Raw genomic sequence first — 115,343 nt, 5'->3', positions numbered from 1 at the left:
CTTCGGGCTGGTCGCCGCGGGGGAGTGGCCGCAGGACATCCGCTCGGCGGCGAGCCCGGCTGGCCTGCTCGACTCCAACCGCAGGACCGTGCTCGTGCAGACCGCGATCTTCGCGCCGCTGTTCGCGGTGTTCTTCGCCGCCACGACGTGGCTCATCGCCGTGGCGCTGAGGTCGCTGCCGGGCGGCGGCCCGTTCGGGGTGGTGATCGCCTGGCCCGGGTTGGCCGGGGTGGTGCTGGGGCTCGTGGGCGGGTTCGGCGGCGGGTTCGGCTACGTCATCAGCATGACCGCGTGGGGCCAGTGGGTGGTGTTCGCCCGCTTCTGGCTGCCGCTCACGGGCCGGTTGCCGTGGGCCGTGCACGCGTTCCTCGACGACGCCTACCGCCGGGGCGTGCTGCGCCGCGCGGGCGCGGTCCACCAGTTCCGCCACGCCCGCCTGCAAGATCACCTGGCCGAGGGCCACCGCGACCCGACCTGACCGCGGCACGCGGTGTCCGCGCAGTTCAACGGCACCGGCCACAGGTGGCCGCTCCAGGACCTGTCCGTGGCCTCCTCGATCCCGTGACGATGGGCCGCGTCGGCTCCGTGGAAGGGCAAGCCGGTAGGGCGTGCCCGTGGCCGCGGTTACGGAGGGATTCGCATGACGAGCAAGACCCGCCGCTCACTCACCGGCGTCGCCGGAGGTGTCGTCCTCGCCGTCACGGCCGCGGTCGCCACACCGGTCGCCGCCGTCGCCGCCCAGGACGGCCACGCCGCGACCCGGGCGGTGCTCGACCGCTACCAGGCGCAGGCCGGACCGGGCGCGGCCGTGCACGCCGGGGACGCCACCGGGTCGTGGACGCTGAGCAGCGGCACGGCCAGGATCGGCCAGAACCGCCCGATCACCGCGACCGAGCACTTCCGGATCGGCAGCCAGACCAAGACGTTCACCGCGGTCGTGGTGCTCCAGCTCGTCGAGGAGGGCCGCGTCGCGCTGGACAGCCCGATCGGGCAGTACCTGCCCGGCGTGGTCACCGGCAACTACGACGGCGCGGTCATCACCGTGCGCCAACTGCTCCAGCACACCAGCGGCATGGTCCGGGACATCCGCGACGCCGCCCCGAACCCGGACGGCAGCTACTCGTTGGCCGAGCTGGTCCGGTCCGCGATGGACGAGCCCGCCCAGTTCGCGCCCGGCACGGGCCTGGGCTACTCCAACGTCGCCTACCTGGTGCTCGGCCTGCTGGTCGAACGGCTCACCGGCCGCCCGGTCCGCGACGCGATCACGGAACGGGTCATCACGCCGCTCGGCTTGACGGGCACGTCGTTCCCCGCGCCGGGCACGCGGGCGCTGGCCGACCCGTACCTGCCCGGCTACGTCGGCGGCAGGCTCGGCCCGTTCTCCTTCTGGACCGACGGCACCACGAACACCGAGCTGACGTTCTGGAGCACCGCCGGCGCGATGGCGTCCACCATGGTCGACCTGGCGACGTTCTACCGGGCGCTGCTGGACGGCCGGGTCCTCTCGGCCGCGGCGCTCGCCGAGATGCGGCGGACCATCGCCCCGGACCACTCCTACGGCCTCGGGCTGTCGCGGGTGAACCTCTCGTGCGGCGGCGAGGCGTGGGGCCACAACGGCGCCCTGCCCACCGGGCACTACTCGATCACCCTCACCACCGACGACGGCCGGTACGCGGCGCTGGTGACCAACGGCAACGTGGTCACCTCCCGGCCGGTCTCGATCGAGGTGCTGGACACGGCGCTGTGCGAGGGTGCGGCGTGATCCGGCGACTGACCGCCGTGGCGGGCGTGCTCGGTGTCGTCCTGTCGGGTGTCGGCGCGACCACGTCGGCCTCGAGCGCGCCGCCGGTGTTCGCCGACGGGCACGGGCTGACCGTGGTGAGCCAGCCCGCGTGGGTGGACGGGAACGAGCGCACGTTCGTGTTCACCGTCCGCACCGCCCACGTGCCGGCGTACTCGGTGATGGAGGGCCAGGTCTCCGGCGAGCACGCGATCATGGTGACGCTGCCGGAGGGCTACGACCAGGCCGCCACCACCCGGTACCCGGTGCAGTACCACCTGCACGGCCACCCGGACCGCCCGAACACGGTCGCGAACCAGCGGCTGTTCGAGCAGACCACGGTCGGCGTCCCGCTGATCACCGTCGCGCCCAACGGCTCCGGCCGCGGCTGGTACACGAACTGGGTCAACCCGCCCTCCGCCCTCGGCCCGCAGAACTGGGAGTCGTTCCACCTGGACCAGGTGATCCCGTTCGTGGACGCGAACCTGCGCACGATCGCGCGACGGGACGGGCGGGCGATCTCGGGGCACTCGATGGGCGGGTTCGGCGCGATGCACTACGCCGAGCACCGGCCCGACCTGTTCGGCTACGTCGGCAGCTTCTCCGGCGGGCTCGACCTGCTCAGCCAGGAGCAGCGGGTGGCGGTCGTCGCGTCCACCCGACTGCCCGGCAGCGGCACGCCGACGGTCCCCGTGGACTCGATCTTCGGCCCGCCGATCTGGCCGCTGGACGGCGGGTGGAACCGGGAGAGCCCCGCGCAGCACGTCGGGTCGCTGCGCGGCATGGGCGTGGCGCTGTACACGGGCAACGGGGGAGACCTCACGGTGGACCCGGTGCAGGCCGTGGTCGAGAACCGGGCGTGGGCGACCAACCTCGTCACCCGCGACCACCTGGTGGCGGCCGGCATCCCGCACGCGTTCGTCGACTACGGCGACGGCAGCGGGTGGGCCGAGGGCTGCACGGGCAAGCACGCACAGTTGCCGTGCCTGCTGGCGGACATGGAGCACTTCGTGGGTCTGCTGATGGCCGGCCTGACCCACCCCTGACCTCCGGGCTGGTCCACGGTCGGGCGAAAGCCCCCGGGACGTTCAACGGCGGCCCCGACGGGGTACCCGCAGACCATGGGTATCGACGACAAGTTCGACGCCAAGGCGGACGAGCTCAAGGGCAAGGCGAAGGAAACGGCCGGTCGCGCGACCGACGACCCCGACCTCGAGGCCGAGGGCCGGGGCGAGCAGGTCAAGGGCAACCTCAAGCAGGCGGCCGAGAAGGTCAAGGACGCGTTCAAGAACTGACGCACGAGCACAGCGCGGCGGGTGCCACGACCGGCGAGTCCGGCCCTGGCACCCGCCGCGCTCGTGCGCCGGTCCCACCCGGCGCCGGGTGGGACCGCCGATCTTCATGCCGTGCGGGTTGCCCCGCCCGGTCCCCAAGCCGGCCGGGCGGGGCGGTCGAGCGTCATGCCGTGCAGGCGGCTCCGCCCAGCGTCACGCCGGCAGGCGCGCCGGCCGGGCCGTTGGCGGTGAAGCCGAGCGAGACCGAGGCGCCCGCGCCCAGCGACGGCGCGTACGACGGCGCGGTCACGGTGACCGTCGTGCCGCTCTGGCTGAACGTCCCGTTCCACCCGCTGCCGATGGTCACGCCCGTGGGCAGCGTGAACACGACCTTCCACGGGTTCACGGCGCTCGTGGCGCTGTTGGTCACGGTCAGCGAGCCCTGGAAACCGCCCTGCCACGCGTTGTCCTGACGCCACGCCGCCTTGCACGCGCCCGTGCCGTTGCCGCCGGACGTCGTGGTCGTCGTCGTGGTGGTAGTGGTCGTCCCACCACCGGTCGGCGGGATCAGGTACGGCTGCAGGATCGACTGCTTGGCCTGGTTCACCGTGGTCCAGTCGTCGCCGACGATGCCGCCCGTGTCACCCGAGTTCGGGTTCCACGACCAGTAGGTGAACGAGATCCCGTCCACGCCCTTGCCGGTGTAGGCCATCAGGTTCTCCAGCCACACCTTGTCCTTCGGGTTGGCCAGCGTGGACCCGAACTCGCCCATCATCAGCGGCGCGGTGTTGCTCTTGTACAGGTAGCCCCAGTACTTGTCCCAGATCGCCGGCATGTTCGCGGGGAAGTCGGGCGCGGTGAACCACTTCTGCTCGAACACCGACGTCGCGTACTCGTGCGGCGAGTAGACCAGCCGGTTCGGCACGTTCAGCCGCACCGGGTACTGGCCCGCCTTGGACAGGTTGCCGCCCCACCAGCCGCAGTCCTCGTCGTTGGACGGGTCGTTGTCCCAGGTGTCGGACAGCCCGCCGCTCGGGCAGCTCACGCCCTCCACGAAGATCAGCCAGTTCGGCTGCACGGACAGGATCGCGTTGCCCGCCCGCTCGGCGGCCAGCCGCCAGTCGCGCTCCACCACGCCGCAGCCCCAGCACGCGCCGGTGGCGTTGGGGTTGGTGCCCTCGGCGTGCGGCTCGTTGTGCAGGTCCGCGCCGATGACCGTGGTGTTGCCCGCGTACCGCTGCGCGAGCATCTTCCAGTCGTTGATCCAGGTGCTCTCCGGCACGGTCGCCGTGTACCAGAGCGCGGACTGCCCGGCGCTGGTCGGGCGGTGCCGGTCGAGGATGATGCGCATCCCCTTCTGGCCCGCGTAGTCGATGACCTTGTCCAGGATCTGCAACGGCGACAGCCCGACCAGGTCGGGGTTGACGTAGTCGTTGACGCCCGACGCCGTCGCGCCCGGCTTGAGCGCGTCATTGGAGAACGGCACGCGCAGGGTGTTGTAGCCCAGCGAGGCCATCTGGTCGAGCTGCTGCTTCCACGTGCGGCTGGACCACAGCCCGTGGAAGGTCTTGTTGTCGGTCTCCATGCCGAACCAGTTGATGCCGGTCAGCCGGACCGTCGCGCCGGTGCTGTCGACGATCTTGTTGCCCGCGGTGTGCAGGTAACCACCGGCCGGGGCCGCCGTGACCTGTCCCGCCGTCGCCATCACGACCACTCCGCTCACGGCCACCGCAGCCGCGAGCAGAGCGCCGAAGATGGATCTCCGTTGCCGCATACCGCTCTCCTTTGAGGATGTTCGCAACGTTCTGGGAGCGCTCCCAGAGGGAGAGTAGTGACGGCGGTCATGCTCCACAAGGACGAGATTTCCGGTGGTCAGCGCACTCCGCGGGGGCGGAACTGGATGCTGATGCGCGGTCCGACCGCTTTGCCCGCTTTCGGCACGGCGTGCTCCCACGTCCGCTGGCACGAGCCGCCCATCACGATCAGGTCGCCGTGGCCCAGCGCGTACCGGACGGTCGCGCCGCCGCCCCCGCGCGGGCGCAACGCCAACGCACGCGGCGTGCCGACGGACACGATCGCCACCATCGTGTCCTCGGTCGAACCCCGCCCGATCGTGTCACCGTGCCAGGCGACGGAGTCGCGGCCGTCGCGGTAGTAGCAGAGCCCGGCGGTGCGGAACGGCTCGCCCAGCTCCTCGCCGTACCAGGCGCTCAACTCGTCGCGCGCCCGCGTCAGCACCGGGTCGGGCAGCGGCGTGCGCTCGTCGTAGAAGCAGAGCAGGCGCGGCACGTCCACCACGCGCTCGTACATCTGCCTGCGCTCGGCCCGCCAGGGCACTTCGTCGGCCAGGCGGCGGAACAGCGCGTCGGCTCCGGTCAGCCAGCCGGGGAGCACGTCGACCCAGGCGCCGTGGCCCAGCTCGGTCCGCCGCACACCGGTGAGCGGGCCCAGCGCGGGCGCGTCGGCGCCGTCGTCGAACAGCGACACCTGCATGGGCCCAGCATAACCCGGGGTCGAACACGCGTTCGACCCCAGTGTGCTCTATAGCTTCAGTGTCGACTGAAAAAGGTCAGGCGTCCGGCTCGGGCTTGCGCCGCCTGCCGCCTGTCCTGACCTGCTTGGACGGCTCCTCGGCAGGCTCGGCCTGCGGTGCCCCGGCCGCCGCCGCGTCAGCGGTGCCTGGGTGGTCGGCGAGCAGGATGGCGGCCAGCTCGTCGTAGATAGGTGTGCTGCTCATGGAAGATCCTCTACCCCGTTTGGACGGAAAGTACACGCGTCGTCTCGGAGGGGCGCGACCAGGGTTGCGAAAACGATCGACGCCGGGGGTTTGGCTTCGCATTTGCCTGATTTGTCCGGTCGCGTGCGCGTGACCCGTCGCACAACTCGCTCCTACATCCGATAGACGGATGTCCTAGTAATCTGGACGCAGTTCCGCGCTGCCGAAGGAGCCAGTCGTGACCGCTGCCCCGCTGCACACCCCGTCGCACCCGGTCCGCTTCGTGACCGCGGCCAGCCTGTTCGACGGGCACGACGCCGCGATCAACATCATGCGGCGCATCCTGCAGTCCCAGGGCGCCGAGGTGGTGCACCTCGGCCACAACCGCTCGGTGCGCGAGGTCGTCGCCGCGGCCGTGCAGGAGGACGTGCAGGGCATCGCGATCAGCGCCTACCAGGGCGGTCACGTCGAGTACTTCACCTACCTGGTCGAACTGCTGGCCGAGCGCGGCGCGGGGCACATCAAGGTGTTCGGCGGCGGCGGCGGCGTGATCGTGCCGGAGGAGATCGAGTTGCTGCACTCGCGCGGCGTGGCGCGGATCTTCTCGCCGGCCGACGGCCAGCGCCTCGGCCTCGCCCGGATGATCAACACGATGGTGGAGGCGTGCGACTACCCGCTGGCCGACCGGACGCCGCCGTCGTGGGACGGGTTGTTCACCGGCGCCGAGGACGTGCTGGCCCGCGCGATCACGCTGATCGAGGCCGGCGCGCTGCCGGCGGAGGTGCACGACCGGGTGAACCGCGCCGCGGCGGAACGCCCGGTGCCCGTCCTCGGGATCACCGGGACGGGTGGTTCGGGCAAGTCGTCGTTGACCGACGAGCTGGTGCGCCGGTTCCGGCTGGACCAGCAGGACAAGCTGCGGGTCGCGGTGCTGGCGGTGGACCCCACGCGGCGCAAGGGCGGCGGCGCGCTGCTCGGCGACCGGATCCGGATGAACTGCCTGGACGGCGACCGGGTGTTCTTCCGCTCGCTGGCCACCCGGCGGGCGGGCTCCGAGGTGCCCGACGGCCTGTCCGACGCCATCGCGGCCTGCAAGGCGGCCGGGTTCGACCTGGTCGTGGTCGAGACGCCGGGCATCGGCCAGGGCGACGCGGCGATCGTGCCGTTCGTCGACCTCTCGCTGTACGTGATGACGCCGGAGTTCGGCGCGGCGTCGCAGCTGGAGAAGATCGACATGCTGGACTTCGCCGACGCGGTGGCGATCAACAAGTTCGAACGACGGGGCGCGGAGGACGCGCGCCGCGACGTGGCGCGGCAGTTGGTGCGCAACCGGGAGGCGTTCGGCGCCTCGTGGGAGGACATGCCGGTCTTCGGCACGTCGGCGGCGACGTTCAACGACGACGGCGTGACCGCGCTGTACCAGCACCTGCGGGGCGAGCTGGCGCAGCGCGGGCTGGACGTGACCGAGGGCGCGCTGCCGGCCGTGACGGGCAAGGTGTCGACGTCGGCGGCGACCGTGGTGCCGCCGACGCGGGTGCGGTACCTGGCCGAGATCGCGGAGACGGTGCGGGGCTACCACCGGGCCACCGAGACGCACGTGGACGCGGTGCGGCGGGTGGCGCACCTGGGCGCGGCGCGGGAGGAGCTGGAGTCGGCCGGGCACGACACGGCGGCGATCACGTCGCTGCTGGAGTCGGCGCGCAAGCAGGTCGACGCGGAGTCCGCGGAGCTGCTGGCGGCGTGGCCCGGGGTGGTGGAGTCCTACAGCGGCGACGAGATGGTCGTGCGGGTGCGGGACCGGGAGATCCACACCAAGCTGACCCGGGAGACGTTGTCGGGCAACAAGGTGCGGCGGGTGTCGTTGCCGCGCTACGAGGACGACGGCACCTTGTTGCGGTTCCTGCGCAAGGAGAACCTGCCGGGGCACTTCCCGTACACGGCGGGGGTGTTCCCGTTCAAGCGCGACGGCGAGGACCCGGCGCGGATGTTCGCGGGCGAGGGTGACGCGTTCCGCACGAACCGCCGGTTCAAGTACCTGTCGCAGGGCTCGGAGGCGACCCGGCTGTCGACCGCGTTCGACTCGGTGACGCTGTACGGGCGCGACCCGGACACCCCGCCGGACGTCTACGGCAAGATCGGCACGTCGGGTGTGTCGATCGCGACGCTGGACGACATGAAGGCGCTCTACGCCGGGTTCGACCTGACCGCGCCGAGCACGTCGGTGTCGATGACGATCAACGGTCCCGCGCCGACGATCCTGGCGTTCTTCCTCAACACGGTGGTCGACCAGCAGGTCGACAAGTTCCGCGCCGAGCACGGCCGCGAACCGTCCGAGGCGGAGGCGCGGGAGCTGAGGTCGCGGGCGCTGTCGACCGTGCGCGGCACCGTGCAGGCCGACATCCTCAAGGAGGACCAGGGGCAGAACACCTGCATCTTCTCCACCGAGTTCTCGTTGCGGATGATGGCCGACATCCAGGAGTGGTTCATCGAGCAGAAGGTGCGCAACTTCTACTCGGTGTCGATCTCGGGCTACCACATCGCCGAGGCGGGGGCGAACCCCATCAGCCAGTTGGCGTTCACGCTGGCCAATGGGTTCACCTACGTCGAGTCGTACCTGGCGCGGGGCATGGACGTCGACGACTTCGCGCCGAACCTGTCGTTCTTCTTCTCCAACGGCATGGACGCCGAGTACAGCGTGATCGGCCGGGTGGCGCGGCGGATCTGGGCGATCGCGATGCGCGAGCGGTACGGCGCGAACGAGCGGTCGCAGAAGTTCAAGTACCACGTGCAGACGTCGGGCCGGTCGCTGCACGCGCAGGAGATGGACTTCAACGACATCCGCACCACGTTGCAGGCGTTGTGCGCGTTGTACGACAACACGAACTCGTTGCACACCAACGCCTACGACGAGGCGATCACCACGCCGACGGAGTCGTCGGTGCGGCGGGCGATGGCGATCCAGCTCATCATCAACAAGGAGTGGGGCCTGTCGGCGAACGAGAACCCGTTGCAGGGCTCGTTCGTGATCGAGGAGCTGACCGACCTGGTCGAGGAGGCGGTGCTGGCGGAGTTCGACCGGCTCTCCGAGCGCGGCGGCGTGCTGGGCGCGATGGAGACCGGCTACCAGCGCGGCCGGATCCAGGACGAGTCGATGCGGTACGAGCAGCGCAAGCACGACGGCTCGCTGCCGTTGATCGGGGTGAACACGTTCCTGCCGGAGGACGGCGGGCGCGAGCAGGTGACGATCGAGCTGGCGCGGGCGACGGAGGAGGAGAAGCGGTCGCAGGTGGAGCGGACGCGGGCGTTCGCCGCCGCGCACGCCGCCGAGGCCGAGCCCGCGTTGCGGCGGTTGAAGGAGGCCGCGGCGTCGGGGGAGAACGTGTTCGCGGTGCTGATGGACGCGGCGCGGGTGTGCACGCTGGGGCAGATCACCGAGGCGTTCTTCGAGGTGGGCGGCCAGTACCGGCGCAACGTCTGACCGGGGCCGCTCGCGAGGCGGATCGGGGACGGGTGGGTTGAGCCGGCGGGGTGCGGGCACCCCGCCGCCATGAACTCGCTGTTCTTCGTCGGCAACGCGACCGCGGTGCTGCGGTTGGGCCCCTTCACGCTGCTGACGGATCCGAACTTCCTGCACCGGGGCCAGTGGACGCACATCGGCCAGGGCGTGGTGGCGCGGCGGCGGACCGACCCGGCCATCGGGATCGGCGAGCTGCCGCCGTTGGACGCGGTCGTGCTGTCGCACTTCCACGGCGACCACTTCGACCGGGTCGCCGCGCGGGAGCTGGACCGCGACCTGCCCGTGCTGACCACGCCGCACGCGGCGCGCAGGCTGGCGCGGCGGGGGTTCCGGGAGCCGGTCGCGCTGTCCACGTGGGCGGACCTGCGGCTGGAGAAGGGCGGCGCGAGCGTGACCGTGACGTCGTTGCCGGGTCGGCACGCGCGGGGCCGGTTGGCGCGGTTGCTGCCGCCGGTCATGGGCAGCATGGTCGAGTACCGGGCCACGCCCGCGGCCGAGCCGCTGCGCCTGTACCTCAGCGGCGACACCCTCGTGCACGACGACCTGCGCGAGATCCGGGAGCGCTACCCCTCGATCGACGTCGCGGTGCTGCACCTGGGGGGCACCAAGGTGCTGGGCGTGCTGCTGACGATGGACGGCGAGCAGGGCGTGGACCTGCTGGAGCTGCTGGCGCCCCGGCAGGCCGTGCCGGTGCACTTCGACGACTACAGCGTGATGAAGTCGCCGCTGTCGGACTTCGTCGCCGCGGTCGAGCGCCGCAAGCCGCCGGTGGCGGTCACCTGCGTCGACCGCGGTGAGACGTTCACCCTGCCGGGGTGAGGGGCGCGGCCCGGGGCGGTGCGGACCGTTCAGCGCCGCCCATCCCGAGTGAGTCGCGGCTTGGTGGGTACTCGCCGGGTTCGGTGACGAAAGGCGGAGCGATGAAGGCAGCCATGAAAGCCGTCGCGGCCACGGGCGTGGGGGCGGCGGTGGTGGTCGGCCGGCGGATGACGGCACGCCGGCGCGCACTGCGCCGCGGCCGGTCCGACCACTGGTTGGCGGTGACCGTGGACCGGCCGCTGGACGCGGTGACCGGGCCCCCGCGGCTGCCCGGCCCGATGGGTGAGCTGCGCGGCCGCGTGGACGTGCGCTTCCGCCCCGCCCCCGGCGGCCGGGGCACCGAGGTGCTGGCGGTGCCCAAGGACGACGACGTGTCGAGGGAGGACCTGCGCGTGGCCTTGCGCCAGATGAAGTCGCTGCTGGAGACGGGCACGGTCATCCGACCCGACACGCCGTCCACGACCCACCCCGGACCGGCCGGGCGGGTGCTGCGCGCGGTGATCGGCAAGTCGGCGGGGGAGGGGCGGCTGTGAGGGCCTTGTGCTGGGAAGGCGTCAACGACGTGCGGGTGCAGGACGTGCCCGACCCGAAGATCCTCAACGACGGCGACCTGATCCTGAAGGTCGGGCTGAGCACCGCGTGCGGCTCGGATCTGCACCTGCTCACCGGGCACATCCCGTTCATGCAGGCCGGTGACGTGATCGGGCACGAGTTCATGGGCGAGGTGGTCGAGGTAGGACCGGACGTGACCCGGCACAAGCCCGGTGACCGGGTGGTGGTGGCCTCGTTCATCGGCTGCGGGCAGTGCTACTACTGCCGCAACGACCTGTGGTCGCTGTGCGACAACACCAACACCAACCCCGGCATCACGCAGGCGTTGTGGGGCGCGGACCCCGGCGGGATCTTCGGCTACTCGCACGCCATGGGCGGCTTCAAGGGCAGCCACGCCGAGTACGTGCGGGTGCCGTTCGCCGACCACAACGCCATCGCGATCCCGGAGGCCGTGGACGACCTGAGCGCGGTGTTCGCCTCGGACTCCGCGCCGACCGGGTGGATGGGCGCGGACCTGGGCGGTGTGCGGCCCGGGGACGTGGTCGCGGTGTGGGGCAGCGGCGCGGTCGGGCAGATGGCGGCGCGCTCGGCCCAGCTGCACGGCGCGGAACGCGTCGTGGTGATCGACCGCTTCGACTACCGGCTGCGGCAGGCGGAGAACGCGTTCGGCCTGGAGACGGTCAACTACGAGCACGTCGACGTGGGGGCCGCGTTGCGGGAGATGACCGGTGGCCGCGGACCGGACGTGTGCATCGAGGCGGTGGGCTGCGAAGCGCACAGCTACGGCCCGCAGTACGCCTACGACCAGGTCAAGAGCAAGCTGAAGCTGGAGACCGACCGGCCGATCGCGGTGCGCGAGGCGATCCACAACTGCCGCAAGGGCGGCACGGTGTTCGTGCTCGGCGTGTTCAGCGGCGTGGTCGACAAGTTCCCGCTCGGCGCAGTGATGAACAAGGGCCTGACCCTGCGCGGCGCGCAGCAGCACGGGCAGCGCTACATCCCGATGCTGCTCGACCGGATGGCCTCGGGCGAGCTGACCACCACCCACCTGGCCACGCACGTGCTGCCGCTGGAAGAGGGCGCGCGCGGCTACCAGTTGTTCAAGGACAAGGAGGACGACTGCGTCCGCGCCGTCTTCCGCCCTTGATGTCACGCCGCGTGTATCCAGACGCTTGCTCCGAACCTCCTAATGGGTGAACCCAAAAGGAGCAACAGGGGCAGGTGAGGCCCGATGAGGTGGCTGACCGGAGGAACGTTCACGATCCTGGCTTGCACGGTGGCGGTCGGTTGCGCGGCCGTGCCGGGGCAGCCGACCGGGCAACGGGCGGGCGAGGTCCGGTCCGCGGAACCGACGACGTCGGAGCACACCGGGCACGAGACGCCGGGGCGGCCCGGGGACGGATCGGGGACGCGGCCCGAGCCCTCGCAGCCGCAGATCCCCAGCCCTCGCGTCCCGCCGGGCAGCGCCAACCCGCCCGGCGTGCCCGGCAGCCCGATCAAGTACGACACCACCCAGCTGCTCGGCACCGGCGCGGAGGAGACGAAGTCGACGATCGAGGAGAGGATCCGCGGCAACCGGGGGTGCGACCGGGACCTGTGCGGCGTGACCGTCACGATCGCCCCCCGGGCCGGCGGGAACTGCGTCGACGAGATCTCGCCGGGCGCGCCTCCCGACGGCGGGCCCGCGAGCGTGCAACCCGGCGGGACGGTGCGGATCTTCCGGGGCAGGCCGTGCTTCGGCGAGACCACCGGGGAGACGACCACGTCGTCGGAGGGGACCACGCCCGTGCACCCGACGTCCGCAACCACGCCCGAGCCGACCACCGGGACGACGGGCGGCGGGCGGTGACCACCGTGACCGCCCGCCGGAGCGCGAGCCCGGCGCAGCCCGTGCCCGACCCGGTCGTGCCGCCGACCGGGCCCGCGCGAGCGTTGCGGATCATGGCCTCGGTGGTCGCCAACACGACCCTGCTGACCGCCCTGCTGTACTTCTTCGGCCTGGTGGCCACGCAGGTGTTCTTCGCCCACTTCCGGGTGCACTACACGCTGCTCAGCCAGACCCCGGACGAGATCCTGGCCCGCGGCGCGGACGGGTTGTTCCTGCCGCTGGCCGGCATCGCGATCGGCGTCCTGGCCGTCACGTTCCTCGCCCGCTACCTGCGCACTCGGCTGTCCGCGCGGCAGTGGTCGGCGTTCCTGCGGGCCTGCACACCCGTCGCCGCCGTGCTCGGCCTGGCCCTGCTGGCGGTGACGCTGCCGATCACGGTCGACCCCGAGCCGTTCCGGGCCTACCCGGGCCTGCCGGGGCTGGGGTTCGCGGTCGGCATCGTGCTGCTGGCGTTCGCGTGGCGGCGGTGGAGCCTGACCGCGGGACGCGGCCGCAAGGGCGCGGCGTTCGGCGTCGCCGAGTCGGTGGCGGCGTTCCTGCTGGTCAGCATCGGTCTGTTCTGGGCGGTCGGCGACTACTCGAGCGCGGTCGGCACGCGCCGCGGCTTCGAGGTCGAGGCGCGGGTGCCGGGCATGCCGGGCGTGGTGCTCTACAGCGAGCAGAGCCTCACCCTGTCCGGCGAGGGCGTGCGCCAGGTGGCGTGCGCCGGGCCCGACACGGCCTACAAGTACCGCTACGACGGCCTGAAGCTGCTGCTCCAGTCCGGCGGCCAGTACGTGTTCCTGCCCGCGACGTGGCACTCGTCGGCCGGCACGGCGTTCGTCGTGCCCCGCACGGACTCCCTGCGCCTGGAGTTCGGCCCGCCGGGCAGCACCCCGCCGCCGGCCTGCTGAGGAGCCTCACCGGCTCGACGAGCGCACCACCAGCCTGGTCGGCAGGAACGCGGGCGGCGGCTTCTCCCCGCCGTGCACCATGGTCAGCACCGCCCGTGCCGCCGCCACCCCGATACCGGCCTTGTCCTGCGCCAACGTGGTCAACGGCGGCTCGACCAGCGCGGCCAGCTCGATGTCGTCGAACCCCACCACCGCCAGGTCGTCCGGCACCCGCAGCCCCGCGTGGCGCGCGGCCAGCAGCGCGCCCACCGCCATCTCGTCGCCGGCGCAGAACACCGCCGTCGGTGGCTCGGGCAGCGCGATCAGCGACCGCGTCGCCGACTGCCCGCTGGGCCGGTAGAAGTCGCCTTCCACCACGTACTCCGGCGGCACGGCCAGGCCCGCCTCGGCCATCGCGGCGCGGAACCCGTCGAGCCGGTCGGCCGCCGGGCGGTTGGCGCGCGGCCCGGTGATGGTGGCGATCCGCCGGTGTCCGGCCTCGACCAGGTGCCGCACCGCCATCGCGGCGCCGCCGACGTTGTCCGACGTCACGTACGTCGCCCGCGGCCCGTCGACGTCCACGTCCACCGCCACGCACGGCAGCCCGGACTGGGCGAACGCGGCGAACGCCGGGGCGTCCGACCCGCTGTCGATGAGCACCAGCCCGCCCAGGTGGTGCCGCCGGGTCATGTTCACGTACGCCACCGGGTCCGCCAGCGACGCGCCGACCGCCCGCAGCGCCGCCGACCCGCTCGTGGCGAGCATCAGCAGGTGGTAGCCGTGCGCGCTCAACGCCGACTTCAACCCGATCAGCAGCTCCTGCAGGTACGGGTGCCGCCAGCCCGGCCTGCGGTGGTCGGTGTCCCACACCAGGCCGATCAGCCCGGACCGCTTGGTGGCCAACGCGCGCGCCGACTCGTTGGGCCGGTAGTCGAGCTCCCGGGCCACCCGCTCCACGACTTCGCGCTTTTCCTTGCTGACCGTCAGCGGCTGGTTGAAAACGCGCGAAACGGTCGCCACCGACACCCCGCACAGCTGGGCGATCTCACGGATGGTGGTCATCTTCGGCCCTTTCTTTGTAACCGGTTTCACGCGTTCAGCCGGTGTGTCCTGACCAGGGTGGACACGGTATCACCTGCGGAAACGTCATAGGCGGGGAACGGCTGGGTTATCGGTTCGTTACTTGACGGTGTCGCGGCCGCGGGGCTGTCATGTACACCACACCGGCCGGGTGCGGACCACGGCCGGAATTCGCCGGAAACCCCCGGAACGACCTTGCGCGTGTTCGGCGTGCCCGAAAACGGCCCGCTCAGCGATGGAGAGGGAGAACCGCGTTATGAGACGAACTCCGACCCTGGTCGGCGCGACCCTGCTGGCGGCCGCCCTGGTCGCCGCCGGCTGCGGCGGCGGCGCGAGCGACGGCAAGACCAGGATCACGATCGGGCTGTTCGGCAACTTCGGCTACCAGCAGCTGTTCGAGGAGTACGAGAAGGCGCACCCGGACATCGACATCACCGACCGCACCGCCTCCTACTCCGACCACCACAAGAACCTCGCCGCCCACCTCGCCACCAACAACGGCGCGGCGGACATCGAGGCCGTCGACGTCGGCTACATCAACCAGTTCAAGGCCAACCCCGGCCAGTTCGTCGAGCTCGGCTCCGAGGTCAAGGACCGCTGGCTGGACTGGAAGTGGGAGGGCTCGCTGTCCAAGGACGGCAAGCAGATCGGCTACGGCACCGACATCGGCGGCCTGGCCATCTGCTACCGCCGCGACCTGTTCGAGGCCGCCGGCCTGCCGTCCGACCGCGACCAGGTCTCCGCCCTGTGGCCGACCTGGGAGCAGTTCATGGCCACCGGCAAGCAGTTCGCGGCCAAGGCCCCGGCCGGCGCGAAGTTCTTCGACGGCGGCCCCACCGTGCTCAACGCGATCGTCGGCCAGGCGCCCACCGGCTACTACGACAAGAACGACAAGATCGTCGTGGGCGACAACGCCGACATCCGCAAGGGCTGGAACCTCGTCGCCCAGGGCGTGGCCGACGGCCTGTCCGCCGGGCTGCTGCACAGCACCCCGCAGTGGAACACCGGCTTCAAGCAGGGCCAGTTCGCCACGCTGGCGTGCCCGGCGTGGATGATGGCCAAGATCAAGGACCAGGCGCCCGACACCGCGGGCAAGTGGGACCTCGCGGCCGTGCCCGGCGGCGGCGGCAACTGGGGCGGCTCGTACCTGACCGTGCCCAAGCAGGGCAAGAACACCGACAAGGCCGTCGCGCTCGCCGCCTGGCTCACCGCGCCCGAGCAGCAGGCCAAGGTCTTCGCCACCGCGGGCCTGCTGCCGTCCACGCCGAAGCTGTACAGCGAGGAGTCGGTGGCCAAGAAGCAGGACCCGTTCTTCAACAACGCGCCCGTCGGCAAGGTCTTCACCGACGCCGCCCGCGCGTTGAAGCCGCAGTACCAGGGCCCCAAGGCCGGCGACGTGCAGACCGAGCTCGGCAACGCCATGCAGCGCGTCGAGCAGGGCAAGCAGAGCCCGGACGAGTCCTGGAACCAGTTCGTGGGCGACGTCAAGAGGCTCGAGGACTGATGAAGACGGACTGGCGCGAACGCCGCCACCGGTGGGACACCCGGTACGCGCCGTACGCCTACATCGCGCCGTACTTCCTGCTGTTCGCGGTGTTCGGCCTGTTCCCCCTGCTCTACACCGCCTGGGTGTCGTTGCAGGACCGCAACCTGCTCGACGGCGACGCGGCCACGTTCATCGGCGTGGACAACTACGTCCAACTGCTCACCGCGGACCCGTACTTCTGGAACGCGATGGGCAACACGCTGAGCCTGTGGCTGCTCACCACCGTCCCGCAGATCCTGTTCGCGCTCGGCATCGCGCAGCTGCTCAACCGGCGGCTGCGCGGCCGGACGTTCTTCCGGATGGGCGTGCTGCTGCCCAACATCACCTCCGTGGCCGCGGTGACGATCATCTTCGCGCAGCTGTTCGGGCGCGACTTCGGTCTGATCAACTGGGTGCTGGAGCTGTTCGGCGCGGGCCGGATCGACTGGCAGGCCGGCACCGGCAGCTCCCACACCGCCATCGCCGCGATGGTGGTGTGGCGCTGGACCGGCTACCACGCGCTGATCTTCCTGGCCTCCATGCAGGCCATCCCGACCAGCGTGTACGAGGCGGCCCGGCTGGACGGGGCGACCTCGTGGCAGCAGTTCTGGCGCATCACCGTGCCGATGCTGCGCCCGCAGATCATCTTCTCCACCGTGATCGCCACCGCGGGCAACATGCGGCTGCTGGCCGAGCCGCTGCTGTTCAACCCCGGTGCGGGCGCCGCCACCGGCGGCTCGGACCGCCAGTTCCAGACCGCCGCGCTCTACCTCTACGAGCAGGGCTTCGCGAAGTTCGACTTCGGCTACGCGTCGGCCATCGCCTGGCTGCTGCTCATCGCGACGGTCGCCATCACCGGGTTGAGCTACCTGGCCGCGCGCCGCATCCGGACGGACTGAGAGGACACCATGACCACCGTGCTCGAACCGCTGGCGCCCCAGGCGCCCGCGCCGTCCGGGCGGCGCAGGGCGTTGCGGATGCCCGGACCGTGGACCTACGCGGCGCTGATCGCGGTGCTCGCCGGGTCGGCGTTCCCGGTGTACTGGTCGCTGGTCGTGTCGTCGCAGACACCGGACTCGGTCAGCAGCGTGCCGCCGGTGCTGGTGCCCGGCGGCAACCTGTTCGCCAACATCTCGCGGGTGTTCGACCAGTCGGACTTCGCGCTGGCGATGATGAACTCGCTGATCGTGTCGGGGACCATCACGCTGTCGGTGGTGTTCTTCTCCACCCTCGCCGGCTTCGCCTTCGCCAAGCTGAGGTTCCGCGGCCGGTCCGCGCTCATGCTGCTGGTCGTCGCCACCCAGGCGGTGCCCACCGAGCTCGGCGTCATCCCGCTGTACATGATGATGAGCGACTTCGGCTGGGCCGGGGAGCTGCACGCGGTCATCGTGCCCGGCCTGGTCACCGCGTTCGGCGTGTTCTTCATGCGCCAGTACTTCGAACGCGCCGTGCCCGACGAGCTGCTGGAAGCGGGCCGGATGGACGGGTGCAGCTCGCTGCGCCTGTACTGGCACGTGGTGCTGCCCGCCGCCCGCCCGGCCGCCGCCGTGCTCGGCCTGTTCACGTTCATGCAGGCGTGGAACGACTTCTTCTGGCCGCTGGTCGTGCTGACCCCGGAGAACCCCACCGTGCAGACCGCGCTGAACACCCTGGCCAGCGGCTACACCACCGACTACACCCTCGTGCTCACCGCGGCGACGATCGGCACCGTGCCGGTGCTCGCGGTGTTCCTCCTGTTCGGCCGGCAGATCGTCGGCGGGATCATGCAAGGAGCTCTCAAAGGATGACCGACTTCCCCCAAGGATTCCGCTGGGGCGTCGCCACTTCGGCCTACCAGATCGAAGGGGCCGTGGACGCCGACGGGAGAGGACCGTCGATCTGGGACGCGTTCGGCGCGGTGCCGGGCGCGGTCGCCGGCGGCGACACCGGAGCGGTCGCCTGCGACCACTACCACCGGATGCCCGAGGACCTGGCGCTGCTCGGCGAGCTCGGCGTGGACGCCTACCGGTTCTCGGTGGCCTGGCCGCGGATCGTGCCCGAGGGCGCGGGCCGGGTCGAACCGCGCGGGCTGGACTTCTACAGCCGGCTCGTCGACGGGCTGCTGGAGCGGGGCATCGAGCCGTTCCTCACCCTGTACCACTGGGACCTGCCGCAGGCGCTGGAGGAGCTGGGCGGCTGGCGGTCGCGCGACACCGCCGAGCGGTTCGCCGAGTACGCGGTGGTCGTGCACGACGCGTTGGGTGACCGGGTCTCCAAGTGGACCACGTTCAACGAGCCGTACGTGTCCTCGATCGTCGGCTACGGCGAGGGCAGGCACGCGCCCGGCGCGCGGGAGGGCCACGGGTCGCTCGCCGCCGCGCACCACCTGCTGGTCGCGCACGGCCTCGCGGTGCGGGCGATGCGCGGCACGCCCGGCCACGAGTTCGGCATCGTGCTCAACCAGTCGCCGTCGACCCCGGTCACCTCCTCGGACGCGGACGTCGCCGCGGCACGCAGGCACGACCTGCTGCTGCGCCGCCAGTTCACCGAGCCGCTGTTCGCGGGCCGCTACCCCGAGGACTACGAGGAGACGTTCGCCGGCGTCACGGACCTGTCGTTCCGCCGCGACGGCGACCTGGAGCTGATCTCCACGCCGCTGGACTACGTGGGCATCAACTACTACTACCGCCAGCACGTGGCCGACGCGCCGCACCGCGACCCCGACCCGGCCACCCGGACGTCGATCGACATCGGCATCGACACCACCCGCCTGCCCGACGTGCCGCGCACCGCGATGAACTGGCCGGTCGAGCCCGAAGGGCTCACCCAGACGCTGGTCGGGCTCAAGGAGCGCTACCCCGACCTGCCGCCGGTGTACGTTACCGAGAACGGGTGCGTGTACCCGGACCACCCCGGGTTCCTCGACCAGGAGCGCATCGACTACCTGCGCACCCACCTCGCGGCGGCGCGTGACGCGATCACCGCCGGGGTCGACCTGCGCGGCTACTTCGTGTGGTCGTTCCTGGACAACTTCGAGTGGGCGCACGGTTACAAGCACCGGTTCGGCCTCGTGCACGTCGACTACGACACGTTGGTCCGCACACCCCGGGCGAGCTTCCACTGGTACCGCGACCTGGTCGCCGAGCAGCGGGCCGGGACGGCCGCGGCGCAGTGACCCGCGTGGCTGCCGTCGCGCGGAGGCGCGTCCGCGCGACGGCAGCCGTGGCATCGGCTCACCCGCGCCGTCCGGGGTGGACGGCGCGGGGCCGACGCGACCAGGGCCCGCCCGCCCGCGGCGTCACGGCCACGGGTTGGGCAGGCACGCCTTCCCGTCCGGGGTGACCGCGACGCCCTGGTCGCTCCCGGTCGTGATCGACGCCAGGCCGTCGTTGTCCACGCTCAACGTCTGCTGCATCATCACCGGCGCCGGCGCGCCGTCGGCCGGGCACACCTCGTGGCCGAGGCCGAGGAAGTGCCCCACCTCGTGGTTGACCGCGTAGATCCGGTAACCGCGCAGGTCACCGCCGTAGGTGTGCGCGCCCCGGAACCATCGCGCCGTGCTGAGGTGCACGACCGACCCGACCCGGCACGACGTGTCGTAGGGCAGCTCGAACCCGCACAGCGACCGCGCCGTCCGCTGGGACGTCAACCGGATCCGCAGCTGCGGATCCACGCCCTCGCCGACCCGCCGGAACGCGTGCCGGGCCGCCCACCCGCGCGGGTGCCGCAACGCGTGGTCCACCACCGCGGCGAACGAGTCGTCGCCGTGCGGCAGCACCACCCCGTCCTCCACCTCCACGGCGTAGGCGATGCCGGACGTCCCGCCGACCCCCGGCGGCGGCACGACGTGCCACGTGCCCGAGCCGTGCTCCGGGAACGGCGGTCCCGGCGGCAGGTCCGCGCCGGAGCGCAACGCCTCCACCGGTGGCGCGCTCCCGACCCGGTCGACGGCCGCGGGCGTGCTCGGCACGACACCGGAAGCGGGCCACGCCACGGTGGCCGGCCGCGCCTGGATGCCGACGTCCAGCACCAGCACCGCGGTCGCCGCGAGGCACACCCCGGTCAGGTAGGGCAGCAGGGGCACCGTCCTCATGCGGGCTCCAACCCGGCCGAGCCGTACGTGCAGGCGGCGTTCCACAGCAGGAACGACGGCGCGCCCGCGTCCGCCGTGGCGCGCACCTGCGCCTGCACCTCGGCCGGCCCGTAAGCGTGACCCAGCGAGAACGCCTGGAGCCACGGGATCACCGTCGAACCGGTGCCCTGGGTCATCCGCACGAAGTCCGCGACCGACGCCCGCACGATCTCGTACGGCTGCGCGTTCGGGTTGCCCACGCCGTACTCGCCCGGACCCCAGTGCGACGGGTACACCATCGGCGAGACGTAGTCCACGTGCGCCGCGATGGCCGGGATGTCCTGCGCCACGTCCGTCGGGCTGTGCGCGGCGATGCCGAACACCGACGCGCCCAGGTACGCGCCGTGCTTGCGCACGGCCGCCCGATTCTCCTTCAGGAAGTCCACGATGGACTGCTCGGGGCTGGTGGCCAGGCCCGGGAACACCATCTGCCCCAGCGGGCCGTCCGGCCGCCGCACGTAGTCGTACAGCACGTCGTCGAAGCCCAGCGACGCGGCCTCCTCGGCGATCGCGGTGTTGTACGCGCGCACCTCGGGGTTGGCGAAGTTGGTGAACGCGTACTGGCCGTAGTGCGCCGACCAGGGCGCGCCGGACGAGTTCTGCGCCACGCGGTCGCGCGCGCCCGACTCCCACGACGCCTTGCCCAGCACCGGGTCGCGGAACGCCACCAACCTGCCGACCACCCGCAGGTTGAGCTTGTGCAGCTCGTCGACCACGGCACGGGCGTCGTAGTACGTGCGGTTCGCGCCGATCTGCCGGGCCAGCGGCACCTGCGAGTCGTAGCCGATCTCGCCGCTCTCGTCCTTGATGTCGAGCTGCACGGTGTCGATGCGGCCCTCGCGCGCCATCGCCAGCACCGGGTCGCGCAACGACGCCGTGGCCCACGCGGCGGCGCTCATGTGCACACCCCGCATCCCCGGGTGGGTGACCTTGACCGGGACGTCCTGGCGCTGCGCGTTGCCCGCCGCGTCGCCGGCCTCGACCCGGACGCTGGCCGGCACCTCCTTCAGCGACGCCTCGAACCTGCCGTCGCGCACCTGCACCGGCTGGTCGCCGACCTTCACCGAGTCCGCGCCCTCCACGCTGCCCTTCACCGTCACCGGCCCGCGCGGCGACCCGGCCTCGGCCGACTCCACCTTCAGCACGGGCGGTGTGGCGTCCACGGTGAACTCGCGCTGGACCTGCGCGTCGGGCATCCACGGCAGCGGGTTGGCCGCCCGCACCGACAGCACGTGCCTGCCCTCGGCGAGCTTGACCCCGGTCAACGTCATGCGGCCGTCGGCGCGTCGCGCCTGCACCGGCTGTCCGTCCACGTGCACGGTGACACGGTCGAGCCCGCCGGCCTCCGCGGTGGTGATGGACACGCGCTCGACACCCGAAGGAGTGACAGCGCTGCCGTCGCCCAGGTCCGCCACGGCGAGCCCGACGCCGCGGCCGTGCACGATCGTGGTGACGACTCCCGCGATCAGCAGCAGCACCACGACGCCGACCACGGGGATCAGCACGCGCTTGAGCTTCCGGGGCGAATCCGACATCGGGTGACTCCGATCTGGGTGGGGCATCGGCGATCCGGTCAGGTCATCGGCTACCAGCGACTTGACCAGGAGGCACGGCGGCAAACCCAAGGTCATCCGAAGGGGTGTAACCCGGTGTCGGAGCGGTGGCGAGGCGGAACCATCCGACTGTGAACACCACGTCAGGCACGCCCGTCCGGACCGTCGTGGCGCTGCTCGCGGCCCTGTGCTGCGGGTGCGCCGCCAACCCCGCGCCCGACGAGGCCGCGGCGCAACTGCCGCCGCCCGGGTCGTCCGCGCCGCCGTCCGACGCGGCGCCGTCGTCGTCCGCGCCGCCCGACCCGGCCGCCGTGGGCGCGAACGAGCTCGGCCAGGTGCCGATCCTGATGTACCACCGGCTGGTCGAGCGGCCGTCCTCGGTCTACGACCGGACGCCGGCGGCGTTCCGCGCCGAGCTGGAACGGCTGGCCGCCGAGGGGTACGTGCCGGTGACGACCGCCGAGTACGCGACCGGGAAGATCGACCTCCCGGCCGGCGCGCACCCGGTCGTGCTCACCTTCGACGACGGTGACGCGACGCAGTTCGCGCTGGGCCCCGACGGTGCGCCCGTGCCCGGCACGGCCATCGCGATCCTGCTGGACGTGGCCGCGCGGCACCCCGGTTTCCGGCCGGTGGCCAGCCTGTACGTCAACGCCGGGCCGTTCGGGTCACCGGACGGCGCGGCCCTGCGCTGGCTGCGCGACCACGGGTTCGAGATCGGCAACCACACGCGCGACCACACCAACCTGGCCTCGGCCGACGAGCGGGGCGTGCAGGAGGCGATCGCGGCCGGGCAGCGGGAGATCCAGCGGGCCGTGCCGGACTACCGGGTGTCGACCCTGGCGCTGCCGTTCGGCGCGATCCCCTCGAACGGCGCGCTCGCCCTGCGCGGTGGCTCCGACGGCACGTCGTACGAGTACGCGTGCGTGCTGATGGTGGGCGCGGGACCGGCCCCGTCACCGTTCGCGGCCGACTTCGACCCGACGACCACACCGCGCATCCGCTCGCAGGACCCGACCGGCGAGGACGCCCGCTACGGCTCCGCGGTGTGGCTGGACCAACTGGCCGCCGCGCCCGCGCAGCGCTACACCTCCGACGGCGTGCCCGACCGCATCTCCTACCCGGCCTCCGCGGGCCTCACCCCGGCACCGCACTTCACCGACCGCGCCGTGGCCTACTGACCGGAACCCCTGCCCACCCGGAGTCCGCGTGACCGCGCCCCTGCGTCAGGCGGTGGCGCGGGCGTGGTTGCGCAGCGCCACGGCGGCGCGTTCCAGGCTGCCCAGCACGCCCGGCGGCAGCTCGTGGTGGCGGCCCACCACCTCCTGCGCCATGACCTGCATCGGCGCGGACTCCTCCGCCTCCACCACGGCCAGCACCTTGAACGCCGTGCCCGGCGGGAACAGCACCCGCTCCTGCACCACGCCGCCGAACGAGTCCACCACCGACACCCGTCGACCCGTCGCCGACCACAGCAGGAACTCCACCCGCCCGTCGAACGGCACCGACGGACCCGCCACCGTGTTGAGCAGCCCGTGCTCCACCAGCACGTCACCCGTGCGGAACCGGCGGGCCTCACCCCAGCACACCGTCACGCCCTGGTGCGCCGGCAGCCGCCGCAGCCCCGACACCACCGATGCCGCGTACGGCCACAGCCTGCCCAGCTTCCCGCTGCGCAGCGCCTCGACCAGCACCTCCTCGTCGTGCCGCAGGAACGCCGACACCGCCGCGAGGTCGGTCACCACCGCCTCGAACGCCTCCGGGTCGTCCGGGCGCTCCACGATGTGCCGGCACGCCACCGCCGCGTGCTCGCCGTACCGCTCGCCCAGCATCCGGCGCACCGCGTCGCGCTCCTGCTCGGTGCTGCGGTGGTCGACCGGCACGACCTCGTCGCCCACCCGCTCGCCCCACTCCGGCGCGGGGGAGTCCGCCAGCGGGCCGTCCACGCTCAGCGGCACGGTCTCGTCGGCCGACACCGGCGGCGGCTCCTCCTCGGCCACCGGCGGGCGCGGCATGGGCGTCGGGTCGCAGAACACGACCTTGAGCAGCCGCCGCACCTCCGGCTCCAGCCGTTCCACCAGCGACGCGCCCGCCACCGCGACCGCGCCCGCCGTCGTGCGACCCGGCGTGCCGACGGTCAGCCGCGCCCACTCCGGGTCCACCGGCAGCGACCGCACCTCGGGCCCGTTGTCCTCCGCCTCACGCACCCACAGCCCGGACGGCACGACCTCCAGCACCACGCCGCCACCGAGGTCGTAGACGCCCGGACCCCGTTCCACCAGCCCCGGCACCGGCACCCGGTAGCCCGACACGACCGGCGTGCCGCCCGGCGCGTACCGCACCTCGGTCACGTACGGCCGCCAGGTCTGCTGCCCGCGCGGGTTCACCGCGACCACGGCCGCGCCGCTGCGCAACGCACCCACCGGCAGACCGGTGTAGAGCGAGATCGGCTCGCCGAGCTGGTCGGCCACCGCCTGCGCCTGGTGCTCGCCGCCGTACCAGACCAGCCGCACGCGCGAGCGCGCCACCGACGGCAGCCCGCCCAGCAGGCGGCACACCTCGTCGATCGGGATGGGCGGCTGCCCCGGACCGCCGACCACGACGGTCAGCACGTTGTCCCGGCACGGCAGCCCGATCACCGCCCGCACGTCCGGTGCCTGCGGGTCGAACGGCACGCGTTGCGCCCGCAGCCACAGCCCCGCCGGGATCGGCTCGGAGATGCCCACCTCGCCCGTGGGCCACGGCGTGTTCGGGTCGACCGCCTCCCAGTTCGGCACCGGGAACCGCCTGCCCATCGGCACCGGCGACGCGCCCGGCAGGAACCGCAGCCAGCAGCCGTAACCGCCGTTGCTCGCGACGAACGCCACGCCCGGCACGGTGGTGACCGCGCCGTCGGGGGCCACGACCTCGACCTGCAACTGCTCGGCCAGCCACTGCGCGGGCGCGGTCGGCCGCATCGAGCCGGAGTGCGGCGTCATCAACCGCACCGGTCCTCTGCCCTGGAGCGCGGCGGCCACGGCCGGCCAGAACGACGCCTCGTCGCCGTTGGGCGGGTCGACCACCACCACGGTGCGGCCCCGGTCGACCGGCAGGCCCCGGGCCAGCGCGACCGCGGCCGGACCGGGACCGCCGGGCGGCCCGACGACCAGCGTCGCGCCCGCGAACGAGGCCGAGAACTGTGCCGGCGGGGGTGCGGGCGGCGCGGTCTGGACCACGGGCTCTCGCTCGACCACGGGCTCCACTTGCGGGGCACGCTCCTTCGGTGCGGCACGTCGGAACTTCAAGGCGCCCGATCACCTCCAGGCACGACAGCGCGGGAACGTCAGCACTCTACGCGGGTGACACCCGATCGGGCGTAGGGCACTCCACGTGGTCGTCCACAGTGGACCGCAACACCGCTCCGACCAGCGCGCCGAACGCCACGTGGTCCGCCCACTGCGCCGCCCGGGGCAACGCGCGGACCGCCGGGAACCACCGCCCGACCACCTCCAGGTCCAGCGCGGCGATCACCGCCCCGGCCACCGCGCCCCGACGCGCGTCCAACGGCCACCGCCGGTCCACCGCCGCCAGCACCGCGGTCCAACCCGCCGACACGCCGAGGTGCGCGACCGCGCCGCGGATCACGCCCGTGCCGCCGAGCAGGGAGGCCGCCGCGCGCGTCGACCGCAGAACGTCACCACCGGTCACCAGGGCGTGCACGGTCGACGGCACGCCGCTGAGCGCCGAAGCGACCAACCACGCCCTCGTCAGGGGTGGTGCGGACGTGTGCCGGGTATCCCGCCCCGAAAGACCCCCTGGGGCGCGCTTGCTCCGTCGTGGTTCCATGTTCGAACCTGTGTTCGAGAGTATGACAAGATCACGGGTGCACCACCGACACCGTATCCGGACGCCGGGCACCGCGCCGACGACGTGCCCGCCTCGGCTACCGTGAACGCCGCTCGACACACGCCACGACCTGGGGAGAACGACCCGGTGACCGCTGAGATCCTGTACGGGGCCGACGACCTGACCCACCTGGAGGGTCTGGAGGCGGTGCGCAAGCGCCCCGGCATGTACATCGGGTCCACCGACAGCAGGGGCGTCAACCACCTGTTCACCGAGGTGGTCGACAACTCCACCGACGAGGGCGTGGCCGGGCACGCCACCAAGGTCGTCGTCACCCTGCACGCCGACGGCAGCGTCCAGGTCGACGACGACGGCCGCGGCATCCCCACCGGCGTCCACGCCAAGTCCGGCCTGTCCGGTGTCGAGCTCGTGCTCACCCGGCTGCACGCGGGCGGCAAGTTCGGCGGCTCCGGCTACAAGACCTCCGGCGGCCTGCACGGCGTCGGCGCGTCCGCCGTCAACGCCCTGTCGCACCGCTTCGACGTCGTCGTGCGCCGCGAGGGCAAGACGCACGAGATGTCGTTCGCGCACGGCGTCCCCGGCGTGTTCGACGGCCCCGGCCCCGACGCCGCCTTCACCCGCCAGTCGGGCCTGCGCGTCACCGGCCGCACCAAGCGCACCGGCACGTCCATCCGCTACTGGCACGACGCCCGCTACTTCGAGAACGGCGCGGCGCTCGACGTCGAGGCCGTCCGCACGAAGCTGCGCAACACCGCCTTCCTCGTCCCCGGCGTCACCTACGTGCTGCGGGTGGCCACCGACGACGGGATCGACGAGGAGACGTTCCACTTCCCGGGCGGCCTGGTCGACATGGTCGACCACCTCGCCCCGTCGAGCGACAAGCCGGTCACCGGCACGCTGCTCATCACGGGCACCGGCGTCTACCACGAGAACGCGGCCGACGAGAACGGCGTGATGCGGTCCAAGGTCGAACGCCAGGCCGAGGTCGAGATCGCGCTGCGCTGGGGCACCGGCTACGAGCGGATCGTCGAGTGCTTCACCAACACCATCCGCAACGTGCACGGCGGCACCCACCGCCGCGGCTTCGACCGCGCCGTGCTCAAGGCCGTCCAGGACGCCATCGGCAAGACCAGGGGCCTGCTCAAGCCCAAGGAGGACCCGCCGACGCTGGACGACGTGCTCGAAGGCATGACCGCCGTCGTCCACGTCCGCATCCCCGAACCGCAGTTCACCTCCCAGACCAAGGACGAGCTGTCCACCGCGGGCATCACCAAGGTGACGCTCGGCGTGGTGGAGAAGCACATCAAGGCGTGGACCGAGGACCGCCGCACCAAGGCCGAGGCCAAGGTCGTCCTGCAGAAGGTCGTCGACGCCTCCCGCGTCCGCCTGACCCAGAAGCAGCAGAAGGACGCCGCGCGCCGCAAGACGGCCCTGGAAGGCGCGGCGATGCCCGCGAAGCTGGTCGACTGCCGCACCACCGGCGTCTCCCGCAGCGAGCTGTTCCTCGTGGAGGGCGACAGCGCCCTCGGGTGCTTCACCGGTGACACGCTGGTGGCATTGGCCTCGGGACGTGCGATGAGCTTCGCCGAACTCGCCGCCGACTGGGAACGCGGCGTCACGCACTTCGGCTACACGACCAACCGCGCCGGTCGCGTCGTCGTCGCACCGCTCGTGGAGCCCCGGCTGACCAAACGTGACGCACCTCTGGTGCGCGTCACCCTGGACAGCGGCGAATCGGTCCGCTGCACCCCGGACCACCTGTTCCGGCTGCGCGACGGCTCGTACCGGCGGGCGGACCAGCTCCAGCCGGGCGACTCCTTGATGCCGCTGTACCGGTCGGTCTCGGCCAAGAGCTCGGGTGACAAGCTCGAGGGCTACGAGCGGGTCTGGATGAACGACCGCCAGGAGTGGGTCTACACGCACTACCTCGCCGATGCCCACAACCTCCGGCACGGCCTCGACAGCGCCGACAACGGCACCGTCCGTCACCAGGTGGACGTCGACAAGCGCAACAACGACCCGCGCAACCTCCGGCGGATGACGTGGGACGACCACGCCGCCCTGCACGCCCCGATGATGGGCGAGCACGTTCACGCGGGTTACCGGGCTTGGCTGGCCGAGGGCGGCCTGGAGTTCAAGTCGGCGATGCTGTCGGCGCAGTGGAAGGACCCGGACTTCCGCCAGGCGTGCCTGGCGCGGTTGGCGGCGCTGAACGCCGACCCGGAGTTCCGGCGGCGAATCGAGCAGGGGTTCCAGGACTGGTACGCGCAGCTCGACCCGGACGAGCGGGCCGAGTACGCCGAGCGGATGCGCGAGCGGCAGGCGGCGTACTGGGCGCACCCCGAACACCGGGAAGCCGCGGCCGAGCGGGTGCGGTCGTTCTTCGCCCAGCCGGGTCGCCGGGCGGAGTGGAGCGAGAGGTCGAAGCGGCAATGGGCCGATGAGGACCTGCTGGCGTGGCGCTCTCGGAAGACGGTCGAACAGTTCTCCGACCCCGCCGAGCGGGAACGCCAACGGGCCGCGGTGATCGCATGGCACGAGGAGCACCCGGAGTTCGGGGAACGGCACTCGCTGCGGATGAAGCTGCGGATGCTCGACCCCGACAACGACCACCTGGCCAAGGCCCGGGCGGGGCGGCGTCGCTACGTGGAGTCGGTGCCCCGGCCGGAGCGTGTCGCCAAGCAGCGCGAAGGCAAGCGACTGGCCGCGCTCAAGCGACTGCGGCCGTTCCTGTCGTTGACCGACGCGGAGATCGCCGCGGCGTACGAGACGGATCGCCTGGCCAACGCCCGCACCGGCTCGAAGTTCGAACGCCTGCTGGAGGCGTTCGACAGCGACCTCGGTCGCCTCCGGGAGGCCGCTGCCCACGCCAACCACGCGGTGGCCTCGGTCGAACCGCTCACCGAGACCGCGGACGTCTACGACCTGACGGTCGACGGCTACCACAACTTCGCGCTCGAAGCGGGTGTCTTCGTGCACAACAGCGCCCGCATGGCCCGGGTGTCGGAGTACCAGGCGCTGCTGCCGTTGCGCGGCAAGATCCTCAACGTGCAGAAGGCCAGCCTCGCCGACACCCTGCGCAACGCCGAGATCGCCAGCATCGTCCAGGTCCTGGGCGCGGGCACCGGGCGGACGTTCGACCTGGGCGCGATGCGCTACGGCCGGGTCATCCTGATGGCCGACGCCGACGTCGACGGCTCGCACATCCGGACGTTGCTGATCACCCTGTTCGCCAAGTACATGCGGCCGGTGATCGAGGACGGGCGGCTCTACGCCGCGATGCCCCCGCTGCACAAGGTGATGACCAAGGGGCGCAACCCCGAGACCCACTTCACGTTCAGCCAGCGCGAGATGGAGCAGAAGGTCGCCCGGCTGGAGAAGGCCGGCAAGACGGTGGTCAAGCCCGTGCCCCGGTTCAAGGGCCTCGGCGAGATGGACGCCGACGAGCTGTGGGAGACCACGATGAACCCGGCCACCCGCTCCGTGCGCCGCATCACCATGCACGACGCCGAAGCCGCCGAGGCCGCGTTGGAGCTGCTGATGGGGGAGAAGGTCGAGCCGCGCCGGGCGTGGCTCGTCGAGTCGGCCGCCCGGGTCGACCAGTCCGCGATCGACGTCTGACACGCCCGAACACACGAGGGAACGACCGACCATGGCACGCCGCAAGACCCCCACGACCAGGGTCGACCCGTCCGCCTTCGACAACGCGGGCGCCCAGGTCTTCGACAACTCCCTGACCACCGAGATCGAGGACTCCTACCTGGAGTACGCCTACTCGGTGATCCACTCGCGGGCCCTGCCCGACGCGCGGGACGGCCTCAAGCCGGTGCACCGCCGGATCCTGTTCTCGATGAACGAGCAGGGCTACCGCCCGACCAGCGCGTACGTGAAGTCGTCCCGCGTGGTCGGCGACTGCTTCGTGCGCGGCGCGCTGGTGTCCACCCCCGAGGGCCTGCGGCCGATCGAAGAGATCGAGGTCGGCGACCTGGTGCTGGACGGGCGGGGCGAGCCGGTCGAGGTCGACGCGGTCTACGAGAACCCGGTGTCCGAGCTGGTCCGCGTGACCTGGTCGGACGGGCACTCGATGCTCGTCACGCCGGGTCAGCGGTTCCACACCGGGGACGGCTGGACCGACGCCGACTGGACCGCCGCCCGCGACCTGACCGGCGTGCGTACGGGCGCGTTCGGCCCGGACCGGCACGCGAACCTGCTCGCCGACGGCGACGCGACCGGGTTCGTGCTCGGCCTGGTGGCCGCGACCGGCGACGTGCGGGCCGACGGTCGGGTGCGGCTGGAGTCGACGAACGTCGACGCGATCGACATCGCGCACGGCTGGGCCATCGCGCACGACGTGACCACGTCCCGGCACAAGGACGGCGACCGGCTCACGCTGACGTTCGCCCGGCACGCCGGGCTCGAAGCGGCCGCGACCGGCCGGCTGGACGCCGTGCTGCGCGACCGCTCGGCGTGGACGCCCTACCTCGCCGGCCTGTTCGTCGCCGCCGGCGAGGTCCGCGACGGCATCGTGCTGCCCGGCGGGGACGCCGAGCACGCCCTGCTCGCCGACTCCGGCATCCGCGCCCGCCGTGACGCGACCACCCTGACGGTCACCGGGCGTGACGCGGCGGCGCTGGCCGTGGCGCTGCTGCGCTGGACCGGCGTCGGCCCGCGCCAGGACGGCCTGGTGCGGGTGATCCGCGCCGCCAGGCGGGCCGGCGACACGCCGTCGCCGCACGTCGTGTCGGTCGAGCCGGCCGCGCAGGCCACCACCTACGACATCCGGGTCTCCAGCCCCGAGCACGCCTTCGTGGTCGGCGGTTCCGTGGTGCACAACTGCATGGGCAAGTACCACCCCCACGGCGACACCGCGATCTACGACGCGATGGTCCGCCTGGCCCAGGACTTCTCGCTGAACACGCCGTTGATCGACGGGCACGGCAACTTCGGCAGTCCGGACGACGGCCCGGCCGCGTCGCGGTACACCGAAGCACGGATGTCGCCGGCGGCGATGTTGCTGGTCGGCGAGCTGGACGAGGAGACGGTCGACTTCCGGCCGAACTACGACGGCTCGTTGCAGGAGCCGTCCGTGCTGCCCGCGGCGTTCCCGAACCTGCTGGTCAACGGCACGTCCGGGATCGCGGTCGGGATGGCGACGAACATGATCCCGCACAACCTGGGCGAGGTCGTGGCGGCGGCGCGGCACCTGGTGACGCACCCGGACGCGACGCTGGACAAGCTGATGGAGTTCATCCCGGGCCCCGACCTGCCGACCGGCGGGGTGCTGCTCGGGCTGGACGAGGTGCGCAAGGCCTACGAGACCGGGCGCGGCGTGGTGCGGATGCGCGCCAAGGTCGAGATCGGGTTGCTGGAGGGCAGCCGGGGCAGGCAGGCGATCACGGTCACCGAGCTGCCCTACGGCGTCGGCCCGGAGAAGATCATCGAGAAGATCACCGACGAGGTGACCAAGTCCAAGCGGCTGACCGGGATCTCCGACGTCAAGGACCTCACCGACCGCGAGAACGGCACCCGCGTGGTGATCGAGTGCAAGGTCGGCGTGAACCCGCAGGCGCTGCTGGCCGACCTGTACCGGCTCACGCCGCTGGAGCAGTCGTTCGGCATCAACAACCTGGTGCTGGTGGAGGGCCAGCCCCGCACGCTGGGCCTCAAGGCGCTGCTGGAGGTGTTCCTCAAGCACCGCTACGAGGTCGTCACCCGGCGCACGAGGTTCCGCAGGCGCAAGCGCGAGGACCGGTTGCACCTGGTCGAGGGCCTGCTCAAGGCCCTGCTGGACATCGACAAGGTGATCAAGCTCATCCGGGGCAGCGAGAACGCCGCCGCCGCGAAGGAGGGCTTGATGGCGAAGTTCAAGCTCTCCGAGATCCAGGCGACCTACATCCTCGACACGCCGTTGCGCCGGCTGACCCGCTACGACTCGCTGGAGCTGGAGGCGGAGCAGGAGAAGCTGCGCAACGAGATCGCCGAGCTGAGCAAGATCCTCGATGACCCGGCCGTGCTGCGCAAGGTCGTGTCGACGGAGCTGGCGAAGGTGGCCAAGGACCTCCAGCAGGAGCGCCGGACCACGTTGCTGGACGGCGACCTGAAGGAGGTGCTGGCGGCGTCGAAGCCGGCCGGGCCGCTGGAGGTCGCCGACGACCCGTGCCAGGTGATCCTGTCCGCGACCGGGTTGGTGGCGCGGACGGCGGCGGAGTCGGAGGAGTCCTCGGAGGCGCGCCGGCGCAACGGGCGGACCAAGCACGACGCGGTGGCGGCGACCGTGCACACGACGGCACGCGGCCAGGTGCTGCTGGTGACCAACCGGGGTCGGGCGTTCAAGACCGACGTGCTGCCGTTGCCGGTGCTGCCCGAGCAGAGCGGCACGGTGTCGTTGAGCGGGGGCATGGCCGCCGGGGAGCTGGTGGACCTGGAAGCCGGTGAGCGGGTCGTGGGCATCGCGCCGCTGACCGACACCGAGTCGCCGGGGCTCGCGCTGGGCACGCGGCAGGGCACGGTGAAGGTGTGCGCGCCGGAGTGGCCGGTGCGGTCGGACGAGTTCGAGGTGATCACCCTCAAGGTGGGTGACGAGGTGGTCGGCGCGACGTGGCTGTCCGGCGCGGACGAGACGCTGGTGTTCGTCACGTCGGAGGCGTCGCTGTTGCGGTACTCCGCGTCGCTGGTGCGGCCGCAGGGCCTGCGCGGTGGTGGCATGGCCGGCATCAACGTGGGTTCGGACGCGCGGGTGGTGTTCTTCGGGGCGGTGCGCACGGACGACGACGAGCACGGTGAGCCGATGGTCGTCACGTCGACCGGGCAGAGCGTGAAGGTGACGCCGTTCTCGGCGTACCCGGCGAAGGGCCGGGCCACGGGTGGTGTGCGGGCGCACCGGTTCCTCAAGGGGGAGACGGCGTTGGCGCTGGCCTGGGTCGGGCCGCGGCCGGCGGGCGCGGCGCGCAACGGGTCGCCGGTGGAGCTGCCCGTGCCGGACGAGCGCCGGGACGGCTCGGGGCACGCGCACCCCGGCCCGGACGTGGTGGGTCACCTGGTCGAACGCGACTGACGGTCGTCCTCGACGCCGACGTGCGGCGGGACTCGTTCCCGCCGTACCCGACCCGGGGTTCGCCGCTGACGGGCGACGGTCGTCCGTGGCAGAGTCGGGGCGTGATCACCGAGAGCGAAGTGCTGGTGCCGGCCCGGTTCAACGGGCCGCCGCAGTCGGGGCAGGGCGGGTACGTGTGCGGGATGCTGGCCGGTCTCGCGCCGCCCGCCGAGGGCACCGCCGTGGTCTCGCTGCTCCTCCCGCCGCCGCTGGAACGGCCGATGCGACTGGAGGCCGGGCCCGACCAGGCCGTGCTGGTGCTGGGTGAGCTGGTCGTCGCCGCGGTCACCCGCACCACCGAGCCCGTGCCGGCCGTGCCACCGGTGTCCCAGGCCGAGGCGGACCTGGCCATGGAGGGTTTCCTGGGCTGGGAGGACCACCCGTTCCCCACCTGCTTCGTGTGCGGGCACGAGCGGGCCGACGGCCTGTTCCTCGCGCCCGGCCCCGTCCCGGGGCGGGCCGACACGGTCGCGTGCACGTGGGTGCCGGAGGAGGTGTCGCCGGAGGTGCTGTGGGGCGTGCTGGACTGCCCCGGCGGCTGGACCACCGACCCCCGCGACGACCCGATGGTGCTGACCCGGATGACCGCGGACCTCGTCGGCACGCCGAAGCCGGGCGAGCCGCACGTCGTGGTCGCGCGGCAGGTGCGACGGGTCGGCCGGGTCGCCACCAACCTGACCTCGGTCTACGGCCCGGACGGCGCGTTGGTCGGCACGTCGTCGGCCGAGTGGACCGCTCTGGGACCGTGACCGGGGCACGGCCTCAGGACTCGCGCGGGCGGCCCAGGAACACGGAGCTGTAGCGCTCCAGGTTGGCGTTGGGGTGCAGGATCGCGTGCAGGTTCACCGCGTGCACGTCGCGCTGGATGCGGTGCAGGGTCGGGTCGTCCCCGCCGAGCACGTCGACCGCGTCCCTGGCCCGCAGGCACGCCTCGCCGAGGTCGCGGCGCACGCCCGCGTGCTCCTCGGGCGTCCACTCCTCGCCGCCCGCGGCCTTGAGGTCGACCACGGCGGCGGTGCGGCGGGCGTGGAACTCCGCCTCGTCGGCCAGCACCGTCGCCTCCCGCAGCCCGGCGGCCGACGCGGTCGCGCGAGCCCCGTCCACCGCCGCACGGGCCAGACCGACCGCGGGCGCGCCGACCGCCGCGCAGGCCGCGGGCATGAACGGCGCGCGGAACATCGGCTCGGCCGCGTCGGGGTGGGCGCCCAGCACGGGCGCGAGCCGCAGCACCCGTTCCGCGGGCACGAACACGTCCTTGGCCACCGTGGTCACGCTGCCGGTCGCGCGCAGCCCGGTGGTGTGCCAGTCGTCCACGACCTCCAGGTCGACCAGCGGGATGGCCAGCGCCACCGGCGCGCGGTCCGGCAGCAGCAGCGCGGCGTTGGTGATCCAGTGGCTCTGCGACGCGCCGGTGGTGAACGCCCACCGCCCGTTGACCAGCACGCCGCCGCCGACCGGCTCGGCCGTGGCGGTGGGGCTGAGGATGCCGGTGACGCGCACGTCCGGTTTGGCGAACACCTCGCGCCGCACGTCGGCCGGGAACTGGCCGACCACCCAGGTGGAGGTGGCCCACACCGCCGCCGTCCACGCCGCCGACCCGTCGCCGCGGGCGAGCTCAGCGATCACCTCGACGACGGTGGCCAGGTCGGCCTCCAGGCCGCCGTGCTCGGCGGGCACCCGCAGCCGCAGCACGCCCGCGTCCGCCATCGCCTCCAACGCGGCCTCGTGCAGCCTGCGGTGCTCGTCACCCCAGGCGGCGTGGGCGCGCAGAACCGGGACGATCTCCGCAGTGCGCCGCACCAGCTCGTGGTGCTCCGACCCGTGCATCACCGTGCCGTGCCTCCCCCATCGGTGACCCGTGACACACACCTTGGCGTGCTCCGCGCCACCAGACAACACCGGAATAGCCGGCGACCCGGTACCGTTGTGCCGGTTAGTTGAAAGCGCAACTACTTGAGGAGTGGCCATGCAGTTCGGTGTCTTCACCGTCGGCGACGTGACGCCCGACCCGACCACGGGGCGGACGCCGACCGAGGCCGAGCGCATCAAGGCCATGGTCGCCATCGCGCTCAAGGCCGAAGAGGTCGGCCTGGACGTCTTCGCGACCGGCGAGCACCACAACCCGCCCTTCGTGCCGTCCTCGCCGACGACCATGCTCGGCTACATCGCGGCGCGCACCGAGCGGCTGATCCTGTCCACCGCGACCACGCTGATCACCACCAACGACCCGGTGAAGATCGCCGAGGACTACGCGATGCTCCAGCACCTGGCCGACGGCCGGGTCGACCTGATCATGGGTCGGGGCAACACCGGACCGGTCTACCCCTGGTTCGGCAAGGACATCCGCGACGGCATCGACCTCGCCATCGAGAACTACGCCCTGCTGCACAAGCTCTGGCGCGAGGACGTGGTCGACTGGGAGGGCAAGCACCGCACGCCGTTGCAGTCGTTCACCTCGACGCCCCGCCCGCTCGACGACGTGCCGCCGTTCGTCTGGCACGGCTCGATCCGCAGCCCGCAGATCGCCGAGCAGGCCGCCTACTACGGCGACGGCTTCTTCGCCAACCACATCTTCTGGCCCAAGGAGCACTTCCAGCGGCTGATCGGGTTCTACCGCGAGCGCTACGAGCACTACGGCCACGGCGCCGCGCACCAGGCGATCGTCGGCCTCGGCGGCCAGGTGTTCATGCGCCGCAACTCGCAGGACGCCGTGCGCGAGTTCCGGCCGTACTTCGACAACGCCCCGGTGTACGGGCACGGCCCGTCGCTGGAGGAGTTCACCGAGCAGACGCCGCTGACCGTCGGCAGCCCGCAGGAGGTCATCGACAAGACGCTGACCTTCCGCGAGCACTTCGGCGACTACCAGCGCCAGCTGTTCCTGATGGACCACGCGGGCCTGCCGCTGAAGACCGTGCTGGAGCAGCTGGACTTCCTCGGCGAGATCGTGCCGACGCTGCGCCGCGAGTTCGCGGTCGGCCGACCGGCCGACGTGCCCGACGCCCCCACCCACGCTTCGCTGCTCAAGGCAGGTGTCCGATGACCACGCTCGCCGTCGTGCAGGCCGGGCTCGGGTCGCCCTCGTCCACCCAGCTGCTGGCGACCCGGCTGGCCGAGGCCACCGAACGGTTCGTGCCCGGCCTGCAGGTGCGCACGACGCACCTGCGGGACGTCGCCCGGGACATCGCGGACAACCTCGTCACCGGCTTCCCGAGCGCGCGGTTGCGCGAGGTGGTGGAGTCGGTGGTGAGCGCCGACGCCCTGATCGCCGTGACGCCCACGTTCAACGCGTCCTACAACGGGCTGTTCAAGTCCTTCGTGGACGTGCTGGAGCCGGAGTCGCTGGCGGGCAAGCCGGTGCTGATCGGCGCGACCGGCGGCACCGAGCGCCACTCGCTGGTGCTCGACCACGCCCTGCGGCCGCTGTTCGCCTACCTGCGGGCGATCGTCGTGCCGACCGGCGTGTACGCCGCGTCGTCGGACTGGGGCGCGGAAGGGCTGCCCGGCCGCGTCGACCGGGCCGCGGGGGAGCTGGCCGACCTGCTCGTCGGCCGCGCGCCCACCCAGCCCGCCACCGCCGGGTTCGTGCCGTTCGACCAGCTGCTCGCCGGGCGCTGAGCGACCACCCGCGGCGAGGCGGAAATGGACTGACCACCGGCCACCGTGCCGCATAGGGTTCGGCCCATGTCCGCCTCGCTGCAGCTCGCGGTGCGCAACGCCGCCGTCCTGACCACCGGGCTGGCCCGCACCCGCGGGCACGACCTGATCACCCGGCCCTCGTTCCTCGCGATGAACGGGCCCACGCTGCTGCGCGTGCTCGCGGTGCGCCCGGACCCCGACCCGGACGACTTCGCCGAACTCCAGTTGCTGGCCAAGCGCGCCGAGGCGCGGGTGGTGGTCGAGGACTCGTTCGGCACGATCGACGGCGCGGCCCTCGGCCTCACCGCCCGGCACCTGCCGGTCATGATCCGGCCGCACGCGCCCGTCCCGCCGCCCGCGCTGGACGTGCGGTCGGTGCGCACGCCCGAGGAGTGGGCCGTCGCCGAGCGGGTCGTGGTCGAAGGCTTCCCGCTGCCCGGTTTCCCGACCGGCAACGCGCTGCCCCTGGCGTTGAAGGACCGCGAGGGCTTCCGGGCGCACACGGTGTGGCGTGACGGCGTCGTGGCCGGGGCGTGCCTGACCGTCGAGGCGGACGACGCGGTCGGCGTCTACTGGGTGACGACCCTGCCCGAGCACCGCTCGCGCGGTGTCGCCCGGACGCTCATGCACGCGATGATCACCGAGTTCCCGGTCCCGATGACCCTCACCGCAGCCAAACCTGGCCTGCCGCTGTACCGGTCGCTGGGCTTCTCCGTCATCACCCAGGCCACCTGGTGGTCCAACGCGAATTGACGCGTGAATCGCGGCCCGCGGCCGTTACCTCGGGATGATGACCGCAGAGGTGGGGCAGCGGTCCCGGCTGGCCGCGGTGGACAACCTGAAGGTGCTGCTCGTCGCCTGGGTGATCGGCGGGCACGCGCTCCTCGGGTACTCGGCGGTGGGCGGGTGGCCGTACGACGAGGTCAACGAAGTCACCTTCGAGCCTCACGTCGAGGCCGTGCCGGCGGCCGTGCTCGGCCCGTCCGGGCTGTTCCTCATGGGCACCTTCTACCTGCTGTCCGGCCTGTTCACGCCGCAGTCCCCGGCGCGCAAGGGGACCGCCCGGTTCCTCCGCGACCGGCTCGTCCGCCTCGGCGTCCCGTTCGTGCTGTCCGCCCTGCTGGTGTGGCCGCTGACGCCGTGGGTGGGCTACCGCGCCGCCGGGCACGACGTCACGCCGTGGTGGGTGTTCGCCCACCGCGACCCGCTGCTGGACTCCGGCTCGCTGTGGTTCGTGGATTTCCTGCTGCTGTTCTCCGTCGCCTACGCGGCGGTCGGCAGGCCCCGCCCGGAGCCGGTCGTGCTGACCGGCGGGCACCTCGTCGCGGTCACCGCCGGGGTCGTGGTGAGCACGTTCGCGGTGCGGCTGTGGTTCCCGGCGCGCAGCGGGCAGGTCGGTGACCTGCACGTCTGGTGGTGGCCGCAGCTCATCGCCATGTTCGGCCTGGGCATCGTGGGTGCTCGCGCGGGCCTCGCCCAGCGGGTGCCGGAGCGGATGTGGCGCGGCAGCCGGGTGGTCGCGGCGCTGACGATCCTGTCCGTGCCGGTGGTCGCGGTCGCCCTGGGCGTGTCGGACCTGGCCGGTCAGGCGGGGCCGTTCCTGGGCGGCCGGCGGTGGGAGTCGCTGCTGTTCGCCGTCGTGGAAGCGGTGCTCGTGGTCGGTGGGTCGGTGTGGCTGCTCGGCTGGGCGCAACGGCGGCTGACCCGTGACGGGCCGTTCGCGGCGGCGCTCGCGCGTGGGGCGTTCGCCGCGTTCTTCATCCAGGGGCCGGTGCTGATCGTGCTCGCGGTGACGGCCCGGCCGTTGCCGTTCCCGGCCGAGGTGAAAGCATTCCTGGTGGCGGCGACCGCGGTCGCGGTGTCTTTCGGCGCGGGCTGGCCATTGACCACCCGGACGAAGGTCGGGCGCTTTCTCTAATGTGTTTGACAATCGACCTCGAATGCGTTGATTGCCTCCGCCGGGCCCTCGGTGTTCACGTGGTGGGAAGCACGGACGGGTGACGCCGGGGCGACACCCCGTGGTTTCCACACCGTGGGACACCTGGGCATACCCGAGACGGGGGTGGCCCCGTCGGTGTGGGAGACTTCGCGGCATGGCTCCTCTTCGCTTCGCCCTGCCCAACAAGGGCTCGTTGAGTGCTCCCGCGGCGCAAATGCTGGCCGAAGCGGGTTACCGGGTGAACAGGTCCGGCCGTGAGCTGATCGTGGCGGACCCGGCAAATGATGTGCAGTTCTTTTTCCTGCGTCCCCGCGACATCGCGGTGTACGTGGGCGAGGGGTCTTTGGACGTCGGCATCACCGGGCGTGATCTGCTGCTCGATTCCACCGTGTCGGCGAAGGAAATCCTGCCGCTGGGCTTCGGCCGGGCGTCGTTCTACTTCGCGTCCAAGCCCGGCGGCATCCACGACGCCGCGGGCCTGGAGGGCAAGCGGATCGCGACCAGCTACCCGAACCTGGTCGAGCACCACCTGTCCGACCTCGGCATCAAGGCGCACCTCGTGCGGCTCGACGGCGCGGTGGAGACCGCGGTCGAGCTGGGCGTGGCCGACGCGATCGCCGACGTGGTCGAGACCGGCATCACGCTGAAGACCTCGGGCCTGGAGACGTTCGGCTCGCCGATCCTCAAGTCCGAGGCCGTGCTGATCCAGGGTGACACCGTCGCCGACGCACCCGACGCGGTGCGCGCGGTCGAGATCCTGCACCGCAGGTTGCAGGGCGTGCTGATCGCCCGCCGGTACGTGATCCTCGACTTCGACTGCCCCGTGGAGGCGCAGGAGGAGGCGTTCAAGCTGGTGCCCGGCATCGAGTCGCCGACCGTCTCGCCGCTGGCCCGCGAGGGCTGGGTCGCCGTGCGCTCGCTCGTGCCGCGCGACGACGCGCCGTTCATCATGGACGAGCTGTGGCGCGTGGGCGCCCGCGCGATCCTGGTCAGCTCGCTCGACACCTGCCGCATCTAGCCCCACCCACCCGAACTCCACGTTTCCGCACGTCACCGTGTGCGGAGGCGTGGAGTTCCGCGTTCTGAGCGTTGAACTCGGGTGTTCCGAACGTAGGACTCTCGCGTTCTGAGCGTTGGACTCGCGGGTGCTAGATCCGGTCTGGCGGGGTTTCTCGCGCCTCCTGGGTGAGAGGAGGTGCCGCATGCAGCCGCTGCACATCGCCGTGATCATCGGCAGCACCCGCGAAGGACGCGTCGGCGACGGCGTCGGCCGGTGGGTCGCCGAGGTCGCGGCCGAGCGCGAGGACGTCGAGCCGGTGGTCCTCGACCTGGCCGACTACGACTTCCCGCCGTGCTACCCGGCCCAGCCCACCGCGGAGGTCCGGCGGTTCACCGGCCAGGTGGCGGCGGCGGACGGGTTCGTCGTCGTCACGCCCGAGTACAACCGCAGCTTCCCGGCCTCGCTCAAGCAGGCCATCGACCACGCCTACGACGAGTGGCACGCCAAGCCCGTCGGGTTCGCGTCCTACGGCTACCGGTCCGAGGGCCTGCACGCGGTGGAGCACCTCCGCTCAGTTTTCACCGAGCTGCACGTCATGACAGTGCGGACGACCGTCGGCGTGAACCTGCTCGTCGACGAACCGCTCGACACCGAGCACCGCCGCCGTGCCGCGGAAGCGATGTTCGACCAGCTCACCTGGTGGGCGTCGGCCCTGAAAGATGCCCGCACCCGACGCCCGTACGTCTCCTAGGGGAAGGAAATCCATGAACGCCATCGAAACGTCGGGCCTGGTCAAGGTCTTCGGCGACACCCGAGCGGTGGACGGCGTCGACCTGACCGTGCCCGCCGGGACGGTGTACGGCCTGCTCGGCCCGAACGGCGCGGGCAAGACGACGACGGTCCGCATGCTCGCCACCCTGCTGCGACCCGACGACGGCGAAGCGCGCGTGTTCGGCCACGACGTGCGCGCCGATCCCGACGCGGTCCGCCGGCTGGTCAGCCTCACCGGCCAGTACGCCTCCGTGGACGAGGACCTGACCGGCACCGAGAACCTGGTCCTGCTGGCCAGGCTCCTCGGCCACGGCCGGGCCCACGCCCGCGCGCGGGCCGCGCAGCTGCTGGAGGCGTTCGGGCTCACCGACTCCGCCGCCAAGCAGGTCAAGCACTACTCGGGCGGCATGCGCCGCCGGCTCGACATCGCGGCCAGCATCCTGAACACGCCGAAGCTGCTGTTCCTGGACGAGCCGACCACCGGCCTGGACCCGCGCAGCCGCAACCAGGTGTGGGACATCGTCCGCGCCGTGGTCGGGCACGGCACCACCGTGCTGCTGACCACGCAGTACCTGGACGAGGCCGACCAGCTCGCGTCCCGCATCGCGGTGATCGACCACGGCAAGGTCATCGCCGAGGGCACCAAGGGCGAACTGAAGGCGTCCGTGGGCGTCGGCGCGGTGCACCTGCGGCTGCGTGACGCCGACCAGCGCGCCCGGGCGCAGGAGGTCCTGGCCCGCGCGCTGGAGGCCGACGTCCAGCTCGACGCCGACCCGGTCGCGCTGACCGCGCGGCTGTCCGGCCGCGCCACCGAGCAGGCCGCCGAGGCGTTGGCCCAGCTCGCCCGCGAGGGCATCACCGTCGACACGTTCTCCCTCGGCCAGCCCAGCCTGGACGAGGTGTTCCTGGCCCTCACCGACAAGAAGGAGGCGGCGGCGTGACCGTCACCAAGGAAGTCGAGCTCCTGCCCGCGCCCAAGGCGGAGGACTTGGCGGCGGTGCTGCTGGAGACCGAGCAGCCGCGCCGGCCGAGCGCGCTGTCGGCGTCGCTGACGTTCGGCTGGCGGGCCGTGCTCAAGATCAAGCACGTGCCCGAGCAGCTGTTCGACGTCACCGCGTTCCCGATCATGATGATCCTGATGTTCACCTACCTGTTCGGCGGCGCGCTGGCCGGGTCGCCGGGGGAGTACATCCAGTACCTGCTGCCCGGCATCACGGTCACCAGCGTCGTCATGATCACCATGTACACGGGTGTCGCGGTGAACACCGACATCGAGAAGGGCGTGTTCGACCGGTTCCGCACGCTGCCGATCTGGCGGCCCGCGCCGATGGTCGGCTACATCCTGGGCGACCTGCTGCGGTACGTGCTGGCCTCCACCGTGATCATGGTCGTCGGCCTGGTCCTCGGGTTCCGGCCCGGCGGCGGGTTCGTCGGCGTGGTGGCGGGCGTGGCGGTGCTGGTGGCGTTCTCGTTCGCGTTCTCGTGGGTGTGGACGATGTTCGGCCTGCTGATGCGCAGCGAGAAGTCCGTGATGGGCGTGAGCATGCTGGTCCTGTTCCCGCTGACGTTCCTGTCCAACGTCTACGTCGACCCGCGGACCATGCCGGGCTGGTTGCAGGCGTTCGTCGACGTCAACCCGATCAGCAAGCTGGTCGCCTCGGTCCGCGCCCTCATGGCGGGCGGCTTCGACGGCGACGCCATGATCTGGACCCTGGGCTACGGCGTGTTCTTCACCGCCGTGTTCGGCGCGTGGACCATGCGACTGTACAACCGGAAGTGACGCTAGAGCCGGAACCTCTCCGGTCCTGAGTAGACGCACGTCGCCCCGGTCGAGACGGTCCCCCGCAGGTGGGCCGCGAGACCGGGGTGGCGGTCGTCCAGCTTGCGCAGCGTGTCCCGGATCCGGGCGGTGACCGCCTTGCGCGCCCGCTCGGCCTCGTCACCCAGCCTGCGCGTGCGGCCCGCCAGACCCGCGGCCGCGCGCAGCTCCTCCAGCAACGCGGCGCGTTCGCGGTCCAGCTCGGCGGCCCGGTCGTCGTCGAACGCCCGGTCGATCTCCTCGTCCAACCGCGCCAGCCGCCGCCGGTACCTCGCCTTCGCCTCGTCGTCGAGCACCGGGTCACCGCCCAGCCTCGCCGACGCGACCGCCTCCGGCGCCAGCAACGTCACCGCCTCCACCGGCTCGCCGGGCCTGCCCAGCAGCACGTGCAGGTCCCGCAGCCCTTTCGAGTCGGGCATCCGCACCGTGACCCCGGCGTAGGACAACGCCCACACGTCGCCGTCACGGCGGAACTCCGCGGCCGGCGGCTCCTCCAGCCCTCGCGCCCGCGCCAGGTAAGCCCTCGCCCGCGCCGCCCACGGCGCGGCCCGCATCCGCTCGGCCGACCGCTGCGCCGCCGCCAGCTCCTCGACCGCCTCGTCGCACCGGCCCAGCGCCAGGTCCACCACCCCGAGCCACAGGTCCACCGGCCCGCTGATGTCGCACCCGTACAGCGACACCAGCCACTTGCCCCGGTGCGGCGCCAGCCGCTCCCGCACCCGTGCGGCCAGCTCCCGGTCACCGGCCGCGTGGGCGAACTGCGCGTGGAACCGCAACCACAACGGCTCGAACACCGGCTGGAACCGGTCGTCCCGCGCCGTCTGGTCGACGTGGACCCGGGCACCCGCCACGTCACCGCGCTCCAGGGCGGCGATCCCGGCCAGCAGACCGGGGAACGGGTGGCTGCTCGCCATGACCTCCGGCATCAGCTCGTCCAGCGCCGCGAACTCGCCCTGCGGCAGCAGCCACGCCCACCGCAGGTGCAGGTACATCAGCCGGAACCCGGCGTGGTTGCCGGCGCCCAGCTCGGTCGCCCTGGCCAGCAACGCCTCCGCCTCGGCGAACCGGCCGTGCAGCACCGCGATGATCGACTGGTCGATCGCGGCCGAGAAGTTGAACCGGGTCATCCCCAGCCGCTCCGACAGCGCCACGAACGCGTGCAACTGCTCCAGGTAACGCGGGTCGCCCAGTTCCACCAACGCCACCCACCGGAACGACGTCGCGAAGTGCTCGACCGTGTGGTCCCCGCTGCGCCGCGCCACGGCGATCAGCTCGTCGGTCAACGCCAGCCGCTGCTCGGCGTTGCCGATGCCGACGGTCGTGTCGTGCACCGCCCACAAGCCGGAGGTCAGCGCCGCGTCGTCACCGCCACCCCGCGCGGCCTCGATGGCGTGCAGGCTCATCTCCCGCGCCAACACCTCCGTCGGCACGTCCGGCGGCGGCCCGATCAACCGGCGGTACGCGTCCCGCACCACGCCGTCGGCCTGGCCCTCCACCTCGGCGAACCGGTACACCGCCAACGCCACCCGTGCGAACGGCTCCGGGTCGTCCAACCGCCGCGCCAGCTCCGTCGCCTCGTCGAACACCCGCAGCGCCTCCACCGGCTCGGCGCAGTGGTACAGCTCGTTGCCCAGCTCCAGCGCCACCGCGATCCGCCGCCGGGCGCCCTCGGCCCGCTCCAACGCGCGCCGGTAGTGGCCGGCCGCCTCCTCGACCGCCATCCGCCTGCCGGCGTCCCGCGCGGCCGCCACGATCAGCTCCACCGCCCGCTCGGCGGGCAGCCGTGCACCGGCCAGGTGCGCGTGCCGCGCCAGGTCCGCGGGGAACACCTGGTCGGCCAGCTCACCGTCCAACGCGTCCACGACCGCCGCGTGCCGTGCGTCCACATCCGACAACGACCCGTACAGCGTCTCCCGCACCAGGTCGTGCGCGAACGAGAACCGGCCACCGCCCAACCCCAGCACCAACCGGGCCTGCGCCGCCTGGTCGAGCAACCGGTCCACCGCCGGCACGGGCAACGACGCCGTGGCCGCCAGCACCTTGCGGTGGAACTCGTGCCCCAACACCGACGCCGTGGTCAACAGCTCGCCGACCTGCGCCGGCAACAACGACAACCGCCGCCGCAACGCGTCCCGCACGCCGGGCGCGATCGCCGTCACCGGCGCGCCACCGTGCCACAGCCGAGCCGTCTGCTCCACGAAGAACGGGTTCCCGCCGGTCCTGACGTGCACTTCGGTCACCAGCTCCGGATCGGGCTCCCGGCCCGCCGTGCGCGCCATCAGCTCGCCGACCTCGGCCGGCGACAACCCCGTCAACGCCACCGTGGTCGCACGCCCGAGCAACGGCGTCATCAACGGCCGCAGCGGGTGGCCGTCCGCGTCGACCTCGGTGTCGCGATAGGTTCCGATCACCAGCACCCGCTCGAACCACGTGTGCTGCGCCGCGAACTCCACCAGCTTCAACGACGCCGGGTCCGCCCAGTGCAAGTCCTCCAGCACCACCACCACGGGCCGGTGGTGCGACACGGCCACCAGTGCCGTCGTCACCGCGTCGAACAGCGAGAAGCTCTCCGACGTCTGCTCCGACCGCGCCTCGCCCAACAGCACCGCCAACGGCCCCGGGTCGACCGACTCCCACTCCTCGGCCGTCGCCGCCCGCCGCAACGCCCGGATCACCTGCACCCACGGCCAGTACCCCGGCGCGCTGTCGGAGTCCCAACAGGACCCGCCGAGCACCACCGCGCCCGACCGCCGCGCCTGCTCGGCCGCCACCGTCACCAGGGTCGTCTTGCCGATCCCCGCCTCGCCGACGACCAGCACCAGCCCACCGTGGCTGCCCACCGCGCGGTCCACCTCCGCGCGCAGCACCCCGGCTGGATGATCACGTCCGATGAGTCGCATGGCGGGTGAAACCTAACAAACCACCCCGACAATCCGGACGTCTTCGGACTCGACCGGTCCGGTGAGGACGCCGGTGGGCGTCACCCCCCGACCTGGCCGCCCAGCTCGCTCAACCGCCCGAACGCGGCGTCCACCGCACCGGCCAGCACGTCGGGGTCACCGTCGGCCAGGGCGCTGCCCGCCGCGTAACACGCGAGCGCGATCTGGGGTGCGAGCACCGCCACCTCGGCCGACGCCCCGCGCTCGAGCAACGTCGCCCGCAACCTCTCCCCGAGCCGGGCGAACTTGCGCGCCGCCCGGTCGCGCAGCTCGGGGTTGTCGCGCACCAGCCGCTCGTGCGCCCGGAAGTGCTCGCCGTCGGCCGTCAGCTCCCGGCACAGCTCCACCGCGACCACGCGCATCTGCGCCACGGCACCGGCCAGGTCCGTCACCGGAGGCAGCTCGCGGTGCCTGCCGGTCACCCCCTCCACGACCGCTTCCTCGTCGGCGAAGACGACTTCCTGCTTGTCGCCGAAGTACCGGAAGAAGGTGGTGCGGCCGACCTCGGCCCGCTCGGCGATGTCGGTCACCGTCACGGCCGCGAAGCCGCGTTCGGCGAACAGCTCGAACGCCGCCGCCACGATCTGCTCCCGCGCCCTCTGCTGTTTGCGCTCGCGCAGCGGCGCTCGTTCCGACATGGCGCAGAGCATAGCGCTCCGGAACCAAGTCCGGTACGGTACTCGATACCAGTTCGAATCAGATACCAGGAGAGACTGTGAACCAGGACGACGGCTCGACCACCCCCAGTCCGACGGGAACGACCGTGATGACCGGCGCGAGCAGGGGCCTGGGCCGCGTGGCCGCCGAACACCTGCTCCGCCGCCACCCGGACCGGCACCTGCTCGTGCTCAACCGCAGGCCGGGTCTGGCCGCCGAACTGGCCGCGAGCACGGGCAACCGCAACGTCTCGGAGGTGATCTGCGACCTGGCCTCGTTCGCCGACATCCGGCGGGCCGCCGCCGAGGTCGCGAGCGCGCTCGACACCCTCGGGCCGCTGGACGGCTTCCTCGGCAACGCGGGCCTGCAGATGGCGACCGCCCGCCGGCTCACCGCCGACGGCATCGAGATGACCTTCGGCGTGAACGTGCTGGCCTACCACCTGCTGCTCGCCCTGCTCCGGCCGCACTTCGCCGTCCCGGCCCGCGTCGTGGTGGTCGGCAGCGACGTGCACGACGCCGACCTCAACACCCTGGGCCTGATCCCGCCGCCGCGCTGGGACGACCCGCGCGAGCTGGCCAAGCCGGGGCGGGACACGGCCAGGGAGGGTCGGCGGGCGTACGCCACCAGCAAGCTCGGCGTGATCTACCTCGTGCACGCGCTGCGGCGCCGACTGCCCGAAGGGGTGGACGTCTACTCCTACAACCCGGGCATGGTGCCCGACACCGACCTGTCCCGCGACGCGGGCCGGTTCGGCCACGCCGCGTATCGCCTGGTCGGCAAGGCGCTGGTCAAGTTCCCGTTCGCGACGACCTCCGCCCACGCGGGCCGCCTGTTGGCCGAGACGATGTCGGGCCCGCGCCCCGGCGACAGCGGCTCGTACATCAGTCGGGGAGAGGTGATCCCGTCCTCTCCCGAGTCCTACGACGAGCGGCGCGAGGAAGAGCTGTGGGCCGTCGCCGACGACCTGTGCGGCCTCGCGAGCACGCGGCGCCGTCCCGCGTGAGCCCGCTGCGCCGGCGAACAACTCCTTTGTTGTGCGCGCCGTACGCCCTATGCTCGCTGGGAGCGCTCCCAGAAATGGGGAGGCGAAGCCGGCACCCGGGCCAACGACGGTGAAGGGGACGAACGACGTGAGGTTGTTGCTGCTGCTCGTCTCCCTCCTGGCCGCCACCATCGCCCCGCCGGCCTCGGCCGCCGCGTCGGCCGAGTGGGTCGAGGCCGAGTCCGGCGCCCTCGCCGGGGTCGCCGTGGAGTCGACCGTCGAGGGCTTCTCCGATACCGGCTACGTCACCGGCTTCGACGAGCCCGGCGACCACCTCACGATCACCATCCCGGACAGCCCCGGCGGCCTGCACGACCTTACCGTCCGCTACGCCGCCCCCTACGGCCCCAAGCAGACCGCCGTCTCGCTCAACGGCTCGTCCATCGGCGAACTGGCGCTGGCCGAGAGCCCCACGTTCACCGAGGCCGCCGGCGCGCGGCTCGTGCTGGCCGAGGGCGACAACACCCTCACCTTCACCACCGCGTGGGGCTGGTACCTGATCGACGCGATCAAGGTGACCCCCAGCGCGCCTCCCGCGCCGGGCGTGCACGAAGCCGAGGACGGCCGGCTCGACGGCACCGTCGTCGAGTCGAGCGTGGCGGGCTTCTCCGGCCGGGGCTACGTCGGCGGGTTCGACCAGCCCACCGACAGCGTCACGATCACCATCCCGGACAGCCCCGGCGGCCTGCACGACCTCACCCTCTTCTACGCCACCCCGTACGGCGCGAAGACGGCGTCGCTCTCGCTCAACGGCTCGGGCCTGGGCGACGTGCGGTTCCCGGAGCACCCGACCTTCACGTCCATCCCGGCGGGCAAGGTGCTCCTGCGCCGCGGCGACAACACCGTCACCATCACCAACAACTGGGGCTGGTACCTGATCGACGCGATCAAGGTGACGCCCAGCGCGCCGCGCGGCCCGCACCAGGTCACCGGGGCGCTCACCGACCCGGCGGCGACCGCCGAGGCCAAGGGCCTCATGCGCTACCTCGCCGACAACTACGGCCGCACCACCCTGTCCGGTCAGCAGGACCAGGCGAGCATCGACTGGGTCGAGCAGAACATCGGCAAGGCCCCGGCCATCGGCGGCTACGACCTGATGGACTACTCGCCGAGCCGGGTCGAGCGCGGCACCGTCGGTCGCGACGTCGACCACGCCCTGGCCTACGACCGGCGTGACGGGATCGTGACCATGGCGTGGCACTGGAACGCGCCGTCCGGGCTGATCGACCAGCCGGGCAAGGAGTGGTGGCGCGGCTTCTACACCGACGCCACGACCTTCGACCTCGCCGCCGCGCTGGCCGACCCGAACTCGACCGACCACCGGTTGCTGATCCGCGACATGGACGGCATCGCGGTGCAGCTCAAGCGCCTGGCCGACGCCAAGGTCCCCGTCCTGTGGCGGCCGCTGCACGAGGCCGAGGGCGGCTGGTTCTGGTGGGGCGCGAAGGGCCCCGGGCCCGCCAAGCAGCTGTACCGGCTGCTGCACGACCGGCTGGTCCGCCACCACGGCCTGCACAACCTGATCTGGGTGTGGAACTCCGTCGCGCCGGAGTGGTACCCCGGTGACGACGTGGTCGACGTGGTCAGCATGGACTCCTACCCGCCGCAGGGCGACCACGGCCCGGTGATCGGACCGTACGAGCGGCTGGTCGAGCTGGGCGGCGACCGCAAGCTGGTGGCGCTCGGCGAGGTCGGCTCCATCCCGGACCCGGACCTGGTCCGCGCCTACGAGGCCCGCTGGTCGTGGTTCGTCACCTGGTCCGGCTCCTTCATCCAGGACGGCGTGGTCAACCCCCGCGACTTCGTGCACCGCGTCTACCAGCACGCCGACGTCGTCACGCTCGACGAGCTGCCCGACTTCAAGAAGACACCCGGCCACTGCACCGCGACGATGCGCGTGGTGGCGCAGTGGGGCACCGGGCACCACGTCGAGGTCACCGTGCGGCACCAGGAGAACTCGCCGTCCGCGGGCTGGCAGGTGAGCTGGCCGTCCGGCGATGGAGAGATCCGGCACGTCTGGGGCGCGACCGTCACCACCGACGGCGGCACCGTGACGGCGAAGAACGTCTCCTGGAACGCGGCCGTGAAGCCGGGGGAGAGCACGACCTTCGGCTACCTCGCCGGCGGCTCCCCGACAGCGCCTGCCTTGACTTGCGCCATCGGGTGATCACGTCCGGTGGACCGGCGGGAGCGACCCGGGTACCGGACGCGGTGTCCGCACCCACTGCCCCGCCACCACCGGGCTTGTTCCGGCGTCACGACACCACGCACGTCAGGCCGCGGCGCGTCCAACCCGTGGCGTCACCGGGTCGGGACTTCCGCCCACACCACCTTGCGGTCCTCGTGGTGGTCGAAGCCCCAGCGCACCGACAGCCGGTTGACCAGCAGCAGCCCGCTGCCCGCGGCGGGGTCGTCGGACCTGCCGAGCACGGGGAGCACGCTGGGGCTGCGGTCCTCCACCTCGACCCGCAGGACGTCCCGTTCGTCGACCCTGGACACCCGCATCCGCCACGGCCCCTCGGCGTGCCGCCGCGCGTTGCCCGCCAGCTCGGTGGCGATCAGCGCGAGGTCGGCGACGCGCCGGTCGTCCGCCTCCCAGGCGATCTGCCGCACCCTGGCCGCGATGTCGTCGGGTGTCCGGACGCCGCCCACCGCCAGGTCGAGCCCGTCGTCAGGCAGGTCCACCATGTTCACGGCATGCTCCTTCGGCACCCTGTCGGCTCAAGGCGCACGGACGAGGTAACCGTTCCGGGCAGGGCTCAAACCCCGATCCGGTCACTTTCCGGCAACCCCGCATCGACCCCGGCGGTGGTCGGCGCTGTTACGCTCCGCCGGTGGTGACGGAGATCGACATCCGCCTGGACGACGGCCGCACGCTGCACGCGTACGACTCCGGCGCGGGCGACCTGGCCGTCTTCTGGCACCACGGCACGCCGAACATCGGCGCGCCCCCGGCCCCGCTCTTCCCCGCGGCGCGCCGCCTCGGCATCCGGTGGGTGTCCTACGACCGCCCCGGCTACGGCGGCTCGACGCCGCTGCCCGGCCGCGACGTCGCCTCCGCCGCCACCCACGCGGCCGCGGTCGCCGACGCGCTGGGCATCGACCGGTTCGCGGTGTTCGGCCACTCCGGTGGCGGCCCGCACGCCCTCGCGTGCGGCGCGCTGCTGCCGCACCGGGTGCTCGGCGTGGTCAGCGCGGCCGGGCTCGCGCCGCGGGACGCCGACGGGCTCGACTGGTTCGCGGGCATGGCGGCGTCCGGGGTGGCGTCGCTGCGCGCGGCCGAGGCGGGCCGTGCGGTGAAGGAGCGGTTCGAGGCGTCGGGCGTGGTGTACGACCCGGAGTTCACCGAGGCGGACCTGGCCGCGCTCAACGGGGACTGGTCGTGGTTCGGCGACGTCGTCGGCCCGGCGGTGCAGGCGGGTCCGGCCGCGTTGATCGACGACGACCTGGCCTACGTCACCCCCTGGGGCTTCGCCGCGGGCGACGTGACCGCCCCGGTGCTGCTGCTGCACGGCGGGCGTGACCGCGTGGTGCCCGGCTCGCACGGCGAATGGCTGGCCGGCCGGTGTCCCGCGGCGGAGCTGCGGCTGTCGCCCGAGGACGGCCACATCTCCATCGTCACGTCAGCCCCGTCGGCTTTGGAGTGGCTGCGCGCCCGCGCTTAGCCCTCTTCAGGGGCGGCCGGCGGTTTCGGCCGCGAGTTCCTGCGCCAGCTCGACCGCGGCCCGCGCCGGGTCGTGGGCGAAGCGGCTGGGGAACGCGTCGTGCACCCGCCAGCCCGCGCCGCGCAGGGCACGCCACCGGGCTACGTGCGCCGCGACGCCGTCCGGGTGCGGCCGGGTGTCCACGGCCACGGCCGACCGCCGGTCGCCCACCACCAGGTCGACCCGCCACTGGCCGACCGGGTAGCCGGTGCGCGGGGCCAGGCCGAGCGCGGTCAGCTCGGCCGCCAGCCGCCGGGTCCACTCGTCGGCCGGCGCGACGCCCTCGGTCTCGGTCGGCGGCACCTCCGCGTGCCGCAGGTACTCGCCGAGGAGGCCGACCGGCCGGGCGGCGGACGTGACCACGTGCACCAGGCGCCGTGCCCGGGTGGTCAGCACGGCCAGCAGGTTCGGGTCGTTGGCGAACCGCCAGGTGGCCGGCCGGTCGTCGTCGGTCAGCGCCACGCTGATCACGACCTCGTCGAACTCCGAGCCCTGCACGCCGTGCACGGTGCCGACGCGCACCCCACCCGTGGTGATCTCGTCCAGGCTCAGCCGGTCGAGCAGGGCCTGTTCCACCGCGTCGGCCTGCGCCCGCAACGGCGTCACCACGCCGATCGAGCGGACCCCGGCGGCGATGCGGCGGCGCAGGTGCGCGAGCACCGCGTCCACCTCCGCCGCGTTGACGCCCTTGTCGTCCCGCGTGCCGGCGACGTGCTCGACGTCGATGCAGTCGACGTCGGCGATCGACGGGTGCGTGGTGAGCAGCGCGATCCGGCCCTCGTAGAACCGGGTGGCGGCGAACCCGATGAGGTGTGGCGCGCAGCGGTGGTGCTCGGTCAGCCAGTGCACCCCGGCCGCCGCCGCGCCCGCGTCGAACAGGCTGACCTTCGGCACGTCCAGCCGGTCCGCCAGCGCCGCCGTGCCCTCCGCGGCCACCGCCTCGCGCACGGCCTGCTCGCCGACGAACGACACGTGCCGCAGCTGGCGCGGGTCGCCGCCGATCACCGCCCGCCGGCCGCGCAGCAGCGCGGGCGCGGCCAACGGCTGGTCGACGTGGCCGGCCTCATCGATCACGACCAGGTCGAACATGCCCGGCACGGCGGGCAGGATGTCCTCCACGTCGGCCAGCGTCCCCACCCACAACGGCAGGGCCTGCACCAGGTCCGACGTCGACACGTCCGCCAACGCCCGCCGCCGCGCCGCCCGGCCCGACCGCAACGCCGTCGCCAACGCCGCCACCGCGCGCCGCGGCCCGGAGCCGCGGCGGCTCATCGCGAGCGTCGCCAGCCATGCGGCGATGGCGGCGTGCCCGTGCGCGTCCGCCTCGGCCAGCAACCCGCGCAGCGCCTCCAGCGAGGTACCGCCGTTCGCGGCGACCCGCACCTGCGCGGCGGACTGCTCGGCCGCCCGCACCGCCGCCGCCAGGTCGGCCGCGCCCACGTCGTCCGCCGCGCCCGCCAACCGCCGGGCGGCCCGCAGCGCCCACCGCGTCCGCACCCCGCCGAACACCCCGTGGCGCGGGCGCAGCAGGCCGTGCAGCCGGTCGAACCCGACGCCTTCGCCGAACGCGAGCGGCGCGACGGCGCGGTGCCCCGGCATCAACGCCTCGAACTTCACCGCCGCCTCGACCAGCTCCTCGTCCCGCAACGCGTCGCCCACCGCGCGTTCGATCCGGGCCACGGCCGCGACGGCGTCCCGCCTGCCGTGGTCGAGCCGCTCCAGCTCGCCCTTGGCCGTCGTGGCGGCCAGGCCCGTGCTCAGCTCCCGGGCCATCTCCTGGCGCAGCTCGGAGTCGCCGAACAGGACCGGCACCGGGCCGCCCGCGCGCCTCAACGCCTCACCGAGCACGTCGGCGGCGTTGCGGGTCCGGCTGGCCAGCAGCACCGAGCGGCCCGAGGCGACCGCGTCGAGCGCGATCGCGGCCAAGGTGTGCGTCTTGCCGCTGCCGGGCGGCCCGCCGACCACGGTCACCGGTGCGACGCGCGCCGCCAGCACCGCCGCCCGCTGGCTCGGGCTCAGCGGCAGCGCGCCGTGCACGACGTCGTCGCCCTCGACCGCCGCGTCCTCGGTCGACGAGTACAGCCCGGCCAACGCGGTCGCCTCCACCCCGGATCGCCGCGCCCACGTGTAGAGCGCCGCGCCGCGCTCGGTGCTGACCACGGGCTCGCCCGCGTGCAGCCCGGCGCCCGCCACCACGACCAGCCGGTCGCCGCCGACCAGCCGGCTCGGGCCCGAGCACGGGCACGTCGGCGAACCCGCTGGCGGCCAACGTCGCGTTGATCCACTCCGCGCCCGTGGCCAGCCGCGTCTCCAGCTCCGCCGCCTTGGCCCAGTCGGTCAGCAGCGGGAACATGCCGACGTCGCCCGCGACGTGGAAGACGTAGTCGCGCCGACCCGCCTGGTGCAACCGGACCGGCCGTGACACCAGCGGCAGGCACACCCGCCTGCGCTGCCCGTTGACCGTCGCCGGCCCGCACAGGAACGCCCAGCCCAGGCGCAGCAGCCGGTCTTCCTGGTGCAGCGCGTCGAACGACGCCAAGCGGTCCACGCTCGCCCGCTGGTCCGGCCGCGCGGTCCACGGCACCGGCGTCCAGCTCGGCGGCTGCCCTTCGTCGGTGAGGGTCCGCCACGCCGCCTGGTCCGCGCCCAACCACACCAGGCCGGCGGTCTTGGTCAGGTCGAGCTGCACCCGCTGCGGCTGCTCGGACGCGCTGAGACGGGCCAGCGTGCGCAGCACGGCGGGAACGGTCACGGGGAAATCCTGCCACCCGGGTCGGACGAGCAGCCTCGGATCGGACGCACCCGGTGAAGACCGCTCGGCGCGGTGGCCGCTGGAGCAGGCGCGCCCGACCCCGCCGGCGAGCACTGCCCCGGCGGGAGCACCGCGAGGCGCGGGCTGTGGTGCATCGGCCCTTCGATCGCGCGCACTCGACCACCTTCGCGGGTCGCTGCCGGAGGCGCGGGCTGTGGCGCGGCGGCCACCGAATCGCAGGCGCTCGACCGCGTTGCTGAGGTCGCTGCCCGGTGAAGACCGCGAAGCGGACCCCCGAACTCCTCGCCCCGCGGGCCGGGTGCCGTTCACGGAGGTCGGGCGCGGTCACGACCGCCGGCTGCCGCGCACGGCGTCCTGGTGGCCCTGTACGCGTTGTCCCGGCCCCGGCACACTGAACCTCGGCGGCGCTTCCCCCGTTGCCCGACATCAGGGGGAACGAGCATGACCAGGTACCGGGCGGCGCTGGCCGCCGTCGCACGAGGCTGGCCCGTGGTGCCGTTGCGCCCGCACGGGAAGGTGCCCGCGCTGCGCGGTTGGGACGACGAGGCGACGCTGGACGGCGACCGGATCAGGCGGTGGTGGTCGCGCCGCGCCTACAACGTCGGCATCTCCTGCGGTCCCGCCGGGTTGCTCGTGGTCGACCTCGACGTGCCGCACGGCCGGCAGGCGTTCGCCCGGCGCGCCTGGCAGCACGGCGAGGAGGACCCGCGCGACACCTACACGGTGGCCACGCCCAGCGGGGGAGAGCACCGCTACTTCCGCGCTCCGGACGTGCCGCTGGGCAACAGCGCGGGCCGGATCGCGCCGCACGTCGACACGCGGGGCGTCGGCGGGTACGTGGTCGCCGCCGGGTCCGTGCTGGGTCACGGGCGCTACCGGGTGGTGCGGGACGCCCCGGTCGCGCCCGCGCCCGAGTGGCTGGTCGCCGTGCTGACCCCGCCACCGCCGCGGGATCCGCCGATCCCGGCCCAACGGCCCGCGCCGCGCCGGGTCGACGCCTACCGCGCCGCCGTCGTGGAGGGCGAGGCGGAACGCGTCCGCGACGCCCGGCCGGGCACCCGCGCGCACGTCGTGTTCACGGCCGCGTGCCGCCTCGGCGAGCTGGTGGGCGCGGGCTGGCTGGACGAGACGACCGCGTTGGCGGTGCTGCTGGCCGCCGCCTCGCGGCACGACGGCGTCGAGGGCTGGACCGAGCGCGAAGCGCTGCGCCACGTCGAGAACGGCATCGCGCTGGGCCGACGCCGGCCACGCGTGCTGCGTTAGGGCTCGGGCGCCTCCACGCCGTCGCGGTCGGCCCACTCCAGCAACGGCTCCAGCGAGAACACCGCGTCGTCGATCCCGGCGTGCAGGTCGCCCAGCTCGGCGAACCGCGCGGGCACGGTGGCGATGGTGAAGTCACGCGGGTCCAGCGAGTCGATCTCGTCCCACCGCACCGGCGTGGACACCGTCGCCTCCGGCACCCCGCGCACCGAGTACGCGCTGGCGATCGTGTGGTCGCGCGCGTTCTGGTTGTAGTCCACGAACAGGCTGCGCGGGTCGCGGTCGCGCCGCCACCACGCCGTGGTGACGTCGTCGGGCACGCGCCGCTCGACCTCGTGGGCGAACGCCAGCGCCGCCCGCCGCACGTCGGCGAAACCCCACTCCGGCTTGATCCGCACGTAGATGTGCAGCCCGGAACCACCGGAGGTCTTCGGCCAGCCGACCGCGCCCAGCTCGTCCAGCACCTCGTGCGCCACGTGCGCGACCCGCCGCACCCGGTCGAACGGGCAGTCGGGCATCGGGTCCAGGTCGATGCGCCACTCGTCCGGCTTCTCGGTGTCGGCGCGGCGCGAGTTCCACGGGTGGAACTCGACCGTCGACATCTGCACTGCCCACACCACGTCCGCCACGTCGGTCACGCACAGCTCGTCGGCGTGCCGGTCGTACCGGGGGAAGTGCACCCGGACCGTGCGCACCCACGGCGGCGCGCCGCTGGGCAGCCGCTTCTGGTGCACCTTCTCGCCGGCCACGCCGGACGGGAAGCGGTGCATCATGCACGGCCGGTCGCGCAGGGCGCGCACGATCCCGTCGCCGACCGACAGGTAGTAGTGGGCGAGGTCGAGCTTGGTCTCCCCGCGTGCGGGGAAGTAGACGCGATCCGGGTTCGAGATCCGCACGACGCGGTCCCCGACCTCCAGCTCCACCGAAGGCACCTTTCCGGCCATGCGGGCAACCTAACCCGGATCGCGTCGATCAGCGCGTCACCAGCCTCCTCTCGCGGTTCGTGGCGGCGATCGCGGCGGCCGCGACGGCGACGGCGGCGCCCACGAGGGGGACGGCCGGGGCGTGCACCGCGCCGGCGAGCACACCCGCGCCCGCGATGCCGGTGTAGATGGCGGAGGCGTTGAGGGCGAGCAGGAGGTTCGCCCGGCTCGGGTCCACCGCGACCAGGGTGGCGAACAAGGGCGGGTTGAACGCCCAGAACAACGCGCCCCACGCGGCCATCACGACGACCGCCGCCGGCCCGGCCAGCATCGTCGGCAGCAGCACCAGCACGGCCGCGCAGCCGCCGAGCGCCACCAGCAGGGGTGTGCGGGGCCCGTGCCGGTCCGCGGCCACACCGCCGACCGCGTTGCCCAGCACGCCGCCGACGCCGTAGGCGAGCAGGTGGCCGCTGTCGGGCGGGCGGCCGGTGATCGGGCCCAGGTAGCCGTAGACGCTGAACGTGGCCAGGCACGCCAGCAGCGACACGGCCAGCAGCCGGCGCACGGGCGGGTCGGCCAGCGGCGCGAGCCGGTCCCGGAACCCGATCGCCGGGCCCGGTCGCACCGGCGGCACGGCGGACCGCACCACCAGCGCCGCCACCACGCACAGCGCCGCGACCAGCACGAACGCCGCCCGGTAGCCGTGGTGGTCGGCGATGAACCGCCCGGCGGGCACGCCCAGCAGCGTCGCGGCGGTCAACCCGGCCGTCACCACCGCCATGGCCTTGGCCTTGTGGTCGGGGTTGAGCTGCGCGGCGACCGCGGTGGCCGCCGGCGTGGCCAGCGCCGCGCCGCACGCGGTGAGCACGCGGGCGGCCAGCAGCAGGTCCAGCGTCGGCGCGAGCGCCGCGCCGACGTTGCCCGCCGCGGCCACCAGCAGGGCCGCGACCAGCAGGGCCCGCCGCTCGAACCGCGCGGTGAGCAGCGCCAGCACCGGCGAGCCGACCGCGTAGGCCAGGGCGAACGCGGTGATCGTCTGGCCCGCGGCGGCGGTGGTGACGTCGTGGTCGGCGGCGACCTCGGTGAGCACCGCCGCGACCACGTACCCGCTGGACCCCGCCGCCACCGTCGTCGCGGCGAGCGCGGCGGTCCGGGCGCGCATCACGACACCAGGCGGGGCGGCGCCGGGGTCAGGTGACCGGTCAGGTCGGGTGGGCGGCGGCCGGTGAACGCGACCCGGTAGACGGTCTCGCGCACCAGCGCCACCGGTCTGCCCGCGCTGAGCAGGGTGGCCTGGCACCACAGGGCGGGCACGTCGTCGGCGTCGTCGGGCAGCGGGTCGGTGAAATCGGGGTCGTCGGTGGGGCGGGTGGTGGTGGCGTAGTGGGTGGCGCGGCGGGCTCCGGTGACCAGCAGGCCGAGCGGGGTGTAGCCGCGGGCGAGCTCGTCGCGCCCCGGCTCGTCGAGCTCGAGGCCGCGTTGGTGCACCAGCGCGGTGATCGCGGCCAGGCGCGGGCCGCCGTCGCCGAGGTGCGGCACGAGCCAGCCCTCGCGCCGGGTCACCTCCGCGTGCGGGGGTAAGCCGAGCAGGTGCGCCTGTCGGGGGGTGAGGCGGTGCGGGGTGTCGGGTCGCCGGGGGTCGCGGCGCAGGCGGTAGCCCACCCACAGGGACAGCACGCGGGTGAAGGGGACGGGTACGTCGCGCAGGAAGCGGGCCATGGTCTCGGCCCGGGTGCCTGCTTCGTCCGCGTGCTCGGCGGGTACGGAGAGGATCATCGGGGTGCACCTTCCGGTGAGGCCGCACACGTCGTTGTGCGGGCGTCGGTGCGATGGACACCACGATGAGGCCGCATTGATGCGGAGACATCGGTCGGCTGACGGAGAAGATCCCGCCCGGGCTCCACAGTGGACGCTGCATGGCCGCGTCCGACCGGGTACCGCGCGGTGTGGGCCGTCCGGCCGCGCGGACTACGTGCTCCCGTACCCCGCCTCGTGGCGCGTTCGCGCGGCGCCGGGCGACCCGGGCTCGCCGGATTGCCCTGGTCGGGGACTCCGAGTACGGCTCACGTGTGCTTTCCACGTCGTCCGCAACCGCTCCCGCGGGGTGACCGGTCAATTGTCGTGAACCGTCCTCGCGATTAGCGTGACGCCGCGTTCGCGAGAACACGACGACCGACCGAGGAGAACACGAAGACGGGCCGACCGGCCCGCCATAAAAAAGGCGAATGCCGATCACGGTCCCATAGGTGTGGCCTATCAGGTCGTCGCCGCCGTCGCTTCGAATTAATTTCTTCGCGACTCATCGTTAACACGTCAGGCCAGGTGGCCGGTGCCGCGACCCGGCACGGCACCCGGCCGTACCAGGGTCGCCCCGAAACGGGTCGAGGTGTCATGCGCTCTCTTTTGCTGTTCGACGGTCTGGGTGGGACCAACGATCACCTGATAACCGGCCTGCGCGAGCTGCGCGCGCGGCCGGAGAACGCCGCGTTCTTCCACGCCGTGTACCGCGCGCTGGACGAGTCGGTCGATTATCTGGGTCCGGGTGCGGCACCGACCGGGTGGCCGTTGGAAAAGTGGCTCGGCGGGGTCGAACCGCCGCCGCTGGACTCGGTCGCGGCCGGTGTGTGCGTGCACGTCCACCAGCTCTGCCTGCTCCAGCGGCCGGACGCGGGCGGTGACGTGGTCGCGGCGCTGGGGCACAGCATCGGCCTTCAGGCGGCCGTGGTGGCCGGTGTGCGCGCACGGCGGCTGGACGAGTTCCTGGCGCTGGCCGTCACGTCGGTGAAGCTCGTCGCGGTCAGCCTGGTCCGGGCGCGCCAGGCCGTGCCGGACCGGGGGACCGACCCCGACCTGGCCGCCGGCTACCGGCGCGGCCGGGGCGCCGCACCGGGCCCGATGGCGTCGGTGACCGGGATGCGGCGCGACGAGCTGACCGCCCTGCTGGCCGACTCGGCCGACGTGGCGCTGGGCCTGGCCAACGCGCCCACCGCGCACGTCGTCAGCGGCCCGACCGCCGACCTGCTCGCCCTGCGGGCCCGGCACGCCGACGCCTTCGACCGCCCCGGCGTCACCTGGGCGTTCCTGCCCAACACGATCCCGTTCCACAGCCCCGCCCTGGCCGACGTGCCCGCCCGGGTCCGCGCCGACCTGGACTTCATCGGTCCCGCGCCGACGCCCGACCGGCTGGCGCTGCCGGTCTACGCCGGTGACGGCCCGCGCGACCTGCGGCACGCCGACGACCTGGTCGACGAGTACCTGACCCAGGTGTTCGTGCGGCCCATTGACTGGGAGCCGGCCGTGCGGCACGCCGTCGCCGACGCCGCCGCGGCCCAGGTCCTCGACTGCGGGCCCGGCGCGGGGGCCCGCCGGTTCACCCGCGAGTGCCTGCGCGCCGGCGACCGAGCCGTGCGCGTCGAGTCGTTCCGCCACCTCCGCCCAGCCGGATAGGAGATCCGCCGTGTTCTGTCTGCTCTTCCCCGGTCAGGGCGTCCAGCGCAAGGGCATGGGCGCCGAGCTGTTCGCCCGCCACCCCGACGCCACCGCGCTGGCCGACGACGTCCTCGGCTACTCGATCGAGGAGCTCTGCGTCCGCGACCCGGACCGCAGGCTGCGCGACACCCGGTACGCCCAGCCCGCCGTGTTCTTCGTCAACGCGCTGGCGGCGCTGGACCGGCTGGCCGAGCACCCCGACCGGTACGCGTTCTTCGCCGGGCACAGCCTGGGCGAGTACAACGCGCTGGTCGCGGGCGGCGTGCTCGGGCTCGGCGACGCGCTGCGGCTGGTCAAGCGGCGGGCCGAGCTGATGTCGACGATCAGCGGCGGCGGCATGTCCGCGGTGCAGGGCGTGCCCACCGCGTTCGTGCGGCGCGCGTTGGCCGAGACCGGCCTGCCGAACGTGTTCCTGGCCAACCTCAACGCCGACACCCAGACCACCATCGCGGGGGACCGCGCGGAGGTCGCGGTGGCGGGCAAGGCGATCGCCGCCCCGCCCGGCGCGAGGGTCGTGCCGATCAACGTCAGCGGACCGTTCCACACCCCGCTGATGGAGCCCGCCGAGACGGCGTTCCGCGAGGTGCTGGCGGGCTTCACGTTCGCACCCGCGACCACGCCGGTGGTCTCCAGCGTCACCGGCGAGCCGTTCACCGGCCCGGACCTGCTGGCCCGCCAGCTGTCCGCGCCGGTGGAGTGGGTGCGCGCGGTCCGGACCCTGCGGGAGGCCGGGGTCACCGAGTTCGACGAGGTCAACGGCCGGACCTTGACCTCACTCGTCAACAAGATCCACTGAGGGGTACCGCCATGAACACCGACATCGCCGTAGTGGGACTCTCGGTGGACGTGCCCGGCGCACGCGACCTGGACGCCTTCTGGCACGTGGTCAGCACCGGCACGAGCACCAGCAGGCCGTTCCCCGCCGACCGGCGCGAGAAGCTCGCCGAGTACATCCGCTACCTGCGGGCGACCAGCATCGACCCGGTGCCCGACCCGGACATCGAGTACCACAACGGGTACTTCCTCGACACCGTCGACCACTTCGACCACGCCGCGTTCGGCATGAACCCGCGGCAGGCCACGCTGACCGACCCGCACCACCGGATGGTGCTGCGGGCGATGTACCTGGCGTTCGAGGACGCGGGCTACTCGCTGGACCGGTTGCGCGGCAGCCGCACGGGCGTCTACGTCGGGTTCGCGGTCAACCCCGGCTCGACCTACCTGGACTACATCAGCCGGGTCGACCCGTCGGTCGGCCAGCAGGCCATCACCGGCAACATCCCGGCGATGCTGGCCAACCGGCTGTCGCACTTCCTGGACCTGCGCGGCCCCAGCATGGTGGTGGACACCGCCTGCTCGGCCACCCTCGTCGCGGTGCACCAGGCCAAGAACGCCCTGCTGCTCGACGACTGCGACATGGCCGTGGTCGGCGGCGCGCGGATCGTGTTCGCGCCCGTCAAGCACCGGCACTCCAACATCGGCATCGAGTCGTCCGACGGCGTCACCCGCACGTTCGACGAGGCCGCCGACGGCACCGGGTTCGGCGAGGGCTCCGGCGCGGTGGTGCTCAAGCGGCTGGACCGGGCGCTCGCCGACGGTGACCAGGTCTACGCGGTGATCAAGGGCAGCGCGGTCAACCACGACGGCAACACCGAGGGCATCACCAACCCCGACTCCGACTCGCAGGCCGACCTGCTGCTGTCGGCGTGGCGCAACGCCGACGTCGACCCGCGCACCATCGGCTACTTCGAGGCGCACGGCACCGCCACGCGCGTCGGCGACCCGATCGAGCACGAGGGCATGAAGCGGGCGTTCGCCAAGCACACCTCCGACCGGGGCTTCTGCGCCGTCGGCACGGTGAAGGCCAACGTGGGCCACCTGTTCGAGGGCTCCGGCGTGATCGGCCTGATCAAGGCGATCGCCGTGCTGCGCCACCGGATGATCCCGCCGCAGGCCAACTTCACCACCCCCAACCCGAAGCTCGACTTCGCCTCCGGCCCGCTGTACGTGCCGACGAGCCTGCGACCGTGGGAGTCCGACGGCCCGCGCCGCTGCGGCGTCAGCGCGTTCGGGCTGGGCGGCACCAACGCCCACGTCGTGCTGGAGGAGTTCACCGCCGCACCCGACGAGCGGCCGGCGTCGTCCGGCGCGCACCTGTTCACGCTCAGCGCGGCCACCATCAAGTCGTTGACGCGGATCGTGGAGCGGCACATCCGGTTCATCGACGGCGGCGGGCTCGACGGCGTGGACATCGCCGACGTCTGCCACACCAGCCGGGTCTCGCGCGGCGGCCACCGCCACCGGGTCGCGCTCGTCGTCACCGACGCCGCCGACCTGCGCCACCAGCTCGCCGAACTGCTCGCCGACCGGCCCACCCCGCTGCCCGAGGGCCCGCTGGGCGACCAGGGCCGGGTGTTCACCCGCGGCGGCGAGGTCGACTGGCGGTCCCTGCTCGGCGACCGCCCGCCGCGGGTCGTCCGGCTGCCCGGCTACGCGTTCGACGAGTCACCCGCCTGGGTGAGCTTCCCCGACACGTGGCGGGAGAAGCTCAACCTCGACACCACCGACGAGCGGCACCCCGTGACGCACGACGTCGAGTTCCAGCAGGCGCCCGCCGCCCGGCCGGTGACCGCGCCGAACGCCCGGGTGCTGGCCCTGGTCGACCCGGACACCGACGCCGAAGCGGTCCTCGCCGGGCTGGGCGACGTCACGTTCCTGCGCCTGGGCGAGCCGATCGGCACGGGCCCGGTGTTCGCCGCCGAGGACACCGCCGCCCACGACGAGATCGCCCGGCTGGTCGGCGACGGCGTCACGCACCTCGTGCACGCCCTGGCGTTCGAGGACGCGCCGGCCGCCGACGTGGCCGAGGTCGAACGGCGCGCCGGCAAGAACCTGCACAGCCTGTTCCTGCTGACCAAGGCGCTCATGGCGGCCGGGGTGAAGGTCGACCTGGCCGTGCTCACCCGCACCGCCGTGTGCGCGCACGACGGCGAGCCGGTCGTGGCGGAGAACGCCGCGCTGGTCGGCTTCGGCAAGGTCGTCGGCCGCGAGTACCCCTACATCAAGGTCAAGCACGTCGACGTCGACGCGGCCGTGCCGCCGGCGGCGCTGCGGGCCGAGGTGTTCGCCGACGAGCACGGCGTGTTCCTGCTGCGCGGCGACCAACGCCTGCGCGAGGTGTTCGTGGAGGTGCCGGAGGTCGAGCCCGCCGGCGCGGAGGACTACCTCAAGCCCGGCGGCACCTACCTGATCACCGGCGGCACCGGCGCGCTGGGCCTGGCCGTGGCGCAGCGGTTCGCCGCCGCCCGGGACGACCTCACCCTGGTGCTGCTGAGCCGGTCCGGCGTGCCGCCGCGCGAGCAGTGGGACGACCCGATCGCGGTGCCCACCGGCTCGGCCGCGGCCAAGCGCGTCGACGCGGTGCGGGCGCTGGAGGCGACGGGCGCGACGGTGGCCGTGGTCGCGGCCGACGCGGGCGACCCGCGGGCGCTGGCCGAGGCCGTCACGGCGATCCGGCGCGACCACGGCCGCATCGACGGCATCGTGCACGCGGCCGGCCTGCCCGGCGGCAGCACGATCATGTTCCGCCGCTCCGCCGACTTCGACGCCGTGGTGCGGGCCAAGCTGCACGCCGCGTTCGTGCTGGACCAGCTCACCCGCGACGACCGGCCCGACTTCATCGCCCACTTCTCGTCCGTGGCGTCGGTGTTCCCCGCACCCGGCCAGGCCGACTACGCGGCGGCGAACTACTACCTGGACAACCTCGCCCGCGCCCAGGCCGGCGGACCGTGCCACGTGATCGCGCTGGACTGGGTCGCGTGGAAGGAGATCGGCATGGCCGTGGACTTCGGCACCAACGGCGACACCATGTTCAAGGCGCTGCCCACGGCGGTCGGCCTCGACGTGCTCGACGCGGGCCTGAGGTCCGCGCGGCCGCGGCTGTTCGCGGGTGAGCTCAACTACCGGGGCGAGCTGATCCACCTGCTGCGCTCCTACGACGTGACGCTGTCGGCCGACATCGAGGCCAAGGTGGAGGCGGAGATGCAGGCGCTGGAGCAGCGGCTGGTCGAGGCCGCGGAGAAGACCAGGGCGAGCGTCGCCGCGGTGTCGGTCGAGCTGGAGGGCAGGCCCGACGGCGAGTACAGCGACGTCGAGCGGTCCGTGGCCCGGTGCCTGGCGCTGGCGTTCGGCTACGAGACGCTCGACGTGGAGGCCGACTTCTTCGACCTGGGCGGCGACTCCATCATGGCCGCCGGCGTCGCGGGCACGATCGCGGTCTGCCACGGGGTGTCCTACGACGTGGCCGACCTCCTCGCCGACCGCACCATCGCCGAGATCGCCTACCACGTCGAGGACCTGGCCGCCTTCGCCGCGGAAGTCGCCTGATGGCGCACGTGTCGGACCTGACCGAGGGGCCGGCGCTGCGGCGCATCGTCGGCTTCGCGCTGCCCCTCACCGCCGCGAACCTGCTGCAACAGGGCTACCTGCTGGTCGACGGCATCGTCGTCGGGCACTACGTCGGCGTCGAAGGGCTGGCCGCGGTCGGCGCGAGCGGGCCCTTGTTCTACCTGCTGAACGCGATGTTCATCGGGTTGGGCACGGCCTTCACCATCCGGCTGGCGCACCTGCGCGGCGCGCGGCAGGACGGCGAACGGCGCGGCGTCGTGCTGTCGTTGGCGCTGCTGACGGTGGTGTGGTCGGTGGGGTGCGTGCTGCTGGTCACCGTGCTGGCCCGGCCGACCCTGGCGCTCATGGGCATCGAGGGCGCGCTGGCCGACGACTGCGCCGAGTTCATCAGCACGCTGTCGCTCGGGTTCCCCGGCATCTTCGGCTCGGCGGCGGTGAGCGCCTACCTGCGCGGCCTGGGCGACTCCCGGGCCGCGATGTGGGTGCAGGGGCTGGGCAGCGTCGTCAACGTCGTGCTGGTGCTGCTGTTCGTGGCGGTGCTGGACCTCGGCCTGTCCGGCGCGGCCCTGGCCACGGCCGCGGCCGCCACGGTGGCGCTCGTCGCCGGTCTCGTCCACGCCGGGCGCACCCACCCGGTGCCGAGGGTGGGTGAGCGGCCCGCCGTGCGGCGGGAGCTCGTGGACGCGGTGCGGCTCGGGTTCCCGCTGGCGAGCCAGCACATCATCCTCGCGGTGGGGATCATGGTGCTGGTCTGGATCATCCAGGCGTTCGGCCCGGTGGTGCTCGCGGCGTTCACCGTCGTGTCGCGGATCGAGCAGTTCACCGCGATCCTGTTCCTCGACTTCTCCGGCGCGGTCACCGCGTTCACCGCGCAGAACCTCGGCGCGGGCCGCGAGGAGCGCACCCGGCGCGGCCTGTGGCACACCCTCGGGCTCACCGTCGGCCTCACCGCCGTGCTGTCGGCCGCGGTGCTGCTCGCCCGCGGCCCGATCGCCGCGCTGTTCACCGACGACCCGGCCACCCGCGAGCTGACCGAGCGGTACATCCTGATCATCTACCCGTTCTTCGCGCTCTACACGGTCATGGTGGTGCTGCACGGCCACCTCAACGGCGCCCGCCGCACCACCGCGCCGCTGGTCTGCACGGTGATCGCGTTCGTGCTGGTGCAGATCCCGTTCGCCTACCTGCTGCACGGCGTGTTCGGCATCGAGGCGGTGATGTGGGCGGTCGTCGCGGGCTGGACGGCGGGGCTGTGCTACTCCGCGTGGTGCCTGCGCCGCGTCCTGTTCGCCCACCCCGCGGGAGTCGCGTCGTGATCACCGAGAGCACCGCCGAGGTCGAGTTCCACGGCGGCCGCGCCCGCACCGGCCACCTGACGTGGGGCCAACAGAGCACGTGGGACGGCTTGCGGCAGTGGCTGCCGGAGATCAAGCCGTTCTTCTTCCTCACCCGGTGGCTGCCGGTGCCGTTGCTGCTGGAGCTGGGCGACGTGCTGGACGTGGTGGGCGAGCTGATGCGGCGGCACGAGTCGCTGCGCACGCACTTCCACGTCAGCGCCAGCGGCGACGTGACGCAGGAGGTGCTCGGGTCCGGGGTGCTGCGGGTCGAGGTGCACGACCGGCCCGCCGACGACCCGGTGCAGTTCGGCGACATCGTGACCGCGTGCTGGCAGCGCGGCACGGCCACGCCGTTCGACCACTCCCGCGAGCTGCCGATCCGGCTGTCGATCGCACTGCACGAGGGCATCCCGGTCCTGGTCGTGTTCGCCCTGTCGCACATGGCCGCCGACTACACCGGGACCGAGGTGCTCGTGACCGAGCTGGCCGCCCTGCTCCAGGCCCGCGCCGACGGCTCGCCACCACCACCGGTGCGGCCGTCGCTGCAACCGGTCGACCTCGCGGCGTCCGAGCGGTCACCGGCGGGCCAACTGCTCAACGTCGAGGCCCTGCGCGGGCTGCGCGCCGAGCTGGCGCGGATGCCACCGGCCACCCCCGCCCGCGCCGAACCCGCCTCACCCCGCTACGTCGGGGCCGACCTCGACTCGGAGGCGCTGCCGGTGGCCGTGCGGCTGGCCGCCCGCCGCTGCCGGACCACCACCTCGGTGCTGATGCTGGCCATCGCGACCGCGTTGGTCCGCTGCTTCTGCCCCGGCCCGCTGCACCGGCTCGACGTCATGCAGAGCAACCGCGTGACGCCCGAGCTGATGGGCAGCGTCACGACCCTCAACCAGGCCGTCCGCACCGTGGTCGACCTGCGCGCGGACACGTTCGCCGACCTGCTGCGCCAGGCGGAGCGCACCATGGCCGACGCCCGCGCCCGGTCCCGCTACGACACCCGCGCGGCACGGGAGGTCGTCCGCGCGTGGGGCGGCGAGCTCGAACCCGGCACCCAGTTCAACGACATGTGGTCCACCATCCCCAAGCCCCGCGCCGCGACCGCGGTGATGGACACGTCGAAGTCGGAGCTGACCTGGCCCGCCACCTCCGACGCCGAGGACATGGTGCTGTACCTGGACACCCGCGGCACCGCCGACCGGATGCAGCTGGTCCTGATGGCCGACACCGCGGTGCTGGCGAGGGAGGAGATCGGCGGGTTCCTGCTCGCGTTCGAACGGATCGCGGTGCTGCTGGCCACCGAGGACGTGCCGCTGGAGCGGGTGGGGGAGTTGTTCGCCGACAGCCGGGTGGAGCCGCTGACGGGCTGAGGCCGGGCCGGGCCGCCGCGGTCGCCGCACGCGGTCGCCCGGCTCGCCGCCGAACGGCGGGTCAGCTCTCGACCGGCCGCGACGCCAGCCACAGCCGGTGCTCGCGGCCCATGGACTTCTCCGCCTCCGCGACCGCGTCCGCCCACGACGCCTCGTCCGCGTCCCGCAGCTTCACCCGCACCAGCACCAGCTCGCGCGCGGCCATCGAGTAGCTGGTCGCCAGCGTGGAGTGCCGCCGCGTCCCCAGCCACGCCGCACCGCTGGCCACGCACGCGGCGAGCACACCGGACAGGTCGACGTTCCACCCGGCGAACGCCTGCCCGCCCGCGAGCACGATCGCCGCCACCTCGCCGCCGATCAGCCCGATCCGCCACCGCAACGCGCGCTCCCGGTTGTGCCGGGCCCGCGCCGAGTACCAGTCCTTCTGCTCCTGGACGCGGTTGTCCAGGTAGACCTTCCGCCGCTGCTCGAACGACGACGCCCGCAACGCGGTCATCGCCCGCGTGGGCGACGGGTCGTCCCCCTCCATCGCCAACCGCTGCTCACCCTGCGCGACCACCTCGGCCACCCGGTCGCGGTACAGCTCGCCCGACCGTGCCGCGTCGACCGGGAACGGCGCACCGCCCACCGCGTACCGCCAGGCCAGCGTCTTGATCGACTCCGCCACCGCGCGCCCGGCGTACCAGTCGCGCTCGGGCTGCTGCGTCCACAGCAGGATCTCCACCACCAGCGCCACCGCGAACGCCACCATCGCCAGCAGGGCCCACGGCTGGACACCGGTCTGCCGCGCCCAGGGCAGCGCACTGCCCACGGCCGCCGCGATGGCGCTGACCAGGCGGATCCGGCTCCACGCCAGCGCCTGCCGCTGACCGCGCAGCGACGCCTTCTCGGCGTCGTGGAACAGAGCGGGTAGGTCGGCGTCGGTCATGACCCTCCGTCCGTGGCGCGTCCCGGTCCCGGCGGCGACGATCCTCCCACCGCCCGAGTCCCGCACCACCGAACGACCCGCCGCCGACCCGCGCCCTTCACCCGTCGGGCACCGACCCGCGCCGCACCCCCTCGACCGAGGGGGTGCGGCGCGGGCCGGGGCACAACGGACGCGACCTAACGCGGCACCTTCGCCCAGTCCACGTCCGAGGCCAGGTAGAAGCTCGGGTACGCGGGCTGGTTGTAGGCCGTCTGCTGCCGGGCCACGTCCACCCGGTACTGCGGGTCGTGCATCAACGTGTAGAGCTTGTGGCCGGTGACCTCCGTGCTCAGGTAGATGCGCAACGCCGAGCTGTCCGCCGTGCGCACCAGCAGCTCCTCGCGCCAGTCGCCCAGCACGTCGGCCACCAGCGACGGGTTGCCCTTGGTGTGGTTGTTGGTCAGCGTGCCCTCGGCGGTCAGCAGCGTGCCCCGCCGCCAGTCCTTGATCGTCGGCGTCACGTCGACCGCGCCGTCCACGATCTGCGTGGTCAGGTCGGCCGCCCACCGGATGCTCGCGTTCGTGCCCGGGATCGCCGTCGACAGCGGGCGCCCGTCCGCCGACCACAGGCCCGCGGCGTCCGTGCCGCCCGGCAGCGACGCCCAGGTCTCCAGCCCCGGCTGGTCCGGCAGCACGTCGCCGACCATGCCGCGCCCGGTGTCCCGACCGGTGTACCCGCCGTAGATCACCTCGCCCGTGGCCGCGTCACGCAGCGCGTAGCCGTACGGCGCCGACGTCGCGCCCTCGTGCACCATGTAGATCTCCAGGCCCGGCCGGGCCGGGTCGACGTCGGTCACGTGCAGGGCGTCGCCGTGCCCGAGCCGCGCCACCGCGCCGGGGCTCGCGCTGCCCGGCGGCAGCACCCCCGACGAGTGGTAGAGCACCGAGCCGTCGTGGTCGAGGGTCGACGCGCCGTAGACGATCTCCTGCTTGCCGTCGCCGTCCACGTCCGCCGCGCTCAACGAGTGCGCGCCCTGCGTGGCCAGACCGCCGTGCGTCGGCGACGTGCCGTCCTTGCCGTGCACCGAGGAGTTGAACGGGTTGCTCATCGGCACCCAGCCGCTGTCCACGAACCAGTCCTTGACCAGCTTGCGGCCGTTCCACCGGTACGCGGCCAGCGTCGTGCGGGTGTAGTAGCCGCGGGCGAAGATCGCCGACGGCCGCTTGCCGTCCAGGTACGCCACACCGGCCAGGAACCGGTCCACCCGGTTGCCCGGCTCGATCCGCGAGTACGCGTAGTCGCCCCACATCAGCCCGTCGTCGTGCCGCCCCGGCTCGTACCGCACCGTCTCCAGCTCGCGACCGGACCTGCCGTCGAACACGGTCAGGTACTCCGGACCGTCCACGATGAACCCGGCGAAGGCGCGCAGGGCGTTGCGGCTGCTGCGAGCCGGCGCGTACACGTCGACGAAGTGGTCGGCCAACGCCCGCGCGTCCGCGTCGGACAGCGGGTAGCTGTAGCGCGGCTCGATGCCGAACGCCTGCTCCAACGTGGCCGGCCACCGACCCGCCACCACCTCCGGGTGCGCGTGCCAGCCCCGGAACATCTCCACCACGTGCTCGTAGTAGCCCGCCGGGCTGAGCCGGTAGTCGTCGCTGTGCGAGTACCCCGCCCGCACGTCCTCGCGCGGCATCGTCACGTACCGCTCGGACACCGCGTTCCCGCGCCGGTCGTAGGTCGTCACCTTGGTGCCGGGCGCGGTCTTCATCATCATCTCCGACCGGCCGTCGCCGTCGAAGTCGTAGACCAGGAACTGCGTGTAGTGCGCGCCGGAGCGGATGTTCACACCCAGGTCGACGCGGTGCAGCAGGGTGCCGTCGAACCGGTAGGTGTCGATGTAGGTCGGGCCGGTGTAGCCCACCTGGGACACGTCCTTGGAGTTCGACGGATCCCACTTCACCACGTACTCGTAGCTGCCGTCGCCGTCCACGTCGCCGACGCTGACGTCGTTGGCCCGGTACGTGTACGCCTCGCCGGCCGGCGTGACGCCGTCGGCGGGCTTGCGCAGCGGCAGGTCGTAGGACCCGCCCGCCCACGGCGACACGGGCCGGCTCTGCTCGCCCTGCCGACCGCGGACCACCGGGGCCACCCGGTACTCCGAGCCGCCCTCGGGGTCGAGGAAGTTGGTGCTGTCGGTGACCGTCGCGATGCGGCGGCCGTCGCGGTAGACGGCGAACGCCGGGCCGGCCAGGCCGGTGGCGGTGTGGCCGGTGACCTCGTGGCGCAGCAGCCGCCAACTCAGGAACACCCCGTTGTCGGTGCGCGCGGCGACGAGGCCGCGGTCGAGGTGCTCCAGCCGCGGGCCGTCGGGCTTGGCCGAGGCCGGGGCCGTGCTCAGGACTAGCGCTAGTGCCGCCAGGACGGCGGGCAGTGGTCGGACGCGGGTCATCGGCTGCCTCCAAGGAGCGCGACGGTGCGCGAGGTGCGTGACGACGCCACACGATGAACCGTTTCAACGCGAAAGGCAAGAGTGGACGGTGGTGGAGTCGCGGCGGCGAAAGGCGAGTCTTGACGACGTGATGGGGCTCACCTACGTTGGTTGAACCGATTCAATCGAGGGGTGAGGGTGATGGGACGAGTGTCTCGCCGCGGCGCGGCCGGCCTGCTGGTCGGGCTGTTGTCGCTGACCGCGGCGCTGTCCGGCTGCGGCGCCGAGTCGGCCGACGGTCCGGTGACGCTGCGGTTCGTCTGGTGGGGCAACGAGGACCGCGCCAAGGCGACCAGGGCCGCGGTCGAGGAGTTCCAGAAGCGCAACCCCGACATCAAGGTGGAGACGGAGTACAGCGGCTACGACGCGTACTTCCAGAAGCTGTCCACGCAGGTCGCGGGCGGCGCCGGGCCGGACCTGCTCCAGCTGGACCGGGCCACGGTGGGCGAGTACGCGGGCCGCAAGGTGCTGGCCGACCTCGGCGAGCACACGGGCAAGGATCTCGAGCTCGACAAGATCCCGGCGAACCTGCTGGAGGGCGGCAAGGTCGACGGCAGGCAGTACGCCGTGGCGGCCGGCGCGACCACCCAGATGTTGATCTTCGACCCGACGCACTTCGAGGCCGCGGGCGTGACGGTCCCGACCGCGCCGGGCGAGAAGTGGACGTGGGCGCAGTTCGCCGAGGCGATGGGCAAGGTCGGGGCGGCCGGTCAGGTCGCGGGCACCACGGACTTCGGCTGGGCCGTCGACTGGTTCGAGGTGTGGCTGCACCAGCACGGCAAGTCGCTCTACACCCCCGACGGCAAGCTCGGCTTCACCGCCGACGAGCTGGCCGAGTACTGGGCGATGATCGGCACGATGCGGGCCGGCAAGGGCGTCTCGCCCGCCGAGGTGACCACCAAGATGGACGGCTCGGTGCAGAACTCCGGCATCGTGACCAGGCAGGCCGCCTCCGAGATCGGCTACGACTCGGCCGTCACCGGCTACTTCGGCGCGTTCGGGCCCAACCTCGAGCTCGCGCCCCTGCCCAGTGACGTGGCCGAGAGCGGCATGGCCGCCATGCCGCCGGTGTCGTTCGCGGTGTCGCAGCGGTCCAAGCACAAGGCCGCCGCGGTGAAGCTGCTCGACTTCCTGGTCAACGACCCCGAGGCGGGCAGGCTGCTCGGCGCGTCGCGCGGCGTGCCGCCGAACGAGGAGATCCGCGCGCAGGTGTGCTCGTCGGCCGAGGGCGGCAGCAAGGCCGTCTGCGACTACGAGGTGGCGCAACGGGACAAGATCGGCCCGGCGTTCGGCGCCTGGCCCACCGGGTCGTCGGCCATCAAGCGCGACTTCCAGCGCACCTACGACGACGTGATCTTCAACCGGGTGAGCGTCGCGGACGCCGCCAAGCGCGTGGTCCAGGACGCCGAGCAGTCGTTGGGGTCCTGAGCATGACCCAGTCCGTGCTCAGCCGGCCCGAGGTCGACGCCCCGCCGCCGCCGCCGACCGCCCGCGGTGGTCGCCGACGGCGGGGCCAGGGCGTGGCGTACCTGTTCCTGTCGCCGTGGATCGTCGGCGCGGCGCTGCTGACCATCGGCCCGATGGTGGCGTCGCTGTACCTGTCGTTCACCGACTACGACCTGTTCGAGGCGCCCACGTGGATCGGCGTCGAGAACTACGTCACCATGTTCACCGGTGACGAGCGGTTCTGGCACGCGGCGTGGACCACGACCAAGTACGTGCTGATCTCGGTGCCGCTCAAGCTCGGCCTCGCGCTCGCGGTGGCGATGCTGCTCAACCGGGCGCGCAAGGGCGTGGGCCTGTACCGGTCGGCGTTCTACGCGCCGTCGCTGCTGGGCGCGAGCGTGAGCGTGGCGCTGGCGTGGCGGGCGATGTTCTCCACGGACGGCACGGTCGACCGGGTGCTGTCCTCGATCGGCCTGGACCTCGGCGGCTGGGTCGACCAGCCGCAGTACGCGCTGCTCACCCTGGTGGCGCTGGCCGCGTGGCAGTTTGGCGCGCCGATGGTGATCTTCCTGGCCGGGCTGAAGCAGGTGCCGCGCGAGCTGTACGAGGCGGCGGCCATCGACGGTGCCGGACCGGCGCGCCGGTTCCTCAGCGTCACGCTGCCGATGCTGTCCCCGGTGATCCTGTTCAACCTGGTGCTGGAGACCATCCACGCGTTCCAGGCGTTCACCGGCGCGTTCGTGGTGAGCAGCGGCCGCGGCGGTCCCAGCGACTCGACCCTGCTCTACCCGCTGTACCTGTACCAGCGCGGGTTCACCGACTTCCGGATGGGTTACGCCTCGGCCATGGCCTGGGTGCTGCTGGCCGTGGTCGCGATCCTGACCGCGCTGGTGTTCCGCAGCGCCCGGCGCTGGGTGTTCTACGCGGGCGAGGACCGATGAGCACGGTGTCGACCGCGGCCAGGAGGCCGATCGCGCCGGGCCGGGTGGTGTGGCACGTCGTGGTGATCGGCGTGCTGCTGGTGCTGCTGTACCCGGTGATCTGGCTGGTGTCCACGTCGTTCAAGCCCGCGACGGAGGTCATCTCGACCCTCGCGCTGCTGCCGCGCGACCCGACCGGCGAGAACTACGCCGAGGTGTTCGACGGCGTCGGCGAGTTCGGCGTGCTGCACTACTTCTGGAACTCGCTGGCGATCTCGGTGGGCGCGGTGATCGGCAACGTGCTGTCCTGCTCGCTGGCGGCCTACGCGTTCGGCCGGCTGCACTTCCGCGGCCGCGGGCCCATGTTCGGGTTCATGATGATCACCATCATGCTGCCGCAGCACGTGGTGCTGATCCCGCAGTACGTCATCTTCCAGCAGATGGACATGGTGAACACCTTCTGGCCGCTGGTGCTGCCGAAGTTCCTGGCCACGGACGCGTTCTTCGTCTTCCTGATGGTGCAGTTCATCCGGTCGCTGCCGCGCGAGCTGGACGAGGCGGCCACGCTGGACGGCTGCGGGCCGGTGGGCGTGTTCCGGCACGTGATCCTGCCGCTGCTGCGGCCCGCGCTCATCACCACCGCGATCTTCACGTTCATCTGGACGTGGAACGACTTCTTCAGCCAGTTGATCTACCTCAACGACCCGGAGAAGTTCACCCTGCCGCTGGCCCTGCAACTGTTCATCGACCAGGCCACGCAGTCCGCGTTCGGCCCGATGTTCGCCATGTCGGTGCTCGCGCTGCTGCCGATCGGCCTGTTCTTCCTGGCCTTCCAGCGCTTCCTCGTGGACGGCGTGGCGACCTCCGGGATCAAGGGGTGAGCGCCTGGGCGCGACCCTTGGCGCTGGTGGCCGAGGTGCTGCTGATCGGGGTGCTGGTGACCGTGGCGGCGCTGCCGGTGCTGACCGCGCTGCCCGCCGCGGCGGCGGGGGCCGTGCTGCTGCGCGAGCTGGTGGACGGCGGCCGCACGCCGACCGCCCGGCGGTTCGTCGCCCTGGTCGGCCAGGCGGTGCGCGACCCGCTCGCGGCGGTGCTGCCGGCGGTGGTGCTCGCGGTCGGCGCGCTGGACGTGCTGGCGCTGATGGGCGGCCTGCCCGGGGCGTCGGTGCTGGGTCCGGTGATCGGGGCTGGGCTGGCCGCGGTGGTGCTGGTGCTGCTGCGCACGGCCGCGCGGTGGTCGCCGGGAGACCGGTGGGCCGTGCTGCTGGGCGAGCCGTCGCGCGACTGGGCCGGGTACGCGTACCTGGTGGTCGCGCTGGCGGTGGCCGGTCTGGTGGTGGCGCAGGCACCGGCGTTCGCCGTGGTCGTGCCCGGCCTGCTGGTGTTCGCCGCGGTCGCGGTGGAGCGCCGGTGACGCCGCGGGTCGTGCTGGCCGGCGCGTCCGGCTACGGGCGGCTGTACCTGCGCGAGCTGGTCGCGCTGGAAGCCGAGGGGCTGGTCCGGCTCACCGGCGTGTGCGAGGTGAACCCGCTCGACGGCGAGGCGCGCCGGCTCATCGGCGGCCGGCCGGTGTCCGCCGACCTGTCCGAGCTGGTGCGGGGCGCGGACATCGGGATCGTGTCCACGCCCCTGCACACGCACGTGCCGTTGGCGCACCAGGTGCTGGACGCTGGCGCGCACCTGCTGCTGGAGAAGCCGCCCACGCCGACGTTGGCCGACTGGCACGAGCTGCTCGACCGGTCCGCGGGCCGGGTGGTCCAGGTCGGGTTCCAGAGCCTCGGCTCGCCGGCGACCCACCGGTTGGCCGAGCTGATGCGCTCGGGCGCGCTGGGGGAGGTGCGGGGGATCGGCGTGCGCGGCACGTGGTCGCGCGACGACGCCTACTACACCCGCGCGCCCTGGGCCGGCCGCCGCGCGCTCGACGGCGTGCCCGTGGTCGACGGCGCGCTGACCAACCCGTTCGCGCACGGTGTGGCGACCGCGTTGGCGCTGGACGGCAGCACGGGCGTGGACGACGTGCACGACATCGAGCTGGAGCTGCTGCGCGCCCGCGACATCGAGGCCGACGACACCTCGTGCCTGCGGCTGCGCACCCGCAACGGCACGGTCGTCGTGGTCGCGGTCACGCTGTGCGCCGAGGTCGTCCGGGAGCCGGTCATCGTCGTGCACGGCAGCCTCAGGCGCGCCGAGCTCCACTACACCGAGCACCGGCTGGTGCTCGACGGCGTCGAGGAGCGCTACCGGCACGTCTCGCCGCTGCGCAACCTGCTGTGCCACCTGGCCGACCCGGCCGTGCCGCTGCACGCGCCGCTGGCCGCGACCGGGGCGTTCACCCGGGTGCTGGAAGCGGTGCGCACCGCGCCCGACCCGGCGCCGATCGACCCCGCGTGGCTGCGCCGCAACGGCAAGCGGGTGGACGTCGACGGCGTCGACCACGTGGTGGCCAGGGCGGCCGAGCACCTGCGCACGTTCGCCGAGCTGGACGTGCCGTGGTCGCCGCTGGGCGGTGTGGCCCGGCACGGCTGGGACGACGTGCGGCTGCCGCTGGTCGTGCCGCGGCCGGCGCTGCACCCGGTGCGCACGCTCGGCGGGGTCGTGGTCACCGGCGAGCACCCCGACGACCACCCGTGGCACCGGGGGATCGGCCTGGCCCTGCCCGACGTCAACGGGGTCAACCTCTGGGGCGGGCGCAACTACGTGCCCGGCCGGGGGTACGTGCCCGGTGAGCTGGGCCGCGTCGAGGAGACCGGGCCGGGCGAGCTGGCCTGGTGCGACTCGGCGGGCGAGGTGCTGCTGCGGGAACGCCGGCGCGTGCGGCGGCGGATGGTCGTCGACGGCTGGGAGCTGGAGTGGCGCAGCGTGCTCACCGCCGAGGGCCACGTGGTGCTGCACAGCCCCGGCAGCAAGGGGCGGGAAGGCGCGGGCTACGGCGGCTGGTTCTGGCGGCTGCCCGAGCTCGACCCGCTGTCCGTGCGCGTCTACAGCCCCAACGGCGCGGGCGAGGAGGAGGTCAACGGCCGGACCGCGCCCTGGCTCGCGGTCGTGGTCGCCGATCCCGCGCGCCCGTGGACGGCCGTGGTGTCCGGTCCGACCGACCCGTGGTTCGTGCGGGTCGGCCGGTACCAGGGGATCGGGTCGGCGCTCGCCTGGGACGAGCCGCTCGTGCTCGAGCCGGGGCAGGAGCGGGAGGTCGCGGTGCGGGTGGCGTTCTACGACGGCGTGCGCCCGCCGTGAGGGCCGCGGGTAGTCCAGACCATTGACAAGCGTTGTGGGACAACCATAGTTTCGCTGTGAAACGTTTCATTTTCTCCGGAGGTCGGCGTGCGACGTGTCTGCTTCCTGCTGCGGGTCCGCCCGGAGCGGATGGACGAGTACCGGGAGCGGCACCGCGAGGTGTGGCCGCAGATGCGCGAGGCGCTGCGGGAGACCGGGTGGGGCAACTACAGCCTGTTCCTGGCCGACGACGGGTTGCTCGTGGGCTACCTCGAGACCCCGGACTGGGACGCCGCCCAGCGGGGCATGCGCGACCGCGAGGTGAACGACCGGTGGCAGGCCGAGATGGCCGAGTTCTTCACCGCGCTGGACGGCAGGCAGCCCGACGAGGCCATGAGGCCGCTGACCGAGGTCTTCCACCTCGACTGAGCAGGTAAGGAGTCCGAAGTGGACACCAACACAGGAGCACCCGGGTCGGGTGGCGTGGCCGAGGCCCTGGCCGGGCAGCGGATCGAGCTGCCGTCGTGGGCGTTCGGCAACTCCGGCACCCGGTTCAAGGTGTTCGCCCAACGCGGTGTGCCGCGCACGCCGCACGAGAAGGTCGCCGACGCGGCCACCGTGCACCGGTTCACCGGCGTGGCGCCGTCGGTGGCGCTGCACATCCCGTGGGACGCGGTGCCCGACTACGCCGAGCTGGCCGGGTTCGCGCGCGACCAGGGCGTGTCGATCGGCACGATCAACGCCAACGTGTTCCAGGACGACGCCTACGTGCTGGGCAGCGTGTGCTCGCCCGACCCGGCGGTGCGGCGCAAGGCGGTCGACCACCTGTTGCAGTGCGTCGACATCATGGACGCCACGGGGTCGCGCGACCTCAAGCTGTGGTTCGCCGACGGCACGAACTACCCCGGTCAGGACAGCATCCGCGCCCGCCAGGACCGGCTCGCCGAGGCCCTGCGCGAGACCTACGACCGGCTCGGGCCCGACCAGCGGATCCTGCTGGAGTACAAGCTGTTCGAGCCCGCGTTCTACACCACCGACGTACCGGACTGGGGCACGGCGTACGCGCACTGCCTGGAACTGGGGGAGAAGGCGCAGGTCGTGGTCGACACCGGCCACCACGCGCCCGGCACCAACATCGAGTTCATCGTCGCGGTGCTGCTGCGCGCGGGCAGGCTGGGCGGGTTCGACTTCAACTCCCGCTTCTACGCCGACGACGACCTGATGGTCGGCTCGGCGGACCCGTTCCAGCTGTTCCGGATCATGGTCGAGGTGGTGCACGGCGGCGCGCTCGCGGCCGACTCCGGGGTGGCGTTCATGCTCGACCAGTGCCACAACATCGAGCCGAAGATTCCCGGCCAGATCCGGTCGGTGATGAACGTGCAGGAGGCCACCGCGAAGGCGCTGCTGGTCGACCGCGAGGCGTTGACCGCCGCGCAGCGGGCCGGTGACGTGCTGGGCGCGAACGCCGTGCTGATGGACGCCTTCAACACCGACGTGCGGCCGCTGGTGGCGTCCGTGCGGGAGGGCATGGGGCTGGACCCGGACCCGATGGGCGCCTACGCCCGGTCGGGGTACGGCGAGCGGATCGTGGCGGAACGGGTGGGCGGCGAGCAGGCGGGATGGGGCGCGTGACCCTCGACGGAGGAGACGATCGGGTGAACGACCAGGTGCAGGCACTGTTGGCCCGCTCGCACGAGCTGGGCGCGGACCCCGCGACCACGAACTACGCGGGCGGCAACACCTCGGCCAAGGGCGTGGGGACCGATCCGGTCACCGGCGAGCCGGTCGAGCTGCTGTGGGTGAAGGGCTCCGGCGGCGACCTGGGCACGTTGACCGAGCGGGGCCTGGCCGTGCTGCGGCTGGACCGGCTGCGCGCCCTGGTCGACGTCTACCCCGGCGTGGACCGGGAGGACGAGATGGTGGCGGCCTTCGACTACTGCCTGCACGGCAAGGGCGGCGCCGCGCCGTCGATCGACACCGCCATGCACGGCCTGGTGGAGGCCGCGCACGTCGACCACCTGCACCCCGACGCCGGCATCGCGCTGGCCGCCGCGGCGGACGGTGAGGCGTTGACGAAGGAGGTGTTCGGCGACCGGGTGCTGTGGGTGCCGTGGCGGCGTCCCGGGTTCCAGCTGGGCCTGGACATCGCCGCGATCGCCCGCGAGCACCCGCGGGCGATCGGCGTGATCCTCGGCGGGCACGGCATCACCGCCTGGGGCGCCACCTCGGCGCAGTGCCAGGAGCGGTCGCGGGAGATCATCCGGCGGGCCACCGAGTTCCTGGCCGCGCGCGGCAGGCCCGACCCGTTCGGGGCGAAGCTGCACGACCCGCTGCCGGTCGCCGAACGGCGCGCGCGTGCCGCCGCGCTGGCGCCGTTGCTGCGCGGCCTGGCCTCGACCGACCGGCCCCAGGTCGGCCACTTCACCGACGCCGACGTGGTGCTGGACTTCCTGGCCCACGCCGAGCACCCGAGGCTGGCCGCGCTGGGCACGTCGTGCCCGGACCACTTCCTGCGCACCAAGGTCCGCCCGATGGTGCTCGACCTGCCGCCGACCGCGCCGCTGGACGAGGTGGCGGCCCGGCTGCGCGAGCTGCACGCGGCCTACCGCGAGGACTACCGCGCCTACTACGAGCGGCACGCGTCGCCGGACTCGCCGCCGATGCGCGGCGCGGACCCGGCCGTCGTGCTGGTGCCCGGCGTGGGCATGTTCTCCTACGGCAAGGACAAGCAGACCGCGCGGGTGGCGGGCGAGTTCTACGTCAACGCGATCAACGTGATGCGCGGCGCGGAGTCGGTGTCGCGGTACGCGCCGATCGACGAGGCGGAGAAGTTCCGCATCGAGTACTGGGCGCTGGAGGAGGCCAAGCTCCGGCGCATGCCCGCGCCCAGGCCGCTGGCCACCCGGGTCGCCCTGGTCACGGGCGCGGGCTCGGGCATCGGCAGGGCCATCGCGCTGCGGCTGGCCGCCGAGGGCGCGTGCGTGGTCGTGGCGGACGTGGACGCCGACGCGGCGCGGGCCGTGGCCGACGAGCTCGGCCCGGACACGGCGGTGGCCGCGATCGCGGACGTGACCGACGAGGCCGCGGTCGCGGCGGCGGTCGACGAGGCGTGCCTGGCGTTCGGCGGCGTGGACCTGGTGGTCAACAACGCCGGTCTGTCGATCTCCAAGCCGCTGCTCCAGACCACGACCCGCGACTGGGACCTCCAGCACGACGTGATGGCGCGCGGGTCGTTCCTGGTGGCGAAGGCGGCCGCGAAGGCGATGATCGAGCAGGGGATGGGCGGCGACATCGTCTACATCGCCTCGAAGAACGCCGTCTTCGCCGGGCCGAACAACGTCGCCTACGGCGCGGCCAAGGCCGACCAGGCGCACCAGGTCCGGCTGCTGGCCGCCGAACTGGGCGAGCACGGCATCCGGGTCAACGGGGTCAACCCCGACGGCGTGGTGCGGGGCTCGGGGATCTTCGCCGGAGGGTGGGGCGCCCAGCGCGCGGCGGTGTACGGGGTGCCGGAGGACGAGCTGGGCGCGTTCTACGCCAAGCGGACGCTGCTCAAGCGGGAGGTGCTGCCCGAGCACGTGGCCAACGCGGTGTTCGCCCTCACGGCCGGGGAGTTGTCCCACACGACCGGCGCGCACATCCCCGTGGACGCGGGCGTGGCCGCGGCGTTCCTGCGGTGAGCCCGGCCGCGACGGGGGGGTGAAACGTTTTAACCCGCGCCTCGGCGGGCTAGGATCGCAGGTGGTGTCGTGCCGGATCGGGAGCGGTACCGGCCGATAGAGTCCCTTCCTCCACACCTTCAGTCCGCCGAGGAGGCGCGGTGGTTGCACCGGTGAGCATCCGCGACGTGGCCACGCGCGCGAAGGTGTCCGTCGGCACGGTGTCCAACGTGCTGAACCGTCCCGAGGTCGTCGCGCCGGCGACCCGGGACCGGGTCATGGGCGCGATCGAGGAGCTGGGCTTCGTCCGCAACGACGCGGCGCGGCAACTGCGGTCGGGCACGCCGCGCGCGATCGGGCTCGTCGTGCTGGACGTGGGCAACCCGTTCTTCACCGACGTCGCCCGCGGTGTGGAGGACACCGCGAGCGAGGCCGGGCACGCGGTGATCCTGTGCAACAGCGACGAGTCGTCGCAGCGCGAGGCGCGGCACGTGGAGCTGCTGGCCGAGCAGCGGGTGCACGGCGTGCTGATCACGCCCGTGGACACGGACCTGGCCGCGGTGCGCAGGCTGCGCGACCGCGGCATGTCCGTGGTGCTGCTCGACCACCCGACCACCGACCCGGACCTGTGCGCGGTGGCCGTGGACGACCGGGCGGGCGGCGAGCTCGCCGTGACGCACCTGCTGGCCGAGGGCTACGAGCGGATCGTGATGGTCAACGGGCCGTCCCGCATCCACCAGGCCCGCCAGCGGCACGACGGCGCGGTCGACGCGGTGCGCAAGGCGGGCCGGGACGAGGGCGTGCTGGAGGAGCTGGAGGTGCCGGCGCTCAACGTGGCGTCCGGGCAGCGCGCGGCCGAGCAGCTGCTGGCGCGCTCGACCCGCCCGGACGCGGTGTTCTGCGCCAACGACCTGCTCGCGCTCGGCGTGCTGCAGGTGCTGGTGCGGGCGGGTGTCCGGGTGCCGGAGGACATCGCCATCGTCGGGTACGACGACATCGACTTCGCCGCCGCGGCGGCCGTGCCGCTGACCTCGGTGCGCCAGCCCCGCCAGTTGATCGGCCGCACGGCCGCCGAGCTGGTGATCGCGGAGACGATGACGCCCGCCGAGCACGAGCACCGGCACGTGCTGTTCGCGCCGGAGCTGGTGGTGCGCGAGTCGAGCCGCCGGGTGCAGCGCCCCCGCCGGCGCGGTCGCGGTTGACCCTCTCCGGCCGCCGTCGCCCGGCCCGTGGCCTGTCTCACTCCGGGTGGGCATTAGGCCGTTCGGGGTGTGAATCGCCCGAACGGTGGGTACCTGTCCGGGGATCGAGGGAGGTCACACCATGGGCAAGCACCGACTGGGCCAGTCCGACGGACGGCAGTGGGGTGGTCCGGACCTGGTCACCGGCGCGGAGGACGCGCTGGGCCGGTCCGACGTCGAGCCGTCCGAGCCCGCGGCGGAGCGCGGGGAGGACGACTAGAACTCCAGGTCCGGGTCCTCGGTGACCGGGCGCAGCGGGGTGACGGTCGGCAGCCCTTCGGCCAGCAGCGCCGCGTCGGTGCCGGGTGACAGGCCTTCCTCGACGACGACGGCGGCGAGGCTGATGGTGCCGTCGTCGCTGTCCTTGATCCTGGTCCGCACCTGGCCGAACTCGGCGAGCCCGGCCCGTTCCGGTTCGCCGACCTCGGCCAGGTTGGGCACGTTCAGGTTGAGCACCGACCCGGCGGGCAGGGCCGCGACCCGGTCGAACAGGGTCGCGGCGACCGCGACGGCGGTGTCCCAGTGGTGCGGCACGGCGGGGTCGAGCCCCACGTCCAGGGACACCGCCAGGGCGCGGGCGCCGTTGATGGCGGCGGTGAGGGCCGCGCCGACGGTGCCGGAGTGCAGCACGGCGCGGCCGACGTTCGCGCCCCGGTTCACGCCGGACAGCACGACGTCCGGCGGGTCGCCGAACGCGCCCTGGGACGCGACGAGCGCGATGAACGCGGGGTGCGCGGCGACCGCGTAGCCGGGCACATCGGACAGTCCGGGCAGCTCGCGCCGCTCGACCTCGACGCGCCGGTCGTCCTCGGCGGCGGTCAGGCCCGCGCTCGTGCCGCTGGACTCGCGCGCGGGCGCGGCGACCACGGTCGTCCAGCCGTGTGCCACCGCGGCCCGCGCGAGGGCCGTGAGCCCCGGCGAGTCGATGCCGTCGTCGTTGGTGACGAGCACCCTCATGCGTCCTCCCATGGCCGCAGCCGCACCCGGTCGACCAGGTCGCGGACCACGTGACCGCTGCCGGTGCCGAGCCCGTGCCGCGTCACGTTGACCGCGCCCGCCGCCGCGCCCAGCTTCAACGCCTCCTCCAAAGACTTGCCCAGGGCGAGCCCGGCGGCCAGCCCGGCGGTCATGGAGTCGCCGCCGCCGCGCGTGTCGACCGGGCTCAGCTCGGGCGCCTCCACCAGGTGCAACGTGCCGTCGAGCCAGGCCAGCGTCTCCTCCGCGGCCCGCGACACCACGACCGCGCTCGCGCCGCACTCGGCGATCTTGCGGCAGCCGTCGACCAGGTCGGGCAGGGCGTCGGACGCGGCGAGCCCGTCGGACACCAGCTCCTCGTGGCTGACCTTCACCACTTCGGGCCCGCCGGCGAGCGCGGCGGCGAGCCGGTCGCCGGACAGGTCCACGACCACGCGGCAGCCGTTGCCGCCGAGGTCCTTGGCGAGCCGCTCGTAGACGGTGTCGGGCACGGGCACGTCCTCGGCGGCGGGTCCGCTGAGCACGGCCACGCCCGCCGCGAGCGCCTCGACCAGCGTCAGCTCGTACAGGTCGTCCAGCTCGTGGCGGGACAACGCGTCGGCCGGCATCCGCACGAGCTGGTCACGTCCGCCGTCCCGCCGGTCGTGCACGTACCCGCCGTTGCGGGCGGCGACGTCGCGCGCCTTCAGCTCGACGCCGATCAGGTGCCGCAGCACCTGGCCGGTCTCGCCGCCCAACGCCGAGCACAGCACCACCTCCGCACCCAGCGACTCGATCATGCGCGAGATCCACACGCCTTGACCTCCGGCGTGGATGTGGATGTCGGGCGTACCGTCCAGCTCTTCCACCGTGACCGTCAACTCTGGTGACGGCGCGAACACCGCTACTCGACCGGGCATAACGGACATTTACCCGTTATGTCGTGATCGAATCACCTCATGGAGTGTCATCACATCGGGGGTAGGGCGGGTTCGGCGAGCCAGGCGCGGAAGAACGCGGTCAGCGGCTCCGGGCAGTGCCGCCGGGCCAGGGCCACGAAGTCGCCGGTGGTCGCGGTGCCGTGCCGGTGGTGGTCGGTCCACTCCCGCAGCACGGCGAAGAACGCCGCGTCGCCCAGGCGCGTCCGCAGGCCGTGCAGGGTCAGCGCGCCCCGCTGGTAGACGCGGTCGTCGAACAGGTTCGCCACGCCCGGGTCGCCGATCCGCAGGTCCTGCGGCGACCGGGCCAGCCGCGCGTGCGCCCGTCCGGCGTGCGCCGAGGCGGAAGGACCGCCGGACCGCTCTGACCACAGCCACTCCGCGTAGCAGGCGAAGCCCTCGTTCAGCCAGATGTCGCGCCAGTCGGCGAGGCCGACGCTGTTGCCGAACCACTGGTGCGCCAGCTCGTGCGCGACCAGCCGCTCGTGCCCCCGCCGCCCATCCACGTGGTTGGCCCCGAACACCGACATGCCCTGCGCCTCGACCGGCACCTCGAGCTCGTCGTCGGTCACCACGACCTGGTAGACCCGGAACGGGTAGGGCCCGAACAGCTCCTCGAACACCTCCATCATCCGCGGCTGGCGGGCGAAGTCGTACCGGGTCGCGCGCACCAGCCGCGCGGGCGCGGCCACGTCCTGCCCCGCGGCCAGCGGCACCCGCTCGTACCGCCCGACCTGCACCGAGGCCAGGTAGGTCGCCATCGGCTCGGCCTGCTCGTAGACCCACGTGGTGCTGCTGCCGCCGGTGCGCCGCTCGACCGGCACCCCGTTGGCCAGCACCGCGTACGGCGTCGGCGCGGTGACCGCGATCCGGTAGGCCGCCTTGTCCCGCACCAGGTCGTTGCACGGGAACCAGGACGGCGCGCCGATCGGCTGGCTCGCCACCAGCGCGCCGTCGGTCAGCTGGTCCCAGCCCAGCTCGCCCCAGTGCCGGGAGCGCACCGGGCGGGCCACGCCGGAGTACCGCACCTCGACGGTGAACGGGCCGTCCACCGGCCGGGCGGGGCGCACGCGCAGCTTGCCGCCGCCGTGGACGTGCCGGGCGGGCCGGCCGTCGACCAGCACCCGGTTCACGGTCAGCGGGCCGAAGTCCAGCACCACGCGGGTCAGCGGCCCGGCGGCCACGGCGGACAGCGTCGCCCGCCCGGCCAGCCGGGTGGTGTGCGGCTTGTAGTCCAGCTCCAGGTCGTAGTGCCCGACCCGATAGCCGCCGTCGCCGTGGTCGGGCAGGTACGGGCCGGTCATCGCCAGGCGGAGATCGGGTTGCCCAGCCAGCGCGTGCCGTCGGGCACGTGCTCGCCGCGCATCACCAACGACGCCGGGCCCACCGTCGCGTGCGCGCCGACCGTCGCGCCCGGCAGCACGATCCCGTGCGGTCCGAGCGTCGCCCCGGCCGCCAACCCCACCTGGTCCATGCGCAGGATCCGATCATGGAACAGGTGGGTCTGCACCACGCACCCCCGGTTCACCGTCGCCCCGTCGCCCAGCCGCACCAGGTCCGACTCGGGGAACCAGTACGACTCGACCCACGTGCCGCGCCCGATCCGCGCGCCCAGCGACCGCAGCCACGCCGCCATCACCGGCGACCCGCCCGCCCGGCCGACCAGCCACGGCACGGCCAACACCTCGACGAACGTGTCGGCCAGCTCGTTGCGCCACACGAACCCGCTCCACAGCGGGTGCTCCCGCGCCCGGAACCGGCCCACCAGCAGCCACTTCGCCGCCGCGGACACCGCGCACGCCAGCACACCCGCCGCGAGCAGCACCGGCCCGGCGAGCCACGGGCCCACCGCCCGGATCGCGAACAGCACGCCGACCACCAGCGCCACGTGGCACATCACCGGCACGACCCGGCACAGCTCGACCAGCGCGCGAGCCACGACCAGCCGCCGCGGCGGGTCGAACGTGCGGCTCTGGTCGCCCCGCTCCGCCGCGCGCGGCAGCCTCATCGGCGGCATGCCCAGGTACGAACTGCCCGCCTTGGCGCGCTTCGGCGTCGCCGACAGCACCCCGACCAGACCCCGGTTCGGCACCGAGCGGCCCGGCGCGGTCATGCCCGAGTTGCCCAGGAACGCGCGCTTGCCGACCCGGGCCGCGGCGATGCGCAGCCACCCGCCGCCCAGCTCGTAGGAGGCGACCATGGTGTCGTCGGCCAGGAACGCGCCGTCGCCGATCGTGGTCATCTTCGGCAGCGCGAGCACGGTCGAGGCCTCGACCCGGCGACCGACCCGCATCCCCAGCGCCCGCAGCCACACCGGCGTGAACAGGCTCGCGTACAGCGGGAACAACGCCACCCTGGCGGTGTCCATCAGCCGTTCCGTGGTCCACGCCTGCCACGCCACCCGGCTGTGCACCGGGTACGTCCCGGCCCGCAGCCCGATCCCGAGCAGCCGCACGGACACCAGCACCAGCAGCGCGTAGGAGCCCAGCCACGCCACCGTCGCCACCGGCACGGCCAGCAACGCCGACCCGAGGGTCAGCGGCTCGCGCACGACCAGCAGCACGGGCGCCACGGCCGCCGCCACCGGCAGCAGGCCCAACGCCGACGTGGTCACCGCGTAGACCAGCTTCCACCACCACGAACGCGGCGGACGCGGACCCGGCCGGCCCGCCTTGCCGTCGCGCTGCGCCGGCACACCGGCCCACCGCTGGCCCGTCGGCACCGAGCCGACCACGCCCGACCCGGGCGCCACCTCCGCCCGCTTGCCGACCCGCGCACCGGGGAACAGGGTGCTGCGCGCGCCGACGACCGCGCCGGCCCCGACCCGGATGCGGCCCACGTGCAGCCGGTCGCCGTCCACCCAGTGCCCGGACAGGTCCACCTCCGGCTCGACCGCGCAGCCCTTGCCGAGCTTGAGCATGCCGGTCACCGGCGGCGCGGAGTGCAGGTCCACGTCGGAGGCGACCTTCGCGCCCAACGCGCGGGCGTAGTGCGTGAGCCACGACCCGGCCAGGTTCGTCGCACCGCTGAACGCGGCCAGCCGCTCGGCGGTCCACAGCCTCAAATGCACGCCACCGCCACGCGGGTACGTGCCGGGACGCAGGCCGCGCAGCAGCAGCCGCGCGCCACCCGCCGCGATCGCCACCCGGCCGGGTGGGCTGACGAACGCCAGCCACCCGGCCGCGATCCACCACCACGACACGGGCGTGGTGAAGCCGACGACGTTGCCGACCGCGGCCAGCGCCACCGACCACCGCAGGCCGACCAGCCCCATCAGCGGGACGAGCAGCAACGACTGGGCCACCCCGGCGCGGCGCGGCGTCGGCGCGACCTCGCGCGTGACGCCGTGGTGGCCGCCCAGGTCGTCCAGCCGCGCCGCCAACGCGCGCAGCGTCGGGTGCTGGTAGACGTCGTTGACCGAACCGCTGGGGTAGCGGGTCCGGATCGTGGTGACCAGCCGCGCCGCGGCGAGGCTGCCACCGCCGTGGGCGAAGAAGTCCGCGTCCCGCGCACCGACCCGCGTGCCCAGCAGCCGCGACCACTGCTCGGCCAGCCACCGCTCGGTGCCGGTCAGGTCGTCGACGGGCTCGGCCGCGTCCAGCGACGGCAGCGGCCACGGCAGCGCGGCCCGGTCCACCTTGCCGGACGTGCGGGTGGGCAGGGTGTCCACGGTGGCCAGCAGCGGCACGAGCGCCGCGGGCAGCGCGGCCCGCAGCCGGGCCGTCGCGGCGGCCTGGTCGAAGCCCCCGCCCACGACCACGTACCCGACCAGCACCTGGTTGCCCGCCTTGGTGGTGCGCACCGCGGCGGCCGCGCCGGCGACGTCGGGCAGCGCCTGCAACGCCGCGTCCACCTCGCCCAGCTCGATCCGCCGCCCGCCCAGCTTCACCTGCTCGTCCGCCCGGCCCAGGAACACCAGGCCCTCGGGCTCGGCACGGACCAGGTCACCGCTGCGGTAGGCGCGGTCCCAGCCCACCGCGGGCAGCGGCGCGAACTTCTCGGCGTCCTTGACCGGGTCGAGGTAGCGGGCCAGCCCGACCCCGCCGATCACCAGCTCACCCGAGCCGCCCATCGGGACGGGTGCGCCGGCCGCGTCGACCACGGCCAGCTCCCAGCCGTCCAGCGGCAACCCGATCCGCACCGGGCCGACGCCGGTCAACCGCGCCGCGCACGCCACCACGGTCGCCTCGGTCGGGCCGTAGGTGTTCCACACCTCGCGGCCCTCGACCGCGAGCCGCTCGGCCAGCTCCGGCGGGCACGCCTCACCGCCGAAGATGAGCAGCCGCACGTCGTCCAACGCGTCCACCGGCCACAGCGCGGCCAGCGTCGGCACCGTGGACACGACCGTGACCTCCCGCTCGACCAGCCACGGGCCGAGGTCGAACCCGGTGCGCACCAGCGCCCGCGGCGCGGGGACCAGGCACGCGCCGTTGCGCCAGGCCAGCCACATCTCCTCGCAGGACGCGTCGAACGCCACCGACAGGCCCGCCAGCACCCGGTCGTCCGGGCCGATCGGGTCGTCCGGGAGGAACAGCCGCGCCTCGGCGTCCACGAACGCGGCGGCGGACCGGTGCGAGACCGCGACACCCTTCGGCTTGCCCGTCGAGCCGGACGTGAAGATGATCCACGCGTCGTCGTCCGGACCGGGACCGCCGCCCAGGCCCAGGGGCGTGCCACGCGGCTCCAGCCGGTCGCCGACGACCGCGCACACCCCGGCCTCGGTGAACACCAGGTCGGCGCGCTCGTCCGGGTCGTCGGCGTCGACGGGCACGTACGCGGCGCCCGCGGTGAGCACGGCCAGCACCGCGAGGTAGAGGTCGACGGTGCCGGACGGCACGCGGACCCCGACCCGGTCACCGACACCGATGCCCGCCTCGGCCAGCGCGCGCGACCGCGCCGCGACCTCGTCGAGGAGCTCGCGATAGGTCAACGAGGTCGTGCCGTCGTCCAGGGCGGGGGAGTCCGGGTGCCGGCGCGCGGTGTCGGCCAGCACGTCGACCAGGGTGCGGGCGGGCGCGGCGGCGCCGGCGCGGAACAGCGCCGGCGTGTCGGTCAGCGTGGGGAACGCGGTGTCGGGGGCGATGGTCACCGACTGGCACCGGGGGTACGAAGTCGCACTGTGAAGTCCTCCAAGAAAAACGCCGACCTGCGACTTTACCGGGGATTCACCTGCGCGTCGCGGCCACGTGACCACGAGTGGGTGGTGTCACATCATGTAACACCACCGATTCCTGGCCGATCAGTCCACAGTGGAGTGGCCGAGTTCCTTGTCCACCAACGGCATCACCTCGGTGCCCAGCAGCTCGATCGCCTCCATGACGAGGTGGTGCGGCACACCCGACCAGTCCATCTGCATCGCGTAGCGGTCGGCGTTCACCAGCCCGCCCACCGAGATCAGGCGTTCCGCCACCTCCTGCGGGCTGCCCGCGAAGATCGACCGCGCACCCCGCGTCCACGCGTCGTACTCCGCCCGCGACGGCACGGGCCAGCCGCGCGCCCGCGCGCCGTACTTCATCGTCTCCAGCCAGTACGGGTGAAACGCTTCCTTGGCGTCCTGCGACCGCCGTGCGATCAGACCGATCGCGCTCATCGTCACGTTCAGGCCCTCGGGCGCCTGCCCGCCCGCCTCGCCCGCGCGCCGGTACAGGTCGACCAGCGGCGCGAACCGCTCCGGCTCCCCGCCGATGACCGCGTACACCACCGGCAACCCCAGCAGCCCCGCGCGGATCGACGACTCCGGGTTGCCGCCGGTGCCCACGGAGATCCGCAGCCGCTCACCGTACGGTCGCGGGTGGACGTGCGCGTTGTCCAGCGGGGCCCGGAACCGGCCAGACCACGTGATCGGGTCCTCCCGGTCCAGTCGCAGCAACAACGCGAGCTTCTCCTCGAACAGCTCGTCGTAGTCCTCCAGGCTCGCGCCGAACAACGGGAACGACTCGGTGAACGAGCCGCGCCCGGCCAGCAGCTCCGCCCGGCCCCGGCTGAGCTGGTCGAGCGTGGTGAACTGCTGGTACACCCGCACCGGATCCTCGGTGCTGAGCACCGTGACCGCGCTGCTCAACGTGATGCGCGACGTGACGCTCGCGGCGGCGGCCAGCACCGTGCCGGGGTTGGAGATCGAGTAGTCGGCCAGGTGGTGCTCGCCCAGCCCGTAGAACCCCAGCCCCAGCTCGTCGGCCAGCTTGATCCGCTCCAGCGTCTGCGCGAGCTTGTCGGCCACCGACACCTGCTCACCCGTGATCGGGTCGCGGTGCCGGTCGCCGAAGCTGTAGACGCCGAGCTGCATTCCCTTTGAGGACACGTCAACAATCTAGTACGCGCATTGATGACACGTCAACAAATTGCTAGCGTGGCCCCCATGGACGAACCCCGGTGGCTCGACGAGCGGGAGGCACGCGTGTGGCAGGCCTACCTGGCGGTCAACCGCGAGCTGCACAGCGCGTTGGAGCGGCAGCTCGTGCGCGACTCGGGGCTGTCCAACGCCGACTACGCCCTGCTCGTGCCGCTGTCGGAAGCCCCGGACGGCGTCGTGCGGTCGCGTGACCTGGGCGCGACGGTCGGCTGGGAGCGCAGCAGGCTCTCCCACCAGATCGGGCGGATGGAGAAGCGCGGCCTGGTCGTGCGAGAGGAGTGCGCGGAGGACGCGCGCGGCTCCATGGTGCGGCTCACCGCCGCCGGACGTGCCGCGATCGAGTCCGCCGCGCCCGGTCACGTGGCGACCGTGCGGCGATACCTGTTCGACGGCCTGTCGACCGAAGAGGCGGCCGTGCTCGACCGCGTGTTCCACCGGGTGCTCGACCGGATCACCCACGACACCTGACCCGCCGGCAATGGGATGAGGGGCCGCGCGGGGTGCGGCCCCTCCCCGCCCCCCGGGACGCCGGACGGCGGCCTACCCGCCTGACCCGCCCGGTGAGTGTCCGGCCGTCGGGGTGCCGGACACCGCCAGCGTCCCGCACCCGCGCGCGACCCCGCATCGGCAAACCTCCGTACACACCTCCGTATCCACGGTGACGTCACCGCGTACGCCGATCTCCGTACGTCGTCACCCGGATTACGGAGAGCGGTGGATGCGCGGCGTGCGACGTTCACACGAAGGTGGACGCCGCACCACCCGATCGCACCAGCCCACACCACGAGGAGACCACGTGCCGCTCGCCGCCGAGTTCGCCCCGGACCGACAGGCCCTCGTCGGCGGCCCCCTGCGCGGCTGGCAACACCACGCCCACGAGGACGCGCTGGCCCGCCTCGGCCCCGTCCACCACGCCGAACTGCCCAACGGCCTCGAAGTCCTCGTCACCACCATGGGGTTGGCGGCGACCCGCGCCCTGCTCGCCGACGACCGGCTGGCCAAGGACGCGGCCGGGCTGCGCGCCGCGATGCAGGACCAGTTGGCGCGCAAGGGACGGCCGACCGACCTGTCGCGCGTCATCGGCCCGTCCATGCTCAACACCGACCCGCCGCACCACCGCAAACTGCGCGCGCTCGTGTCACAGGCGTTCACCCCGCGCCGCGTCAACGCGCTGAAAGAGGCGGTGGAGAAGACCGCGCGGGAACTGGTCGCCGCCCTGCCGGACGACGCCGACCTGATCGACGGCCTGGCCTTCCCGCTGCCGTTGGCGGTGATCTGCGACCTGCTCGGCGTGCCCGCCGAAGACCGTCACCAACTGCACCGCTGGACGACGGCGATGATGACCGAACGGCCGGAACTCGTGGTGCCCGCGTCGGACGCGATGGTCGGCTACCTGGCCGGGCTGATCGAGTACAAGCGGGACCAACCGGACGACGCGTTGCTCAGCGGGTTGGTGCGGGCGCGGGTCGACGGGGAGCGGTTGAGCCCGGAGGAGCTGCTCACCACGGCGATCCTGCTGGTGGTCGCGGGGCACGAGACGACGACCGGGTTGATCGGGAACGCTGCCGTGGCGCTGCTGTCCACACCGGGTGCGTGGGAAGCGCTGGACGAGGAGACGGTGGGTGCGGCGGTGGAGGAAACCGCCCGCTGGGACCCGCCGGTGCGCGTGACACCGCACTACCGGGCGAAGGAGGACATCGAGGTGTCGGAAGGGGCCATCCCGGCGGGAGCGGTCGTGATGATCGGGCTCGGGACGGCCGGGCGTGACCCGGAGGTGCACGGGCCGACGGCGGGCGTGTTCGACCCGTGGCGGGTGCCGGTGGGTGGCAACGCGGCGTTGGGGCACGCGACATTCGGGCACGGGGTGCATTACTGCTTGGGGCACCACTTGGCGCGGATCGAGGCGCGGGCGGCGTTGCTGGCTTTGCGGGAGCGCGCGCCGGGGGCGCGGTTGGCGGTGGAGGCGGGGGAGTTGCAGCGCGGGGACAAGGTGGTGACGAACACGTTCGCGGCGGTGGGTGTGATGTTGGAGGGGTGAGGTTGTGAGGGATGGGTTGGGTGTAGTCGGGGGTTGGGTCCGGCTCGATTTGACATGGGGCCCGTACGGGTGCTCCAGGCAGGCCAAAGCCGGGCAGGCATGGCGGATAAAGCGCCCGCCAAGCCTGTCCGGCTTCGACCAGCCTAAAGCACCCGAACCCATGTCAAATCGGGCCTTTGCGGTGGGGTGGCGGGTCCGATGTGGGTGTCACTCGGGAGGGGGAATCGTGCAACCTTTGACAACCTGAATCGCATTTCTCACGTTAGCCGGATGAAACGGCCGGCCCGGCGGCGAGGAGGCGTGGGCAGGGCAGTGGGAGAGGTGGCGGGTAGGGCAATCGGGAGGGAAATCGGAATCGGGACGGGGTGGGTCAGTCGGCCATGCTGGCGAGCAGGGTGATCAGTTGGTGGCGGTTGGTGATGTCAAGCTTGCGGTAGATGCGGGTCAGGTGGGTGTGGACGGTGGCGGGGGAGATGACCAGCCTCGTGGCGACCTCGGGGTTGGACAGGCCGTCGCCCACCAGCTTGGCCACGTTCCACTCGGCCGGGGTCAGGCCGCCCGGGCGGCGGTCCGGCTCGGGGGTCGGGACCTCGTCCAGGACGACGGCCAGCGCCTGCTCGACGGACTCCGCCGGGCTGGCGTAGGCGCGTGCGTACTCGTCGTCGCCCAGCACCGCCTTCGCCCGGGCCACCGCCTGGGCGGTGACCCAGGCGAACGGGACCAGGCCGTCGACCCGGACGCCGGTCACCCGGTGCAGGCCGTGGGCCAGGCCGAGCATGCGGGCGGCGGCGGAGCCGTCGCCGGCGCGGGAGTGGGCCCAGCCCAGGGCTTCGATGGACCAGAGTGGGCCCCACTTGTCGCGGATCTCCCGTTGGACCCGCAGGCCCTCCATGAGGACGTCCAGTGCGCCCACCGGGTCGCCCCAGCGGGTTTGCACGACGCCGCGGCACCAGTGGGCCCAGCTGATGCCCCACTGGGCACCGAGGCGTTCGCACTCGGCGTAGAACTCCTCGGCGGCGGGTTCGGCTTGGTCGCGGGAGCCCAGCAGGACCAGGGACACGGTGAGCAGGATGTGGGCGAGGTGGTGGTCGACGGCGAATGCCGGGCCCAGCGCGCCGAACTCCTCGTGGGCTTGGCGGAGCAGTTCCACGCCTTCGATCGCGCCCAGTGCCAGCACGGCGTACGCGCCCCGCACGAAGGTCACGGCGGGCACCGGGCCGCCGACCTCGCGGGCCATGGCGTCGGCCTCGTCCACCCGCCGGGCGACCAGCTCCCGTTCCACGCCCAGGCACAGCGCGATCCAGGCGTCGAGGGCGATGGCGCTGGCCCGCAACGGGTCCGCGGTCGGCGGGGTGGCGGCCAGGGCGCGACCCAGCCACAGGCGTTCCTCCGGTAATCGGCCGGCGTAGGTGTACCAGCGGGTGCGGGCCAGGTCGACGCTCATCTGCAGGCCCGCGTGGGCGGTGGCGGGGTCGCGGATCAGGTCGTTGAGCACGACCCGGTGGTTGGCCATGTCCGCGTCGACGGCGGCGAGCAGCGCGGCCTCGTTGTGGCCGGCGAAGGACTCGGCGAGGCGGGCGGCCTCGCGGCGGAAGTGGTCCTGGTGCCGTTGGCGCACGTGCTGCTCGCCGGCGGCGCGCAGGCGGGCCGCGCCGTGCTGGCGCAACGGCTCCAGCAGGTGGTAGCGGCTGCGGTCGGCGGAAGGCAGGGCGATCGACTTGTCCAGCAGACCGGCCAGGGCGTCCGCGACCTCGTCGGAGGGCAGGCCGTCGCCCGCGCACACGTCCTCGGCGGCGGTGAGGTCGAAGCCGCCCTCGAACACCGACAGGCGTGCCCACAGCACGCGTTCGGCCGGGGTGCAGTGGGCGTGGCTCCAGTCGATGAGCGCGGCCATCGTCTGGTGGTGCTCGACCGCGGTGGTGTCGTTGGCGGTCAGCACGCGCATCACGTCGTCGAGCCGGTCGGCCAGCAGCGCCACCGGCATGGACCGCATCCGCACCACGGCCTGCTCGATCGCCAGCGGGATGCCCGACACACGCCGCAGCACGCGCACCACGTGCGGCCAGTTCTCCGGCGTCACCCGCCAACCCGGCACGCTCGCCTCGGCCCGGTCCACCAGCAGCGCCACGGACTCGTAGTCGAGGTCCATCGGCGCGTCCTCGGCGGGGACGTCCAGCGGCGGCACCATGACCAGCACCTCGCCGGGCACCCGCAGCCGCGCCCGGCTGGTGGCCAGCACCCGCACACCGGGCGCGGCGCCGAGCACCGCGCGCACCAACTGCGCGACCGGCTCGACCAGGTGCTCGCAGTTGTCCAGCACCAGCAGCACCTGCCGGGGCCGCAGGTAGTCGACCAACGTCTCCAACGGCGTCGTGGTGGCCTGGTCGGGCACGCCCACGGCGCTCAACACCACCTGCGCCAACAACTCCGGGTCGCCGCCGCGCGCGGACGCCAGCTCGACCACCCGCACGCCGTCGTCGTACGCGCGGTGCACCTGGGCCGCGAGCTCCAACGCCAGCCGGGTCTTGCCGCCGCCGCCCACGCCGGTCAGCGTGATCAGCGGCGCGACGCCGATCCGCCGGCGCAGCTCGGCCAGCAGATCCTTGCGGCCGACGAACGAACTCAGCGCCCGCGGCACCACACCGCCTCCCGCTGCCCGCTCGGTCATCCGGACACCGTACGACATCCGCCCGTGCGCGGACCGTGAGATCCACGAAGCGACGCACGGCCGGAGCAGCGTGCAAATCCTTGCAAAGATCGCCTCGCGTCGCCCCTCGTCACGCCGTTTACACCTGCGCAGCCCCGGGTCTAGCCTGCAAACAATTGCACGGTCTTGCGCAATGGAGCGTGACTGATGCGACGACGACTGACCGCCTTACTCGTGGCCTTGGGCCTGGCCGGGTCGACCTGGGCCACGCCAGGCAACTCCGCCGAGAACCCGACGACCGCGTCCGCCGGCCCTCACTCTTCCGGGTGACTGAGTGACACGGGCCCCGGAACCGCGGCGATGTCCAGGGCGAAGGGCTTGAGCAGTGAGGGCGGTGTCGACGCGCGGGAGAGGTCGACGATGCGGACGACGAGGGTGGAACGCCGCCAACGGGTCCAGGCGTTCGTGACCTCAGGCGTCACGGCGGGCCTGGGCATTGCGATCAACCTCGCCACCGACTGGAAGACCAGCCTGCTCGCTTGGTCGGCCGTCCTGGCCTTGACCGTCGGCTCCGGATTCGTGGCGCTCATCGCCACCGAGCCCGCCCGCGGTCCAGGGGACGATGCCCGGAGTGCGAGCGTGTCCGCGCACGGGACGGGCAACGTCGCCGTGCACACCCTGCGCCAAGTCGTGCACCACAACCCCCCGGCGGTCGGCCTGGTCCTGGTAGTCGCCGCGGTCGTGGTCATGGCCGGGGTCGGCGGTCTGCTCGCGCATCGCCTGGTCGGTCCGGCGACGGGTGGGGCGGTGCCGGAAGGCTCCCCGCCGTCACCGCCCCCGTCCAGCCCCCTGCCGTTCACGCACGCCGTCCGGAAGCTCACGCCGACCTGCGGGTGGCCGTGGATCACGCCGAAGGCACCGGAGCAGATCAGCCTGCCGGTCCCGGAGGAGATCAAGTCGTCCGGTGGCTGGTCCGACTGGGACGAGGTGAACGAAGGCGGCGCGGCGGCCAGTCCCGGACAAGTGGTGATCACCGTCCAAGGACGCACGGACGCGGAGGTCGTGCTGATGAACCTGGAGGTGAGGGTGGTCGCCCGACGTGAGCCGATCCGCGGCACGGCGTTGTCCCGGCAGTGCGGTGGCGAGGGTGCGGTGCGCTGGCTGTCGGTGGACCTCGACCGCGACCCGGTCGTAGCGACGGCGGACCGGCTCGACGAGGTGTACCCGTTCACCCCCGACTGGGAGCGCAAGCCGATCAAGTTCCCCTACACCGTGTCGCTCACGGACGCCGAGACCTTCGTCATCAAGGCGAGCACGGAGGGCTGCGACTGAGACTGGGTGGTCGGCTTGCACTGGGCCTCGCAGGGCCAGACCGGGGTCCTGCCCATCACCGACAACGGCCGCCCGTTCCGGACCAGCAGTGACCGCAACGCGCGCGCCTGCTCGGTACTAGAGACCCAGCTGACCTGCTCCTGACCGATCGCGTCGCGCTCAACGCCAGGCCAGGACCGACTCCACCTCGACGTCGAGCTCGGACACCGGGATGTGGCCGAACTGCTCCACGACCACCCGGCCGTCCCGGCGACGCCACGTGCCGCGCACGTGGCCGTCCACCACGACGTGCGGACCGGCGGTCCGGACCAGCGGCGCGTGCGGCGGGTCCAGCAGCAGGGAGCGGTCGGCGTAGCCGAGCAGGAACGTGTCGAACGGGCCGAGGAGGCGGACCGTGCCGTCCAGGTCGGCGGCGTCGGTGGTGGGCAGCTGCCAGCCGTGCTTGCCCTCCACCAGGTCGTCGAACGGGAACGCGGCGCGCACCTGAGCCTCCGGCAGGCCGCTCCACGCGGTGAAGTCCTCGACCGTCGCCGGGCCGTAGGCGCGCAGGTAGCGCCGGACCAGCTCGGGCACGCCGCGCGGCTCGTCGTCGGTGCGGGGGAGCAGGCGGTAGGTCGACTCGCCCGCGACGACCACGCCCAGGTTGGCGGCGTGGGCCAGCAGGTAGGCGGGCGCGGGGGTGGCCGGGTCGAGGGCCACGCCGACGTCGGCGAGCCGGGCGACGACCTGCGGCCTGGTCAGCGGTTCGGTCAGCACTTCGCGCAGCGCGTCCACGGCGCGGTCGCACACCTCGTCGGTGAGCCCGAGCTCCAGCCGCCGGCGCCGGGACCGGGCGGCGTTCACCGGGCCGAGCAGCCCCACGAGCCAGCCGACGTCCTCCCGGCGCAGCAGGTGCACGGCGCCGCGCATCGCGCAGGTCCGCACCACGTCGCCGGCGTCCAGCGCGGCGCGCAGGTCGGCGGGGGAGAGGCCGGTGGTGCGGGCGCGCACGGCGAGACCGGCGGCGGTGACGTCCTGCGCCTGCACGGCCAGCACGTCGTGCAGCAGTTCGGCCAGCGTGAGCGCGGGGGTGGTCAGGCGTTGCGCCCGCATCCGCAACGCCCGGGCCCGACCGGCGGTCACCTCGGCCCCGCGCCCGTCGAGCCGCGCACGACCAGCTCGGGCAGGAACACGAACTCGGCGTGCGGCGCGGGCGTGCCGCCGATCTCCTCCAGCAGCGCGTTGACCGCGGCCTGGCCCATCGCCTCGACGGGCTGGCGCAGCGTGGTCAGCGGCGGGTCGGCGAACACGATCAGCGGCGAGTCGTCGAACCCGACCACGGACACGTCCTGGGGCACGCTCAACCCGCGCTGCCGGGCCGCCCGGATCGCGCCGAACGCCATCAGGTCGCTGCCGCACACGATGGCCGTGCACCCCTTGTCCAGCAGTGCCGCCGCCGCGGACTGCCCGCCCTCCACGGTGAACAGCGAGTGCTGCACCAGCGCTTCGGCCTGCTCGGCGGTGTAGGGCAGGGCGGTGCGCATGTGCTGCACGAACCCCTCGATCTTGCGCAGCACCGGCACGAACCGGCGCGGCCCGACGGCCAGGCCGATGCGTTCGTGCCCCAGCTCCACCAAGTGCGACACGGCCAGCCGCATGGCCGCGCGGTCGTCGGTCGACATGAACGGCGCGGACACCTTCTCGGTGTAGCCGTTGATCATGACGAACGGGATGCCGCGCCCGGCGAGCTTGGTGTAGCGGCCCATGTCGGCGGTGGAGTCGGCGTGCAGGCCGGAGACGAACACGATCCCGGCCACGCCCCGGTCCACCAGCATCTCGGTCAGCTGGTCCTCGGTGGACCCGCCCGGTGTCTGCGTGCACAGCAACGGGGTGTATCCCGCGCTGGTCAGCACCTGCTCCACGACCTGCGCGAGCGCGGGGAAGATCGGGTTGCCCAGCTCGGGGGTGATCAGCCCGATGAGCCCGGCGCTGCGCTGCCGCAGGCGGGGTGGTCGTTCGTAGCCGAGCAGGTCCATCGCGGCCACCACCGCCTGGCGGGTGGCGGTGGACACCCCGGACTTGCCGTTGAAGACCCGGCTGACCGTGGCCTCGCTGACCCCGGCCTGCGCGGCGATGTCGCTCAACCGGGCGGTCACGCCGTCCATGTCGGTCCCCTCCCTCGCGGCACGCGCACAGGAAGGAAAGACCTTGCAAACACTTTCAGCAAGACCTTGACGGTCACAGTTGCGGCGCCAAGCCCGCTGAACCGAGGCAGAGGGCCGCCTGCCGGGCACCGGCGGTCATCGCGGAGTCCACGTCCGCGCCCGCGAGGTGCGCCACCAGGTAGCCGGAGAAGAAGGCGTCACCCGCGCCGTTGGTGTCCACGATCTCCTCGACCGGCTCGGCGGGCACGCGGTGGACGGCACCGTCGACCACGGCCAGCGCGCCGTCGGCCCCGAGGGTGGCCACGGCGTGCTTGTCCAGGGAGTGGAGGAACGTGGTCAACGCGGTCCGGTCACCGGTCTCGAAGGCGTCGTCGTTGAGGAACACGTGGTCGGCCGCTTCGAGGAAGTCGCGGTGGAACTCGGCGACGCCGTCGTAGTCGTGCAGGTCGCACCACACGGGCACGCCGGCGGCACGGGCGGCCGCCAGCAGGGGGCGGGCGTGGTCGGCGAGGTCGATCACCGCGGCGTCGGCCGACGCCAGCGCGGCCAGCGCGCGCTCGTCGTGCTCGGCCCGGTGCAGCCGGGGGAGTTCGAGGTAGATCGACACGCGTCCGCCGTTCGGGTCCATCAGGTTGAGGTGCTGCTCGGTGGCGGTGTCGACCACCTCGGCGATCACCTCGACCCCGGCCCGGTGCAGCACGTCGAGCACGGCCCGTCCGGCGTCGTCGTCGCCGACGACGGTCCGCAGCGTGACGTCCGCCCCGAGCGAGGCGAGGTTCAACGCCTTGCCCGCCGACGTGCCGCCGACGACCTCCCGGTGGCCGGTCGCGAACGCGGTGTGCGGCCGGGGTTGCGGCAACCGGTCCACCATGACCAGCCGGTTCCACGACACGGGCCCCGCGACGAACACCTTCGGCTTGCGCATGGCCGCCATTGTGGGCGGAGATCAACAAGCCCGCCAACGACGGGCGCGGTGCCCCGCAAGTCCTGTCATGACTGGCTCTATAGCTTCAGTGTTGACTAAAACGCCTTCTCCGGCGAGCCGAGTGTGATGAGGTGGTGATCATGCGGTTTCGGTCCGTGACAACCGCACAGACCGTTACCGCATACACCTTTTCCGCGTTCGAAAGGCTCTTCATGCAGCAGCGCAAGAAGCCCGGCAGGTTGTCGGTCGTCCCCGCGGCCACGGTGCTCGCCACCATGGGGGCGGTCATCCTGCCCGCTTCGCCGGCGCACGCCGTCGACGTCACCGTGCCCTGCGACCCCGTCGCGTTGGTGGAGGCGGTGGCCGCGGCCACCGCCTCGCCGGGCGAAGACACCTTGACGCTGACGCCGAACTGCGTCTACACGCTCACCAGACCGGCCGTCGACGCGGGGGAGGAGGGGTTGCCGACCATCAGGGGCAAGCTCACCGTCCACGGCAACGGCGCCACCATCCGCCGTGCCCCGGACGCGCCCCGGTTCCGGCTCATCAACAACTGGGGCGACCTGACCCTCGACCGGATCACCCTCGCCGGCGGGCACGCGCCGGACGGCGTCGGCACCTACCCGTCGGGGGAGGGCAGGCCCGGTGGCGGCGGTGGCGGCATCAAGAACTTCGGCCCGCTGACGATCACCGACAGCGTGCTCACCGGCAACAGCGCGGGCGCGGGCGCTCCCGGCGCCGACGCCACGGCCACGACGGCGGCGGGCAGCGGTGGGCTCGGCGGGTTCGGCGGCGCGATCTCCTCCTACCTGCCCACCGTCGGGGCGATCACCATCACCGACAGCGTGATCAGCGGAAACAGCACCGGTGCCGGTGGCCGGGGCGGCAACGGCACGGGTGCGTCGCAGGGCGGCCGCGGCGGTTCGGGCGGGTACGGCGGCGGGGTCGAGAGCATCGCCGGCGCGGTGGTGCGGATCGTCGGGAGCACGATCTCCGGCAACGTCACCGCCGACGGCACGGCGGGCGGCTCGGGCGGGGGAGAGGGCGGCCGAGGCGGGGACGGTGGTGGCGGCGGCCTGGGCGCGGGGGTGTTCCTGTCCGCGGACGAGGGCCGTCCGCTGCGCCCGGTCATCGTGTCGTCCCTGGTCAAGGGCAACCGGGCGGGCAGGGGCGGCGACGCCGGCGTCCCGGGGCCCGGCGGTTTCACGGGCTGGGCGGGCAGTGGCGGCAACGGTGGGGGGATCGGTGTCTTCTACGACACCCTGACCCTCGACGGCAGCAAGGTCGCCGAGAACTCCGCGGGTCGCCCGGGGGCGGGGTACTTCCCCCTCGAACCCAACGGTGGCGGCATCTACACCCTGGACGCGCAGGTGGTGTCGAACAACGGCTCCTACGTGCTGGGGAACCGGCCCGACAACTGCTACCCGGTCGAGCTGGTGTCGGGCTGCACGAACCCGCGGACCGCCCCTCGCGGCCGGGGCCTCGTCGCCGGTGATCGCCAGGTCGAGGACCTGGCGACGGCGCTGCGCTCCGCAGCTGCTTCGTAGTTCGAACTTCTCGATATCTTCAGTGTTGACCAAAATCAACCAACCTCGACGGGTCAGCTGAACACCAGAGCCAAAAAACAGCGAGGAGCCCCCGGCAGTGCATGGCAGCCGGGGGCTCCTCGCTGGTTCAGGCTTGTTCGGACCACCAGCGGCGGCCGGTGTCGCCGAGGGTGGAGATCGGGTCGTAGTAGGGGTAGCGGCGGTCGAGGGCTTCGGGGTCGTCCAGCTCGATGCCGGTGCGGTAGTTCTTGGTCCAGTAGGAGATGCCGAGCTCGCGGTCGTACTCGTGGAGCTGGTGGACCCAGCGCTTGCCGACGTAGGGGACGTCGCAGACGATGCGCGGGGTGGCGTAGCCGGGGAGGTAGCCCATGATCGCGTGCTGGAGCTCCTGCGCCTCCCAGACGGCGACGCGCCAGTGCTCGGCGTTGGGGATCATGTCGCACATGTAGAAGTAGTACGGGAGGATGTTGGCTTCGCCTTGGAGGGCGAAGCACAGGTCGAGCAGGTCGTCCGGGGTGGCGTTGACGCCCTTCATGAGCACGCCTTGGTTGCGGACGTCGCGGACGCCGACTTCGAGGGCGGTGCGGGCGGCTTCGGCGACGAGCGGTGTCACGGACTGCACGTGGTTGACGTGGGTGTGGATGGCGAGGTTGACGCCGCGGCGGCCGGCGGTGCGGGCGACGCGTTCGAGTCCTTCGACGACCTTGGGTTGCAGCCAGTGCTGGGGCAGTCCGGCGAGGGCTTTGGTGGCGAGGCGGACGTCGCGGACGGTGTCGATGTCGAGCAGTCGCATGAGGAACGACTCGAGTTGGGGCCAGGGGACGTTGGCGACGTCGCCGCCGGAGACGACGACGTCGCGGACGCCGGGTGTGCGCTTGAGGTAGTCGATCATCTGGTCTTGGCGGTCGACGGGTTTGAGCGCGAGCTTGTGCTTCTGGACCTGGGGGGTGGAGTTGCCGACGAGGTCCATGCGGGTGCAGTGGCCGCAGTACTGGGGGCAGGTGGGGACGAGTTCGGCGAGGACTTTGGTGGGGTAGCGGTGGGTGAGGCCTTCGACGACCCACATCTCGGCTTCGTGGAGGGAGTCGCGGCTGGAGTGGGGGTGGCTGGGCCAGTCCGGGTCGCGGTCTGATCGGACGGGGATCATGTAGCGGCGGACGGGGTCGGCGTAGAGGGCTTCGGTGAACGCCTCGGGGTCGAGTGGGGCGTTCGGTGCCATGGTGTTGAGCATCTGGGGTGGCACGAGCATGGACATGGTGGCCGACTGCTGGTGGTCGGCGGCGAGGTCGTCGTAGAACCGGTCGGTGAGCAGGTCGCCCATGAGGGTGCGCAGCTGTTTGGGGTTCTTGACGCAGTTGGCGCGTTGCCATTGGGCGTCGCGCCACTGGGTGTGGGTGACGTGGCGCCAGCCGGGGAAGCGTCGCCAGTCGGGTTCGACGAGTTCTCGGCGCACGTAGGTGTAGGGCTGGAGGTCAGCCCTGTGCTGCGTGGGGGTGACCTCGTGCAGCGCAGTCATCCATGCTCCCTGTCGGTCGAGTGGCGTGAAGATATGCTGCCAGATGGCCGGTTGGGCGTAAATATTTCGGCGGGGAGCGTTTGGGGTTGGTCGTTCGTTGGGGTGGTATGCGTGTGTTCGCGGTACTGCTCGTCGGTCTGGCCGTGGAGGTCACCGCTCTGGTGGCGGCGTTCGGGGCGTGGGGTCTGTTGCCGACCCTGGGTCTGCTGGTGCTGGGCGGGGTGGTGGGGTCGGTGTTGATCCGCCGTGAGGGCGCTCGGACGGTGGCGGCGTTCTCGGAGGCGATGCGGACGCGGCGTGCGCCGCACCAGGAGGTCGCGGACGGGGTGTTGATCGCGGCGGCGGGGTTCTTGATCGTGGTGCCGGGGTTCCTCAGTGACGTGGTGGGGTTGTTGCTGTTGTTCCCGCCGACGCGGCGGTTGGTGAGCAGGCGGATGGCGCGGCGTGCGGAGGAGCGGGAGCGGGCGTTGGTGTTGAACCTGCGGTACGGGCAGCACCCGATGGCGGGTCGGGTGGTGGTCGACGGTGTGGTGGACGGTGCTGTGGTCGATGGTGATGTGGTGGACGTGCGGCCGGAGTCGGTGCAGCGGCGCGAGTTGCCGTGATCGGCTGGTGGGGCGTGTCGCGGGGGGATCACCTGGGTACGTGAAGCGGCATGACCGTCATCGGTGTGCACGCTTCGCATGAGCAGGTTCATCCGTCCGCGTTGTTGGCGGCGGTGCGGCGGGCGGAGGAGGTGGGCTTCGACGCCGCGATGAGTTCGGACCACTTCTCGCCGTGGAGTGCTCGGCAGGGGCAGAGCGCGTTCGCGTGGTCGTGGTTGGGTGCGGCGTTGGAGGCGACGGGTCTGCCGTTCGGGGTGGTGAACGCGCCTGGTCAGCGGTATCACCCGGCGATCGTCGCGCAGGCGATCGGGACGTTGGGTGCGATGTACCCGGGTCGGTTCTGGGCGGCGTTGGGCAGTGGTGAGGCGAGCAACGAGCACATCACGGGTGGGGGTTGGCCGCGCAAGGAGGTGCGCAACGCGCGGTTGCGCGAGTGCGTGGACGTGATCCGGGCGTTGTTGGCGGGTGAGGAGGTCAGTCACGACGGTCTGGTGACGGTGGACCGGGCGCGGTTGTGGACGAGGCCGGAGGTGCCTCCGCTGTTGGTCGGGGCGGCGGTGAGCGAGGCGACGGCGCGGTGGTGTGCGGAGTGGGCGGACGGGTTGATCACGGTGAACGCTCCGCGGGGGCGGTTGGAGCGGATCGTGGGTGCGTATCGGGATGCGGGTGGTCGGGGGAAGTTGCACTTGCAGGTGCATTTGAGTTGGGCGGAGTCGGAGGACGAGGCGCGGTCGATCGCGCACGAGCAGTGGCGCAGCAATGTGTTCCCGCCGCCGGTCTGCTGGGACTTGGACACGGCGGAGCACTTCGACGTGGTGTCGGAGGACGTGTCGGTGGAGCGGGTGTCCGAGGTGGTGAACGTGTCGTCGGACCCGGGTGTGCACGCGAAGGTGATCCGGGAGTACGTGGAGTTGGGGTTCGAGGAGGTGTACCTGCACCACGTGGGGCAGGAGCAGGAGCGGTTCCTGGATGTGTTCGGTGAGCGCGTGCTGCCGGAGGTGCGGTCGTGAAGTTGACCAGGACGGCGGACCTGTGGTGGAAGAACGCGGTGGTGTACTGCTTGGACGTGGAGACGTTCCACGATTCGGATGGTGATGGGTTCGGTGATTTCCGGGGGTTGATCGACAAGATCGACCACTTGCACAAGATGGGTGTGACGTGTTTGTGGTTGATGCCGTTCTTCCCGACGCCGGATCGGGATGACGGTTATGACATCACGGATTTCTACAGCGTCGATCCGCGGTTGGGGACGTTGGGTGATTTCGTGGAGTTCGTGCGGACGGCGCGGGACCGGGGTATGCGGGTGATCGCGGACCTGGTGGTGAACCACACGTCGGATCAGCACCCGTGGTTCCAGGCGGCGCGGGATCGGGAGAGTCCGTTCCACGACTGGTACGTGTGGCGGGACGAGCCGCCGGCGGATGCGGCGGAGGGGGTGGTGTTCCCGGACAAGGAGAAGTCGCTGTGGACTTATGACCGGAAGGCGAAGCGGTACTACCTGCACCGGTTCTACCGGCACCAGCCTGATCTGAACGTGGCGAACCCGGCGGTGCGGGACGAGATCGCGCGGGTGATGGGGTTCTGGATGGAGTTGGGGTTGTCGGGGTTCCGGGTGGACGCGGTGCCGTTCCTGTTGGAGGCGCCGATCGACGCGTTGCCGGATCCGCACGACTACCTGGCGGATCTGCGGGCGTTCTTGTCGCGGCGCAACGGTGAGGCGATCCTGTTGGGTGAGGTGAACCTGCCGTACACCGATGCGATGGCGTTCTTCGGGAAGTCGGACGGTGTGGGTGACGAGCTGCACATGTGTTTCGACTTCATCGGGATGCAGCAGATGTACTTGTCGTTGGCGCGGCAGGACGCGAGTCCGTTGACGCATGCGTTGAAGGAGCGTCCGGTTCCTCCGCGTGATTGTCATTGGGCGACGTTCGTGCGCAATCACGACGAGTTGACGTTGGACAAGTTGACCGTGCCGGAGCGGCAGGAGGTGTTCGCGGCGTTCGGTCCGGACGAGGACATGCAGCTGTACGGGCGGGGGTTGCGGCGGCGGTTGCCGTCGATGCTGGGTGGGGACCTGGGGCGGATCAAGATGGTGTACAGCCTGTTGTTCTCGTTGCCGGGTACGCCGGTGTTGTTCTACGGCGAGGAGGTCGGGATGACCGAGGACTTGTCGTTGGAGGGTCGGTTGGCGGTGCGGACGCCGATGTGGTGGGACGCGGTGGACGAGCAGCGTCGTGAGCCGGGTTCGTTGTTGGCGTGGGTGCGGTTGTTGGTGGAGCGGTATCGGGAGTGTCCGGAGTTGGCGTGGGGGGCGTTCTCGGCGATCGACACGGAGGTGCCGTCGGTGTTGGCGCACCGGTGTGAGATCGACGGTGGGGTGGTGATCGCGGTGCACAACTTCGCGGGTGAGGACGTGTCGGTGGAGGTGCCGAAGGTGGAGGGTGTGCTGACGGATCTGTTGGTGGACGGCACGGTGGAGCCGCGCAAGGACGGGACGGCGGTGGTGGAGTTGGGTCCGTACGGGTGTCGGTGGTTGCGTAAGGTGAGCCGGTAGCCGTGGGCGGGTCGGTTGGCCATGCCGTAGCGGGGTTGGACTTCGGCTTTGCCGGTGGTGACGAGGTGTTCGAGGTAGCGGCGTGCGCTGACGCGGGAGAGTCCGGCGCGGGTGGCGACTTCTTGGGCGGAGAGGTCGTCGCTGGTGGTGCGGAGGGTGTCGAGGACGAGTTTGAGGGTGACGGGGCTGAGGCCTTTGGGCAGGGCGGTGCGGGGTCGGTGTTGGAGTAGTTGGTCGACTTCGTCCTGGTCGAGCCAGGGGCCGAGGCGTTGGACCTCGGTGCGGCGGGCGAGGTATTCGCGCATGCGGTCGAGGAAGGCGGTGCGGGTGAAGGGTTTGACGAGGTAGTGGTCGACGCCGCGGGACATGGCTTGGCGGACGGTGTCGCGTTCGCGGGCGGCGGTGACGGCGATGACGTCGACGGGTGGGCCGGGGCGGGCGCGGAGTCGGGCGAGGACGTCGAGTCCGGGGATGTCGGGGAGGTGGAGGTCGAGCAGGACGAGGTCGGGGTGCAGTGAGTCGACGGCGCGGAGGGCTTCGCCGCCGCCGTGTGCTTCGCCGACGACGGTGAAGTCGGGGAGTGCGTCGAGGAAGCCGCGGTGGACGGCGGCGACGGCGAAGTCGTCGTCGACGACGAGGGTGCGGACGGGGTGGGTGGTCATCGGGTGGCCTCCGGGAGCCAGACGTCGAAGGAGGCGCCGCCGAGGTCGGAGTCGGTGAGGTGGACCCGGCCGCCGCGGCGGGTGACGACGCGGGAGACGAGGGCGAGTCCGATGCCGCGTCCGTGTGCGCCTCGGGGTGCTTTGGTGCTGACGCCGAGGGTGAAGACGCGGGTGTGGTCGGCGTGGTGGATGCCGGGTCCGTCGTCGTCGACGACGACGCGGACGCCGGTGGGGTCGGAGCGGACGAGGACGCGGACGGTGCCGCCGGGGTCGACGGCGTCGACGGCGTTGTCGACGAGGTTGCCCAGGACGGTGAGGGCGTCGTCGCCGGTGCGGGTGTCGAGGGTGGTGGCGGGGTGCAGGCGGAGGGTGACGCCGCGTTCGTGGGCGGTGGAGGACTTGGCGAGCAGGAGTGCGGCGAGGTTGGGGTCGGTCATGGCGCCGCCGATGATGTCGGAGGTGACGGAGCCGGTGCCGCCGACGCGTTCGATGTAGGCGACGGCGTCGTGGCGTCGGTCGAGTTCGACGAGGCCGCTGATGACGTGCAGGTGGTTGGTGAATTCGTGGGCTTGGGCGCGGAGGGCTTCGGTGACGGTGCGTTGGCCGTCGAGTTCGCGCAGGGCGTCGTGGAGTTCGGTGCGGTCGCGGAGGGTGAGGACGACGCCGACGGGTCGGCCGTGGGTTTTGGCGGTCGTGCGGTTGGCGACCAGGACGCGTTCGCCGGCCAGGACGAGGCGGTCGGCGATGTCGTCGTGGGTGCGGGCGAGGTCGAGCAGGCCGCCGTGTTCGAGGATGGTGGCGGCGGGTTGTCCGGTGGGGTCGTCGGTGAGGCCGAGGAGGCGGAGGGCTTCGTCGTTGACGAGGACGAAGTTTTCGTGGTCGTCGACGGCGACGACGCCTTCGCGGATGCCGTGGAGCATGGCGTGGCGGGTTTCGAGGAGGTGGGCGATCTCGTCGGGTTCGAGGCGGAAGGTGCGTTTGCGGACCATGCGGGTGACGAGGGTGGCGCCGAGGACGCCGACGAGGGCGGCGGCGGCGAGCCAGCCGATGAGTTCGGGGAGGTCTTCGGCGAGGTCGGCGGCGAGTTGGCTTTCGAGGATGCCGACGGAGGCCATGCCGATGATGTGGCCGGTGGTGGAGCGGATGGGGACTTTGGCGCGCAGGCTGGTGCCGAGGGTGCCGGTTTCGGTGCCGACGAAGACGTTGCCGGACAGGGCGGTGCTGGGGTCGGTGGAGACGGGTTCGCCGATGCGGTCGGGGTCGGGGTGGGCGTAGCGGACGCCGGTGCGGTCGGTGACGACGACGTAGGTGACGCCGGAGGCTTTGCGGAGCAGTTCGGCCAGGGGCTGGATGGTGGTGGCGGGGTCGGGGGTGTCGAAGGCGTCGACGACGGTGGGGAGGCGGGCGACGCTTTCGGCGACGGAGAGCATGCGGTCTTTGTAGGCCTCGCGGATGCGGTCGCTTTGGAGTTTGGCGGCGAGGAGGCCGGCCGTGCAGGTGGTGGTGAGCACGATGGCGACCTGCAGGACGAGCAGGGTGACACCGAGGGGGACCGAACGGCGGCGCATGGCTGAGCATTCTGGTCCACGGGGTGTGAGCGGGGCCACGACCTAAACGACCAATACGGCCCTTACGACCGTTGCCCCCGGGTGTGGTGGGTGGGCTCTTAGCGTTCCGGCCCACCGCGGTGACGGCGCCGCGGGGTGGTGGACCGTGGAGGATCGTGATGGCAGGACAGCACAGCCGACTTCTCGTGGCCGTGGCGGCCGCGGGCCTGGTGCTCGTGGGGTGCGGGGGCGGTGGGGGCGCGGCGGGCGGTGACGTGGGCCGGTTGGAGATCATGGCCCCGGCGGATCCGGGTGGTGGGTGGGATCAGACGGCGCGGGCGATGCAGGCGGCGATCGACGGTGCCGGGTTGGCCGATTCGGTGCAGGTGAGCAACGTGGGTGGCGCGGGCGGGACGGTGGGGTTGCAGAAGTTGGCCACCGAGCGGTCGGAGAGCTACCTGATGGTGACCGGGTTGGTGATGGTGGGCGCGGTGGAGACCAACGGGGTGGACAAGCGGTTGGAGGACACCACGCCGATCGCGCGGTTGACCGCCGAGGACGAGGTGGTGGTGGTGCCGGCCGATTCGCCGTACCGGACGATCGAGGAGTTGTTGGCGGCGGTGGACGCCAAGGGTCAGGGTGTGACGATCACGGGTGGTTCGGCGGGTGGCACGGACCACGTCCTGGCGGGGATGCTGCTGCAGGCGATGAAGATCGATCCGGCGAAGCTGAACTACGTGCCCTACTCCGGTGGGGGTGAGTCGTTGGCGGCGTTGCTGGGCGGGAAGGTCGACGCGGGGATCTCGGGGGTGGGGGAGTACCTGGAGCAGATCAAGGCGGGCAAGTTGCGGGCGTTGGGCACGTCGGGCCCCAAGGAGCACCCGGAGGTGAAGGCTCCGACGTTCAAGGAGTTGGGCACGGGGGTGGAGCTGATCAACTGGCGTGGGGTGGTGGCGCCGGGGTCGATCTCGGTGGCGGCGAAGGACCGGTTGGTGAAGCTGGTCACGGACATGCACGCGAGCCCGCAGTGGCAGGAGGAGCTGCGCAAGAAGGGCTGGACGGACACGTTCTTGACCGGGCACGACTTCTCGACGTTCCTGACCGTGGAGATCGGCCGGATCAAGCCGGTGCTGCAGGAGATCGGCCTGGTCAAGTGACGTCCCCGGAGGGGTCCGGGCCGCGGGTGGTGTCGCGGTCGGCGCGGGCGGAGGAGTACGTCTTCGGTGCGCTGGTGGTCGGGTTGGGCGTGTTCACGCTGGTGGACGCGACCTCGATCGCGGCGCGGGGGTCGATGGGGGCGGTCGGTCCGCGGGCGTTCCCCTATGCGGTGGGGGTGCTGCTGGTCGTGACGGGGGTGGCGGCGGTGGTGGCGACCGCGCGTGGCCGGTTGGGGTCGGCCGAGGACGCGGAGGACGTGGACCCCGCCGTGCGCACCGACTGGGTGACGGTGGCGAAGCTGGTCGCGGTGCTGGTGGCGCACTTGGTGCTGATCGACGTGGCCGGGTGGCCGGTGGCGGCGGTGGCGTTGTTCTTCGGCGCGGCGTGGTCGTTGGGCGCGGTGTGGTGGAAGGCGCTGGGTGTCGCGGTGGTGTTGGCGCTGGTGGTGCAGGTGCTGTTCGCCTCGGGGCTGGGCCTGTCGCTGCCGGCGGGCGTGCTGGAGGGGGTGCCGTTGCTCGATGGGTAGCCTCGGTGCGTTGTTGGAGGGTTTCGCGACCGCCGCGCAGCCCGAGTACCTGCTCTACGCCCTGTTGGGCGTCACCCTGGGCACCGCGGTCGGGGTGCTGCCGGGCATCGGCCCGGCGATGACGGTGGCGTTGCTGCTGCCGTTGACGTACTCGCTGGAACCCACCGCCGCGTTGATCATCTTCGCGGGGATCTACTACGGCGGCATGTACGGCGGGTCGACCACGTCGATCCTGCTCAACACGCCCGGCGAGTCGTCGTCGGTGGTGACGGCGCTGGAGGGCAACCGGATGGCGCGTGCCGGGCGCGGCGCGGCGGCGCTGGCGACGGCGGCGATCGGGTCGTTCGTGGCGGGCACGATCGCGACGGTCCTGTTGACCGCGTTGGCCCCGTCGATCGCGGAGCTGGCGGTGACGCTGGGCCCGGCGGACTACGTGGCGTTGATGGTGGTGGCGTTCACGACGGTGGCGGCGTTGCTGGGGGCGTCGCCGGCGCGGGGGTTGGCGTCGTTGGCGCTGGGGTTGTTCCTCGGGCTGGTGGGCACCGACACGTTGACCGGGCAGCAGCGGTTCACGCTGGGTGTGCCGACGTTGTCCGACGGGATCGACGTGGTCGTGGTGGCGGTGGGGGTGTTCGCGGTCGGGGAGGCGTTGTACGTGGCGGCGCGGCTGCGGCACGGGCCGGTGGAGGTGGTGCCGGTCGGCGGGAGGTGGATGACCGGGGAGTTCTGGCGGCGGTCGTGGAAGCCGTGGCTGCGCGGCACCGCGATCGGGTTCCCGATCGGGACGATCCCGGCCGGTGGGGCGGACGTGTCGACGTTCCTGTCGTACGCGGTGGAGAAGAAGTTGGCGAAGCGGCCGGAGGAGTTCGGGCGCGGGGCGATCGAGGGGGTGGCCGGTCCGGAGGCGGCCAACAACGCGGCCGCGGCCGGGGTGCTGGTGCCGTTGCTGACGTTGGGGTTGCCGACGACGGCGACGGCGGCGGTGATCGTGGCCGGGTTCCAGAGCTACGGCATCCAGCCGGGTCCGCTGTTGTTCACCGACGACTCGGCGCTGGTGTGGGCGTTGATCGCGTCGCTGTACATCGGCAACGTGATGCTGCTGGTGCTGAACCTGCCGTTGGTGCGGATCTGGGTGAAGGTGCTGCAGATCCCGCGGCCCTACCTGTACGCGGGGATCCTGCTGTTCGCCGCGTTGGGCACCTACGCGGTGAACTTCGTGGTGGACGACCTGGTGGTGTTGTTGGTGATCGGTGTGGCGGGGTTGTTCATGCGTCGTCGTGGCTATCCGGTGGCGCCGCTGGTGGTGGGGTTGATCCTCGGGCCGATGGCGGAGGAGCAGGTCCGCCGGACGCTGCAGATCGGGCAGGGTGATCCGGTGGCGTTGGTGACGAGTCCGTTCGCGGCGGTCGCCTACGGGCTGCTGGCCGTGGCGCTGGTGGTCACGGTGGTGCTGCGGGTGCGCCGCGACGCCTGACCGGGCTCGCCGGAGGTGCCCGACCCGGATGTCCCTCCGGGTCGGGCACCTTCACGTCTACGACCCTCCCCAGGGAGTCCCTTGCGGAATCCTGGCCGTTCACGTGAAGATATCCGCGTCCCTGCCCTGTCGACCGAAGGATTTCCATGACGTCGCCGTACGGTGCGCACCGCGTCCTCGACCCCGCCGGGGTGCTGCCGCAGCAGGCCCACCGGCTCGACGCCACCCCCGTGTGCGGACCCGACGAGGTCCTCGTCGACGTCACCCGCCTCAACCTCGACGCCGCCTCCTACCGCCAGCTGCGCGAACAGCACGGCGTCGACGGCGTCCGCCAGGCCGTGCTGGACATCGTCGCCGCCCGCGGCAAGATGCAGAACCCCGTCACCGGATCGGGCGGCATGCTGCTCGGCGTCGTCCGCGAGGTCGGCCCCCGCTCACCCCTCGGCCTGCGCGTCGGCGACCGCGTCGCCACCCTGGTCTCGCTCACCCTCACCCCCCTGCGCCTCACCGACGGCCTCGCCCGCTGGGACGGCACCGACGAACAGGTCCCCTGCGAGGGCACCGCGGTGCTGTTCGGCCGCTCCATCGCCGCCGTCCTGCCCGACGACCTGCCCGCCGAACTCGCCCTGTCCGTGCTCGACGTGTGCGGCGCGCCCGCCCTGACCGACCGGGTCGTGCGCCGCCGCCACGCGCCGTCGGTGCTGGTCCTGGGCGGCGGCGGCAAATCCGGGTCGCTGTCGCTGGCCGCCGCCCGCCGCGCCGGCGCGTCCCGCCTGGTCGCCCTCGTGCCCACCGACCGCGAAGCCGCCGCCGTCCGCGCCGCCGGACTCGCCGACACCGTCGTCGTCGCCGACGCCCGCGACCCCCTCGCCGTCGCCGCCGCCGTCACCCCCCGGGTGGACGTGACCGTGGTGTGCGTGGACGTGCCCGGCTGCGAACACGGCGCGATCCTGGCCACCGCCGACGGCGGCACCATCGTGTTCTTCTCCATGGCCACCTCCTTCGCCGCCGCCGCCCTGGGCGCCGAAGGGCTCGCCGCCGACGTGGAGATGCTCGTCGGCAACGGCTACGTGCCCGGTCACGCCGCGTTCGCCCTCGACCTGCTGCGCGCCGAACCTGCCGTGCGGGCGCTGTTCGAGCACCGGCAGACTCAGCAGGCGTGACTACTCTGCTCGTGGGGGGACGCATCCACTCCCCGACCTCTCCCGACGCCACCGCGATGGCCGTCACCGACGGCGTCGTGGTGTGGCTCGGCCAGGACACCGCCGGCCGCGCCCTGCACCCCGACGCCGACGTCGTCGACCTGCACGGCGCGTTCGTCGCACCCGCGTTCGTGGACGCCCACGTGCACGCCACCTCCGCCGGGCTGCTGCTCACCGGTCTCGACCTCACCGGCTGCCGCTCCCTGGCCGAGCTGCTCGACGCCGTGCGCGCCGCCGACGGCCCCCTGGTCTGGGGCCACGGCTGGGACGAGACCCGCTGGCCCGAACAACGCCCCCCGACCCGCGCCGAACTCGACGAGGCCGGCCGCGGCGCGCGCGTGTACCTGTCGCGCATCGACGTGCACTCCGCCGCGGTGTCCACCGCGCTGCTGGACCTGGCCCCCGACGCCCGCGACGCCGACGGCCACCACCCCGAGGGGCCGCTGTCGCGCGCGGCGCACCACCACGTGCGGCGTGCCGCCAAGGACGCCATCCCCGCCGACCGGCGCCGCGCCGCCCAACAGGCGTTCCTGCGCCACGCCGCGTCCCGCGGCATCGCCTCGGTGCACGAGTGCGCCGGACCCGACATCTCCGGCCGTGACGACCTGGCCGACCTGCTGGCCACCGACCTGCTCGACGTCGTCGGCTACTGGGGCGGCCTCGAGCCGACAGACCTGCCCGTGCGCGGCCTGGCCGGCGACCTGTTCGTCGACGGCGCGCTCGGCTCGCGCACCGCCGCGCTGTGCGAGCCCTACCGCGACGCCGACACCCGCGGCGCGCTCTACCTCGACGCTGACGCCATCGCCGACCACCTCGTCCGCTGCACCCGCGCCGGCCTCCAAGGCGGGTTCCACGTCATCGGCGACGCCGCCGTCGCCGCCGTCGTCGAGGGCTTCGCCCGCGCCGCCGAGACCGTCGGCGCGCCCGCCCTGGCCGCCCGCCGCCACCGCCTCGAACACCTCGAGATGATCACCCCCGAGCAGGCCGCGCGGCTGGCCTCCTGGGGCGTGGTCGCCTCCGTGCAACCCCTGTTCGACCACGCCTGGGGCGGCCCCGACGGCATGTACGCCCAACGCCTGGGCGTCGACCGCGGCACCGCGCTCAACCCGTTCTCCCACCTCGCCGCCGCCGGCCTGATCCTCGCCCTGGGCTCCGACGCCCCCGTGACCCCCGTCGACCCGTGGGCCGCGGTCAAAGCCGCCGTCCACCACCGCACCGACGGTCACGGCATCTCCCCGCGCGCCGCGTTCACCGCCCACACCCGCGGCGGCTGGCGCGCCGCCGGCGTCGACGACGGCCTCACCGGCACCCTGCAACCCGGCGCGCCCGCCACCTACGCCGTGTGGGACGCGGGCGACCTGGAGGTCACCGCCCCCGACAGCCGCGTCCAACGCTGGTCCACCGACCCCCGCTCCCGCGTCCCCGCCCTCCCGGCCCTCGACGGCCCCACCCCGACCTGTCTGCGCACCGTCCTGCGCGGCCGCACCCTGTTCGACCGGGGTGAGCTGGGATGACGGGTTCCCCGACGGCTCCGCGGAGGCGGTCGCGACGACCCGGGCCACCCGACCAGGCCGGGCCGTGACAGCCGTGACACCGGCCGCGGTCATGGCGCCGGCCCGGCGCGGGGGTCCGGCAGGCACCTGACCGGCAGGCACGTGACCGTCGGACCCGACCCGGTGCCGACCCGGTGCCGTCCCCAGCGTCACGACCCCGGCCCCACCCGTATCCGACCCCGACGCACCAGGAGTGAACCCGATGGCGTTGCTCGACCTCGACCCGCAGGTGGTCGCCAAGGCGCGCGAACTCGCCGCCAAGGCCGCCGAACCGGTGGTGGCCCTGGCCAAGGCCCACACCACGGTCTCGGTCGAGCGCGCCACGCTCCGGCTGGCCGGCATCACCGGCGCCGACACCACCCACCGCGCCGGCGACGTGCCCTGGGTCAACCGGGTCGTCGACACCGTCCGCGAGCACTGCGGCCTCGAGCACGGCGTCGCCCTGCCCGTCTTCCACGCCCTGCGCGAACACGACCTGCCCACCCTCACCGACCTCGCCGAGGCCACCGCCGCCGGCCAGGTCCGCTACACCCTGCCCACCGGACGCGACCGCGACCGCGCCCGCAAAGCCGCCACCGCCGCGATCACCCGCGGCCTGCGCACCGTCGACCGCAACCGCGCCCACCGCGACAAGCTCGTCACCAAGCTCGGCGACCCGCCCCGACGCCCCTGGCTCTACCTCATCGTCGCCACCGGCGACATCGACGAGGACGTCGTGCAGGCCCGCAACGCCGCCCGCGCCGGCGCCGACGTCATCGCCGTCATCCGCTCCACCGGCCAGTCCCTGCTCGACTACGTCCCCGAAGGCGCCACCCACCACGGCTTCGCCGGCACCTACGCCACCCAGGAGAACTTCCGCATCATGCGCGCCGCCCTGGACGAGGTGTCCAAGGAGGTCGGCCGCTACATCCGGCTCACCAACTACGCCTCCGGCCTGTGCATGCCCGAGATCGCCGTCCTGGCCGGCCTGCAACGCCTCGACATGATGCTCAACGACTCCATGTACGGCATCCTGTTCCGCGACATCAACCCCGTCCGCACCTTCGTCGACCAGCGCTTCTCCCGCCAGGTCCACGCCCGCGCCGGCATCGTCATCAACACCGGCGAGGACAACTACCTCACCACCGCCGACGCCGTCGACGCCGCCCACACCGTCACCGTCTCCCAACTGCTCAACGCGCACTTCGCCCACGAAGCCGGCCTGCCCGACCACCTCCTGGGCCTGGGCCACGCTTTCGAGATCAACCCCGAGATCCCCGAGTCGTTCCGCCTCGAACTCGCCCACGCCCTGCTGGCCCGCGAACTGTTCCCCGACGCCCCGCTGAAGTGGATGCCCCCCACCAAGCACATGACCGGCGACGTGTTCCACGGCTACCTGCTCGACGGGTTCTTCACCCTCGCCGGCCTGCTCACCGGCCAGTCCATCCTGCTCGTCGGCATGATGACCGAAGCCGTCGTCACCCCGTTCCTGTCCGACCGCGACCTCGCCCTGCGCAACGTCCGCTACGTCCTCAACGCCGCCGGCGGCCTGCGCGAGGACTTCAGACCCGCACCCGACGGCCTCATCGTCCGACGCGCGCACCAGGTCCTCGGCGAAGCCGTCGACCTGCTCGGCCGCATCGTCGACGACGGCCTGCTCGACGCCATCGCCGACGGCACCTTCGGCCTGATGAAACGCCCCGCCACCGGCGGCCGCGGCGCCGACGGCGTCATCGCCAAAGCCGACGACTACCTCAACCCGGCCGCGGACCTGCTGGAGGCACAGCCGTGAAGCGCCACGTCCGCCCCTACGGCGACACCACCGGCGACGGCATGGTGCAGACCTCGTTCACCCTGCCCGTCCCCGCCGGCCCGAAAGCCGACGGCGCCGCCCTGCAACTCGCCACCAAGATGGGCATCGACCCCGCCATGGTCGTGCACTCCCGCCCCATCGGCGACGGCTTCACCTTCTTCGTCGTCTACGGCTCCGTCCGCCACATCGTCGACCTCGACGACGTGCGCGTCGTCGAACGCGACTACCCGCTGCTGCCGCCCGCCGAGGTCAACACCGCGCTGCGCCGGCTGCTGCGCCGCAAACTCGTCGTCGTCGGCGCCTGCATCGGCACCGACGCCCACACCGTCGGCATCGACGCCATCCTCAACATCAAGGGGTTCGCCGGCGAGAAGGGCCTCGAGTACTACCGCGAGCTCAAGGTCGTCAACCTCGGCGCCCAGGTGTCCGTGCCCGAACTCGTCCGCCGCGCCCGCGCCGAGAAAGCCGACGCCGTCCTGGTCTCCCAGGTCGTCACCCAACGCGACGCCCACCTGCTCAACACCCGCGAGATGTCCGCCGCGTTCCGCGAGGCCATGGGGGAGCGGCGACCGCTGCTCATCGCCGGCGGACCCCGCTTCGACCCGCTCATGGCCGCCGACCTCGGCGTGGACCGCGTGTTCGGCCGCAGCACCACCCCCGGCGACGTCGCCAGCTACCTCGTCCACGCCGTCCGCACCCGCAAGGAGAACCCGTGAGCCCCACCCACCGCGCCACCGAGGGCATCACCGAGGGCGTCACCGTCACCCACCGCCGCTACGTGCCCCACTCCCACGCCCACTACGGCGGCGACCTCGTCGACGGCGCCTACGGCCTGGGCCTGTTCGGCGACGTCGCCACCGAACTGCTCATCCGCACCGACGGCGACGAAGGGCTCTTCGCCGCCTACTCCTCCGTCGAGTTCCTCGCACCCATCCAGGCCGGCGACGTCATCGAAGCCACCGCCACCCTCGTCCGCGTCGGCACCCGCTCCCGCGAGATCGACTTCGAAGCCCGCGTCGTCTGCCGCTCCGCACCCCACCGCGGCCCCTCCGCCGCCGACGTCCTCGACCCGCCCGTCATCGTCACCCGCGCCCGCGGCACCGTCGTCGCACCCCACCGCCCCGACCAGGGCTAACCGGAGTCCTGCGGCTGCCGGCACACATCCACCAGGTTCACCCGGAACTGCTGCCGCAACTCCTCGGCCAACTCCGCCGCGTCCACCCCCACCGCCTCCACCACCTGCACCGACGCCGGCGTCAGGTCCACCCGGGCCGCGTCGGCCAGGTCGTCACGGCCCGCCTCCCGCAACGCCGCCGTCAACCGCTCGTGGTTCTGCGCCTGCGTCCGCTCGTCCCGCACCTCCCGCACCCTGCGGTCACCGCGCAACTCGCCCGCCACCCGCCGCATCTCCCCGTCGGAGTCGAACAACAACCGCACCGCCGCGCAATGCGGCACCGGCGTGCCCGCGACCCGCCGGTCCGGCCCGAACAGCACCACCAGCCCGGCCACGCCCGTGACCAACGCCAACACCACGGTCGACAACAACGGACGGCGACGCACCACGCCCACCACCCTGCCACGGACCGTGGCCGTCCTGCGACCCGACGTCACCACCGTGGCGCGCCGCACCCACCCGCGCCCTCTGCCACCATCGACGCGTGATCAGCATCGACCCCGCCTCGCCCGTGCCGCCCTACGAACAGGTCCGATCCCAGTTCGCCCGCGCCATCACCGACCGCGACCTCGCCGCCGGCACCCGCCTGCCCACCGTGCGCGCCCTGGCCGCCGACCTCGGCCTCGCCGTCAACACCGTCGCCCGCGCCTACCGCGAACTCGAGGAAGCCGGCCTCATCGAAACCCGCGGCCGCGCCGGCACCGTCGTCAGCGCCGCCGGCCAACGCGGCCGCGAACGCGTCCTGCGCGCCGCCCGCTCCTACGCCGCCACCGCCCGAGACCAGGGCCTGACCAGCGACGAAGCCCTCGACATCGTCCGCGCCGCCCTCACCGACACCGGCCCCCTCGCCACCCGCGGTCAGTAGGGACGCTTCGGCATCATCACCCACAACGCCAGGTAGACCAGGAACTGCGGCCCCGGCAGCAGGCACGACAGCACGAACACCAACCGCACGGTGCTCGCCTTCCACCCGTACCGGGCCGCGAGCCCCGCGCACACCCCCGCGATCACTTTCCGGTCCTGAGGCCTCGTCAACGTCGTCATGCCTCCACCCTCCCCGCGCTCGACACCACCCGCATCGGTGGGAACCCTGAATTGCTACCCCCACCACCCACCCCCCAACCCCAGGGCAACCC

At 72.7% G+C, this 115,343-nt stretch carries 91 protein-coding genes and 4 pseudogenes (1 of these 95 running past the window's edge); 63 read left to right on the top strand and 32 right to left on the bottom strand.

Translation table 11 applies throughout. From position 1 onward, the window contains the following. The 4 genes from LZG04_RS36335 to LZG04_RS36320 all read left to right on the top strand — a co-directional run. Nucleotides 1-478, top strand: partial view of a helix-turn-helix domain-containing protein gene (locus LZG04_RS36335; protein WP_233825797.1) — the end only. It extends 1,799 nt beyond the left edge of the window; the window shows 478 of its 2,277 coding nt (coding positions 1,800-2,277); its start codon lies beyond the left edge, outside the window; its stop codon occupies nucleotides 476-478. 162 nt (nucleotides 479-640) lie between these two features. Beyond that, nucleotides 641-1,762, top strand: coding sequence for a serine hydrolase (locus LZG04_RS36330; RefSeq protein ID WP_233825795.1), 1,122 nt, complete (start codon nucleotides 641-643; stop codon nucleotides 1,760-1,762). Then, nucleotides 1,759-2,826, top strand: a complete 1,068-nt coding sequence (locus LZG04_RS36325) for an alpha/beta hydrolase family protein (RefSeq protein WP_233825794.1) — start codon at nucleotides 1,759-1,761, stop codon at nucleotides 2,824-2,826. The genes LZG04_RS36330 and LZG04_RS36325 overlap by 4 nt, the downstream gene beginning before the upstream one ends. A 75-nt stretch (nucleotides 2,827-2,901) precedes the next feature. Continuing rightward, nucleotides 2,902-3,075, top strand: coding sequence for a CsbD family protein (locus LZG04_RS36320; protein ID WP_233825793.1), 174 nt, complete (start codon nucleotides 2,902-2,904; stop codon nucleotides 3,073-3,075). Between the two features lie 163 nt (nucleotides 3,076-3,238). Here LZG04_RS36320 and LZG04_RS36315 read toward each other — a convergent pair whose 3' ends face one another. From LZG04_RS36315 to LZG04_RS36305, 3 genes are all read right to left on the bottom strand, one after another. After that, on the bottom strand, nucleotides 3,239-4,828 hold the full coding sequence (locus LZG04_RS36315) for a cellulase family glycosylhydrolase (protein WP_233825791.1): 1,590 nt from the start codon (nucleotides 4,826-4,828) through the stop codon (nucleotides 3,239-3,241). Nucleotides 4,829-4,926: 98 nt separating this feature from the next. After that, nucleotides 4,927-5,547: an alpha-ketoglutarate-dependent dioxygenase AlkB gene (locus LZG04_RS36310; RefSeq protein WP_233825790.1), complete on the bottom strand. Its 621-nt coding sequence runs from the start codon at nucleotides 5,545-5,547 to the stop codon at nucleotides 4,927-4,929. Nucleotides 5,548-5,623: 76 nt separating this feature from the next. After that, nucleotides 5,624-5,791, bottom strand: a complete 168-nt coding sequence (locus LZG04_RS36305) for a hypothetical protein (RefSeq protein WP_233825788.1) — start codon at nucleotides 5,789-5,791, stop codon at nucleotides 5,624-5,626. Nucleotides 5,792-6,008: 217 nt separating this feature from the next. Between LZG04_RS36305 and icmF the strand changes: the two genes are divergently transcribed. From icmF to LZG04_RS36275, 6 genes are all read left to right on the top strand, one after another. Continuing rightward, a complete protein-coding gene (gene icmF / locus LZG04_RS36300) occupies nucleotides 6,009-9,248 on the top strand; it encodes a fused isobutyryl-CoA mutase/GTPase IcmF (protein WP_233825786.1) in 3,240 nt (1,079 codons plus the stop codon). 69 nt (nucleotides 9,249-9,317) lie between these two features. Then, a complete protein-coding gene (locus LZG04_RS36295) occupies nucleotides 9,318-10,106 on the top strand; it encodes an MBL fold metallo-hydrolase (protein WP_233825784.1) in 789 nt (262 codons plus the stop codon). Between the two features lie 101 nt (nucleotides 10,107-10,207). Next, nucleotides 10,208-10,639: a hypothetical protein gene (locus tag LZG04_RS36290; RefSeq protein ID WP_233825782.1), complete on the top strand. Its 432-nt coding sequence runs from the start codon at nucleotides 10,208-10,210 to the stop codon at nucleotides 10,637-10,639. After that, on the top strand, nucleotides 10,636-11,805 hold the full coding sequence (locus LZG04_RS36285; protein ID WP_233825780.1) for a zinc-dependent alcohol dehydrogenase: 1,170 nt from the start codon (nucleotides 10,636-10,638) through the stop codon (nucleotides 11,803-11,805). The genes LZG04_RS36290 and LZG04_RS36285 overlap by 4 nt, the downstream gene beginning before the upstream one ends. 84 nt (nucleotides 11,806-11,889) lie before the next feature. Beyond that, nucleotides 11,890-12,507: a hypothetical protein gene (locus LZG04_RS36280; protein ID WP_233825778.1), complete on the top strand. Its 618-nt coding sequence runs from the start codon at nucleotides 11,890-11,892 to the stop codon at nucleotides 12,505-12,507. 5 nt (nucleotides 12,508-12,512) lie between these two features. Further along, the gene (locus LZG04_RS36275; protein ID WP_233825776.1) at nucleotides 12,513-13,439 is read left to right on the top strand and encodes a hypothetical protein; all 927 of its coding nucleotides are present in this window, start codon (nucleotides 12,513-12,515) and stop codon (nucleotides 13,437-13,439) included. Between the two features lie 6 nt (nucleotides 13,440-13,445). Here the strand turns inward: LZG04_RS36275 and LZG04_RS36270 are convergent, their stop codons facing one another. Beyond that, on the bottom strand, nucleotides 13,446-14,480 hold the full coding sequence (locus tag LZG04_RS36270; protein WP_233825774.1) for a LacI family DNA-binding transcriptional regulator: 1,035 nt from the start codon (nucleotides 14,478-14,480) through the stop codon (nucleotides 13,446-13,448). A gap of 274 nt (nucleotides 14,481-14,754) precedes the next feature. Between LZG04_RS36270 and LZG04_RS36265 the strand changes: the two genes are divergently transcribed. From LZG04_RS36265 to LZG04_RS36250, 4 genes are read left to right on the top strand one after another with little or no spacing between them, the layout of a single operon-like run. After that, nucleotides 14,755-16,002, top strand: a complete 1,248-nt coding sequence (locus tag LZG04_RS36265; protein ID WP_233825772.1) for an extracellular solute-binding protein — start codon at nucleotides 14,755-14,757, stop codon at nucleotides 16,000-16,002. Next, nucleotides 16,002-16,922, top strand: a complete 921-nt coding sequence (locus LZG04_RS36260; RefSeq protein WP_233825770.1) for a carbohydrate ABC transporter permease — start codon at nucleotides 16,002-16,004, stop codon at nucleotides 16,920-16,922. The genes LZG04_RS36265 and LZG04_RS36260 overlap by 1 nt, the downstream gene beginning before the upstream one ends. A gap of 9 nt (nucleotides 16,923-16,931) precedes the next feature. Then, nucleotides 16,932-17,810, top strand: a complete 879-nt coding sequence (locus tag LZG04_RS36255) for a carbohydrate ABC transporter permease (RefSeq protein WP_233825746.1) — start codon at nucleotides 16,932-16,934, stop codon at nucleotides 17,808-17,810. Continuing rightward, nucleotides 17,807-19,177: a GH1 family beta-glucosidase gene (locus LZG04_RS36250; protein WP_233825744.1), complete on the top strand. Its 1,371-nt coding sequence runs from the start codon at nucleotides 17,807-17,809 to the stop codon at nucleotides 19,175-19,177. The genes LZG04_RS36255 and LZG04_RS36250 overlap by 4 nt, the downstream gene beginning before the upstream one ends. Nucleotides 19,178-19,300: 123 nt before the next feature. On the opposite strand, the gene LZG04_RS36245 is transcribed toward LZG04_RS36250, so the two are convergent. Both LZG04_RS36245 and LZG04_RS42160 read right to left on the bottom strand, forming a co-directional pair. Continuing rightward, nucleotides 19,301-20,095: a DUF3152 domain-containing protein gene (locus LZG04_RS36245; protein WP_233825742.1), complete on the bottom strand. Its 795-nt coding sequence runs from the start codon at nucleotides 20,093-20,095 to the stop codon at nucleotides 19,301-19,303. Continuing rightward, nucleotides 20,092-21,669 (bottom strand): putative glycoside hydrolase, encoded by a 1,578-nt coding sequence (locus tag LZG04_RS42160; protein WP_267938754.1) that lies wholly within the window; start codon nucleotides 21,667-21,669, stop codon nucleotides 20,092-20,094. Before LZG04_RS42160 ends, LZG04_RS36245 begins: the two co-directional genes overlap by 4 nt. 149 nt (nucleotides 21,670-21,818) lie before the next feature. Here LZG04_RS42160 and LZG04_RS36235 point away from each other — a divergent pair, with 149 nt between their 5' ends. Then, nucleotides 21,819-22,868, top strand: coding sequence for a polysaccharide deacetylase family protein (locus tag LZG04_RS36235; protein WP_374202962.1), 1,050 nt, complete (start codon nucleotides 21,819-21,821; stop codon nucleotides 22,866-22,868). 45 nt (nucleotides 22,869-22,913) lie between these two features. Here LZG04_RS36235 and LZG04_RS36230 read toward each other — a convergent pair whose 3' ends face one another. Continuing rightward, on the bottom strand, nucleotides 22,914-24,920 hold the full coding sequence (locus LZG04_RS36230; protein ID WP_233825740.1) for a hypothetical protein: 2,007 nt from the start codon (nucleotides 24,918-24,920) through the stop codon (nucleotides 22,914-22,916). A 97-nt stretch (nucleotides 24,921-25,017) separates the two neighbouring features. Next, a complete protein-coding gene (locus LZG04_RS36225; protein ID WP_233825738.1) occupies nucleotides 25,018-25,422 on the bottom strand; it encodes a hypothetical protein in 405 nt (134 codons plus the stop codon). 237 nt (nucleotides 25,423-25,659) lie between these two features. On the opposite strand from LZG04_RS36225, the pseudogene LZG04_RS43200 reads away from it, so the two are divergent. The 5 genes and pseudogenes from LZG04_RS43200 to LZG04_RS36210 all read left to right on the top strand — a co-directional run. Continuing rightward, a pseudogene (locus LZG04_RS43200) lies at nucleotides 25,660-27,063 on the top strand (ATP-binding protein); the annotation flags it as partial. Further along, nucleotides 27,040-28,509 (top strand): annotated as a pseudogene (locus LZG04_RS43195) (DNA topoisomerase); the annotation flags it as partial. The pseudogenes LZG04_RS43200 and LZG04_RS43195, both read left to right, overlap by 24 nt. A gap of 3 nt (nucleotides 28,510-28,512) precedes the next feature. Continuing rightward, a pseudogene (locus LZG04_RS42820) lies at nucleotides 28,513-29,154 on the top strand (toprim domain-containing protein); the annotation flags it as partial. Between the two features lie 31 nt (nucleotides 29,155-29,185). Continuing rightward, nucleotides 29,186-32,587 (top strand): DNA topoisomerase (ATP-hydrolyzing), encoded by a 3,402-nt coding sequence (locus tag LZG04_RS36215; protein WP_233825734.1) that lies wholly within the window; start codon nucleotides 29,186-29,188, stop codon nucleotides 32,585-32,587. 101 nt (nucleotides 32,588-32,688) lie between these two features. Then, nucleotides 32,689-33,375, top strand: a complete 687-nt coding sequence (locus LZG04_RS36210) for a hypothetical protein (RefSeq protein ID WP_233825731.1) — start codon at nucleotides 32,689-32,691, stop codon at nucleotides 33,373-33,375. Between the two features lie 13 nt (nucleotides 33,376-33,388). Here LZG04_RS36210 and LZG04_RS36205 read toward each other — a convergent pair whose 3' ends face one another. Continuing rightward, nucleotides 33,389-34,453: an acyl-CoA dehydrogenase family protein gene (locus LZG04_RS36205; protein WP_233825729.1), complete on the bottom strand. Its 1,065-nt coding sequence runs from the start codon at nucleotides 34,451-34,453 to the stop codon at nucleotides 33,389-33,391. 139 nt (nucleotides 34,454-34,592) lie between these two features. On the opposite strand from LZG04_RS36205, the gene LZG04_RS36200 reads away from it, so the two are divergent. The 8 genes from LZG04_RS36200 (at nucleotide 34,593) to LZG04_RS36165 (ending at nucleotide 41,752) form a co-directional block, all read left to right on the top strand. Beyond that, nucleotides 34,593-35,666, top strand: coding sequence for an LLM class flavin-dependent oxidoreductase (locus LZG04_RS36200; protein ID WP_233825727.1), 1,074 nt, complete (start codon nucleotides 34,593-34,595; stop codon nucleotides 35,664-35,666). Beyond that, nucleotides 35,663-36,241, top strand: coding sequence for an FMN reductase (locus LZG04_RS36195; protein WP_233825725.1), 579 nt, complete (start codon nucleotides 35,663-35,665; stop codon nucleotides 36,239-36,241). Before LZG04_RS36200 ends, LZG04_RS36195 begins: the two co-directional genes overlap by 4 nt. Nucleotides 36,242-36,307: 66 nt before the next feature. After that, a complete protein-coding gene (locus LZG04_RS36190) occupies nucleotides 36,308-37,015 on the top strand; it encodes a GNAT family N-acetyltransferase (protein ID WP_233825723.1) in 708 nt (235 codons plus the stop codon). Between the two features lie 37 nt (nucleotides 37,016-37,052). Then, complete coding sequence (locus tag LZG04_RS36185; RefSeq protein ID WP_233825721.1) at nucleotides 37,053-38,180, top strand: acyltransferase; 1,128 nt, start codon at nucleotides 37,053-37,055, stop codon at nucleotides 38,178-38,180. Nucleotides 38,181-38,355: 175 nt separating this feature from the next. Further along, nucleotides 38,356-39,219 carry an ATP phosphoribosyltransferase gene (gene hisG / locus LZG04_RS36180; protein ID WP_233825719.1) on the top strand — a complete coding sequence of 288 codons (864 nt, stop codon included), beginning with the start codon at nucleotides 38,356-38,358 and terminating at the stop codon, nucleotides 39,217-39,219. 184 nt (nucleotides 39,220-39,403) lie between these two features. After that, nucleotides 39,404-39,952, top strand: a complete 549-nt coding sequence (locus LZG04_RS36175) for an NADPH-dependent FMN reductase (RefSeq protein ID WP_233825717.1) — start codon at nucleotides 39,404-39,406, stop codon at nucleotides 39,950-39,952. A gap of 13 nt (nucleotides 39,953-39,965) precedes the next feature. After that, complete coding sequence (locus LZG04_RS36170; protein WP_233825715.1) at nucleotides 39,966-40,913, top strand: ATP-binding cassette domain-containing protein; 948 nt, start codon at nucleotides 39,966-39,968, stop codon at nucleotides 40,911-40,913. Beyond that, nucleotides 40,910-41,752, top strand: coding sequence for an ABC transporter permease (locus LZG04_RS36165; protein ID WP_233825713.1), 843 nt, complete (start codon nucleotides 40,910-40,912; stop codon nucleotides 41,750-41,752). The genes LZG04_RS36170 and LZG04_RS36165 overlap by 4 nt, the downstream gene beginning before the upstream one ends. Nucleotides 41,753-41,754: 2 nt before the next feature. Here LZG04_RS36165 and LZG04_RS36160 read toward each other — a convergent pair whose 3' ends face one another. Both LZG04_RS36160 and LZG04_RS36155 read right to left on the bottom strand, forming a co-directional pair. Then, the gene (locus LZG04_RS36160; protein WP_233825711.1) at nucleotides 41,755-44,691 is read right to left on the bottom strand and encodes an AAA family ATPase; all 2,937 of its coding nucleotides are present in this window, start codon (nucleotides 44,689-44,691) and stop codon (nucleotides 41,755-41,757) included. A gap of 80 nt (nucleotides 44,692-44,771) precedes the next feature. Further along, nucleotides 44,772-45,368 carry a TetR/AcrR family transcriptional regulator gene (locus tag LZG04_RS36155; RefSeq protein WP_233825709.1) on the bottom strand — a complete coding sequence of 199 codons (597 nt, stop codon included), beginning with the start codon at nucleotides 45,366-45,368 and terminating at the stop codon, nucleotides 44,772-44,774. 77 nt (nucleotides 45,369-45,445) lie between these two features. Between LZG04_RS36155 and LZG04_RS36150 the strand changes: the two genes are divergently transcribed. Both LZG04_RS36150 and LZG04_RS36145 read left to right on the top strand, forming a co-directional pair. Continuing rightward, nucleotides 45,446-46,393 (top strand): SDR family NAD(P)-dependent oxidoreductase, encoded by a 948-nt coding sequence (locus LZG04_RS36150; RefSeq protein WP_233825707.1) that lies wholly within the window; start codon nucleotides 45,446-45,448, stop codon nucleotides 46,391-46,393. A 127-nt stretch (nucleotides 46,394-46,520) separates the two neighbouring features. Beyond that, the gene (locus LZG04_RS36145; protein ID WP_233825705.1) at nucleotides 46,521-48,599 is read left to right on the top strand and encodes a glycosyl hydrolase; all 2,079 of its coding nucleotides are present in this window, start codon (nucleotides 46,521-46,523) and stop codon (nucleotides 48,597-48,599) included. 134 nt (nucleotides 48,600-48,733) lie between these two features. Here LZG04_RS36145 and LZG04_RS36140 read toward each other — a convergent pair whose 3' ends face one another. After that, the gene (locus tag LZG04_RS36140; RefSeq protein WP_374202964.1) at nucleotides 48,734-49,120 is read right to left on the bottom strand and encodes an ATP-binding protein; all 387 of its coding nucleotides are present in this window, start codon (nucleotides 49,118-49,120) and stop codon (nucleotides 48,734-48,736) included. A 146-nt stretch (nucleotides 49,121-49,266) separates the two neighbouring features. On the opposite strand from LZG04_RS36140, the gene LZG04_RS36135 reads away from it, so the two are divergent. Continuing rightward, nucleotides 49,267-50,097, top strand: coding sequence for an alpha/beta fold hydrolase (locus LZG04_RS36135; protein ID WP_233825701.1), 831 nt, complete (start codon nucleotides 49,267-49,269; stop codon nucleotides 50,095-50,097). 6 nt (nucleotides 50,098-50,103) lie between these two features. On the opposite strand, the gene LZG04_RS36130 is transcribed toward LZG04_RS36135, so the two are convergent. Then, nucleotides 50,104-52,332, bottom strand: a complete 2,229-nt coding sequence (locus LZG04_RS36130; RefSeq protein ID WP_233825699.1) for an AAA domain-containing protein — start codon at nucleotides 52,330-52,332, stop codon at nucleotides 50,104-50,106. Between the two features lie 1,018 nt (nucleotides 52,333-53,350). Here LZG04_RS36130 and LZG04_RS36125 point away from each other — a divergent pair. After that, a complete protein-coding gene (locus LZG04_RS36125) occupies nucleotides 53,351-54,172 on the top strand; it encodes a bifunctional DNA primase/polymerase (protein ID WP_233825697.1) in 822 nt (273 codons plus the stop codon). Here the strand turns inward: LZG04_RS36125 and ligD are convergent. Genes ligD through LZG04_RS36110 form a run of 3 tightly spaced genes read right to left on the bottom strand, consistent with a single transcriptional unit; the run spans nucleotide 54,169 to nucleotide 56,868 of the window. Beyond that, nucleotides 54,169-55,113: a non-homologous end-joining DNA ligase gene (gene ligD / locus LZG04_RS36120; protein ID WP_233825695.1), complete on the bottom strand. Its 945-nt coding sequence runs from the start codon at nucleotides 55,111-55,113 to the stop codon at nucleotides 54,169-54,171. The genes LZG04_RS36125 and ligD overlap by 4 nt on opposite strands. A 28-nt stretch (nucleotides 55,114-55,141) precedes the next feature. Continuing rightward, complete coding sequence (locus LZG04_RS36115; RefSeq protein ID WP_267938751.1) at nucleotides 55,142-56,254, bottom strand: MFS transporter; 1,113 nt, start codon at nucleotides 56,252-56,254, stop codon at nucleotides 55,142-55,144. Continuing rightward, entirely contained in the window at nucleotides 56,254-56,868 is a 615-nt protein-coding gene (locus LZG04_RS36110) for a hypothetical protein (RefSeq protein WP_233825693.1), read from the bottom strand. Before LZG04_RS36110 ends, LZG04_RS36115 begins: the two co-directional genes overlap by 1 nt. Before the next feature lie 615 nt (nucleotides 56,869-57,483). Between LZG04_RS36110 and LZG04_RS36105 the strand changes: the two genes are divergently transcribed. From LZG04_RS36105 to LZG04_RS36085, 5 genes are read left to right on the top strand one after another with little or no spacing between them, the layout of a single operon-like run. After that, nucleotides 57,484-58,539: a hypothetical protein gene (locus tag LZG04_RS36105; protein WP_233825691.1), complete on the top strand. Its 1,056-nt coding sequence runs from the start codon at nucleotides 57,484-57,486 to the stop codon at nucleotides 58,537-58,539. Nucleotides 58,540-58,549: 10 nt separating this feature from the next. Beyond that, on the top strand, nucleotides 58,550-59,377 hold the full coding sequence (locus LZG04_RS36100) for an ACP S-malonyltransferase (protein ID WP_233825689.1): 828 nt from the start codon (nucleotides 58,550-58,552) through the stop codon (nucleotides 59,375-59,377). 11 nt (nucleotides 59,378-59,388) lie between these two features. Next, the gene (locus tag LZG04_RS36095; protein WP_233825687.1) at nucleotides 59,389-62,967 is read left to right on the top strand and encodes a type I polyketide synthase; all 3,579 of its coding nucleotides are present in this window, start codon (nucleotides 59,389-59,391) and stop codon (nucleotides 62,965-62,967) included. Then, nucleotides 62,967-64,304 carry an MATE family efflux transporter gene (locus tag LZG04_RS36090; RefSeq protein WP_233825685.1) on the top strand — a complete coding sequence of 446 codons (1,338 nt, stop codon included), beginning with the start codon at nucleotides 62,967-62,969 and terminating at the stop codon, nucleotides 64,302-64,304. The genes LZG04_RS36095 and LZG04_RS36090 overlap by 1 nt, the downstream gene beginning before the upstream one ends. Then, nucleotides 64,301-65,692, top strand: a complete 1,392-nt coding sequence (locus tag LZG04_RS36085) for a hypothetical protein (RefSeq protein ID WP_233825683.1) — start codon at nucleotides 64,301-64,303, stop codon at nucleotides 65,690-65,692. The genes LZG04_RS36090 and LZG04_RS36085 overlap by 4 nt, the downstream gene beginning before the upstream one ends. Nucleotides 65,693-65,753: 61 nt before the next feature. Here LZG04_RS36085 and LZG04_RS36080 read toward each other — a convergent pair whose 3' ends face one another. Together LZG04_RS36080 and LZG04_RS36075 are read right to left on the bottom strand one after the other, a co-directional pair. Continuing rightward, nucleotides 65,754-66,620, bottom strand: a complete 867-nt coding sequence (locus LZG04_RS36080; RefSeq protein WP_233825681.1) for a DUF4231 domain-containing protein — start codon at nucleotides 66,618-66,620, stop codon at nucleotides 65,754-65,756. A gap of 176 nt (nucleotides 66,621-66,796) precedes the next feature. Beyond that, nucleotides 66,797-69,049: a rhamnogalacturonan lyase gene (locus tag LZG04_RS36075; protein ID WP_233825679.1), complete on the bottom strand. Its 2,253-nt coding sequence runs from the start codon at nucleotides 69,047-69,049 to the stop codon at nucleotides 66,797-66,799. Nucleotides 69,050-69,229: 180 nt separating this feature from the next. Here LZG04_RS36075 and LZG04_RS36070 point away from each other — a divergent pair, with 180 nt between their 5' ends. The 10 genes from LZG04_RS36070 (at nucleotide 69,230) to LZG04_RS36025 (ending at nucleotide 79,787) form a co-directional block, all read left to right on the top strand. After that, nucleotides 69,230-70,516, top strand: coding sequence for an ABC transporter substrate-binding protein (locus LZG04_RS36070; protein WP_233825677.1), 1,287 nt, complete (start codon nucleotides 69,230-69,232; stop codon nucleotides 70,514-70,516). Between the two features lie 2 nt (nucleotides 70,517-70,518). Beyond that, complete coding sequence (locus LZG04_RS36065) at nucleotides 70,519-71,475, top strand: carbohydrate ABC transporter permease (RefSeq protein ID WP_233825675.1); 957 nt, start codon at nucleotides 70,519-70,521, stop codon at nucleotides 71,473-71,475. Beyond that, nucleotides 71,472-72,335, top strand: coding sequence for a carbohydrate ABC transporter permease (locus tag LZG04_RS36060; RefSeq protein WP_233825673.1), 864 nt, complete (start codon nucleotides 71,472-71,474; stop codon nucleotides 72,333-72,335). Before LZG04_RS36065 ends, LZG04_RS36060 begins: the two co-directional genes overlap by 4 nt. Beyond that, nucleotides 72,332-72,868, top strand: coding sequence for a hypothetical protein (locus LZG04_RS36055; protein ID WP_233825671.1), 537 nt, complete (start codon nucleotides 72,332-72,334; stop codon nucleotides 72,866-72,868). The genes LZG04_RS36060 and LZG04_RS36055 overlap by 4 nt, the downstream gene beginning before the upstream one ends. Further along, a complete protein-coding gene (locus tag LZG04_RS36050) occupies nucleotides 72,865-74,688 on the top strand; it encodes a DUF6807 family protein (protein ID WP_233825669.1) in 1,824 nt (607 codons plus the stop codon). Before LZG04_RS36055 ends, LZG04_RS36050 begins: the two co-directional genes overlap by 4 nt. Nucleotides 74,689-74,775: 87 nt before the next feature. Next, a complete protein-coding gene (locus LZG04_RS36045) occupies nucleotides 74,776-75,096 on the top strand; it encodes an L-rhamnose mutarotase (protein WP_233825666.1) in 321 nt (106 codons plus the stop codon). 54 nt (nucleotides 75,097-75,150) lie between these two features. Then, entirely contained in the window at nucleotides 75,151-76,299 is a 1,149-nt protein-coding gene (rhaI, locus tag LZG04_RS36040) for an L-rhamnose isomerase (protein ID WP_233825898.1), read from the top strand. 23 nt (nucleotides 76,300-76,322) lie between these two features. After that, nucleotides 76,323-78,347, top strand: a complete 2,025-nt coding sequence (locus LZG04_RS36035; protein WP_233825664.1) for a bifunctional aldolase/short-chain dehydrogenase — start codon at nucleotides 76,323-76,325, stop codon at nucleotides 78,345-78,347. Between the two features lie 140 nt (nucleotides 78,348-78,487). After that, the gene (locus LZG04_RS36030; RefSeq protein WP_233825662.1) at nucleotides 78,488-79,528 is read left to right on the top strand and encodes a LacI family DNA-binding transcriptional regulator; all 1,041 of its coding nucleotides are present in this window, start codon (nucleotides 78,488-78,490) and stop codon (nucleotides 79,526-79,528) included. A gap of 121 nt (nucleotides 79,529-79,649) precedes the next feature. Further along, on the top strand, nucleotides 79,650-79,787 hold the full coding sequence (locus LZG04_RS36025; protein ID WP_233825660.1) for a hypothetical protein: 138 nt from the start codon (nucleotides 79,650-79,652) through the stop codon (nucleotides 79,785-79,787). Here the strand turns inward: LZG04_RS36025 and surE are convergent. From surE to LZG04_RS36000, 5 genes are all read right to left on the bottom strand, one after another. Next, a complete protein-coding gene (gene surE, locus LZG04_RS36020; RefSeq protein WP_233825658.1) occupies nucleotides 79,784-80,524 on the bottom strand; it encodes a 5'/3'-nucleotidase SurE in 741 nt (246 codons plus the stop codon). The genes LZG04_RS36025 and surE overlap by 4 nt on opposite strands. After that, entirely contained in the window at nucleotides 80,521-81,441 is a 921-nt protein-coding gene (locus LZG04_RS36015) for a PfkB family carbohydrate kinase (RefSeq protein ID WP_233825656.1), read from the bottom strand. The genes surE and LZG04_RS36015 overlap by 4 nt, the downstream gene beginning before the upstream one ends. Nucleotides 81,442-81,491: 50 nt before the next feature. Next, nucleotides 81,492-82,763 carry a M1 family metallopeptidase gene (locus LZG04_RS36010; RefSeq protein WP_233825653.1) on the bottom strand — a complete coding sequence of 424 codons (1,272 nt, stop codon included), beginning with the start codon at nucleotides 82,761-82,763 and terminating at the stop codon, nucleotides 81,492-81,494. Then, nucleotides 82,760-86,548 carry a Pls/PosA family non-ribosomal peptide synthetase gene (locus tag LZG04_RS36005; protein WP_233825651.1) on the bottom strand — a complete coding sequence of 1,263 codons (3,789 nt, stop codon included), beginning with the start codon at nucleotides 86,546-86,548 and terminating at the stop codon, nucleotides 82,760-82,762. The genes LZG04_RS36010 and LZG04_RS36005 overlap by 4 nt, the downstream gene beginning before the upstream one ends. Nucleotides 86,549-86,698: 150 nt before the next feature. Beyond that, nucleotides 86,699-87,745 carry an LLM class flavin-dependent oxidoreductase gene (locus LZG04_RS36000; protein ID WP_233825896.1) on the bottom strand — a complete coding sequence of 349 codons (1,047 nt, stop codon included), beginning with the start codon at nucleotides 87,743-87,745 and terminating at the stop codon, nucleotides 86,699-86,701. A gap of 72 nt (nucleotides 87,746-87,817) precedes the next feature. Here LZG04_RS36000 and LZG04_RS35995 point away from each other — a divergent pair, with 72 nt between their 5' ends. Together LZG04_RS35995 and LZG04_RS42815 are read left to right on the top strand one after the other, a co-directional pair. After that, nucleotides 87,818-88,279, top strand: a complete 462-nt coding sequence (locus LZG04_RS35995; protein ID WP_233825649.1) for a MarR family winged helix-turn-helix transcriptional regulator — start codon at nucleotides 87,818-87,820, stop codon at nucleotides 88,277-88,279. A gap of 328 nt (nucleotides 88,280-88,607) precedes the next feature. Then, complete coding sequence (locus tag LZG04_RS42815) at nucleotides 88,608-89,849, top strand: cytochrome P450 (RefSeq protein WP_233825647.1); 1,242 nt, start codon at nucleotides 88,608-88,610, stop codon at nucleotides 89,847-89,849. 370 nt (nucleotides 89,850-90,219) lie between these two features. Here LZG04_RS42815 and LZG04_RS35985 read toward each other — a convergent pair whose 3' ends face one another. Next, entirely contained in the window at nucleotides 90,220-92,517 is a 2,298-nt protein-coding gene (locus tag LZG04_RS35985; RefSeq protein WP_233825645.1) for a LuxR C-terminal-related transcriptional regulator, read from the bottom strand. Nucleotides 92,518-92,916: 399 nt separating this feature from the next. Between LZG04_RS35985 and LZG04_RS35980 the strand changes: the two genes are divergently transcribed. Next, on the top strand, nucleotides 92,917-93,828 hold the full coding sequence (locus tag LZG04_RS35980; protein ID WP_233825643.1) for a hypothetical protein: 912 nt from the start codon (nucleotides 92,917-92,919) through the stop codon (nucleotides 93,826-93,828). A gap of 159 nt (nucleotides 93,829-93,987) precedes the next feature. On the opposite strand, the gene LZG04_RS35975 is transcribed toward LZG04_RS35980, so the two are convergent. From LZG04_RS35975 to LZG04_RS35965, 3 genes are all read right to left on the bottom strand, one after another. Continuing rightward, nucleotides 93,988-94,950, bottom strand: a complete 963-nt coding sequence (locus tag LZG04_RS35975; protein WP_233825641.1) for a winged helix DNA-binding domain-containing protein — start codon at nucleotides 94,948-94,950, stop codon at nucleotides 93,988-93,990. After that, entirely contained in the window at nucleotides 94,947-95,972 is a 1,026-nt protein-coding gene (locus tag LZG04_RS35970; protein WP_233825639.1) for a LacI family DNA-binding transcriptional regulator, read from the bottom strand. The genes LZG04_RS35975 and LZG04_RS35970 overlap by 4 nt, the downstream gene beginning before the upstream one ends. A 73-nt stretch (nucleotides 95,973-96,045) precedes the next feature. Next, nucleotides 96,046-96,897, bottom strand: a complete 852-nt coding sequence (locus LZG04_RS35965; RefSeq protein ID WP_233825637.1) for a carbohydrate kinase family protein — start codon at nucleotides 96,895-96,897, stop codon at nucleotides 96,046-96,048. A 212-nt stretch (nucleotides 96,898-97,109) separates the two neighbouring features. On the opposite strand from LZG04_RS35965, the gene LZG04_RS35960 reads away from it, so the two are divergent. Further along, the gene (locus LZG04_RS35960) at nucleotides 97,110-98,444 is read left to right on the top strand and encodes a hypothetical protein (protein ID WP_233825635.1); all 1,335 of its coding nucleotides are present in this window, start codon (nucleotides 97,110-97,112) and stop codon (nucleotides 98,442-98,444) included. Between the two features lie 127 nt (nucleotides 98,445-98,571). Here LZG04_RS35960 and LZG04_RS35955 read toward each other — a convergent pair whose 3' ends face one another. Further along, complete coding sequence (locus tag LZG04_RS35955) at nucleotides 98,572-99,960, bottom strand: KamA family radical SAM protein (protein WP_233825633.1); 1,389 nt, start codon at nucleotides 99,958-99,960, stop codon at nucleotides 98,572-98,574. A 107-nt stretch (nucleotides 99,961-100,067) separates the two neighbouring features. Between LZG04_RS35955 and LZG04_RS35950 the strand changes: the two genes are divergently transcribed. The 3 genes from LZG04_RS35950 to LZG04_RS35940 all read left to right on the top strand — a co-directional run bounded on the left by LZG04_RS35950 (nucleotide 100,068) and on the right by LZG04_RS35940 (nucleotide 103,119). Further along, a complete protein-coding gene (locus LZG04_RS35950) occupies nucleotides 100,068-100,565 on the top strand; it encodes an FxsA family protein (protein ID WP_233825631.1) in 498 nt (165 codons plus the stop codon). Nucleotides 100,566-100,630: 65 nt separating this feature from the next. Continuing rightward, on the top strand, nucleotides 100,631-101,575 hold the full coding sequence (locus LZG04_RS35945) for a TIGR03885 family FMN-dependent LLM class oxidoreductase (protein WP_233825629.1): 945 nt from the start codon (nucleotides 100,631-100,633) through the stop codon (nucleotides 101,573-101,575). Next, entirely contained in the window at nucleotides 101,572-103,119 is a 1,548-nt protein-coding gene (locus LZG04_RS35940) for an alpha-amylase family protein (RefSeq protein ID WP_233825627.1), read from the top strand. Before LZG04_RS35945 ends, LZG04_RS35940 begins: the two co-directional genes overlap by 4 nt. A 101-nt stretch (nucleotides 103,120-103,220) precedes the next feature. Here the strand turns inward: LZG04_RS35940 and LZG04_RS35935 are convergent. After that, nucleotides 103,221-103,781 (bottom strand): annotated as a pseudogene (locus LZG04_RS35935) (response regulator); the annotation flags it as partial. Continuing rightward, nucleotides 103,778-105,388 (bottom strand): sensor histidine kinase, encoded by a 1,611-nt coding sequence (locus LZG04_RS35930; protein ID WP_233825625.1) that lies wholly within the window; start codon nucleotides 105,386-105,388, stop codon nucleotides 103,778-103,780. The pseudogene LZG04_RS35935 and the gene LZG04_RS35930, both read right to left, overlap by 4 nt. A 119-nt stretch (nucleotides 105,389-105,507) precedes the next feature. Between LZG04_RS35930 and LZG04_RS35925 the strand changes: the two genes are divergently transcribed. The 8 genes from LZG04_RS35925 to LZG04_RS35890 all read left to right on the top strand — a co-directional run bounded on the left by LZG04_RS35925 (nucleotide 105,508) and on the right by LZG04_RS35890 (nucleotide 114,168). Then, entirely contained in the window at nucleotides 105,508-106,485 is a 978-nt protein-coding gene (locus LZG04_RS35925; protein ID WP_233825623.1) for a tripartite tricarboxylate transporter substrate binding protein, read from the top strand. Next, nucleotides 106,482-107,012, top strand: a complete 531-nt coding sequence (locus LZG04_RS35920; protein ID WP_233825621.1) for a tripartite tricarboxylate transporter TctB family protein — start codon at nucleotides 106,482-106,484, stop codon at nucleotides 107,010-107,012. The genes LZG04_RS35925 and LZG04_RS35920 overlap by 4 nt, the downstream gene beginning before the upstream one ends. After that, on the top strand, nucleotides 107,005-108,486 hold the full coding sequence (locus LZG04_RS35915; protein ID WP_233825619.1) for a tripartite tricarboxylate transporter permease: 1,482 nt from the start codon (nucleotides 107,005-107,007) through the stop codon (nucleotides 108,484-108,486). The genes LZG04_RS35920 and LZG04_RS35915 overlap by 8 nt, the downstream gene beginning before the upstream one ends. Nucleotides 108,487-108,632: 146 nt before the next feature. Continuing rightward, nucleotides 108,633-109,649: an L-erythro-3,5-diaminohexanoate dehydrogenase gene (locus LZG04_RS35910; protein ID WP_233825617.1), complete on the top strand. Its 1,017-nt coding sequence runs from the start codon at nucleotides 108,633-108,635 to the stop codon at nucleotides 109,647-109,649. Nucleotides 109,650-109,705: 56 nt separating this feature from the next. After that, nucleotides 109,706-111,202, top strand: coding sequence for an amidohydrolase (locus LZG04_RS35905; RefSeq protein WP_233825894.1), 1,497 nt, complete (start codon nucleotides 109,706-109,708; stop codon nucleotides 111,200-111,202). Nucleotides 111,203-111,443: 241 nt separating this feature from the next. Beyond that, nucleotides 111,444-113,012: a lysine 5,6-aminomutase subunit alpha gene (locus tag LZG04_RS35900; protein WP_233825615.1), complete on the top strand. Its 1,569-nt coding sequence runs from the start codon at nucleotides 111,444-111,446 to the stop codon at nucleotides 113,010-113,012. Beyond that, the gene (locus LZG04_RS35895) at nucleotides 113,009-113,749 is read left to right on the top strand and encodes an OAM dimerization domain-containing protein (RefSeq protein ID WP_233825613.1); all 741 of its coding nucleotides are present in this window, start codon (nucleotides 113,009-113,011) and stop codon (nucleotides 113,747-113,749) included. Before LZG04_RS35900 ends, LZG04_RS35895 begins: the two co-directional genes overlap by 4 nt. Further along, complete coding sequence (locus tag LZG04_RS35890) at nucleotides 113,746-114,168, top strand: hotdog domain-containing protein (RefSeq protein ID WP_233825610.1); 423 nt, start codon at nucleotides 113,746-113,748, stop codon at nucleotides 114,166-114,168. The genes LZG04_RS35895 and LZG04_RS35890 overlap by 4 nt, the downstream gene beginning before the upstream one ends. Here the strand turns inward: LZG04_RS35890 and LZG04_RS35885 are convergent. After that, on the bottom strand, nucleotides 114,165-114,596 hold the full coding sequence (locus tag LZG04_RS35885) for a hypothetical protein (RefSeq protein ID WP_233825608.1): 432 nt from the start codon (nucleotides 114,594-114,596) through the stop codon (nucleotides 114,165-114,167). The two genes, LZG04_RS35890 and LZG04_RS35885, sit on opposite strands and share 4 nt — an antisense overlap. 95 nt (nucleotides 114,597-114,691) lie before the next feature. On the opposite strand from LZG04_RS35885, the gene LZG04_RS35880 reads away from it, so the two are divergent. After that, entirely contained in the window at nucleotides 114,692-115,072 is a 381-nt protein-coding gene (locus tag LZG04_RS35880) for a GntR family transcriptional regulator (protein WP_233825606.1), read from the top strand. On the opposite strand, the gene LZG04_RS35875 is transcribed toward LZG04_RS35880, so the two are convergent. Continuing rightward, nucleotides 115,066-115,251 (bottom strand): PspC domain-containing protein, encoded by a 186-nt coding sequence (locus tag LZG04_RS35875; protein WP_233825604.1) that lies wholly within the window; start codon nucleotides 115,249-115,251, stop codon nucleotides 115,066-115,068. The genes LZG04_RS35880 and LZG04_RS35875 overlap by 7 nt on opposite strands. Between the last annotated feature and the right edge of the window lie 92 nt (nucleotides 115,252-115,343).

The sequence above is a fragment of the Saccharothrix sp. S26 genome, from assembly GCF_021390395.1.
Classification (GTDB): domain Bacteria; phylum Actinomycetota; class Actinomycetes; order Mycobacteriales; family Pseudonocardiaceae; genus Actinosynnema.
Note: the sequence above shows the minus strand (reverse complement) of the source record. Positions and strands in the feature narration are given on the sequence as shown.

Coding starts and splice junctions, on each gene's coding strand:
- LZG04_RS35905 (WP_233825894.1), top strand. CDS start 109,706: ATGGCCGTCACCGACGGCGTCGTGGTGTGGCTCGGCCAGGACACCGCC.
- LZG04_RS36330 (WP_233825795.1), top strand. CDS start 641: ATGACGAGCAAGACCCGCCGCTCACTCACCGGCGTCGCCGGAGGTGTC.
- LZG04_RS36245 (WP_233825742.1), bottom strand. CDS start 20,095: ATGAGGACGGTGCCCCTGCTGCCCTACCTGACCGGGGTGTGCCTCGCG.
- LZG04_RS35960 (WP_233825635.1), top strand. CDS start 97,110: ATGCAGCAGCGCAAGAAGCCCGGCAGGTTGTCGGTCGTCCCCGCGGCC.
- LZG04_RS36010 (WP_233825653.1), bottom strand. CDS start 82,763: ATGACCGGCCCGTACCTGCCCGACCACGGCGACGGCGGCTATCGGGTC.
- LZG04_RS36115 (WP_267938751.1), bottom strand. CDS start 56,254: ATGCGCGCCCGGACCGCCGCGCTCGCCGCGACGACGGTGGCGGCGGGG.
- LZG04_RS36185 (WP_233825721.1), top strand. CDS start 37,053: ATGACCGCAGAGGTGGGGCAGCGGTCCCGGCTGGCCGCGGTGGACAAC.
- LZG04_RS36195 (WP_233825725.1), top strand. CDS start 35,663: ATGACCACGCTCGCCGTCGTGCAGGCCGGGCTCGGGTCGCCCTCGTCC.
- LZG04_RS36090 (WP_233825685.1), top strand. CDS start 62,967: ATGGCGCACGTGTCGGACCTGACCGAGGGGCCGGCGCTGCGGCGCATC.
- LZG04_RS36160 (WP_233825711.1), bottom strand. CDS start 44,691: ATGCGACTCATCGGACGTGATCATCCAGCCGGGGTGCTGCGCGCGGAG.
- LZG04_RS36270 (WP_233825774.1), bottom strand. CDS start 14,480: ATGACCACCATCCGTGAGATCGCCCAGCTGTGCGGGGTGTCGGTGGCG.
- LZG04_RS36070 (WP_233825677.1), top strand. CDS start 69,230: ATGGGACGAGTGTCTCGCCGCGGCGCGGCCGGCCTGCTGGTCGGGCTG.
- LZG04_RS36215 (WP_233825734.1), top strand. CDS start 29,186: ATGGCACGCCGCAAGACCCCCACGACCAGGGTCGACCCGTCCGCCTTC.
- LZG04_RS36280 (WP_233825778.1), top strand. CDS start 11,890: ATGAGGTGGCTGACCGGAGGAACGTTCACGATCCTGGCTTGCACGGTG.
- LZG04_RS36260 (WP_233825770.1), top strand. CDS start 16,002: ATGAAGACGGACTGGCGCGAACGCCGCCACCGGTGGGACACCCGGTAC.
- LZG04_RS36015 (WP_233825656.1), bottom strand. CDS start 81,441: ATGCCCGGTCGAGTAGCGGTGTTCGCGCCGTCACCAGAGTTGACGGTC.
- LZG04_RS35970 (WP_233825639.1), bottom strand. CDS start 95,972: ATGGACGGCGTGACCGCCCGGTTGAGCGACATCGCCGCGCAGGCCGGG.
- LZG04_RS36125 (WP_233825697.1), top strand. CDS start 53,351: ATGACCAGGTACCGGGCGGCGCTGGCCGCCGTCGCACGAGGCTGGCCC.
- LZG04_RS35910 (WP_233825617.1), top strand. CDS start 108,633: ATGACGTCGCCGTACGGTGCGCACCGCGTCCTCGACCCCGCCGGGGTG.
- LZG04_RS36265 (WP_233825772.1), top strand. CDS start 14,755: ATGAGACGAACTCCGACCCTGGTCGGCGCGACCCTGCTGGCGGCCGCC.
- LZG04_RS36315 (WP_233825791.1), bottom strand. CDS start 4,828: ATGCGGCAACGGAGATCCATCTTCGGCGCTCTGCTCGCGGCTGCGGTG.
- hisG (WP_233825719.1), top strand. CDS start 38,356: ATGGCTCCTCTTCGCTTCGCCCTGCCCAACAAGGGCTCGTTGAGTGCT.
- LZG04_RS35900 (WP_233825615.1), top strand. CDS start 111,444: ATGGCGTTGCTCGACCTCGACCCGCAGGTGGTCGCCAAGGCGCGCGAA.
- LZG04_RS36310 (WP_233825790.1), bottom strand. CDS start 5,547: ATGCAGGTGTCGCTGTTCGACGACGGCGCCGACGCGCCCGCGCTGGGC.
- ligD (WP_233825695.1), bottom strand. CDS start 55,113: ATGGCCGGAAAGGTGCCTTCGGTGGAGCTGGAGGTCGGGGACCGCGTC.
- LZG04_RS36200 (WP_233825727.1), top strand. CDS start 34,593: ATGCAGTTCGGTGTCTTCACCGTCGGCGACGTGACGCCCGACCCGACC.
- LZG04_RS36065 (WP_233825675.1), top strand. CDS start 70,519: ATGACCCAGTCCGTGCTCAGCCGGCCCGAGGTCGACGCCCCGCCGCCG.
- LZG04_RS36170 (WP_233825715.1), top strand. CDS start 39,966: ATGAACGCCATCGAAACGTCGGGCCTGGTCAAGGTCTTCGGCGACACC.
- LZG04_RS35875 (WP_233825604.1), bottom strand. CDS start 115,251: ATGACGACGTTGACGAGGCCTCAGGACCGGAAAGTGATCGCGGGGGTG.
- LZG04_RS35985 (WP_233825645.1), bottom strand. CDS start 92,517: ATGACCGAGCGGGCAGCGGGAGGCGGTGTGGTGCCGCGGGCGCTGAGT.
- LZG04_RS35955 (WP_233825633.1), bottom strand. CDS start 99,960: ATGACTGCGCTGCACGAGGTCACCCCCACGCAGCACAGGGCTGACCTC.
- LZG04_RS35950 (WP_233825631.1), top strand. CDS start 100,068: ATGCGTGTGTTCGCGGTACTGCTCGTCGGTCTGGCCGTGGAGGTCACC.
- LZG04_RS36320 (WP_233825793.1), top strand. CDS start 2,902: ATGGGTATCGACGACAAGTTCGACGCCAAGGCGGACGAGCTCAAGGGC.
- LZG04_RS36075 (WP_233825679.1), bottom strand. CDS start 69,049: ATGACCCGCGTCCGACCACTGCCCGCCGTCCTGGCGGCACTAGCGCTA.
- LZG04_RS36295 (WP_233825784.1), top strand. CDS start 9,318: ATGAACTCGCTGTTCTTCGTCGGCAACGCGACCGCGGTGCTGCGGTTG.
- LZG04_RS35980 (WP_233825643.1), top strand. CDS start 92,917: ATGCGGACGACGAGGGTGGAACGCCGCCAACGGGTCCAGGCGTTCGTG.
- LZG04_RS36080 (WP_233825681.1), bottom strand. CDS start 66,620: ATGACCGACGCCGACCTACCCGCTCTGTTCCACGACGCCGAGAAGGCG.
- LZG04_RS36175 (WP_233825717.1), top strand. CDS start 39,404: ATGCAGCCGCTGCACATCGCCGTGATCATCGGCAGCACCCGCGAAGGA.
- LZG04_RS36155 (WP_233825709.1), bottom strand. CDS start 45,368: ATGTCGGAACGAGCGCCGCTGCGCGAGCGCAAACAGCAGAGGGCGCGG.
- LZG04_RS36290 (WP_233825782.1), top strand. CDS start 10,208: ATGAAGGCAGCCATGAAAGCCGTCGCGGCCACGGGCGTGGGGGCGGCG.
- LZG04_RS36025 (WP_233825660.1), top strand. CDS start 79,650: ATGGGCAAGCACCGACTGGGCCAGTCCGACGGACGGCAGTGGGGTGGT.
- LZG04_RS35995 (WP_233825649.1), top strand. CDS start 87,818: ATGGACGAACCCCGGTGGCTCGACGAGCGGGAGGCACGCGTGTGGCAG.
- LZG04_RS36250 (WP_233825744.1), top strand. CDS start 17,807: ATGACCGACTTCCCCCAAGGATTCCGCTGGGGCGTCGCCACTTCGGCC.
- LZG04_RS36000 (WP_233825896.1), bottom strand. CDS start 87,745: ATGCAGCTCGGCGTCTACAGCTTCGGCGACCGGCACCGCGACCCGATC.
- LZG04_RS36095 (WP_233825687.1), top strand. CDS start 59,389: ATGAACACCGACATCGCCGTAGTGGGACTCTCGGTGGACGTGCCCGGC.
- LZG04_RS36105 (WP_233825691.1), top strand. CDS start 57,484: ATGCGCTCTCTTTTGCTGTTCGACGGTCTGGGTGGGACCAACGATCAC.
- LZG04_RS36110 (WP_233825693.1), bottom strand. CDS start 56,868: ATGATCCTCTCCGTACCCGCCGAGCACGCGGACGAAGCAGGCACCCGG.
- LZG04_RS35925 (WP_233825623.1), top strand. CDS start 105,508: ATGGCAGGACAGCACAGCCGACTTCTCGTGGCCGTGGCGGCCGCGGGC.
- surE (WP_233825658.1), bottom strand. CDS start 80,524: ATGAGGGTGCTCGTCACCAACGACGACGGCATCGACTCGCCGGGGCTC.
- LZG04_RS36060 (WP_233825673.1), top strand. CDS start 71,472: ATGAGCACGGTGTCGACCGCGGCCAGGAGGCCGATCGCGCCGGGCCGG.
- LZG04_RS36205 (WP_233825729.1), bottom strand. CDS start 34,453: ATGCACGGGTCGGAGCACCACGAGCTGGTGCGGCGCACTGCGGAGATC.
- LZG04_RS42160 (WP_267938754.1), bottom strand. CDS start 21,669: ATGTCGGATTCGCCCCGGAAGCTCAAGCGCGTGCTGATCCCCGTGGTC.
- LZG04_RS36255 (WP_233825746.1), top strand. CDS start 16,932: ATGACCACCGTGCTCGAACCGCTGGCGCCCCAGGCGCCCGCGCCGTCC.
- LZG04_RS36190 (WP_233825723.1), top strand. CDS start 36,308: ATGTCCGCCTCGCTGCAGCTCGCGGTGCGCAACGCCGCCGTCCTGACC.
- LZG04_RS36305 (WP_233825788.1), bottom strand. CDS start 5,791: ATGAGCAGCACACCTATCTACGACGAGCTGGCCGCCATCCTGCTCGCC.
- LZG04_RS36140 (WP_374202964.1), bottom strand. CDS start 49,120: ATGGTGGACCTGCCTGACGACGGGCTCGACCTGGCGGTGGGCGGCGTC.
- LZG04_RS35965 (WP_233825637.1), bottom strand. CDS start 96,897: ATGCGCAAGCCGAAGGTGTTCGTCGCGGGGCCCGTGTCGTGGAACCGG.
- LZG04_RS35915 (WP_233825619.1), top strand. CDS start 107,005: ATGGGTAGCCTCGGTGCGTTGTTGGAGGGTTTCGCGACCGCCGCGCAG.